This window comes from Achromobacter mucicolens (genome assembly GCF_902859725.1).
Taxonomy (GTDB): domain Bacteria; phylum Pseudomonadota; class Gammaproteobacteria; order Burkholderiales; family Burkholderiaceae_B; genus Achromobacter; species Achromobacter mucicolens.
Genome location: NZ_CADIJP010000022.1, coordinates 1 through 84,340, shown reverse-complemented (window position 1 = coordinate 84,340; position 84,340 = coordinate 1). Strand labels below are relative to the sequence as shown.

Annotated in this window: 82 protein-coding genes and 1 riboswitch; of the genes, 57 read left to right on the top strand and 25 right to left on the bottom strand. The window is 64.9% G+C overall.

The window, feature by feature from the left end; genetic code table 11:
- Nucleotides 1–74: 74 nt before the first annotated feature.
- The 7 genes from HV786_RS23590 to rfbC all read left to right on the top strand — a co-directional run bounded on the left by HV786_RS23590 (nucleotide 75) and on the right by rfbC (nucleotide 7,446).
- On the top strand, nucleotides 75–740 hold the full coding sequence (locus HV786_RS23590) for a DUF502 domain-containing protein (RefSeq protein ID WP_373980788.1): 666 nt from the start codon (nucleotides 75–77) through the stop codon (nucleotides 738–740).
- A gap of 36 nt (nucleotides 741–776) precedes the next feature.
- Complete coding sequence (gene aspS / locus HV786_RS23585; protein WP_128829612.1) at nucleotides 777–2,564, top strand: aspartate--tRNA ligase; 1,788 nt, start codon at nucleotides 777–779, stop codon at nucleotides 2,562–2,564.
- A gap of 245 nt (nucleotides 2,565–2,809) precedes the next feature.
- Nucleotides 2,810–3,673: an endonuclease/exonuclease/phosphatase family protein gene (locus tag HV786_RS23580; RefSeq protein WP_056327159.1), complete on the top strand. Its 864-nt coding sequence runs from the start codon at nucleotides 2,810–2,812 to the stop codon at nucleotides 3,671–3,673.
- Entirely contained in the window at nucleotides 3,670–4,881 is a 1,212-nt protein-coding gene (clsB, locus tag HV786_RS23575) for a cardiolipin synthase ClsB (RefSeq protein WP_175211942.1), read from the top strand. Before HV786_RS23580 ends, clsB begins: the two co-directional genes overlap by 4 nt.
- 71 nt (nucleotides 4,882–4,952) lie before the next feature.
- Nucleotides 4,953–6,005 (top strand): dTDP-glucose 4,6-dehydratase, encoded by a 1,053-nt coding sequence (rfbB, locus tag HV786_RS23570; RefSeq protein ID WP_175211941.1) that lies wholly within the window; start codon nucleotides 4,953–4,955, stop codon nucleotides 6,003–6,005.
- The gene (gene rfbA / locus HV786_RS23565) at nucleotides 6,002–6,895 is read left to right on the top strand and encodes a glucose-1-phosphate thymidylyltransferase RfbA (RefSeq protein ID WP_128828672.1); all 894 of its coding nucleotides are present in this window, start codon (nucleotides 6,002–6,004) and stop codon (nucleotides 6,893–6,895) included. Before rfbB ends, rfbA begins: the two co-directional genes overlap by 4 nt.
- The gene (gene rfbC / locus HV786_RS23560) at nucleotides 6,895–7,446 is read left to right on the top strand and encodes a dTDP-4-dehydrorhamnose 3,5-epimerase (RefSeq protein ID WP_128828673.1); all 552 of its coding nucleotides are present in this window, start codon (nucleotides 6,895–6,897) and stop codon (nucleotides 7,444–7,446) included. Before rfbA ends, rfbC begins: the two co-directional genes overlap by 1 nt.
- Nucleotides 7,447–7,454: 8 nt before the next feature.
- Here the strand turns inward: rfbC and HV786_RS23555 are convergent, their stop codons facing one another.
- The 3 genes from HV786_RS23555 to HV786_RS23545 form a co-directional block, all read right to left on the bottom strand.
- Nucleotides 7,455–8,330 (bottom strand): DMT family transporter, encoded by an 876-nt coding sequence (locus tag HV786_RS23555; RefSeq protein ID WP_056327168.1) that lies wholly within the window; start codon nucleotides 8,328–8,330, stop codon nucleotides 7,455–7,457.
- Nucleotides 8,331–8,343: 13 nt separating this feature from the next.
- The gene (locus tag HV786_RS23550; RefSeq protein ID WP_175211940.1) at nucleotides 8,344–9,702 is read right to left on the bottom strand and encodes an MFS transporter; all 1,359 of its coding nucleotides are present in this window, start codon (nucleotides 9,700–9,702) and stop codon (nucleotides 8,344–8,346) included.
- Between the two features lie 99 nt (nucleotides 9,703–9,801).
- The gene (locus HV786_RS23545; protein ID WP_056327172.1) at nucleotides 9,802–10,371 is read right to left on the bottom strand and encodes an SRPBCC family protein; all 570 of its coding nucleotides are present in this window, start codon (nucleotides 10,369–10,371) and stop codon (nucleotides 9,802–9,804) included.
- A gap of 354 nt (nucleotides 10,372–10,725) precedes the next feature.
- Here HV786_RS23545 and HV786_RS23540 point away from each other — a divergent pair, with 354 nt between their 5' ends.
- The 16 genes from HV786_RS23540 (at nucleotide 10,726) to HV786_RS23465 (ending at nucleotide 32,138) form a co-directional block, all read left to right on the top strand.
- Nucleotides 10,726–11,847 carry an MraY family glycosyltransferase gene (locus HV786_RS23540; protein ID WP_128828675.1) on the top strand — a complete coding sequence of 374 codons (1,122 nt, stop codon included), beginning with the start codon at nucleotides 10,726–10,728 and terminating at the stop codon, nucleotides 11,845–11,847.
- Between the two features lie 106 nt (nucleotides 11,848–11,953).
- Entirely contained in the window at nucleotides 11,954–13,834 is a 1,881-nt protein-coding gene (locus tag HV786_RS23535; RefSeq protein ID WP_143221213.1) for a hypothetical protein, read from the top strand.
- Nucleotides 13,831–14,823 carry a glycosyltransferase family 2 protein gene (locus tag HV786_RS23530; protein ID WP_128828677.1) on the top strand — a complete coding sequence of 331 codons (993 nt, stop codon included), beginning with the start codon at nucleotides 13,831–13,833 and terminating at the stop codon, nucleotides 14,821–14,823. Before HV786_RS23535 ends, HV786_RS23530 begins: the two co-directional genes overlap by 4 nt.
- A gap of 1 nt (nucleotide 14,824) precedes the next feature.
- Nucleotides 14,825–15,535, top strand: a complete 711-nt coding sequence (locus tag HV786_RS23525; RefSeq protein WP_252870195.1) for a class I SAM-dependent methyltransferase — start codon at nucleotides 14,825–14,827, stop codon at nucleotides 15,533–15,535.
- A complete protein-coding gene (locus tag HV786_RS23520) occupies nucleotides 15,535–15,873 on the top strand; it encodes a DMT family transporter (RefSeq protein ID WP_128828678.1) in 339 nt (112 codons plus the stop codon). Before HV786_RS23525 ends, HV786_RS23520 begins: the two co-directional genes overlap by 1 nt.
- A 367-nt stretch (nucleotides 15,874–16,240) precedes the next feature.
- Nucleotides 16,241–17,569 carry a glycosyltransferase family protein gene (locus tag HV786_RS23515; protein ID WP_128828679.1) on the top strand — a complete coding sequence of 443 codons (1,329 nt, stop codon included), beginning with the start codon at nucleotides 16,241–16,243 and terminating at the stop codon, nucleotides 17,567–17,569.
- Nucleotides 17,569–19,686 carry a glycosyltransferase family 4 protein gene (locus HV786_RS23510; RefSeq protein ID WP_128828680.1) on the top strand — a complete coding sequence of 706 codons (2,118 nt, stop codon included), beginning with the start codon at nucleotides 17,569–17,571 and terminating at the stop codon, nucleotides 19,684–19,686. Before HV786_RS23515 ends, HV786_RS23510 begins: the two co-directional genes overlap by 1 nt.
- 28 nt (nucleotides 19,687–19,714) lie before the next feature.
- On the top strand, nucleotides 19,715–20,539 hold the full coding sequence (locus HV786_RS23505) for an ABC transporter permease (RefSeq protein ID WP_338076561.1): 825 nt from the start codon (nucleotides 19,715–19,717) through the stop codon (nucleotides 20,537–20,539).
- On the top strand, nucleotides 20,529–21,905 hold the full coding sequence (locus tag HV786_RS23500; RefSeq protein WP_128828681.1) for an ABC transporter ATP-binding protein: 1,377 nt from the start codon (nucleotides 20,529–20,531) through the stop codon (nucleotides 21,903–21,905). Before HV786_RS23505 ends, HV786_RS23500 begins: the two co-directional genes overlap by 11 nt.
- A gap of 32 nt (nucleotides 21,906–21,937) precedes the next feature.
- On the top strand, nucleotides 21,938–23,059 hold the full coding sequence (locus HV786_RS23495; protein ID WP_128828682.1) for a class I SAM-dependent methyltransferase: 1,122 nt from the start codon (nucleotides 21,938–21,940) through the stop codon (nucleotides 23,057–23,059).
- Nucleotides 23,049–25,100, top strand: a complete 2,052-nt coding sequence (locus HV786_RS23490; RefSeq protein WP_158216701.1) for a glycosyltransferase — start codon at nucleotides 23,049–23,051, stop codon at nucleotides 25,098–25,100. Before HV786_RS23495 ends, HV786_RS23490 begins: the two co-directional genes overlap by 11 nt.
- 37 nt (nucleotides 25,101–25,137) lie before the next feature.
- Nucleotides 25,138–27,858 carry a glycosyltransferase gene (locus HV786_RS23485; RefSeq protein ID WP_128828684.1) on the top strand — a complete coding sequence of 907 codons (2,721 nt, stop codon included), beginning with the start codon at nucleotides 25,138–25,140 and terminating at the stop codon, nucleotides 27,856–27,858.
- Nucleotides 27,858–28,712 carry a glycosyltransferase gene (locus tag HV786_RS23480; protein WP_128828685.1) on the top strand — a complete coding sequence of 285 codons (855 nt, stop codon included), beginning with the start codon at nucleotides 27,858–27,860 and terminating at the stop codon, nucleotides 28,710–28,712. The genes HV786_RS23485 and HV786_RS23480 overlap by 1 nt, the downstream gene beginning before the upstream one ends.
- A gap of 15 nt (nucleotides 28,713–28,727) precedes the next feature.
- Nucleotides 28,728–29,777 carry a UDP-glucose 4-epimerase GalE gene (gene galE, locus HV786_RS23475; RefSeq protein WP_128828686.1) on the top strand — a complete coding sequence of 350 codons (1,050 nt, stop codon included), beginning with the start codon at nucleotides 28,728–28,730 and terminating at the stop codon, nucleotides 29,775–29,777.
- Nucleotides 29,778–29,809: 32 nt separating this feature from the next.
- On the top strand, nucleotides 29,810–30,847 hold the full coding sequence (waaC, locus tag HV786_RS23470; RefSeq protein WP_128828687.1) for a lipopolysaccharide heptosyltransferase I: 1,038 nt from the start codon (nucleotides 29,810–29,812) through the stop codon (nucleotides 30,845–30,847).
- Nucleotide 30,848: 1 nt separating this feature from the next.
- Nucleotides 30,849–32,138, top strand: coding sequence for a 3-deoxy-D-manno-octulosonic acid transferase (locus tag HV786_RS23465; RefSeq protein WP_175211939.1), 1,290 nt, complete (start codon nucleotides 30,849–30,851; stop codon nucleotides 32,136–32,138).
- A gap of 56 nt (nucleotides 32,139–32,194) precedes the next feature.
- Here HV786_RS23465 and HV786_RS23460 read toward each other — a convergent pair whose 3' ends face one another.
- The 3 genes from HV786_RS23460 to HV786_RS23450 are packed head-to-tail and all read right to left on the bottom strand — an operon-like array spanning nucleotide 32,195 to nucleotide 34,026.
- Nucleotides 32,195–32,359, bottom strand: a complete 165-nt coding sequence (locus HV786_RS23460; RefSeq protein WP_175211938.1) for a hypothetical protein — start codon at nucleotides 32,357–32,359, stop codon at nucleotides 32,195–32,197.
- A gap of 12 nt (nucleotides 32,360–32,371) precedes the next feature.
- The gene (locus tag HV786_RS23455) at nucleotides 32,372–33,178 is read right to left on the bottom strand and encodes a type III pantothenate kinase (RefSeq protein WP_175211937.1); all 807 of its coding nucleotides are present in this window, start codon (nucleotides 33,176–33,178) and stop codon (nucleotides 32,372–32,374) included.
- A complete protein-coding gene (locus HV786_RS23450) occupies nucleotides 33,175–34,026 on the bottom strand; it encodes a biotin--[acetyl-CoA-carboxylase] ligase (RefSeq protein WP_175211936.1) in 852 nt (283 codons plus the stop codon). The genes HV786_RS23455 and HV786_RS23450 overlap by 4 nt, the downstream gene beginning before the upstream one ends.
- Nucleotides 34,027–34,119: 93 nt before the next feature.
- Here HV786_RS23450 and HV786_RS23445 point away from each other — a divergent pair, with 93 nt between their 5' ends.
- The 10 genes from HV786_RS23445 to HV786_RS23400 all read left to right on the top strand — a co-directional run bounded on the left by HV786_RS23445 (nucleotide 34,120) and on the right by HV786_RS23400 (nucleotide 42,583).
- Nucleotides 34,120–35,250, top strand: coding sequence for an MlaE family ABC transporter permease (locus HV786_RS23445; RefSeq protein WP_128829611.1), 1,131 nt, complete (start codon nucleotides 34,120–34,122; stop codon nucleotides 35,248–35,250).
- Nucleotides 35,250–36,089, top strand: coding sequence for an ABC transporter ATP-binding protein (locus tag HV786_RS23440; RefSeq protein ID WP_056327212.1), 840 nt, complete (start codon nucleotides 35,250–35,252; stop codon nucleotides 36,087–36,089). Before HV786_RS23445 ends, HV786_RS23440 begins: the two co-directional genes overlap by 1 nt.
- Nucleotides 36,076–37,023 (top strand): MlaD family protein, encoded by a 948-nt coding sequence (locus HV786_RS23435; protein ID WP_056327214.1) that lies wholly within the window; start codon nucleotides 36,076–36,078, stop codon nucleotides 37,021–37,023. The genes HV786_RS23440 and HV786_RS23435 overlap by 14 nt, the downstream gene beginning before the upstream one ends.
- 5 nt (nucleotides 37,024–37,028) lie before the next feature.
- Nucleotides 37,029–37,631: an ABC-type transport auxiliary lipoprotein family protein gene (locus HV786_RS23430; protein WP_175211935.1), complete on the top strand. Its 603-nt coding sequence runs from the start codon at nucleotides 37,029–37,031 to the stop codon at nucleotides 37,629–37,631.
- 102 nt (nucleotides 37,632–37,733) lie between these two features.
- On the top strand, nucleotides 37,734–38,387 hold the full coding sequence (locus HV786_RS23425) for an alpha/beta hydrolase (RefSeq protein WP_128829610.1): 654 nt from the start codon (nucleotides 37,734–37,736) through the stop codon (nucleotides 38,385–38,387).
- Nucleotides 38,388–38,539: 152 nt separating this feature from the next.
- Entirely contained in the window at nucleotides 38,540–39,802 is a 1,263-nt protein-coding gene (locus tag HV786_RS23420) for a D-alanyl-D-alanine carboxypeptidase family protein (protein WP_175211934.1), read from the top strand.
- A 133-nt stretch (nucleotides 39,803–39,935) separates the two neighbouring features.
- Nucleotides 39,936–40,802: a D-amino acid aminotransferase gene (locus tag HV786_RS23415; RefSeq protein WP_062838860.1), complete on the top strand. Its 867-nt coding sequence runs from the start codon at nucleotides 39,936–39,938 to the stop codon at nucleotides 40,800–40,802.
- 132 nt (nucleotides 40,803–40,934) lie between these two features.
- Nucleotides 40,935–41,207 carry a YbeD family protein gene (locus tag HV786_RS23410; RefSeq protein WP_056327226.1) on the top strand — a complete coding sequence of 91 codons (273 nt, stop codon included), beginning with the start codon at nucleotides 40,935–40,937 and terminating at the stop codon, nucleotides 41,205–41,207.
- Between the two features lie 12 nt (nucleotides 41,208–41,219).
- Nucleotides 41,220–41,858, top strand: coding sequence for a lipoyl(octanoyl) transferase LipB (lipB, locus tag HV786_RS23405; RefSeq protein ID WP_128829609.1), 639 nt, complete (start codon nucleotides 41,220–41,222; stop codon nucleotides 41,856–41,858).
- Nucleotides 41,855–42,583: a tetratricopeptide repeat protein gene (locus HV786_RS23400; protein WP_152382954.1), complete on the top strand. Its 729-nt coding sequence runs from the start codon at nucleotides 41,855–41,857 to the stop codon at nucleotides 42,581–42,583. Before lipB ends, HV786_RS23400 begins: the two co-directional genes overlap by 4 nt.
- A 6-nt stretch (nucleotides 42,584–42,589) precedes the next feature.
- Here HV786_RS23400 and HV786_RS23395 read toward each other — a convergent pair whose 3' ends face one another.
- Nucleotides 42,590–43,402: a LacI family DNA-binding transcriptional regulator gene (locus tag HV786_RS23395; protein ID WP_175211933.1), complete on the bottom strand. Its 813-nt coding sequence runs from the start codon at nucleotides 43,400–43,402 to the stop codon at nucleotides 42,590–42,592.
- Nucleotides 43,403–43,558: 156 nt separating this feature from the next.
- Between HV786_RS23395 and lipA the strand changes: the two genes are divergently transcribed.
- On the top strand, nucleotides 43,559–44,563 hold the full coding sequence (lipA, locus tag HV786_RS23390) for a lipoyl synthase (RefSeq protein ID WP_056327233.1): 1,005 nt from the start codon (nucleotides 43,559–43,561) through the stop codon (nucleotides 44,561–44,563).
- Nucleotides 44,564–44,605: 42 nt separating this feature from the next.
- Here the strand turns inward: lipA and rfbD are convergent, their stop codons facing one another.
- Together rfbD and HV786_RS23380 are read right to left on the bottom strand one after the other, a co-directional pair.
- The gene (rfbD, locus tag HV786_RS23385; RefSeq protein WP_128829608.1) at nucleotides 44,606–45,520 is read right to left on the bottom strand and encodes a dTDP-4-dehydrorhamnose reductase; all 915 of its coding nucleotides are present in this window, start codon (nucleotides 45,518–45,520) and stop codon (nucleotides 44,606–44,608) included.
- Between the two features lie 31 nt (nucleotides 45,521–45,551).
- Nucleotides 45,552–46,106 (bottom strand): cob(I)yrinic acid a,c-diamide adenosyltransferase, encoded by a 555-nt coding sequence (locus HV786_RS23380; protein ID WP_175211932.1) that lies wholly within the window; start codon nucleotides 46,104–46,106, stop codon nucleotides 45,552–45,554.
- 224 nt (nucleotides 46,107–46,330) lie between these two features.
- Between HV786_RS23380 and HV786_RS23375 the strand changes: the two genes are divergently transcribed.
- Complete coding sequence (locus HV786_RS23375) at nucleotides 46,331–46,636, top strand: copper-binding protein (RefSeq protein WP_056327239.1); 306 nt, start codon at nucleotides 46,331–46,333, stop codon at nucleotides 46,634–46,636.
- A gap of 75 nt (nucleotides 46,637–46,711) precedes the next feature.
- On the opposite strand, the gene hslU is transcribed toward HV786_RS23375, so the two are convergent.
- The 5 genes from hslU to HV786_RS23350 all read right to left on the bottom strand — a co-directional run bounded on the left by hslU (nucleotide 46,712) and on the right by HV786_RS23350 (nucleotide 51,361).
- Nucleotides 46,712–48,046, bottom strand: a complete 1,335-nt coding sequence (gene hslU, locus HV786_RS23370) for an ATP-dependent protease ATPase subunit HslU (protein ID WP_056327241.1) — start codon at nucleotides 48,044–48,046, stop codon at nucleotides 46,712–46,714.
- Between the two features lie 70 nt (nucleotides 48,047–48,116).
- Nucleotides 48,117–48,656, bottom strand: a complete 540-nt coding sequence (gene hslV, locus HV786_RS23365; protein WP_056327243.1) for an ATP-dependent protease subunit HslV — start codon at nucleotides 48,654–48,656, stop codon at nucleotides 48,117–48,119.
- 144 nt (nucleotides 48,657–48,800) lie between these two features.
- On the bottom strand, nucleotides 48,801–49,265 hold the full coding sequence (dksA, locus tag HV786_RS23360) for an RNA polymerase-binding protein DksA (protein WP_056327244.1): 465 nt from the start codon (nucleotides 49,263–49,265) through the stop codon (nucleotides 48,801–48,803).
- Between the two features lie 124 nt (nucleotides 49,266–49,389).
- Nucleotides 49,390–50,517 (bottom strand): CobW family GTP-binding protein, encoded by a 1,128-nt coding sequence (locus HV786_RS23355; protein WP_062838868.1) that lies wholly within the window; start codon nucleotides 50,515–50,517, stop codon nucleotides 49,390–49,392.
- Between the two features lie 340 nt (nucleotides 50,518–50,857).
- A complete protein-coding gene (locus HV786_RS23350; RefSeq protein ID WP_056327248.1) occupies nucleotides 50,858–51,361 on the bottom strand; it encodes a Fur family transcriptional regulator in 504 nt (167 codons plus the stop codon).
- A 176-nt stretch (nucleotides 51,362–51,537) separates the two neighbouring features.
- Here HV786_RS23350 and HV786_RS23345 point away from each other — a divergent pair, with 176 nt between their 5' ends.
- From HV786_RS23345 to HV786_RS23320, 6 genes are read left to right on the top strand one after another with little or no spacing between them, the layout of a single operon-like run.
- Nucleotides 51,538–51,723: a hypothetical protein gene (locus HV786_RS23345; protein WP_175211931.1), complete on the top strand. Its 186-nt coding sequence runs from the start codon at nucleotides 51,538–51,540 to the stop codon at nucleotides 51,721–51,723.
- Nucleotides 51,720–52,442 (top strand): metal ABC transporter ATP-binding protein, encoded by a 723-nt coding sequence (locus HV786_RS23340; RefSeq protein ID WP_175211930.1) that lies wholly within the window; start codon nucleotides 51,720–51,722, stop codon nucleotides 52,440–52,442. Before HV786_RS23345 ends, HV786_RS23340 begins: the two co-directional genes overlap by 4 nt.
- Complete coding sequence (locus tag HV786_RS23335; RefSeq protein ID WP_062838871.1) at nucleotides 52,439–53,305, top strand: metal ABC transporter permease; 867 nt, start codon at nucleotides 52,439–52,441, stop codon at nucleotides 53,303–53,305. Before HV786_RS23340 ends, HV786_RS23335 begins: the two co-directional genes overlap by 4 nt.
- A 21-nt stretch (nucleotides 53,306–53,326) precedes the next feature.
- Nucleotides 53,327–54,337, top strand: coding sequence for a metal ABC transporter substrate-binding protein (locus HV786_RS23330; RefSeq protein WP_128829607.1), 1,011 nt, complete (start codon nucleotides 53,327–53,329; stop codon nucleotides 54,335–54,337).
- On the top strand, nucleotides 54,298–54,981 hold the full coding sequence (locus tag HV786_RS23325) for a DUF1007 family protein (protein WP_128829606.1): 684 nt from the start codon (nucleotides 54,298–54,300) through the stop codon (nucleotides 54,979–54,981). The genes HV786_RS23330 and HV786_RS23325 overlap by 40 nt, the downstream gene beginning before the upstream one ends.
- A complete protein-coding gene (locus HV786_RS23320; protein ID WP_175211929.1) occupies nucleotides 54,972–56,030 on the top strand; it encodes a nickel/cobalt transporter in 1,059 nt (352 codons plus the stop codon). Before HV786_RS23325 ends, HV786_RS23320 begins: the two co-directional genes overlap by 10 nt.
- Before the next feature lie 62 nt (nucleotides 56,031–56,092).
- Here HV786_RS23320 and xerC read toward each other — a convergent pair whose 3' ends face one another.
- From xerC to HV786_RS23295, 5 genes are read right to left on the bottom strand one after another with little or no spacing between them, the layout of a single operon-like run.
- Nucleotides 56,093–57,076 carry a tyrosine recombinase XerC gene (gene xerC, locus HV786_RS23315; RefSeq protein WP_175211928.1) on the bottom strand — a complete coding sequence of 328 codons (984 nt, stop codon included), beginning with the start codon at nucleotides 57,074–57,076 and terminating at the stop codon, nucleotides 56,093–56,095.
- A 28-nt stretch (nucleotides 57,077–57,104) separates the two neighbouring features.
- Entirely contained in the window at nucleotides 57,105–57,782 is a 678-nt protein-coding gene (locus HV786_RS23310; protein ID WP_056327261.1) for a DUF484 family protein, read from the bottom strand.
- Nucleotides 57,783–57,786: 4 nt separating this feature from the next.
- A complete protein-coding gene (gene dapF, locus HV786_RS23305) occupies nucleotides 57,787–58,698 on the bottom strand; it encodes a diaminopimelate epimerase (protein ID WP_175211927.1) in 912 nt (303 codons plus the stop codon).
- A gap of 26 nt (nucleotides 58,699–58,724) precedes the next feature.
- A complete protein-coding gene (locus HV786_RS23300) occupies nucleotides 58,725–59,615 on the bottom strand; it encodes a lysophospholipid acyltransferase family protein (protein WP_128829605.1) in 891 nt (296 codons plus the stop codon).
- Between the two features lie 41 nt (nucleotides 59,616–59,656).
- On the bottom strand, nucleotides 59,657–60,523 hold the full coding sequence (locus HV786_RS23295; RefSeq protein ID WP_175211926.1) for a lysophospholipid acyltransferase family protein: 867 nt from the start codon (nucleotides 60,521–60,523) through the stop codon (nucleotides 59,657–59,659).
- Between the two features lie 275 nt (nucleotides 60,524–60,798).
- On the opposite strand from HV786_RS23295, the gene metK reads away from it, so the two are divergent.
- Nucleotides 60,799–61,962, top strand: a complete 1,164-nt coding sequence (gene metK / locus HV786_RS23290; RefSeq protein ID WP_056327270.1) for a methionine adenosyltransferase — start codon at nucleotides 60,799–60,801, stop codon at nucleotides 61,960–61,962.
- Between the two features lie 58 nt (nucleotides 61,963–62,020).
- Here the strand turns inward: metK and HV786_RS23285 are convergent, their stop codons facing one another.
- Nucleotides 62,021–63,448, bottom strand: a complete 1,428-nt coding sequence (locus HV786_RS23285) for an amidase (protein WP_175211925.1) — start codon at nucleotides 63,446–63,448, stop codon at nucleotides 62,021–62,023.
- Nucleotides 63,449–63,532: 84 nt separating this feature from the next.
- A complete protein-coding gene (locus HV786_RS23280) occupies nucleotides 63,533–64,837 on the bottom strand; it encodes an MFS transporter (protein WP_056327274.1) in 1,305 nt (434 codons plus the stop codon).
- A gap of 82 nt (nucleotides 64,838–64,919) precedes the next feature.
- Here HV786_RS23280 and HV786_RS23275 point away from each other — a divergent pair, with 82 nt between their 5' ends.
- The gene (locus tag HV786_RS23275) at nucleotides 64,920–65,924 is read left to right on the top strand and encodes an Lrp/AsnC family transcriptional regulator (protein ID WP_175211924.1); all 1,005 of its coding nucleotides are present in this window, start codon (nucleotides 64,920–64,922) and stop codon (nucleotides 65,922–65,924) included.
- Nucleotides 65,925–65,961: 37 nt separating this feature from the next.
- Here HV786_RS23275 and HV786_RS23270 read toward each other — a convergent pair whose 3' ends face one another.
- From HV786_RS23270 to HV786_RS23260, 3 genes are read right to left on the bottom strand one after another with little or no spacing between them, the layout of a single operon-like run.
- Complete coding sequence (locus HV786_RS23270; RefSeq protein WP_175211923.1) at nucleotides 65,962–68,451, bottom strand: branched-chain amino acid ABC transporter ATP-binding protein/permease; 2,490 nt, start codon at nucleotides 68,449–68,451, stop codon at nucleotides 65,962–65,964.
- The gene (locus HV786_RS23265; protein ID WP_056327280.1) at nucleotides 68,451–69,329 is read right to left on the bottom strand and encodes a branched-chain amino acid ABC transporter permease; all 879 of its coding nucleotides are present in this window, start codon (nucleotides 69,327–69,329) and stop codon (nucleotides 68,451–68,453) included. The genes HV786_RS23270 and HV786_RS23265 overlap by 1 nt, the downstream gene beginning before the upstream one ends.
- Nucleotides 69,330–69,356: 27 nt before the next feature.
- Complete coding sequence (locus tag HV786_RS23260) at nucleotides 69,357–70,547, bottom strand: ABC transporter substrate-binding protein (RefSeq protein WP_175211922.1); 1,191 nt, start codon at nucleotides 70,545–70,547, stop codon at nucleotides 69,357–69,359.
- 230 nt (nucleotides 70,548–70,777) lie between these two features.
- Here HV786_RS23260 and HV786_RS23255 point away from each other — a divergent pair, with 230 nt between their 5' ends.
- From HV786_RS23255 to HV786_RS23245, 3 genes are read left to right on the top strand one after another with little or no spacing between them, the layout of a single operon-like run.
- On the top strand, nucleotides 70,778–71,734 hold the full coding sequence (locus HV786_RS23255; protein ID WP_175156927.1) for a polysaccharide deacetylase family protein: 957 nt from the start codon (nucleotides 70,778–70,780) through the stop codon (nucleotides 71,732–71,734).
- A 49-nt stretch (nucleotides 71,735–71,783) separates the two neighbouring features.
- Nucleotides 71,784–72,542, top strand: a complete 759-nt coding sequence (locus HV786_RS23250; RefSeq protein WP_056327284.1) for a GntR family transcriptional regulator — start codon at nucleotides 71,784–71,786, stop codon at nucleotides 72,540–72,542.
- Between the two features lies 1 nt (nucleotide 72,543).
- Entirely contained in the window at nucleotides 72,544–73,185 is a 642-nt protein-coding gene (locus tag HV786_RS23245; RefSeq protein ID WP_063953734.1) for a flavin reductase family protein, read from the top strand.
- A gap of 4 nt (nucleotides 73,186–73,189) precedes the next feature.
- Here the strand turns inward: HV786_RS23245 and HV786_RS23240 are convergent, their stop codons facing one another.
- Nucleotides 73,190–74,113, bottom strand: coding sequence for a LysR family transcriptional regulator (locus tag HV786_RS23240; RefSeq protein WP_056327288.1), 924 nt, complete (start codon nucleotides 74,111–74,113; stop codon nucleotides 73,190–73,192).
- 127 nt (nucleotides 74,114–74,240) lie between these two features.
- Here HV786_RS23240 and HV786_RS23235 point away from each other — a divergent pair, with 127 nt between their 5' ends.
- From HV786_RS23235 to HV786_RS23185, 11 genes are all read left to right on the top strand, one after another.
- Nucleotides 74,241–75,221 (top strand): tripartite tricarboxylate transporter substrate binding protein, encoded by a 981-nt coding sequence (locus HV786_RS23235; RefSeq protein ID WP_128829582.1) that lies wholly within the window; start codon nucleotides 74,241–74,243, stop codon nucleotides 75,219–75,221.
- 76 nt (nucleotides 75,222–75,297) lie between these two features.
- Nucleotides 75,298–76,719: a 3-isopropylmalate dehydratase large subunit gene (gene leuC, locus HV786_RS23230; protein ID WP_175211921.1), complete on the top strand. Its 1,422-nt coding sequence runs from the start codon at nucleotides 75,298–75,300 to the stop codon at nucleotides 76,717–76,719.
- Complete coding sequence (leuD, locus tag HV786_RS23225) at nucleotides 76,716–77,366, top strand: 3-isopropylmalate dehydratase small subunit (RefSeq protein WP_128829581.1); 651 nt, start codon at nucleotides 76,716–76,718, stop codon at nucleotides 77,364–77,366. The genes leuC and leuD overlap by 4 nt, the downstream gene beginning before the upstream one ends.
- A 37-nt stretch (nucleotides 77,367–77,403) precedes the next feature.
- Nucleotides 77,404–78,291 carry an alpha/beta fold hydrolase gene (locus tag HV786_RS23220; RefSeq protein WP_175211920.1) on the top strand — a complete coding sequence of 296 codons (888 nt, stop codon included), beginning with the start codon at nucleotides 77,404–77,406 and terminating at the stop codon, nucleotides 78,289–78,291.
- Nucleotides 78,292–78,382: 91 nt separating this feature from the next.
- A complete protein-coding gene (locus tag HV786_RS23215) occupies nucleotides 78,383–78,619 on the top strand; it encodes a DUF1289 domain-containing protein (protein ID WP_056327298.1) in 237 nt (78 codons plus the stop codon).
- Nucleotides 78,620–78,739: 120 nt separating this feature from the next.
- A complete protein-coding gene (locus HV786_RS23210; protein WP_175211919.1) occupies nucleotides 78,740–79,786 on the top strand; it encodes a glycosyltransferase family 4 protein in 1,047 nt (348 codons plus the stop codon).
- A 61-nt stretch (nucleotides 79,787–79,847) separates the two neighbouring features.
- A riboswitch (S-adenosyl-L-homocysteine riboswitch) is annotated at nucleotides 79,848–79,995 on the top strand.
- 100 nt (nucleotides 79,996–80,095) lie between these two features.
- Nucleotides 80,096–81,514 (top strand): adenosylhomocysteinase, encoded by a 1,419-nt coding sequence (ahcY, locus tag HV786_RS23205; RefSeq protein WP_062838889.1) that lies wholly within the window; start codon nucleotides 80,096–80,098, stop codon nucleotides 81,512–81,514.
- Between the two features lie 123 nt (nucleotides 81,515–81,637).
- Nucleotides 81,638–81,973, top strand: a complete 336-nt coding sequence (locus HV786_RS23200; RefSeq protein ID WP_056327402.1) for a phage holin family protein — start codon at nucleotides 81,638–81,640, stop codon at nucleotides 81,971–81,973.
- A gap of 140 nt (nucleotides 81,974–82,113) precedes the next feature.
- Nucleotides 82,114–82,956: a methylenetetrahydrofolate reductase [NAD(P)H] gene (metF, locus tag HV786_RS23195; protein ID WP_128829580.1), complete on the top strand. Its 843-nt coding sequence runs from the start codon at nucleotides 82,114–82,116 to the stop codon at nucleotides 82,954–82,956.
- A gap of 302 nt (nucleotides 82,957–83,258) precedes the next feature.
- The gene (locus HV786_RS23190) at nucleotides 83,259–84,131 is read left to right on the top strand and encodes a DUF4123 domain-containing protein (protein WP_158216741.1); all 873 of its coding nucleotides are present in this window, start codon (nucleotides 83,259–83,261) and stop codon (nucleotides 84,129–84,131) included.
- A 14-nt stretch (nucleotides 84,132–84,145) separates the two neighbouring features.
- Nucleotides 84,146–84,340: hypothetical protein (locus HV786_RS23185; protein WP_175211918.1), on the top strand; the 195-nt coding region annotated here is incomplete at its 3' end.

Genomic DNA, 84,340 nt, shown 5'->3' with positions numbered 1-84,340 from the left:
GGCGCCGGCAGCCACGCCCGCCCCGGCGGCGCCTGCTGCCGGCAGCGCCGCCTCCTAGAGCGCTCGCGATGCGAATGCGCGTCATCAAGAAGTACTTCATCACCGGGCTGTTGATCTGGGTTCCCCTGGTCATCACGGTGTGGGTACTGGGGCTGCTGGTCGCCACCCTGGAAGGGTTCGTGCCTGGCTTCCTGTCCTCCGAATCGCTGTTCGGCCTGGACATTCCCGGTTTCCGCTTCGTCCTGGTGATCGCGGTGGTGCTTCTGACGGGCGTGTTCGCCGCCAACCTGATCGGCCGCACGATGGTCGACCAGTGGGAAAGCCTGCTGGGCCGCATCCCGCTCGTGCGCTCCATCTACAACTCGGTCAAGCAGGTCAGCGATACCGTGCTTGCCCCCAACGGACAGGCGTTTCGCCGCGCGGTGCTGGTGCAGTATCCGCGCGCGGGGGCCTGGACCATCGCTTTCGTCACCGGCACGCCCAGCGGTGAAGTGGCCGACAGCCTGCCTGGCGACCACATCAGCGTGTACGTGCCGACGACGCCCAACCCCACGTCCGGCTTTTTCCTGATGGTGCCTCGCGCCGAGGTGATCGACCTTCAGATGAGCGTGGACGCGGCCCTGAAGTACATCGTTTCCATGGGCGTAGTCGCCCCGGCCCCGGCGGCAACGCCCGTGGTCCGGCCGGCTGCGCTCGCTCCGGCGCCGGGCGTGCAGGACGCACCCCGCGCCGATTCGTAACCCTTACACACCAAGCACACAACGGAGTCATCCCGCATGCGTACCTGCTACACCGGCCAGGTTTGCCGTGACCATCTCGGCCAGACCGTCACCCTGTACGGCTGGGTGAACCGCCGCCGCGACCACGGCGGGGTCATCTTCATCGACCTGCGCGACCGCGCGGGCCTGGCGCAGATCGTGTTCGATCCGGACAACGCCGCCTTCGCCACTGCCGAACGCCTGCGCAATGAATTCTGCGTCCGCGTTACCGGCCTGGTGCGCGAGCGTCCGGCCGGCACGGCCAACGCCGAACTGGCTTCCGGCGAAGTCGAAGTGCTCTGCAAGGAAGTCGAGATCCTGAACGCGTCGGTCACCCCGCCGTTCCAGCTGGACGACGACAACCTGTCGGAAACCACCCGCCTCACGCACCGCGTGCTGGACCTGCGCCGCCCGCAGATGCAGCGCAACCTGATGCTGCGCTACCGCGTGTCCATCGAAACCCGCAAGTTCCTGGACGAGCTGGGCTTCATCGACATCGAAACCCCGATGCTGGCCAAGAGCACGCCCGAAGGCGCGCGCGACTACCTGGTGCCCTCGCGTGTGAACGCCGGCCACTTCTTCGCGCTGCCGCAGTCGCCGCAGTTGTTCAAGCAGATGCTGATGGTGTCGGGCTTTGACCGTTACTACCAGATCACCAAGTGCTTCCGCGACGAAGACCTGCGCGCTGACCGTCAGCCGGAATTCACCCAGATCGATTGCGAAACCTCGTTCCTGAACGAGATCGAAATCCGCGAGATCTTCGAGAACCTGATCCGTCACGTGTTCAAGGTGGTGCAGGGCGTCGACCTGCCGTCGCCGTTCCCGATCATGCCCTGGACCGAAGCGATGCGCCGCTACGGCTCGGACAAGCCTGATCTGCGCGTGCAACTCGAGTTCACCGACATCACCGACGTGATGCGCGACGTGGACTTCAAGGTGTTTGCCGCCGCCGCCACGGCGCCCGGCAGCCGTGTGGTCGCCTTGCGCGTGCCGGGCGGCGCCGAGATGTCGCGCAGCGAGATCGACGCCTACACGCAGTTCGTCGGCATCTACGGCGCCAAGGGCCTGGCCTACATCAAGGTCAACGAAGTGGCCAAGGGCCGCGACGGCCTGCAATCGCCCATCGTCAAGAACCTGCACGACGCCGCGCTGGCTGAACTGGTCAAGCGCACCGGCGCCCAGGACGGCGACATCATCTTCTTTGGCGCGGACCGCGAGAAGGTCGTCAACGACGCCATCGGCGCGCTGCGCGTGAAGATCGGCCACAGCGAATTCGGCAAGAAGACGGGTCTGTTCACGGCCGGCTGGAAGCCGCTGTGGGTGGTTGACTTCCCGATGTTCGAATACGACGAGGAAGACGGCCGCTACACCGCCGCCCACCACCCGTTCACCAGCCCCAAGGACGGCCACGAGGACTTCCTGGAATCCGATCCCAGCAAGGCGTTCGCCAAGGCCTACGACATGGTGCTGAACGGCTGGGAAATCGGCGGCGGCTCGGTCCGTATCCACCGCGAGGAAGTGCAGAGCAAGGTGTTCCGCGCGCTGAAGATCGGCGCCGAGGAAGCCCGCGAGAAATTCGGCTACCTGCTGGACGCGCTGCAGTATGGCGCGCCTCCGCACGGCGGCATCGCGTTCGGCCTGGACCGCATCGTCACCATGATGACCGGCGCCGAATCGATCCGCGACGTGATCGCCTTCCCGAAGACGCAGCGCGCCCAGGATCTGCTGACGCAAGCGCCCTCGGAAGTCGACGAGAAGCAACTGCGCGAGCTGCACATCCGCCTGCGCAACGTCGAAAAGGCGTAACACTTCCGAAGCGTTTTTGGCGCTTCGGAAGCGGTGTCTGACACCCAGGTGCGGGGCTCTCGGATTGAAGGGCCTCTCGCACGGGTGTCAAACACCGGTGCCGAGCTCGCGCTGTCCGCAAAGATGGGACGGCCGGCTGAAATGGAGTAATCTGGCTAACGCCGCCAACCACGGCGGCGGCTGGCCAGAGGACCTTCCGGGACCCGGCCGGCAGTTCCCAAGATTTGAAAGGCGCCATTGCTTCCATGTCGCTCATCCGAGTCGTCAGCTACAACATACACAAGGGCCGTTCGGCACTAGGCCGGCGCGACTCCCTGAATGAACTTCGCCTGGGCCTGTATGGCCTGCGCCCAGATCTGGTCTTCCTGCAGGAGGTCCAGGGCCGCAACGAGCATAAGTCGCTGCTCGACGCGCAGCACGAATCCCTTGCCGCGGCCTTGCGGCTGGATGTGGCCTACGGCCGCAACGCCGTGCGCCATGCCACCGATCATGGCAACGCGCTGCTCTCGCGCTATCCCATCATCGACCACGAAAACCTCGACATTTCCGATCACCGTCTCGAGCAGCGTGGACTTCTGCACGCGCGCGTCGAGGTCGGGGATCGTGCCGTGCATTGCTTCGTGGTCCATCTGGGCCTGTTCGCCGGCAGCCGCAGCCGCCAGATCCTGGCGCTGACCGAGCGCATCAAGCGCATGGTGCCCGATGGCGAGCCGATCCTCATCGCCGGCGATTTCAACGACTGGAACGACAGGCTGGCGCCGATGTTCGTGCAGCAGCTCGGGTTGTACGAAGTGTTCTCGCATGCCCCGCGCAGCCATGGCGGCGATCTGCCGCGCCTGCGCGACTCGGTCAAGCGGCTGTCCAACGCTTTGCGCGGACTGCCCAATAGCGGCGTCTCGGTCATGGAGCGCACCAACCAGCTTGGCATGGGGGGAAGCTCGTTGCTCGCGCCGCCGCCGCGAACGTTCCCGGCGGTGTTTCCCTGGTTCCGCCTGGACCGCATCTACCAGCGCGGCTTCGCGGTGCGCAGCGCCCGCGTGCTGCGCGGCCGCGAATGGGCCAAGCTGTCCGATCATTCCCCCTTGCTCGCGGAGCTGGAACTCCCGTGAAGGACGAGCAGGACAGGCTGGAATGGGTGCCGGGCAACGATATCCGTCTGCTCCAGAATGGCGCCGACTTCTTTCCCGCGCTGTGCGCGGCGATCGATGCCGCCACCGTGAGCGTGCATCTGGAAACCTACATCTTCATGATCGACCGCACCGGCGCGAAGGTGCTGGAGTGCCTGGCGGCGGCCGCGCGCCGTGGCGTGAAGGTGCGCGTGGTGCTGGATGGGTTTGGCAGCGCCCTGCATGGCGAGCGCGTGCGGGTCGCGCTGACCAATGCAGGCGCGCAGTGCCGCATCTTCCGGCCTGAGCCGCGCTGGTTTGCGCGGTACGTGCCGTCGCGCAGCCGCCTGCGGCGCCTGCATCGCAAGGTCACGATCATCGATGGCCGCATGGCGTTCATCGGCGGGATCAACGTCATCGACGACTACGACGATCTGGATCCGACCGACGGCCTGACGGGACCGCGGTTCGATTTCGCCGTGCAGGTCGAAGGCCCGCTGGTCACGCAGGCGGCCCACGCGCAGGAACTGTTGTGGGTGCGCCTGAACTGGGCGCGTCTGCGGCGCCACCCGCGCGACTGGCATCGCCTGCAGCTGCTCAAGCCGCGCGACATCCCCGCGCCGCCAGGCGGCATGCTGCGCGCCGCGCTGGTGCTGCGCGACAACCTGCGCTTTCGGCGCACGTTCGAGCGCGCCTATCTGTTCGGCATCTCGCGCGCGCGCCGCGACATCCTGATCGCCAATGCCTATTTCTTTCCCGGCGTGCGCTTTCGCCGCGCGCTGGCCAAGGCCGCGGCCCGCGGCGTGCGGGTGCGCCTGCTCTTGCAGGGCAAGGTCGAGTACCGGATGCAGTATCACGCCACGCGTTCGCTTTACGACAAGCTTTTGCGCGACGGCATCGAGATCTACGAGTACATGCCGGGCTACCTGCACGCCAAGGTCGCGGTGATCGACAACGTGGCCACCGTGGGCTCGTCCAACCTGGACCCCTTCAGCCTGCTGCTGGCGCGCGAGGCCAACGTCGTGGTCGACAGCCAGCCGTTCGCGTGGGACCTGCAGGAACGCCTGGAAACCGCCATCCGCGAGGGCGGGCGCTTCATCCGGCCGCTGGACTATCAGCGCCGGGGATTCGTGCGGCGTTGGATCGACGCGGCGTCCTATGCGCTCTTGCGGATCGGCGTGGCGCTCACGGGAACGTCGGACAAATACTGAGCACGGGCGCACCCCGGCGCGGCAGTAAACTACCCGCTTTGGAGGCCTGCCCTCCGATCAGGCACAACGCAATGAGCATTCTCGTCACCGGAGGCGCCGGGTTCATCGGATCCAACTTCGTGCTGGATTGGCTGGCGCTTGGCGATGAGACGGTCGTCAATCTGGACAAGCTGACCTACGCCGGCAACCGCGCCAATCTGGACAGCTTGGCGCACGACGCGCGCCATGTGCTGGTCGTGGCGGACATCGCCGACACGCATCGGGTGACCGAGGTGCTGCGCCAGCATCGTCCGCGCGCCATCATCAATTTTGCCGCCGAAACCCACGTCGACCGTTCGATCGCGGGCGCTGGCAATTTCGTCAGGACCAACGTCGGCGGCACGTTCGGTTTGCTGGAAGCCGCCAGAGCGTTCTGGAGTGAACTGGACGCCGCCGCGCGCGATGCGTTCCGGTTCCTGCATGTGTCGACGGACGAGGTCTACGGCTCGCTGGCGCCGTCCGATCCGGGCTTTACCGAAACAAGCCCCTACCAGCCCAACAATCCCTACGCCGCCAGCAAGGCGGGCGGGGACCATCTGGTGCGCGCGTGGGCGCAGACTTACGGACTGCCGGTGCTCATGACGCACTGTTCGAACAATTTCGGCCCCCGGCAGTTTCCTGAAAAGCTGATTCCCCTGATGATCCATCACGCGCTGGCGGATAAACCATTGCCCGTTTACGGAGATGGCTTGCACGCGCGCGACTGGCTGTATGTCGCCGACCATTGCGACGGCTTGCGCAAGGTGCTGGAAAGCGGCCGGCCCGGCGAAACCTACAACCTGGGCGCGGGTAACGAGCGCACCACGCTGCAGGTCGTCGAGGCGGTGTGCGCCTTGCTGGATGTCCTGCGGCCGCGGCCCGATGGCAGGGCGTACCGCGGCCTGATCGCGCTGGTCGCCGACCGGCCCGGCCACGATCGCCGCTACGCCATCGATGCGCACAAGGCGCGGCAGACGTTGGGTTGGCAGCCCGCCGAAACGTTTGCCTCGGGCCTGGAAAAGACAGTCCGGTGGTATCTGGATCATCCGCAGTGGCTGCGTGATGGGGCAGGGCACGCGCGCCCGGCTCAAGGAGATGCGCCATGACGGCAACGGGCGCGCGCAAGGGGATCATCCTGGCGGGCGGGTCGGGCACGCGGCTGCATCCCGCGACGCTGGCGGTGAGCAAGCAGCTCATGCCCGTCTACGACAAGCCCATGATCTATTACCCGCTGACCACGCTGATGCTGGCGGGCATACGCGAGATCCTGATCATCTCCACCCCCGACGACCTGCCGCGGTTCCGCCAGTTGCTGGGCGACGGCGGGCAATGGGGCCTGTCGCTGGAATACGCGGTGCAGCCGGCGCCCGAAGGCCTGGCGCAGGCGTTTCTGATCGGGGCGGACTTCATCGGGCAGGCGCCCTGCGCGCTGGTGCTGGGCGACAATCTTTTCTACGGGCACGATTTTCACCAGCTGCTTGCCGACGCCATGACGCGGCAGGCGGGCGCCACCATCTTTGCCTATCATGTCCAGGATCCGCAACGCTACGGCGTGGTCGAGTTCGACGCGCATGGCAACGCGTTGCGTATCGAGGAAAAGCCCGCGTCGCCCAAATCGAACTACGCGGTGACCGGACTGTATTTCTACGACAATCGGGTGATCGACCTGGCGCGCCAGATCCGTCCGTCCGCGCGCAACGAGCTGGAAATCACCGACGTGAATCAGGCGTACTTGGAACTTGGGGCGCTCAACGTCGAAATCATGGGACGAGGGCATGCGTGGCTGGATACGGGCACGCACGATAGCCTGCTTGATGCATCGCAGTTCATTGCGACGCTTGAACGCCGGCAAGGCTTGAAGGTGGCATGCCCTGAAGAGATCGCATTCCGTAAGCGCTGGATCGACGCGGCGCAACTGGAAGCGCTGGCCCGTCCTCTGGTCAAAAGCGGCTATGGCCAGTACCTGATGAACCTTCTTACCCGGCTGCCTCATTGATGCGCGTGACGCCCTTGTCCTTGCCCGAGGTCCTGCGCATCGACCCCGTGATGCACCAGGACGACCGCGGCTATTTCGTCGAGACCTATGTGCAATCGGTCTTTGACGCGGCAGCCGGCCGGCCGGTCCGCTTTCTGCAGGACAATCAGTCGCACTCGCGGCGCCATGTCCTGCGCGGCCTGCATTATCAGACGCTGCAACCTCAGGGCAAGCTGGTGCGCGTCACGGAAGGCGAGATCTTCGATGTCGCGGTCGATATGCGGGAAGGATCGCCCACGTTCGGCCAATGGACGAGCGAGATCCTGTCGTCGGAGAACCTGCGCCAGCTCTGGGTGCCCGAAGGGTTTGCGCACGGATTCCTGGTGCTGTCCGAATACGCCAACGTGGTCTACAAGACGACCGCGCCGTACCTGCCGGCGCATCAGCAATGCGTGATGTGGAATGACCCGGCGATTGCGATTGCATGGCCGGTGCAGGCCGAGCCGATATTGTCCGACAACGACCGCCGAGGTCTCGCCCTGGCGCAAGCGCCGCGGATGGCGCCGGCCTGAACGGGCGTTCAGCGGGGGCGCTTCATCCCGACCAGTCCCAACGCCAGCGCGGTGCCCACAAGAATGATGCCCGCGCCCGCGAGGATAGGCGCGGTGATGGCTTCGTCCAGGAACCACGCGCCCCAGACCACCCCGAAGATGGGAACCAGGAACGTGACGCTGACCGCGCCGGTCGGGCCGACGTTGGCGATCAGCCGGAAGAACACGATGTACGCGGCGCCGGTGCACACGACGGCAAGCAGGACCGTCGCGCCCCAGGCCTCCCAGGACACCGGCTGTTGCGGCCAGGTGGCCACGGCAGCGGGCAGCAGGACCAATGCCGCCGACACCATGCTGCCCGTTGCGCTGGTCAAGGGGTCCACGCCTGTCAGGAACCGCTTCGTCCAGTTCGCGGCAACGCCGTAGAAGACGGGCGCGGAGACGGCGGCGAGCACGGCAAAGCCCGTGCCGCCGGATTGAAAGTCGAGCTTGTCCCAGACCAGCACCACGATGCCGGACAGACCGATCAGCAGCCCCAGCGAACGCGTCCACGGCAACCGGTCTTTCAGCCACAGCCAGCCGATCACGGCGCCCCATACCGGCGTCACGGCGTTGGCGACGGACAGAAAGCCCGCGCCCAATGACTGGGCGGCGTACGCGTAAAGCAGGAAGGGCAGCGCGGCATTCAAGGTGCCGACCACGAGAATGGCTTTCCAGCGGCGCGCGATCAAGGGCAGCTTGTTGCGCCAGATCGCGGCGGGCAGGAGAAATAGCGCGGCCAGTCCCACGCGCAGTTCGATGAGCGCCACCGGCCCGAACTCCGGCACGGCGACGCGCATGAAAAGAAAAGAGCCGCCCCAGACGGCGGCTAGAATCAACAGGTCCTGCAGATCGCGGCGTTGCATGTTCAGCTCTGAATCAACCGTGGCTGCGGCTCGTGACCAGGTTTCTCATCTTCACCCGGTGCGCCAGCACCGCGCACGTGAGGGAGAGGAAAATACACAGGATCAGGCCGGTGCGCACGCCCGAGAGCACCGTGCTGTGGGAAATCAGGATGCCGACCACGGCGGTGCCCAGCGCACTGCCGATGGCGCGTGTCGTCTGCACCAGCGCCGAGGCGACGCCCACGTCGCGCCGCTCGCTGAGCATCTGCATGAAAAGCGTCAGGTTGGGCAGCAAAAAGCCCAGTGCACAGCCGTTGACGAAGAATGCGCCAAGAATCCACCACGCCGACGTGCCTGGCGAAATCAGCAGCACCATCAGCGATCCGGCCGCCAGCAGGACGCCGCCGAACACCATCAGGCGCTGCGGCTCGGTCTGCTTGGGAAACATCCGGCCGTTGATGATGCTGCCCACCGAGATCGCGGCCACCAGCGGCGTCAGCAGCAGTCCGGCCTGACTGGGCGTATAGCCCAGCACCTGTTGCAGCAGCAACGGGCTGTAGAAGATCAGGATGAACATCACCGCGCCGACCATCATCGCGGCCAGGTTCAGCAGGCGCGGTTCGCGACCCGAGAGCACGCGCAGCGGGAAGATGGGCGACTTCACGCGGCGTTCGGTGGGGATCAGGATGGCGATGGCGGCGGCGCCAACCAGCGCCAGCGTCAGGCCAAGGATCGGGTGCGCGTGTTCGCCGCTGGCAAAGGCAAGCTCCAGCGCGGCCAGCGGCGCGCCCACGGCCAGCACGAGCAGGATGGCGCCAAGCCAGTCGATCTTGCGGCTGCCGTCATGGATGGGCCGGATGCGCGGGAAATAACGCGCCAGGAGGAAAAACGCGCCCGCGGCCGCGATGGGCGAGATGAAGAACGCGGCGCGCCATCCCAGGGCCTGCGTGGCCGCGCCGCCCAGCACCGGACCGATGCCGCTGGCCATGGCGAATGCGGCGGACACCAGCGCCATCCATCTGACCCGCTGTTTGGCGTCGGGGAACAGGTCCGCCGGCGCGGCGAAGGCGGTGGCGATCATCATGCCGCCGCCCACCCCCTGCAGGGTGCGGAACACGATCAACTGCGTCATGGACTGCGCCAGGCCACAGGCAATGGAGCCAAGCGCGATGATGAGCACCGACACCAGCATCAAGGGCTTGCGGCCGAACATGTCGCCCAGCCGGCCAAAGATCAGGATGGAAGCCGCCGTGGCAAGCAGATAGCCCGTGCCGACCCAGGCATACAGCGCCATGCCGTTCAGGGCCTCGGCCACGCGCGGCAGCGTGGTGCTGATGATGGTGGAATCCAGGGCGGCAAGCACCACGGTGGCCGACACCCCCGCCATCGCCATCAGCAAGTCCCGTCTTGAGCGTGCGGGGTCAGTGGCTGGCTGAGCGGGTGGCGGCGGCGGAGTCATGCCGCTTAGGATATCACCGGCACCCTAGGGTTATCACTTGTAAAAAGCGTGGTATCCCCAGAATACGGCGATCACCAATACGACCAGCATCCAGGACCAACGGGAATTGGACAGGCCCCGCGGTTCGGGTTCGGGCGGCGGTGGCGGGGGCGCCAGACGCGGCTGGGCTGCCATATGGTCGATGAAGGCAGTGAAGAACTTGTCGACGATTTTCTCGGCGGCCTTCAGGAGCACGCCTTCCCCGCACTCGCCCAGCTTGCCGCCTGCCATGCCGGCCACGGTGTAAGCCACGCGGGTGCCCTCGTCCTTGGTGGTCAGGTTGACCTGAGCCGTGCCGATCGCCAGGCAGGCGGCTCGCCCCTTGCCTTCGAACACCAGCGTGCAGCTGTTCGGGGCGTTGACATCGGAGAGCAGGATCTCGCCGTCGTAGTCGGTGTCGATACCGGCGATCTTGGCGCGCAGCGTGACCGCGTACTCGGTCGGACTGCGCATGGCGACTTCCACACACCCCGGAATGCACTTCTGTAACACTCGCGGGTCGGTCAACGCATCCCAGGTCTGGTGCTGCGTCGAAGGAATCCATTGGGCATCGGCAATGCGCATGGCTGTCTCCTTGTGGAAGCGTCACCCTATTCTTGCGCTAATTGAGCTTTTTATCCACTCTCGACCCTCGCGGCGGATGCTCGGGCTACCCTGGCGGTCGCCAGCGGACGGGTCCACACGCTGAACGGGGCTCGACCCGCGAAGAGAAGAGTAGTGCGGTGATCCGGGAGCGAGGTAAAATCCCGGCCGGACCCCACCAAGCAGGATCGGGGCCCCTGGGGAGCCCACGTTTTTAGGCGAAAACCCCACAAAATACGCCTATTTAAGCACCGCGGTGGCATTAAATCCCGTCCGGTCCCCCGCTGGCCGGCCTTAGCCACTAAAATTGCGCGAAAATCCAAATCCGGTGTTTATATGGTTTATGTGCTAGTTGCATTTTTGATCTCGCTGGTAGTCACACTATTGCTCGTGCGATATAACACGTTGCACGCCAAATATACCGCTGATCATGATGTGTCCGGCGTGCAGAAGTACCATATTATCCCGGTGCCGAGGGTCGGCGGCGTGTCGATAATCGTTGCGATGTTTGGTATTGCCGTGCTTACCGCATTCCGTGAATCGCCGCTGCACCAAGATCTACTGACTCTGTTGGCTGTGTCGCTGCCCGCCTTTTTGGGCGGGTTGGCTGAGGACCTGACGAAAAAAGTCCGAGTGCTGGTGCGGCTCGGGTTGGCAATGGTTTCTGGGGCGGCTGCCTATTATTTCCTGGGTGCCCAACTCACGCGGCTGGACATTATTGGCGTGGATTGGCTACTTCAGTTCACCGCCATTTCGTTCGTGCTCACTTCAGTTGCAATGGCGGGTGCGGCGAATGCTATCAATATCATCGACGGATATAACGGTTTGGCTGCCGTCATATCGGCCATGATATTCGCCGGCTTTGCGTACGTATCGTATTACCTTGGTGATCGCCTGCTCCTGGTGACGGCCGTCGGCATGATCGGGGCATTGGCCGGTTTTCTCGTTTGGAATTACCCGCGAGGACTGATTTTTCTAGGCGACGGCGGCGCATATTTTGTGGGGTTCATGATCGGCGCGCTTTCGGTACTCATGTTGGCCCGTCATCCTGACGTTTCAGCGTGGTTTCCTCTGTTGCTGTGCATTTATCCCGTATTTGAGACATTGTTCTCCATATACCGCAAGAAGTTTCTCCGCGGCCAGTCGCCAGGCATGCCGGATGGGGTCCATCTACACATGCTCATCTACAAGCGGCTCATCCGGTGGGCAGGAGGAACAGAGGTGCGGCATCAGACCCAGCGCAATGCAATGACTTCGCCGTATCTTTGGCTGCTGTCGTCGTTTGCGGTCATCCCGGCCGTTTTGTTCTGGCAGCACGAATATATATTGATCTTTTTTGTTTTTGTTTTCTCCACCACTTATTTGGTTCTTTATCGGAAGCTCGTCAGATTTGATATGCCGAAATGGTTGGTCATGAGGCAGAGGAAACGGCCGCGCCGTAGAACTCCCAAAGCCTGAATGCGCGGCAGCCGAGTTTGCTGATAATTTTTAGTGTCCGAAGGAATTTAATATCTTGCCGTCAATAGCGAAGTGCGTCGTCATATCGGCGATATTTGCGTTGCTCGTGCTGATCATGCTTCCCCTTCGGCCAGTGCTTGAGGCACCCGACGGATTGAAAATTGTTGCGACTGGCGAGCGCAATGCACTTTCGAAGTCGGCGGAAGTTTGGCTTTCGTCGTCCGTTGCCGACAGCATGCATGCTAGTTCTGCCAAGCGCACCGATAGCGGATGGGAACGTCGCGGCGCCAGCCTTGTTTCTTATCAAAATCAGCCCGCGATCATCGAGGCGGATGTGGACGTTCGCCCCGGCGATTCACTCGTGTTTGCAAAGCACGCGTATTCAGGAATAGTCGAAATTCGTAGTGGAGATTTCGTTCGGCGCTATGACCTGTATTCCGCTACGCCAGGAGCACTCCACATCGATCTCAGTGATACGTTGCCTCTCAAGGCAAGTATTGGCAAGTCATTTATACGAGGTCTGCTGATCTACATTGTGGCGTTTGCCGCGTTCTTTATTGCTACGTGCTTTCTGGCGCGTACCGGGCGCGGAATTCAAGAAAACGCATCAGCGGTCACCGATGCCCGGCCTCCGTTGAGCCTATGGCTGGCCCTGCCCAGCTTGCTCATCTACAGTCTCGCTCTCGCGGTTTACTGGCCTGCGCAGATGTCCCCCGATTCCATCGACCAATGGCGTCAGATTGTGGAGGGGACGTACGCCGATGCCCATCCCCTTCTTTCAACCTTTCTTTATAAGCTTGCCTATCTGGTATACCCGGCTCCGCAATCGGCGGCGTTCCTGCAGATCCTCGGCTTTTCTCTGGCTACCTGGTTTTTCTTGCGTGAAACCATGGCGTGGGGCGTACCGAAATACGTAACCGCTATTGCATCGCTTGTTCTGCCGCTGTTCCCGGCAAATTTCATGATCGTGACGACACTCTGGAAGGACGTGCCGTTCACGATAGGCATCATCTTTCTAAGTGCACTTGCCGCACGTGAGGTCCGACTCAATCTGACGCTGACCTGGGGCTCCGTTCTCGCCATGGCATTAGCCGGATTTCTGACCTTCGGTGTTCGTCACAATGGCATCATCATTGTCTGCCTGTTTTTTTCTTTGCTCTTTGTCCTTGCCCGCGGTCGACAGGCGAAGTTCCGGGTAGGTGTGGCGCTGGCCTCGCAGGTTGTCGTTTTCATCGTGACTAAAACGATACTGCTGACCATGCTGGGAGCTTACCCGATAGGTGCCCATTACAAGTCCATCTTCGCGGTTCATGTATTGGGTGCGATGGAAAAAGCTGGCGTGAAGTTTGATCCGGCTGATGATGTGCTTATGCAGAAGGTGCTCCCGCGGGAGGAATGGCTCGAGGGATATAACTGTAGATCCGTCGTGCCCCTATTCTGGAACAAGCATATTTCGTTTTCATTTCTTGGCTCTGCGGCCAGTGACCTTAATACGCTGATGTTCAAGGAGATATTTCGTCATCCGATTGTGTTCGCTCAGCACCAGCTTTGTGTGACCGGCCTGATATGGCGAATGGATGGCGCAGGAGACGAGTTCGTTTCCATCTCTCCCGGCGAAATCACAGATATGCCGGAGAGCCGCGAGCTGGGATTGAAAACGCAGTCCCTCTTGCCGGAATTTAAACAATCGTTGGGTACGTGGATTAGCCAGATTCTCGCGAAGAGCGAGGTGTATACGCGCCCAGCGCTATATATCCTGCTAGGCCTGCTTGCTACCGTCATGCTTATATACCGAAGATCAGCGGTGGCGATGCTTATATTTGCGCCGGCGGCATTCAACTGCGTTGGCCTCAGTGTGCTCATGAGCGCCCAGGACTATCGATACCTGTGGCCTACCGTCGTAATGTCGCTGCTCGTCATTGTGCTTGCAGTTGGCATGGCTACCGCAGGTATTCGGCCGGTCGCTACAACTAAGCGAGATAAATGATGTCGCTGAGAATTTCTGTTGTCATTCCTAGCTACAAGGTCAGAAAGCACATTCTTGACGTCATTAGGAGTATCGGTCCCGAAGTTTGCAGAATATATGTGGTTGATGACTGCTGCCCTGAGGCATCCGGAGATTTCGTGCGTCAAAACTGCGACGACCCTAGGGTCATCGTCTTGCGCAACGAGGCCAACCAAGGTGTAGGCGGCGCCGTGATGGCAGGGTATCAGGCGGCCATCGATGATGGTATGGATGTAATGGTGAAGATGGATGGCGACGGGCAGATGGACGCCAGGCTCATCCCCGATTTTGTGGCGCCGATCATTGCGGGCGAGGCAGACTACACCAAGGGCAACCGCTTCTTCGATCTCGAGGAAATTAGGGCCATGCCGAAGGTCCGCTTGTTCGGAAATGCTGTGCTATCGTTCATGACCAAGTTGTCGTCTGGGTATTGGAATCTGTTCGATCCCACGAACGGATATACGGCAATCCATCGCGAAGTCGTCAAGCATTTGCCCATGGGAAAAATCAGCAAGCGATTTTTCTTTGAGACAGATATCTTGTTCCGACTGAATACGCTTCGAGCCGTGGTCGTCGACGTTCCCATGGATGCGAAGTATGGCGACGAAGTCAGCAACTTGAAAATTGGGAAGATCATTGGCGAGTTTTTTGTGAAACACGTAATAAATTTTTCGAAGCGTATTTTTTACAATTATTATTTGCGCGATATGTCCCTGGCCTCGATCGAGCTGCCTCTCGGATGTCTTCTTATTTTATTCGGCATTTTTTTTGGCATTTTCAATTGGGTTGAGGCGGCTAGTGCGGGTTCCACCACGCCTGCGGGAACCGTGATGCTGTCGGCTCTTCCGATTATCGTGGGATTGCAGTTGGTGTTGGCCTTTTTAGGGCACGACATCAGCGCCGTGCCGACCAGACCATTTCAACGGATTCGTGGAAATTCGGTGTTGAGTTTGAAAGATTCGGAGAAATGAATTGCATAATGAAGACAAGGCTTGGGTGGACTATCGTGAAAAGTTCGCCGATGTTTACGACGAATGCAATTACCAGAGCCCGCTGCAATCATGGGTGATGCGAGCAAGCCATAAACTTACTGAGCAGCCGTTCAACGGCAACGCTAAATTCGGACGGGTGCTGGAGATCGGTGCTGGTACGGGCGAGCATCTGTCGTTCGTCAATCACCAGTTTGACGAGTATGTGTTGACGGACATGGATCCCAAGACCCTGGACATCGCCGCAAAGAAAATCGGCGACCAGCGTGGGGGGCGCGTCTCTTATTCCGTGCAGTCGGGCGGGGACATAGAATTCGCAGACAATAGCTTCGACCGTGTAATCGCCACGCACGTACTTGAACACATCTATCACCCGCACTTAGCGCTGAAAGAGTGGCAGCGCGTATTGAAACCGGGCGGCACGTTGTCGATCCTGATCCCGACAGATCCGGGTTTCGCCTGGAGACTTGGGCGCCGCCTGGGCCCGCGCAAGACGGCTCTGGCAATGGGGATCGCGTACGATTACGTTATGGCCCGGGAACACGTGAACCCGTGCAATAACCTGATGGCGCTTCTGCGCCACTACTTCCCGAAGGCGCAAGAGTCGTGGTGGCCGACGAGGTTGCCGGCCATGGATCTAAACCTGTTTGTCGCGTTTCACGCGATTGTCGACAAACCTGGCATGTCTCGTTGATGATTTATCTTGCAGCGGTGCTGTGTGTCGTCGGCTTGGCGATCGGGCAGATACTTTTCAAGGTCAGCGCGTCGGCCCTGGCGCAGTCGGGCACCCTTTTTTCCTTCAAGCCGCTCGCCGCCTTATCTGCTGCTATGGTGCTCTATGGCATCACATCGATCGCTTGGGTCTGGGTGCTGCAAAAGGTTGAACTGGGGCGGGTCTATCCCATCATGGCGCTGGCCTTCGTGCTTGTGCCACTTGGTAGCCACCTCGTATTTGGCGAACGGTTCAGCATTCAATATTTTTTTGGTATTGCGCTCATCATGGTGGGCATCGTGGTCGCGGGGAAAGCGTAATCTCTCCCTGGGAGGTCCCCGTTACGCCGCGCATCTGAAAGTATGGATTGGCAAGGAAGCGAAAATCCGCAGGTGCGCGGGCGTGGCCGTATGTATGCTTCTGCCGCTGGTTTTGGAGACTCGCGGCGGCAACTGTCAAGCTGGCGCAGCCCGTTCGGCCAATGTCCGCCCGGGGCACCTGGCCCTGCGGTGACCGAACTTCCCTTCCTTTTGATCTAAAATCGGAGCAGCCTCACCGGGGTGCGTCGTGAGTGAGCCCGTACGCACGATTGCGGTTTGTTCTCACCCTGAGCATCGCCCGGGTGCATGTCGGAATTCTGCTAAGCCCGGACGCCGAGCATCTTAGCAATTCAAATCTTCCAACTTCATGACAATTCATTCGACGAAGTCCCGGTCGACGCCAGATCTCAACGACTCCATCGAGGATGCCGCGGGTGGATCTTCTGCTGCCGGCGACACCGAGGCCGAAAAGCTTCGACTGGAATTGGCCAGCACCGCAGCCTTGCTTGCCGACGCAACAGCCCGATACCGCGAAATTGAAGGATCCGTCGCCTATCGAGTCGGATTACGGCTCTCGAAAGGCCCGGTGGGCAAGATGTATCGCGCCATCGCGCAGCGTCGCGCCGCACGTTCGACGCCGCCTGCTCGCGCAGCGCAGTTCGGCGTGACGCCTGGGCCTATTGCAAGTTCATTGAAGGCGCAGGCCACGAGCATTTGTTCCGATGAGGCCATACTGGCATTGCCGCTGGACAAAGTCGTTGCCGTTGCCCACCCGGACTGGCTCGGTATCCGTAGTTCGGCTGCGCAGATGTTTGATCATCTTCTGCTGCTCACTGATGAATTGACCCCGGAAGACGGAGAATCGATTGCGCATCGCCTGCTGGCTAGACGGCCTCAGGCCGTGGTGCTGCAGGGTTTTCCGTTCACGTACCAGCACCTTGTGCAGGCGCTCCATCGGCAGGCGCCGAACGTTCCGGTTCATGTCGTTTGGCATGGCACGTTCATGCAGGCGCCTGAGGACTACGCGTGGCGCAGCTTCCGGCTTATGTGCGCGCTTCATCGGCAGGGCAAGATCCGCCGCATCGGTCTTGTCAAGAAAGGGCAAGAACAGATATTGCAGCATCGCGGCATCGATGCGCATTATCTGTTGAATATGTACCGGGTGATTCCTGACGCCGCGACCAACGTGCCGGTGGCGCCGATCAAGCTGGGCATATGGAGTATTTCCGAACTCAAGCACAAGCCGCCCTACGAGATGCTGGCGGCGGCTTCAATCATTGATGGGGCTCAGGTCGTGGGCTCGGTCGCATCCGAACGCATGCTGGAGTTCTGCAAGGAATTCGGCTTAGCGCAGAGCTTTCTCGGCAGGATGGTGCCGCAGGCGGAAATGCCTGCGCAACTGGCGACCACCCATCTGAACTTGTACGTGACGCTTAACGAATGCGCACCCATGCTGCCGCTCGAAAGTTTCGGGGTGGGGGTGCCATGCATCGTTGGTCCAAATACCCCATATTTCGAAAACAATCCGTACCTCCAGAGCCGGCTGATTGTGCCTGTTCCCGACGATGCCTATGCAATCGCGCAGAAGATCAAGCTGGCGTTGTCTGAGCGCGACCAGATAATTGCCGCGTATCGTGAATATGCGGTGGAACACAATGCCGAATCGGCGCTCACCCTGCAGCGGTTCCTGAACTGATGCACACGATCTGCTTCGTCAGCTATGAACTGTTCCCTGTCACCCGGGGCGGGTGCGGGGCGTTGCTGCACAACGTGGCAGTGCAGTTGCTCCACGCGGGCAAGCGAGTTGTATTCCTGCTGGACGTCGACACCGAGGTGTTCGCGCGGTTTGACAAGGAGGAGCGGCTCAAACTGCCCAATGCGCACAATTGCGTGGCGTACCGGGTTGAGGACGTTTGCGGCAAGGACGTGCTGCCTCGCGACAGCTTCGCCTCATGGTACGAGTGGCGCTCGTATGTGCTGAATGTCGCGGCCCTGAAGGTTCATGAACGGGAGCATCCGTCGCTGATCGAGTTTTTCGATTATCACGGTGTGGCGTATTACGCCCTGTGCGAGAAGATCGCCCTCGGCAGCTATGAAGGGACGCGCATCGCCGTTCGCTACCACGCGACCATCGAGGCGATGGACCGCGTGGACCTGACCAACTCGCTGCATCCTGAACTTTATGTGCTGTATTCCCTTGAACGTGCGGCGCTGGCGTTGGCGGATACGGTCATCGTTCCTTCGGAATCGGTTTCCAAGCGGTCGCTGACAGATCTCTATCCCAATGTGGCTGCACGGCAAGTCGTAGCGATTCCGCCGCTCCAAAAGACGCTCGAAAAGCGAACATCGGACGGAATCGAGAACGGCATCCTCTTTTATGGCAGGCTGTTCTCGATCAAGGGGGTCGACCTGCTGGTGGACGCCGCCATTCTGTGGATGCGCCAGCGTCCGGATCTGGCGCCTGATTTCTATTTTGTTGGCGGTGATTCGAAGCAGCCGCCCGATGGAAGCGGTCTTTACGCGGATTACCTGCTGAGGCGCATTCCCGCTGACTTGCGCTCGCGATTCCATATCCTTGGTCACTTGTCGCACGAGGAAACAGAGACGTTGCTCGAGAAAGTGCGTTTTGCCGTGTTCCCGAATCGCGCGGAATCGTTTTGCTACGCGGCGCACGAGCTCTACGCGGGTGGTGTACCAGTCATCGTGTCGGACATCCCGGGTTTCGAAGACTTTTTTCACCATGAGCGCAATAGCCTGGTGTTCGATGCGACGTCTTCCGATGCGCTCAGTCTGGCCATTGGCCGGCTTTGGGACGATGCCGAGCTGCGGACGCGCCTGACATTTCCGTATCCAGTCGTGCCGACCACCGTGGCGCCTATTTACGAGTCTGCGATGCCGATGGCGCCCAGCTTTGGCCGCGCGGAGGCCACGCCTGGGCTGGAGCTGTTGGTCGTCATCCAAGCCGAAACCCTTGCCGATTCACAGCCGTTGGGGGCGTGTCTGGCAAAAGGAGGGTATCAGGCCGTTGTACTGTTACCCGCCCAAGGGGCCGGCCCCGAAGTATCGGCGTTCGTCTTCGGCAGGAGCGTTCGATGCGTCGACATGGGCGGCGTTTCCGTGGACCTGCATGCGCTGCGCACGACGGACGCGATGGCCGTCTTCGACGCGCGCGATGTCGTCGATTCCGCCTTTCTGGACATTGCAGTGCGCGTGTTCCGTGCCCGGGCCGATATCCCATTTGTGTCGGGGTGGGCGATCCGCAAATCCGATGCGTCAGAGCGGATCGACACCTATTCGCTGCCACTGGCGATCGACACCGCGCCCATGAGCGGGCGCCATCCGAGCACGCGTGCGGTTTTCCGGACAGCGCCGGGCCGGCCTCTCCTGGACGCTTTCGATACCGGTCTCGCCCAGTACGCCGAGATCAAGCACCTTTGGAAGCTGACCCAGCGTGGCGAGGTGGGTCTGCTGGTTCCTCGGCCATTGCTGCGTGTGTCTGCGGATGACGCCCACTACCCGAGCCCGAAGCAGATTTCCTACCTGCTGAACGGAGACGACAGCGCCGACCGCCGCAAACGACTTTCTCAATTCTCGGTGGCCGTCTGGAACAGTATCGCGTTCTCCAATGCACCCGCTGCGACAAGGAGAATTCTGCAAGAGGTGGGAGATCTGCCTCCCGATCTGCTGCGAGTCATGCTACGCGCAGGCAGACTCGTCGTGTCCGTATATCAACGATTTAGGCTGGTGCGCCCGGTCATAGGTTTCGTCAAGCGGCTGTTGCGCCGCGGATCGGCCAAAGCCAACCAGTCATGAAAAAGCATGCGAATGTGAGAGGTAATTCTTGATTTCCGAAGTGATAAATGTGGTGCGCGATATGGCGACACGCCACCGCCAATTGATAGTGCAGATGGTCAAGCGCGAAGTCCTGGGCCGGTACAGAGGTTCTGTGCTCGGCCTGGCCTGGTCGTTTTTCAATCCCCTGTTGCTGCTCATCGTCTATACGTTCGTGTTTTCGGTCGTATTCAAGGCACGCTGGGGCGGTGCCGGCGCTTCGGCCACGCAGTCGCACGGGGACTTTGCGGTGATCCTGTTCGCGGGGCTCATCATGAACAACCTGTTCGCTGAATGCTTGAACAGAGCACCCTCGCTGGTACTTTCCAATATCTCCTACGTGAAGAAAGTCGTTTTTCCTTTGGAGACGTTGGCGGTGATTGCATTTGGCTCGGCGACGTTCCATTTGCTGGTGAGCTTTGTCGTGTTGCTGATTGCGCAATTGATCTTTCTGGGGAATATCCCGTGGACGATCATCTACCTTCCAATGGTGCTGGTGCCCCTGGCGTTGTTCTGCCTGGGACTTTCGTGGTTCCTGGCAGGCCTAGGCGTGTATATCCGTGATACCGCTCAGGCAGTCTCGCTCTTGACCATTGTGTTGACTTTCGTATCACCGATTTTTTACCCGCTGTCGGCCATTCCGAACCGCATGCAGTTCTACGTGAAACTCAACCCCATGACCTTCGTGGTGGAAGAGACCCGTAATGTGCTCATCTTTGGAAAGACGCTGAATTGGACATTGTGGGGCATTTACACCGCGATTGGCCTCGTTGTGTTCGTGCTGGGTATTGCCTGGTTTCAAAAGGTGCGCAAGGGGTTCGCCGATGTCGTCTGACAATATCTCGATTCACGTAGAAGACCTGGGCAAGTGCTATTCGATTTACGCGAAACCCCAAGACCGATTGAAGCAGGCGCTGTTTGCGCGGGGCGCGAGCATGTTTGGCAGGGAGGCCAAGAGCTATTCAGAAGATTTCTGGGCGCTGTCAGGTGTGTCGTTTGACGTCAAGAAAGGTGAAACGGTCGGTATTGTGGGCCGTAACGGATCGGGTAAATCTACCTTGCTCCAGATGATTTGCGGCACAGTCACCCCCACCACGGGTTCCGTCAAAACCTACGGTCGGGTCGCCGCGCTGTTGGAGCTGGGAGCCGGTTTCAACCCGGAATTCACTGGTCGCGAGAACGTATACCTCAATGCCTCTCTGTTGGGCTTGACCTACGAGCAGATTGATCAGCGCTTCGATCAGATTGCGGGTTTTGCCGACATTGGAGAGTTCATCGAAAGTCCGGTGAAGAAGTACTCCAGCGGCATGTTTGCGCGCCTCGCGTTTTCAGTGGCGGTGCATACCGATCCCGAAATACTGATCGTTGATGAGATTCTCGCGGTGGGCGACGCGGCATTCCAGCGGCGTTGTCTTAAGAAGTTTTACGACATCCGCGATGCGGGCTGCACCATTCTGTTCGTCTCGCACGATCAGTACCAGGTCAAGTCCATTTGCAGCCGGGCACTCTACCTGAATCAAGGTCGGCAAATCGAGTTTGGCGCCGCCGGTAGGGTAATCGATAGGTACACTATCGACATGCAAGCCGCCTTGGTGGAGTTTGAGCAGCGCGAGGCGGCGGCCGGTCATGGCCACACGGCATCCATGCCTAAAGAGCTGGACGAACTTGATACGTCCAATCCCGACCAAGTGGCGGAGAACGCTGGGGATGCGGCGTCAGGCAAGCCCGACGGAGAGGTATTGGCGTCCTCCGGTCCGCAGCCCGAAAAGCTCTACGTGATCGATGACGTGTGGCTGACCGATGGGCAAGGCGAGGAGCGGATTACGGAAGTGGCTACAGGCCAGCATATCCGTCTGAACGTGTCATTCCACGCCCTGACCCAACACATTCCGGAAAAAATCAGCTTTGTATTCAACCTTTACCGTCATGACGGGCTTTATCTTTGCGGCACGACGACGTTGATGGAGGGTATGCCTGCGCATCCCGGATGCGCGAGCGGTACGTACTCTGTGACGTTTCCCGCTTTTCCGTTATTGGGCGGAAGCTACAAGTGGCGTGTCGCGATCAACGACGAAGGCGGCTTCGTCGTGCATGCCGACGCAACCAATGCGTGCGCATTTCAGGTCGTCGACAATTTTGAGGCTGTGGGCATTCTGTCCTTGCCTCGGGAATGGAAATTTAACCTTATCGCAAAGCGATGAATGGACCAAGCTGGTCCCCGGTGAGATGAACTATGGAACGATTGAACTTTGACGAGAACACCCAGTATGACGGGCTGGAGGCGGCCATTCATATTGCGAGGTACTCGTTTGCCCAGCCCTATTGTGCAGACAAGCGCGTGCTGGACGTCGCGTGTGGTGAGGGCTACGGCTCCCGTCTGCTTGCGGATTGGGGCGCATCCGAAGTGGTAGGTGTGGATATTTCGGCGGACGCCGTGCATTCGGCCCAGCGCCATTTCGGCGGCGGCAAAGTCAGCTTCATCCAAAGCGAAGGCGAGACGCTGCTTGAAAAATTCGAGCCGGAGAGTTTTGACCTCATCGTGTCCTTCGAGACGATCGAGCATGTGGTCGACCCCGTCAAATTCCTGACGAATGTGAAACGGCTGCTCAAGCCGGGCGGCGTGATTGCAATCAGCTGTCCAAACGACTGGTGGTACTTTCCGACCGAAGAAGAGAGAAATCCCTACCATCTGCGCAAATATACGTTCGATGAGTTCAAGGGGCTGACGGAAGGCGTTCTTGGGCAGGGCAAAGGGTGGTTCCTTGGCGGTCCGATGACAGGTTTTCTGAACCTGCGCCTTCAGCAATATCCCGCTGATGATGGCAAGAGCGGTCAGCGACAAATGCTGAATCTTGTTCCACTTTTGGCTGCTCAACTCGTGCCGAGCGATCACAACGTGGGACCTCAGCCGGGCAATGCCAGCTACTTTGTTGGGATATGGACGCAGGGCGAGCTTGGCGGGCAAGGTATCAGCGCAGGTGGCGCCATTCTTCCACTTTCGATGGATTCTTTCCGTACGGGAATTTTCCGAGGCCATCTACCTTCGGTGAAAGAGGCTTTGGAAGCCTTGCGGGCCGAGCATCAGGCTGAAACGGAGGCCGGACGCATCGAATGGGAACGCAAGGCGCATGCTTTTGAACTGCGGCTGGAAGCGTTGAGTCTCGAATTGCAGCTAACCCGCGAACAGCTTGCCGATCGCGTGCATCGGCTAGCAGTGTCCGAGCAGGCGCAGGCGTCGATGGCGTGGTCAGCGGCACGCTATGAGCGAATCAGCGGGATGGTTCCTGAAGGACTGCGTCGATTCCTGATGTCGTTGTATCGTCGATTTAGGAAGAGTGGCCGTGGTGATCGATAAACTGTTGGTTCCTGGTTTGCATGCCTACACCTATGTGTCTGATGAGAGGCATCGTATTCTTCATCGGACGCCGGGCGGCCAGGCGAATATCGGGGTCAATGGCGTCAATCTGACTATCACGTGCCTGTCCCTGAACAGAGCAGGGCTAACGGAAAAGCTGCTTCGCTCCGTGGCGGAACATGTGCCCGATTTCGCGGGTGAGTTTCTCATCATCGACAATGGCTCTCAGCCTGACACGCTGCGAGAGCTTCGCCGCATCTGCGAGCAGATGCCATTCCGTACGCGCATCGTCGCGTTGGACAAGAATTACGGTGTGGCCGGAGGCCGTAACCGCACGATGCCGGAGGTCCGTACGGAGTGGGTGCTTTGCCTGGATAACGACATTTTTCTGACGAAGAATGTCCTGCCGGCGATTCAGCGCGATATCGCGACGCTAGGCTGCCATTTTCTGAATGTGCCCCTGCTGAACCCAGACGGGAAAACGGTTTTCGCCGCCGGGGGGCATCTGTACGTCTGCACCGAACCCACCGGCTTGCATCTAGGAGCGGGCAGCGCGTGCCGACAGGGAGAACTGGATCCGGCCGCCATGGAACCATTCCTGTCCACATTCCTGTTGGGCGGCGCGTGTGTGCTCAAGAAGACAACATTCGAACGGCTAGGAGGCTACGACGACAATATGTTCGTCGGATTTGAAGACATCGATTTTTCAGTTCGCCTTTTCCAGGAAGGCTATAAGGTGGGCACGACGTCGGTGATGGGTTTGATCCACGATCATCCCCCTCCTGCATCCCAGAGCGACAGGGACTACGAGCGGGAGCGGTTCTCACGAAACGTGATCTATCAATCCGCGCGATACCTTGAGAGCAAGCACGGCTTTGATATCTGGGGCGACGGCCTGGAGCATTGGCTCGCATTGCGTCATGAGGCGCTGGGCCTGGCTGCCGTGCCTGATCAAGCTGTGCTTGTCACCGAGCCGCCCTCCACGGAGCGTCCAAAGATCGCATTGGTGGTTGACGTGGACGGATGGGCCTTTTCCAACATTGCGCGGCAGATTCAGCGCCACCTTGGTGACCGGTTTGATTTCAAGCTAATTTCGTCTCAAGCTCTGCCCGAGCTTGGGCATATCTTCCTGGCGGCAGCCGATTGTCATTTGGTGCATTTCTTTTGGCGTGAATACCTTCGCCTGATCGATCATGAATGGGCTAGGGGGTGCATAGAACGGACCGGCCTGAGCTTCTCTGAATTCGAACGGCGTTTCGTGACCAACAAGCCGGTCACGACCTCTGTTTACGACCATCTGCATTTGGATAATGGCCAGATCGTTGACCGGCTCGGATTCTTTCGCGACAGGGCGACGTCTTATACGGTCGCCTCGGAACGTCTGGCCGATATCTATCGCGCGATACCGGGTATGCCATCACCTGCGTGTGTCGCGCAAGACGGTGTGGATCTCGGCTTGTTCAAGCCGCACAATCTTGAGCGCTTTACTTCGATGGGTACACGTCCGATCGTCATCGGCTGGGCGGGTAACAGCAAATGGGCGGCTGAATTAACCGACGTCAAAGGATTCAATACGATCTTGATGCCCGCCATTGAACTGCTACGCGAACAAGGCGTACCAGTCGAGACGCGTTTCGCGGATCGGCAGACGGGATTTATCGCGCACGCCGATATGCCTGCTTATTACAACAGCATCGATCTGTATGTTTGCCCATCGTTGATCGAAGGGACACCAAATCCTGTGCTGGAAGCGATGGCTTGTGGCGTACCCGTGATATCTACTGATGTGGGCATCGTTCCTGAAGTGTTCGGCGAGCGCCAGCAAGCGATGATCGTTGGGGAACGGACCCCGGAGGCCATAGCTTCGGCGATTCGAAAGATGCATGAAGACCGTACCCTATTCGCGGTCCTGTCTGAAGAGAACCTTGAGTCGATCAAGCCTTGGGATTGGCGAATCCGTGTGGAGGCATTCGCCAGATTCTTCCAGTCAACCATAGATCGGTTCCACGCGAATCCGGATACGTTGCAGGCGCCGCGGTAATGAATGTTCATAGCTTGGAAAGCCTGCAGGGGGAAGCATGGACCTGAAGGTTTTGTCGATGTTCGCCAGTTTCGGCGCGGGCAGGTCTTCGCTTGAAGGAAACCTGAGTTGGGTGCCTGCGGCACATAAGCCGCCAGCCGAAATCCTGGAATTCGCGGACGCACATGGCGTCTCTTTTATCAATATTTGCGGCGCCTTCGAAAGTTCGCCGGAAGATGCGCGACTTCGTGTGTTTAACCACACAGAGTCGGGCGCGCCAGGCCAGGCCTCCCCATCGTGGTGCGCGGATACGTGGCAAGGTCAGGCCGATGCTTTTGTACGTGCCCATACCGAATCGGCGACTTGGGCGGTTTCTGCTGGATTCCTGGCGGATTTGGTTGATCCGCGCCCCTTCCTTCTAGCATTGAAGCGCTTTTGCCTGGAATCGGGGCGGGCCGTTTTATTCCTTCATGGGTTGGACGCGGGCCGTCAGCGCGATTGGACAGCCTCGCAGTTCGCCAGTTTTCTGGATGCCAGCGGTTTTCACGCCACTGAGGAAAAGAAGCAGGTTGGGTGGACCCTTCGGACGTCTTCCCTGACGAAAACGGGATATGCCAAATTCTTGGCTAACCTGGGTTTTTCTTCCGGCCTCGTTGCATCGGACCTGCTGCTTGTTACGACGGAAGATGCCTCCATTCGTCCGACTGGAGGCATCGGGACGTATACCGCGAACATCAAAGCGGTGGACCCCAAAGTGTCTGTCCTCTTTTGCGATATCGATGTGGCGCCATCTGTCGCGAAGGACGGCCGCACCTTTGTCCCGCGAATGTTTGGAGAACAAGGCACGAAGGAGGGATTTTTTGACGGGCTGGGCCTGTTGGAGTCCCTTTACTGCATCCTGTTCCTCTTACCGGACCTGACCGTTGTCGAGTCTCAGGACTACAAGTCGATCGGATTTCGGATCGTTCAGGCGAAGAGAACGGCTTGTTTGCCCAGCTGGTTGACCGTGCGTATCTTCATGCATGGGTCTATCGACTACGTGAAGTACGGTGCGCAAGACGCCGGGGCAATGAACTACACCCCGTATGAGGCAGCCCAGGCCATTCGCGATAGCTATCTGTTTAAGCACGCCGACGCCTGCTATGCACCGTCAAAGTATCTGAGCAAGCAGTTGCTTCAGGAGGAGTTCGGCTACGAACTGGCCAATCTCAGCATTACTCCCTTGCCGTTTGACTTGAACCTGGTGCGCGATGCGGGCGCGATTTCGTATCGCAAGGTAAAGCGGATAGTTTTCGTCGGAAAGTACAACCAGCTCAAGGGTTGGCCGGATTTCGTGCAGGCCGTTGAGGCTCTGGGCGAGGCAGGTCAGTTACGCGAGATTGAGGAAATTGCGTCGCTCGGGCCGTTGAGCCCTTCGCAGGAAGACCGTTCCCGCATTTCAAAGCACGTGGCCTACAAAGACTTGCATCTGACGCATGGTCAGCTGATTGAGTTTGTTCAGGAGCGAGTCACAGACAGCCTGTTTGTTGTGCCGTCGCGAGGCGAGAATTATCCCTTCGTGATTCTGGAGCAGTTGCTGATGGGGACGCTGCTGGTGGCTTATAACACCGGTGGCGCCATTGAGGTGGTCGACGATGCTGAGCACGTGGCGAGGTTTTTCTCCGCGCCGAATCCGCTCGCTTTGCGCGAGAGAATGGCCGAGCTGCTCGCCGCCAATCCCGCAAGCTACGAAGCGGCGCTTAACGAGTCTCGCAGACGAGTTCGCCAGCGGCAGGTCGACATCAACCAATGGTGGTCACGTTCCGATCGGCCGTCACCCGTCGCGATCTGGCCGCAATGGGACGACTCCCGTGCGTGCGACTTGAGTGTTGTGGTCCCGGTCTACAACACCAATTTCGAGTTGCTCGAAGAATTGCTCCATTCCCTGCGCAATTCGCGCTTGCTTCCCAGGGAAGTAATTATTGTCGACGATGGCTCCCAAGAGACATACGCATCCGAATTGCTGCGACGGGTTGCGGCGTCGCTTGACGGACGCATTCCGTTCCGGATTCATCGGCAGGATAACCGCGGGCTGGCGGGCGCCCGCAATTCAGGATTGGCGCTTTCCAAGAGCGAGTTCACTTTTTTCGTGGATAGTGATGACGTGCTGCTTCGCCATACGCTTGAAACGGCGGTTGCAGCATTAAGGGCGGATTCGTCCTTGCTGGTGGCCACTGGGTTTGCCATTCATTTCGAGGATGCCAGCCAGTTGAAGGACGGCGCGCAGGCGTTGCGAGAAGGGTGGTTCTGGAAGGCGCTCGGAGTGCCGGAAGCCAGAGCCTTGGCGGTGCTGGAGAATCAATACATCACCGCGAATGTGGTCGTCCGAACCCAGGCACTGCGAGAATTCGGCGGTTGGGATGATTCCGACCGATCGGTGTGGGAAGACTGGGCGTTCTTTTCCCGCCTGGCCTGGAGCGACAAGCGTTTTTCACTCATTCCGACAGTAGGCTATTTGTACCGCAACACGCCGGGAAGCATGTCCAAAACGTACAATCGGTACTTCGGACGTCGCCGCTTGGTGCGAAATACCGTGGGTATGAGCCGCCTGGATGCGAACGTGCTGTATAGCCTGGTAAATAACGCTGGAACAGGCGGCGCACAGTTGGCGGGGCCGAGTCTTTCAGAGAAAGAGGCTGAACTCGTTAATTTTGTCCGCAGGATGGTTCAGAAGCCTCGCGTGCGCCGCTTGATGGTTGCCGCGTATCGCCTCTATAGCAAGGTGCGGAGAGTCTTCTGATGGCTGAGGTCCAGACCCCGACAGCCGTTCGAGCCTCGGAGTGGCCGTTTTCCGTCCTGATGTCGGTTTACGCCAAGGAACAGCCCCAATATCTAGCGGCGGCCCTGGAAAGCCTGTGCGAGTGCGACACGCAAATTCACGAAATTGTGCTGGTGGAAGACGGGCCATTGACTCAGCCGCTGCGGGACGTCATCGACGCGTATCGGGACCGACTGCCGCTATACTCGGTGCGGCTTCCGGTCAATCAGGGTCTGGGTCCGGCGTTGACCGCGGGCATGAAGGCATGTTCCACGGCGTGGATCGCCCGTTTTGATACGGACGATCTAGTGCAACCCCACCGGTTCGAATATCAAATCAGTTGTCTGCGCGCCCATCCCGACGTTGATATCTGCGGTGGTTGGATACGCGAGTTCGATGAGAACCCACACTCGGAGTCGGGCCGCGTTCGCCGGGTGCCCTTGTCGCACGAGGACATTGCTGCTTACGCCCAAAGCCGAAATCCATTCAATCACATGACTGTGATGTTTCGACGTGATGTGGCGCTTGCCGCGGGTGGTTATGGTAACGAGCCCATGTATGAAGATTACGCGCTCTGGGTGCGTATGCTGCAACACGGCGCGCGTGCAATGAACCTGCCTGATGTGCTGGTTCTTGCAAGAACAGGTAGCGCCATGTTTGCCAGACGTGGGGGATGGAAATACCTCGCCAGCGAATGGTCGATGCAAACCACCTTCTTGCGGGCCGGGTTTATCGGGCCCCTCAGATTTTTGACAAACCTGGCTATCCGTCTTCCGGTGCGTCTCGTTCCGAATGGACTGCGTGGGTTTATCTATGCGCGCCTTCTGCGCCGGTAAGGTAAAGAATTGACTATGAATCAAAAGCTCTTGATCACAGGCGGAGCCGGCTATATCGGTTCGCACACGTTGCTGGCGCTAATCCGTGAAGGATTTGCCCCCATTGTGCTCGACAATTTTTCCAATAGCTCGCCTGAAGTGTTGCGACGAATTGAGCGCCTTGCAGGCATTGCAGTGGAGTTCGTGCAGGGCGACGTTCGTGATGTCGCCATGCTGGACGACCTCTTTGCCCGCCAGCGCGGCCAAGGGACGCCAGTGTCAGTCGTGGTTCACTTTGCGGCGCTTAAAGCAGTTGGGGAGTCGGTAGGGCAACCTGTGAGCTACTACTCCAACAATGTCGCAGGAACCTTAAGCCTGCTTGAAGCGATGGATAGGGCACAGGTCCGTAACCTGGTATTTAGCTCGTCGGCGACGGTCTATGGCGAACCCTTGGCCCTGCCTTACACGGAGAATCACCGGATTGCGCCGACCAATCCATACGGATGGACCAAGGCCATGGTGGAGCAGATCCTGAGTGATTGGACCCAAAGTGGCGAAAAGCGTTGCGGCATCGCGTTGCGCTATTTCAACCCGATAGGTGCCCATGCCAGCGGAATGATCGGTGAGGCACCTTCCGGCATTCCCAACAACCTGTTCCCCTACATCACGCAAGTTGCAGTTGGCGAGCGGGAGCGGTTGGCCGTTTTCGGGAACGACTACGAAACCATCGACGGAACTGGCGTGCGCGATTATCTGCATGTGGAAGATCTTGCCGAGGGGCACGTCCGCGCGGTTGAGTATGCATTGAAGAACAACGGGGGGTTTACCGCCGTTAATTTGGGTACCGGTCGCGGGACCAGCGTTTTGCAGTTAGTTGCGGCATTTGAGGCCGTGAGTGGTCGCAAAATTCCCTATGACATCATGCCCAGGCGTCCGGGCGATATCGCCTCCGCGTGGGCGAACCCAGACCTTGCATTCCAATTGCTTGGCTGGAGGGCAAGACGCACGATTGAGGAAATGTGCGCGGATGGTTGGCGCTGGCAGTCAAATAACCCTCAAGGTTACGGACCGCAAGCTTTGCTGTAAATTCGGATATTTACCGGTAGCCCCCTTACTTGATGCCCACCCGCATTCTCATCGTTCGCACGTCCTCCCTGGGCGACCTCGTCCACATGTTGCCGGCTATCTCCGACATAGCCCGGCACGTCCCTGACGCACAGATCGATTGGATCGTCGAAGAGGCATTTGCAGAGATCCCATCCTGGCATCCGGCCGTCAATGGGATCATCAAAGTTGCGCATCGCCGTTGGCGAAAGTCCTGGTGGTCGCCGCAGGTGCGTGCCGAGCGCAAGGCGCTGAAGGAGCGTCTGCGTTCCACGCAGTACGACATCGTCCTGGACATGCAAGCATTGCTGAAGTCAGCCTGGCTGGTGCGCCAGGCTCGCGGCGTGCGGCACGGGCTGGACTGGCGGTCGGCGCGCGAACCGCTGGCCTCGCTGTTCTACAACGTGCGTCATCGCGTCGAGTTCTGGCAGCCCGCCGTGATCCGCCAGCGCAAGCTGGCCGGCCTGACGTTCGGCTACCAGCATGCCGGCCTGCCGGATTTCGGATTGCAATCCTTTGCGCGCCAGGCCACGCAGGCCCCCGAGCCGGTCGTGGAAGTGGGCAGCGGCGGCCTGAACGCCGCCGAGCTACCCCGGCTGCATCACCTGGACACGGACCGCGGCTATGCGGTGATCATGCCGTCGGCCAGCCGCGACGACAAGCTGTGGCCCGAAGAGGACTGGCGCGTGGTGTTCCGCCGCCTGCGCGAGGCCGGCTGCACGCTCAAGCTGCTGGCGGGCAACGAACAGGAAGCCGAACGCGCCCAGCTGCTGGTGGCCGGCATGGAAGGGGCGGAGGTGATGCCCCGCATGGACCTGACCGCGGTGGCCAAGCTGCTTGCCGGCGCGCGCCTGATGGTGGGGCTGGACAGCGGCCTCACGCATCTGTCGGCCGCGCTGGGCCGTCCCACGATCGGCATCTACCGCGCGTCCACCCCCGTGCGTACCCCGCTGGTCGGATCCAACTACACCGCCAGCCTGGGCGACCGCGGCGCCTCGCCGTCTCGTGAGGCTGTCATGGCCTCGGTCGAGCAGGCGCTCGCCGCGCAGTGACATGAACCGCGGCGTCTACACGCTGGCGCTGCGGACCCTCGCGCCGCTGATCTGGCTGTGGATGGCCCGCCGCGCCAAACGCGCAGGCGGCCGCTGGGAAATCTTTTCTCCCGAGCGTTTCGGCCGCCCCGAGCCCGCCTCGCAGTCGCCGGACAACCCCGTCTGGGTGCATGCCGTCAGCCTGGGCGAGACTCGGGCCGCGCTGCCGCTCTTGAACGCGTTGCTGGCGCAAGGCCTGCCCGTGTTGCTGACGCACACGACAGCGACGGGCCGCGCCGAGGGCGAGCGTCTCTTCAAGGACGCTATTGCCCAGGGACAACTACGCCAAGCCTGGCTTCCCTACGATTTTCCCGGCGCGACCCGCCGCTTCATGGCGGCGCACCGTCCGCGCTGCGGCCTGCTGATGGAGCGCGAGATCTGGCCGAATCTGCTGGCAGCGGCCCGGCAGGCCAAGGTGCCCATGGCGCTCGTCAGCGCGCGCTATTCCGCGTCGTCGCTGCGCCAGGCGCGCCGGATGGGCAGCGTGATGCGCGAGGCGCTGGCGGGTCTGGACAAAGTGCTGGCGCAGACGGCGGAAGATGCCGGCCGGCTGGCGCAGGCGGGGGCCCCGGCAGCCCAGATCACCGGCAATCTCAAGTTTGACCTTGTGCTGCCGGCCGCGCAGGTCGAGGCAGGACACGCCTGGCGCGCGCAACTGGGACGTTCCGTGGTGGCCGTGGCCAGCACGCGCGAGGGCGAAGACGCCCCGTTCATCGCGGCAATCAAGCACCACGCGGCCGCACCGGGCGCGCCGCTCTTTCTGTTGATTCCGCGGCATCCGCAGCGTTTTGACGAAGCGGCGGGGCTGCTGTCGAACGCGAAAGTGCCGTTCGAACGGCGCTCGGCGGGCGGGACCGCGTCGCCGGATGCGGCCGTGCTGCTGGGCGACACGCTGGGCGAGATGGCTTTCTATTACGCGGCTTCGGATGTGGCGATCGTGGCGGGCAGCTTTGCGCCGCTGGGCGGCCAGAACCTGATCGAAGCCTGCGCGGCGGGCGTGCCCGTGATCGTCGGGCCGCATACGTTCAATTTCAAGCAGGCGGCCGAGGATGCCATCGAGGCCGGCGCGGCGCGGCGCGCGGCGGATCCGGCGCAAGCGGTGGACGCTGCGATGGCGCTGTTAAGCGATACGGCCGGCAGGCGGCAGGCGAGCAAGGCGGCCAGGGCCTGGTTCGATCAGCACGCCGGCGCGACCGGGCGCACGATGGCCGCGCTGGCGCCCTGGCTGGGCGAGACGGCCGCGCGCCGTTAAGGCGCTCTTTAAGGCGCTCTTTAAGGCGCTCGTTAAGGAGCTCGTTAGGGCGCTAATTAAGGCGTTTTGGGCGGCGTCAGCGTCACGGCGCCGGGGTTCAATTCCTGGCTGAACCGCCGCGCATCCCGGCCTTCGTCCTCGGGCCGGGCGCCCAGCCAGCCCTGTCCCATCGCAAAGACGCCCAGGTTCGCAAGCAGGATCAGGATGAAGAGCACGCGCATGCCGGACCTTCGTCAGAAAGAGGTGTTCAACGTGGCGCGCGCCACGGCGGCCAGCCCGTCCAGGACGGGATGGTCCAGGTAGACGGGAACGGGCGTCGCGCCAAAAGCGCCGCCCGCATCGGCCAGCAGGCGTTCAATCTCTTGATGCACTTCGGGCCAGCCGCCGCCGGCCGCGTAGATCTGCGGCGTCTGGCCGTAGCGCTGGCGGCCCGCCAGCCATTGGCGCACGACGGCGCCGGCCTGGGCCGCCGCAATGCCCGAGGCGATGGCCTCGTGCGTGTCCGTCGGGTAGGGCACGACCTGGCCGTTGGCGATGGGCAGGTTGGCCGTGCCGTGTGCAAGCGAGGTGCGCATCATGGCCGGGCCCGGCAGTATCAGGCCGCCCGCGAAGACGTTGTCCGGTCCGACGGTGTCGATGGTGGTGGCGGTGCCGAAGCTGGCCAGCACGAAAGGCGGATGGGTGCCCGGCAGGCGCGAGAGCACGCCGAGCAGCGATGCCCAGCGGTCGGCGCCTAGCTGGGTGGGGGTGCGATAACTGTTGACCAGACCCAGCGTTGTTGCTTGCGACAGCGACCAGGTGACCGCGCAGCCGTGTTTGTTCAGGATGCCCGCGATGGCGTCGCCGCGGGCCGCGCCGGCCACGTTCACGCCCAACGCGCGCAACGGCGGGCGCGGCAGGGCGGCCAGCCAGTCATCCAGCGCGTTCAGGTCCAGGCCGTCGAAGGCGACGGCCGCGGGCTCGCGCGGCATGTCCGGATTGCTGGCGTCCAGCCAACCCACTTTGAGTCGGCTGTTGCCGGAGTCGATGAGAATAATCATGCTTGGCGTCGAATCGAAATTTCACCGACCGAGATCGGTGTGGCGCCCTCGGGCGTTTGCACCAGCAGGCGGCCTTGATCGTCCACGCCACAGGCGGTGCCGCTTAGAAGAATAGCGCCCTTGTCCAGCACGTTCACCTTGCGGCCCGCCAGGGCGTCCACCTGGTCGAAACGCTGCCGGAATACGCCGAAGCCTTCGCGTTCGAGCGTGCGGACCGCCTCGTGCCATGCCGTGGCGCTGGCGCAGACCAGGTCGGCGGCCACGGCCGCGTGCGCGGCGCCGGCCTGCACCTGGGTCCAGTCCGCGACCTCGCGGCCCAGGGCAAGCGATAGGTCGGCCGCATCGATAAGGTTCACGCCCATGCCGATCACCACGGTGTATCCAGCGTCGCGGCCGCCCGGATTGCGGGTGGTTTCCACCAGGATGCCGGCCAGCTTGGCGTCGTGCCATTGGACGTCGTTGGGCCATTTCATGCACAGGCCGCTCAGCTCGGGCCCGGCGACGGTGCGCAGCGCCTCGCAGGCGGCCACGCCGGCCAGCGGCGATAACGCGGCCAGTTGCGTGGCGGGCAGGTGCACGTCGAACGCGCACGAGAACATCAGTGTGGAGCCCGAGCGGTTCTGCCACGGGCGGCCGGCGCGGCCCCGGCCGGTCTCCTGCAGATGCGTGCCCAGCAGCCAGGGCTTGCCCGCGCCGGCGCCCGAACGCGCGCGCGCAAGCAGGTCGGCATTGGTCGATCCGGTGCTGCGGGTCCAGGCAATGTCCTGGAAGGCGGGCAGGCGGTCCGCGAGCGTCCGGGCAAGCGTTTCCGGGGCGGGCAGGTCGATGGGGCAAACGGGGGCGGGCATGGCCGCGATTGTAGGGCACGCAGGCCGCGCTCGCGGCTGCGGGGCCCCAGCGTTTATGATTGGCGATACATTTTGCATCGGTACCCCGACGACATGCCGCATTCCGCATTGCTTGCGACCGCCGCCGCGCCTTTTCGCTACGAAGGCGGGGTTTGCCACGTGGGCGGCGATTGGAGCGTCCTGGCGCTGGCCGAGTCGGGCGAAGTCGAACGCAGGCGCGCGGCCCTCGCGCAGGCGGCCAAGGACGGCGCCCGTTGGGACATGCACAGCATCCACCGGCTGGACACCATTGGCGCGCTGATCATCTGGCAGGCCTGGGGCGAGAAGCTGCCCGAACGCGTGCGCTGGGGCGCCGGGCAGCAGGATGTCTTCAACACGCTGGCGATGAACAAGGGCGAGACGCCCGTGGCGGCGCCCAAGCCCGAGACATGGTCGTGGGTGCGCGCCACCGGCGGCGCGGTCCTGCAGGCCGCCGAAAACGGCAAGGCGCTGCTCATCATGCTGGGCCAACTCGTGCTGGATGTCGGCGCGATGCTGCGCCGGCCCTGGCTGGGCCCGTGGCGCGAGATCTCCGCGCAGGTGTACCGGACCGGCGCGCAGGCGCTGGGCATCACGGCGCTGGTGGGCTTTCTGATCGGCGTGGTGCTGTCCTACCTGTCGGCCCAGCAGCTTCAGATGTTCGGCGCCGACCGCTTCATCGTGCGCCTCCTGGGGGTCTCCATCGTGCGCGAGCTGGGACCGGTGCTTGCGGCGATCCTCGTGGCCGGCCGGTCGGGATCCGCGATTACGGCGCAGATCGGGGTGATGCGCGTGACGCAGGAACTGGACGCGATGCTGGTGATGGGCATTTCGCACGGCCAGCGCCTCATCCTGCCGCGCGTGGTGGCGCTGGCGGTCACGATGCCGCTGCTGGTGCTGTGGACCAGCGCCATGGCGCTCCTGGGCGGCATGCTGGCGGCGATGGCACAGCTGGGCGTGTCCGCGCAGTGGTTCCTGCAATCGCTGCCCGATGCGATCTCGCTAACCAATTACTGGATCGGCATGCTCAAGGGCGTGACCTTCGGCATCCTGATCGCGCTCATTGCGTGCCACTTCGGCCTGCGCATCCAGCCCAACACCGAAAGCCTGGGACGCGGCACCACGACATCAGTGGTTACGTCGATCACGGGCGTGATTTTGCTGGATGCGGTGTACGCGGTCATCTTCAGCACGGTGGGCATCTGATGAATAGCGCCGCGCAACACCGGCTGTTTACCGAAGAGGGCGTGACCGTCGAGCCGGTCATCACCGTGCGCGGTCTTCGCACGGCCTTCGGCGATCACGTGGTGCACGAGAACCTGGACCTGACGGTGTTTCCGGGAGAAATCCTGGTGCTGGTCGGCGGCTCGGGCACGGGCAAGACCGTGCTGCTGCGGCAGATCATCGGACTGGACGTGCCGGCCGCGGGCACCGTGAAGGTGCTGGGGCACACGCTTTCGGAACTGTCTCCCGGCGAACGCCGGCGCCTGTCATACCGCTGGGGCATGCTGTTCCAGGCGGGCGCGCTTTTCTCGGCGCTGTCGGTGTTCGACAACGTGGCGCTGCCGCTGCGCGAACTGCGCACGGTGCCCGAAGACCTGGTGCGCGACGTGGTCATGTGCCGGCTTGCGATGGTGGGCCTGTCATCGCGCGATGCGGACAAGCGCCCCTCGGACCTGTCCGGCGGCATGGTCAAGCGCGTGGCGCTGGCGCGCGCGCTGTCGCTGGACCCGGAATTGCTGTTCCTGGACGAACCCACGGCGGGGCTCGATCCGCTGCGGTCCGACGAATTCGTTGACCTGGTGCGCAGTTTGCACCGGCAGCTTGGCTTTACCGTCGTCATGGTGACGCACGACCTGGACACGCTGCTGGCGCTGGCCACGCGCGTGGCCGTGCTGGCCGAGAAACGGGTGATCATTTGCGACACGGTGCCTGAAGTCCTGAAGTTCGATCACCCGTTCATTCATACGTTCTTCCTGGGCGAGCGCGGCTTGCGCGCGCTGGGAGATTTGGCACCGAAGGGAATGCACCATGGAAAACCGTAGTCATGCGCTCATGGCCGGTATCTTCACGCTGGTCCTGCTGGCTGCCGCGACGCTGACGGCCATCTGGATCGGCCGCGACCGGACGCAATTGCAGCCATACGAAATCATTTCGGCCACGGCCGTCACCGGCCTGAACCCGCAATCGGCCGTGCGCTATCAGGGCGTGCCCGTGGGCCGCGTGCAGTCGCTGGCGCTCAATCCCGACAAGCCGGGGCAGGTGCGCATCCGGATCGGCGTGGCCCCCAACACGCCGATCACCGAATCGACCTGGGCCGAGCTGGGCGTGCAGGGCGTGACCGGCATGGCCAACGTGGACCTGCGCGATGACGGCTCGTCGCTCAAGCGCCTGACGTCCACGGCCGAGCATCCGGCCGCCATTCCGCTGCGTCCGGGCTTTCTGGACCGCATCGAAAAGCGCGGCGACAAGCTGATTTCCAACGTCGAGGTGGCGACGGAGCAATTAAAGCGCGTGCTGAGCGAACAGAACGTGCAGGCCCTCACGGCCAGCCTGCAGAACGCCACTGACATCTCGCAGTCCCTGAAGGACGCCACCCGTGATCTGGCGCCCACGCTGGCCAAGCTTGGTCCGCTGATGGATTCCTTGAACACCACCTCGCGCCAGGCCGACCGCGCCGCGCGCGAGATCGGCGACCTGGCCCAGCAGGCCCGCCAGTCGCTCGCGCGATTGAACGCGCCCGACGGCCCGCTGGCCGTCGCGACCCGCAGCCTGAACGACATCGCGCTGGCCGCCGCGCGGCTCGATGGCGAGACCTTGCCGGCCTTCACCACCATGGCCAACGATGTCAGCACGGCCGCACGGGGCGCCACCACCACCTTGCGCCGTGTGGACAGCACGCCGCAATCGTTCCTGTTCGGTCCCGCGCCCATCGCGCCGGGACCCGGCGAACCCGGCTTTGCCGGATTCCGGAGATAGATCCCATGAAGATGCGCAGCGCCATTCTGATCCTGACCCTGGCCTTGGCCGGTTGCGGCATCGGCCGCGTGGACGCGCCGCCCCAGTTGTTCGACCTGGGGCTGGACGCGCGGCCCGTGCCCGCCTTGCCGGCGCGCGATCCGATCGCGCTGTCGTTCCAGGCCGCGCCGGGGCTGTCCGACACCGGCATGATCTGGCGCGTGGGCGACAGCGCCGCGCCCCGGTCGTACGCCACCTATCGCTGGGCGGCGTCGCCCGCCGAGCTGGTGCGCCAGCGCATCACCGATCGCCTGTCGCGCCAGGGCGCGGTGCTGGGCGACCGCGTCACGTTGCAGACGCCGCAGTTGCAGGTGTCGCTGGCGCAGTTCGAGCAGGTGTTCACCGAGGACGGCCAGTCGAGCCAGGGACGCCTGCTGCTGCAAGCCGTATTGCTGAACGGGCGCGAGGTCGTGGACCAGAAGCGCATTCTGGTGGCCGCGCCCGCGCCCACGCAGGATGCCGCAGGCGGCGTGGCCGCGCTGCGCCAGGCCACCGACGAGGCCAGCGACCAGCTTGCGCAATGGCTGGCGGCGACGCTGCGACCGCCTGCCGCCGCGCGCGGAAAGTGAGCTCGGGCTCGCGCTTGCGCGCGCCGTTGACGGTTGACCCGGATTTCGCCACGCGGGCCGGGCGGTTAACATCGTTCCTTTTTCCGCACGTTGAGTCCCGCCATGTCCGCACGCACTGAAACCCACGCTTTCGTCGGCGCCGCCGGCCGTATCGATTGCGCCATCGACTGGCCTGCCGACGCGCCGCGCGGCTGGGCGCTGGTGCTGCATCCGCATCCGCTGCAGGGCGGCGCACGCGAGAACAAGGTGGTCACGACCTTGTCGCGCGCCTGCGTGCAGCACGGCCTGGTGGCCGTGCGTCCCAACTTCCGCGGTGTCGGCCACTCCGAAGGCGTGTTCGACAAATCCGTCGGCGAAACCGAAGACATGCTGGCCGTCGTGGCGCAGATGCGCGAGCTGCACCCCGAGCTGGCGCAGGCGCCGTGGGTGCTGGCGGGATTCTCGTTTGGCACGGCGGTCGCCGCGCAGACCTACGCCGCGCTGGCCGAGCAGGGCGACGCTGTCCTGCCGTCGGCGCTGATGCTGATGGGGCCGGCGGTCAACCGCTTCCAATCGCACGAAGTGCAGGTGCCCGACGACACGCTGATGGTGCATGGCGAAGAAGATGAGGTGGTGCCGTTGTCCGAAGCCATGGACTGGGCGCGGCCGCGCTCGATTTCGGTCGTGGTGGTGCCGGGCGCCTCGCATTTCTTCCACGGCAAGCTGCTCGTGCTGCGTCAGCTGGTGCAGGCCCGCCTGAAGGTCGCGCTGGACTGAATTGGGCCTTGCCGCCGCGGCAGGTTGCATCAGGTTGCATGTTTTAGGCGCGCAGGGAACCCTGCGCGGCCGGGATGGGTCTGATCGACTGCCTATAATTGTCAGCCACTTGCCCCGCGCCGGCGGGCGTCATTCCTGGACCCACGTTGCCGATGAAGAAATTGCCTCACTCCGCTCAATCCCCCGTTGTCTTTACCCGCCGCCTGATCTCGGGCGCCGTGTTGTCAGCGATGCTGGCGGCCTCACTGCCGGCGTGGGCGCAGCAGGCGCCAGCCGCACCCGCCGCCGCGCCGGCCGCGACGGCCCCGGCGCTGTCGCCCTCGGGTGCGGTGCCTGTCGGCGACGTGTCGGCCGTCCCGGCTCCCACCATCGCGGCCAAGGCCTGGATCGTCATCGATGTGAACAGCGGCCAGACGCTGGCCGCATCCAACCCCGACATGAAGGTCGAGCCGGCCTCGCTCACCAAGATCATGACGGCCTACGTCGTGTTCAACGCGCTGGACGAAAAGCGCCTGACGCTGGAGCAGACCGTGCCGGTGTCCGAGCACGCGTGGCGCACGGGCGGCTCGCGCATGTTCATCGAGCCGCGCAAGCCGGTCACGGTGGACGAACTGAATCAGGGCATGATCGTGCAATCGGGCAACGACGCCTCCGTGGCGCTGGCCGAAGCCGTGGGCGGCAGCGAATCCGCCTTTGCCGCGCTGATGAACCAGGAGGCCGAGCGCCTGGGCATGAAGAACACGCACTTCATGAACGCCACGGGCCTGCCCGATCCCCAGCACGTGACGTCCACGCGCGATCTGGCCACGCTGTCCGCGCACCTCATCACGGATCACCCGGACTTCTTCCACTACTACAAGCAGAAGAGCTACACCTACAACAAGATCACGCAGCCCAACCGCAATCGCCTGTTGTGGGCCGACCCCTCGGTCGATGGCATGAAGACCGGCCATACCGACTCGGCCGGTTACTGCCTGGTCTCCACGGCCATGCGCGGCGACCGCCGCATCCTGGTGGTCGTGGTGGGCACCGACAGCGAAGCCACCCGCGCCGAAGAAAGCCTGAAGCTCCTGAACTGGAGCTTCCAGAACTTCGACACGGTCAAGCTGTTCGACAAGAGCCAGCCGGGCATCGATGCCCGCGTCTGGGAAGGCACCGCCGAAAACGTCAAGCTGGGCCCGCCCAATCCGGTGTCCATCGCCGTGCCGCGCGGCAAGGCGGGCGAGTTGAAGCCGGTTGCCCAGCGCACCGATCCGCTGATCGCGCCGCTGGCCAAGGGTCAGCAGGTCGGCACGCTGCAGTTCACGCTGGACGGCAAGGTGCTGCGCACGGAACCGCTGGTGGTGCAGGACGCCGTCGAGCGCGCCGGCTTCTTCGGCCGCATGGTCGACACCGTCAAGCGCTGGTTCCAGTAAATCGGCGCACCGCGGCCGGGGCCGCGGGTGTAAGCTAGCAGCGGGCGTTTCGTGCGCGAAACGCCCGTTTTGCATTCTTCGGGGGCGGGCCGCGCGGCTCGTCCCTGTTCCATTTCAAATTCAGGAGTGCCTCATGATTCCGGGCGTGCCGGGCGAAAGCCAGGTGTATCTCAACGGTGAATTCCTGCGCATGGACGAGGCCAAGGTCTCCGTCCTGGACCGCGGCTTCATTTTCGGCGACGGCATTTACGAAGTCGTCCCGGTGTACCAGGGCAATGCGTTCCGCATGGCCGAACACCTTGACCGTCTTGACCGCAGCCTGGCCGCCTTGCGCATCGCGCAGCCGTTCGACCGCAGCGGGTGGATCAACCTGATCGAGCAGTTGCTGGACCGATCCAATCTGGACACCTGCATCGTCTATCTGCAAGTCACGCGCGGCGTGGCCAAGCGCGACCATCCGTTCCCGTCGCCGGCCGTCACCCCCACGGTGTTCGGCATGATCGCGGCCTGGTCGCCGCCGACGGCCGCGCAACGCGCACAGGGCCTGTCCGCCATCAGCATCCCCGACGAGCGCTGGCTGCACTGCGAGATCAAGTCCGTGTCCCTGTTGGGCAACGTGCTGGCCAAGCAGCAGGCCGTGGATGCGCATGTGGACGAAGTCCTGCAGTTCCGCGACGGCTACCTGACCGAAGGCGCGTCCACCAATATCTGGGTCGTGTCCGGCGGCAAGCTGCTGGCGCCGCCCAAGAACAACCTGATCCTCGAAGGCATCCGCTACGGCCTGATGGGTGAACTGGCCGCCGAGGCCGGCATCCCGTTCGAGTCCCGCCGGATCTCGCAAGCAGAGGTGGAGCAGGCCGACGAGCTGATGCTTTCGTCCGCCACCAAGGAAGTGCTGGCCATCGTTTCGCTGGACGGCAAACCGGTCGGTTCGGGCAAGCCCGGCCCTGTTTTTGAGCAATTGCGTGCGGGTTATGATGCCCGCATCGCCGCGCTGTAGTCCCGGCGCGGGGCGGCCCGCTTGCGATACCAGCGGGTTGGCCGCCCGCCCCGGCGGCGCCCGCCGGCACTTGCCGGCGCGCCGCTTGCCCCCATATAAAAACATTCAGGGGCAACTCTTTTTAGGCACATCATGCACATTCCGCCCGAAGATTCGTTGATCGAATATCCCAGCGACTTTCCCATCAAGGTCATGGGCAAGCACCATCCCGACTTTGCGCAGACGCTGACCGAGGTCGTATTGCAGTTCGATCCGGCATTCGACGCCGCGACCGTCGAAATGCGCCCCAGCAAGGGCGGCAACTACCTTGGCCTGACCTTCACCGTGCGCGCGACCTCGCGCGAGCAGCTCGACGCGCTGTACCGGGCGCTGCATGGCCATCCCATGGTGTCCATCGTCCTCTAAGGCAAGACCGCTGTGATCAAGTGGCTCGCGCGGCCGGTGGACTACCTGCCGGTCTGGCAGGACATGCAGGCGTACACCAGTCAGCGCGACGCCGGCACGCCAGATGAAATCTGGCTGTGCGAGCACACGCCGGTCTACACGCTGGGCCAGGCGGGCCGGCCGGAGCACGTGCTCAACCCCGGCAACATTCCCATCGTGCATTGCGACCGCGGCGGTCAGGTGACCTATCACGGCCCCGGGCAGGTCATGGCCTACGCGCTCTTTGACCTGCGCCGCGCCGACATGTACGTCAAGGAATACGTGGCGTTGCTGGAATCGGCCGTCATCGACACGCTCGCGCAATTTGGCGTGGACGGGGCCTGTCGCAAGCCCGGCGCGCCGGGCGTCTATGTGCCGCATCCCGAAGGCGGTGAGCTGGCCAAGATCGCGGCGCTGGGCATCAAGATCCGCAACGGCCGCGCCTACCATGGCGTTTCGCTGAACGTCGAGATGGACCTGGCGCCCTTCCTGGGTATCAATCCCTGCGGCTACGAAGGCTTGCGCACCGTCGACATGGCGGCCTGTGGCGTGCGCCGCACGCCCACCGAGACGGGCGATGCGTTGGCCCAGAATCTGGCGCTCGCCTGGCATCGCCGAAGGAACACCAATTGAAGACCTACACCGCGGCCGAGGTCGCCGCCACCACGCCCGAACAGCTTGCCCGGCTGCGCGAATCCGGGCCGCCCGAGGAATACGCGGCATGGATCCGCGCCGCCGCCGACCTGGGGCTGACCGAGGCGCAGACGATCTACGGGCAGATGCTGCTGGACGGCGTGGGCGTCGAACGCCAACCCGCCGAGGGACTGTCGTGGTTCAAGCGCGCGGCGCACGCCGATCACCCCATGGCCATCAACATGGTGGGGCGCTGCTATGAAAACGGCTGGGGCGTGGCGGCCGACGATACGGTCGCGGCCTACTGGTTCCGGCGTGCGGCGGACGCGGGCCTGGATTGGGGCATGTACAACTACGCCCACATGCTGCGCACCGGCCGCGGCGGCGTGACGCAGAATCAGGCCGCGGCGCTGGCGCTGTACCAGCAGGCCGCTCAAGCCGGCCACGTGAAGTCGATTGGCGTGGTGGGCCGCTATCACGAAGCGGGCGACGTGGTCCCGCAAGACCTGGAACGCGCGTTCGACTGCTATCGGCGCTGCGCCGAGGGCGGCGATTTCCGGGGCATGTTCCACCTGGGCCGCATGCTGCTGTTGCAGGGCCGCAAGGAAGACGCCGTGGCGTGGCTTGTGCGCGTTCCCGAAACCGCCACGCAGGCGTTCCTGAAGGAAGCCAACGGCATGCTGCAGGACTGCGGCTTTCCCGCCCTGTACGAGGTCGCGGACTGACGCGGATCAGGTGCTGAGCCGCAGGTCCAGCACCACATCGATCATGTCGCGCTGGCCCGCGCCGCGCTCGCCCTCCAGCCGGTCCAATAGCAACTGACCGGCCCGCCGGCCCAGTTCGGCGGCGTCCACGCCCAGCGTGGTCAGGCCCTGCACCCATTGCACGGCGCTGCCGTCATCCGAAAATCCCAGCACGGCCAGATCCTGCGGCACCTGCAGGTCGCGGTTGTGCGCTTCCGACACGGCGGCGGCCGCCAGCAGGTCGGACGTGCAGAACACCGCATCGAAGATCGTGTTGGTGGCCAGCAAGCGCAGAAAAGCCATGCGGCCGTCGTTCATGTGCTGGACCTCGGGCTGCACGATGTCGGCGACCCGTTCCAGGCCCAGCGCGGCGGCGCTGCCGACGAAGCCCTCGCGCCGGGCGCGCTCCCAGGGCGTGTCGGCGCTGATGCAGGCAACGCGCAAATGGCGCTTTTCGGCCAGGTGCCGCGCCGCCATGCGGCCGGCCTCGGCGTTGTCGATCGCCACCGCGCTGTCCAGCGTCTGGGGCGAAAGGCTCCAGGTCTCGACGACCGGAATCTCCAGGGCGGCGAGCGTGGCGCGCAGCGCGGCGTTGTCCAGGGGACCGACGACCAGGGCGGCCGCTGGCCGCAGCGCCTCCAGCAGCGGCAGCGCCGCGGCGTCCTGCCAGGGCGCCGCTGCCAGGTAGTAGCCGGCAGGGGCCAGACGCTCGCTGCACGCCTGGAGGGCACGGGCGGTCGGACCGGCATCCAGACGGGCGGCAATCACGGCAATCGGGGCGGGCGAGGGCAGGCAGGGCATGGCAAAAGACAGGAAATGCGTCAGGCCAGACGATAACCCAGGGCCGGCGGTCCCCGGGGCGTGGGACGTTCCCGCGGCGGAGCGGGCCGTGAGGGGTAAAATGCCAGTTTTCTCCCAGACCCGGCCGTTTTTGCGCGCCGGTCACGAAGGTGTCCCATGTCCACGCTCGCCGAGTCCCCTGTGCCCTCGAACGAATCCGCCGCCGCGCCTGCCGAGGCGGTCTACGATCCGACGCAAAAGCAGAAATCGCAGGCCAAGACGGCGCGCATTCCCATCAAGATCATTCCGGCCGAGCGCCTGAAGAAGCCTGAATGGATCCGCGTGAAGGCCGCCGCGCCCGGTTCGCGCTTCTACGACATCAAGCGCATCCTGCGCGAGCACAACCTGCACACGGTCTGTGAAGAGGCTTCGTGCCCGAACATCGGCGAATGCTTCGGCAAGGGCACCGCCACGTTCATGATCATGGGCGACAAGTGCACGCGCCGCTGCCCGTTCTGTGATGTGGGCCACGGCCGGCCCGATCCGCTGGACACCAAGGAACCCGAAAACCTGGCGCGCACCATCGCCGCCATGAAGCTGTCGTACGTGGTGATCACCTCGGTCGACCGCGACGACCTGCGCGATGGGGGCGCGGGCCACTTCGTGGACTGCATCACGCATATCCGCGAACTGTCGCCCACCACCCGCATCGAGGTGCTGGTGCCCGACTTCCGCGGTCGCCTGGACCGCGCGCTGACCATCCTGAACGCCGGTCCTCCGGACGTCATGAACCACAACCTGGAAACCGTGCCGCGCCTGTACAAGCAGGCGCGTCCGGGCTCGGACTACATGCACTCGCTGAAGTTGCTGGCCGAGTTCAAGAAGCTGCATCCGGAAGTGCCCACCAAATCCGGCCTGATGCTCGGCCTGGGCGAGACGGACGAGGAAATCCTGCAGGTGATGCGCGACATGCGCGAGCACAACGTGGACATGATCACGATCGGCCAGTACCTGCAGCCGTCCGAACACCACCTGCCGGTGCTGCGCTATGTGCATCCCGATACGTTCGCGATGTTCGAGCGCGAAGCGTACGCGATGGGGTTCTCGCATGCGGCGGTTGGCGCGATGGTGCGGTCTTCGTACCACGCCGACGAGCAGGCGCACGCGGCTGGCGTGAACTGATCGTCTGAACGGTATGGGCGTGGCCTTGCGTGGCCGCGCCCGCTACGCCTGCGAAAAATACGCCTCCACGCCGCAGGCCACGAGCGCATCCAGGCTCTCGTCCACATACGTGGTCCAGTCGGCCGGCGCAAAGCCGGTTGCCAACGCCAAGGCCGTCGTGTCCAGCCGGGAGTTGCGCGGCCGCGCGGCGTCTGCCGCATAGTCCGCCGACGCCACGGCGGCGATCTGCTCAGGTTTCAGCGTTAGATTGACGCCCCGCTTGCGGGCGCCCGCGACAAGGTACTGCGCGTACGCATGCCAGCTTGTGGCGCCTGCAGCCGCGATGTGATAAAGCCCCGAAGGCAGCGCCCGCGCCTGATGCAGGGCGATGCAGCGCACCGTGGTTTGCGCGATCAGCGAAGCGGGCGTCGGCGTGCCGTGCTGGTCCGCCACGACATGTAGCGATGCACGCGTGCGGGCCAGGTTCAGGATCGTGCGAAAGAAATTGTGCCCGTGCAGCGAATGGATCCAGCTGCAGCGCAGCACCAGCGCCTGGCAAGCGCTTGCCGCAATGGCGCGTTCGCCGGCCAGTTTGGTGGCGCCATACACATTGATGGGATTGGGCGCATCGGCTTCGGTATAGGGCCTCGCAAGCGCGCCGTCATAGACGTAATCCGTGGAGTAGTGAACCAGCAGCGCGCCGCTGGCCGCGGCGTGCCTTGCCAGCGTGGACACCGCCACCGCGTTCACCTGGGCGGCCGCTTCGGGTTCGCGCTCGGCTTGGTCGACCGCGGTCCATGCGGCCGCGTTGACGATGATGTCGGGGCGATGCGCGTCCAGCGCGGCGGTAATGGCCACCTGGTCACGCATGTCCAGGGCATCCCGGCCCAGCGCCGTCACATCGCCCGCCGCCGGCAGGACGGCCTGCAGCGCACGGCCCAGTTGGCCGTCCTTGCCCAATAACAGGATGCTTGGCATGAGGGCGGGCTCCGGATGGCGCGAGGACAGGTCAGCGGCGCGCCTGCGCGCCGGCCCAGAAGGTGTCCTGCTGGCCCAGGTGTCGGTTGACGTAGCGCGCCAGCACGAACATCAGGTCCGAGAGCCGGTTCAGGTACTGCCTGACCGGCGCGTGGACGGTCTCGACGCCCGCCAGCGCGACCACGGCGCGTTCGGCGCGCCGGGCCACCGTGCGCGCCATGTGCGCCAGCGCCGCAGGCCGGGAACCGCCGGGCAGGATGAATTCACGCAGCGGCGGCAGCGCCGCGTTGTAATGCGCCAGGCGCGCATCCAGGTGGGCAACCTGTTCGTCCTTGACCGCCACGTGGCCGGGGATGCAGAGCTCCGCGCCCATGTCGAACAGGTCGTGCTGGATGGTGAGCAGGTCGGCGGCCACGTCCTCGGGCAGGGCTTCGGTCAGCAGCAGGCCGATGACGCTGTTCAGCTCGTCCACGTCGCCCAGGGCGGCAATGCGGGGGGCGTCCTTGGGGACCCGGGATCCGTCCCCCAGTCCAGTGGTGCCATCGTCACCGGTGCGGGTGGCAATGACGGATAAGCGGTTGGCCATGGTGATGTGATTCGGTGTGGTGAGAAGCGTGTGGTGAAAGAGGTAAGCGGCTTGCGTCCGACGGTAAGCGCACCCGCCTCGAACAGGGGCTGCCAGCAAACAACCGTCAGGATTGTTGCGCACTGGCAGCGGAACTGTTTCATTCGCGCAGTATCCTAGCACTGTAAAAAGCGGCAAGCCCGCCTTGGCGTCTTGCCCGCTCGGACCGCATAGGGAGGTTTCATATGGGTTTTAACCGCAAATACACAACGCCCATGGCCGTTGCCACCGCAATGGCCGTCGTCTCGCTGGCCACGCCCCTGGCGTTCGCGCAGCAGGCCGACGCCACGGGCGAGGTGCGGCGCGTGGACGCCGCTGCGGGCAAGGTCACGATCAAGCACGATGCCATCAAGGCGCTGGACCTGCCGGCGATGTCGCTGGTCTATCAGGCCGATCCGGCGTTGCTGGCCAATATCAAGGCGGGCGACAAGGTGCGCTTCACCGCCACGCGCAAGGATGGCAAGTACGTGGTGACGGCGATCTCGAACTGATGCCGGTCCAATGAAAAACCCCGCCGCAATCGCTTGCGGCGGGGTTTTTTGCGCCCGGTTGCGCCGGGGGCGGGATCAGAGCACGTAACGCGCCAGGTCCTGGCTGCTGGCGGCTTCGGCCAGCTGCGCGTTGACGTAGGCGGCGTCGATCCTGACGTGCCTGTCCTGGCTGGAGGTTGCATCGAAGGACAGCTCGTCGAGCAGCTTTTCCATCACCGTGTAGAGGCGTCGGGCACCGATGTTCTCGGTGGTTTCGTTGACCTCGAAGGCCAGCTCCGCCAGGCGGCGCACGCCTTCGTCGGTGAATTCGAGCTCGACGTCCTCGGTGGCCATCAGCGCCGTGTACTGCTTGGTCAGCGAGGCATCCGTGTCGGACAGGATGCGCACGAAGTCTTCGGCGGTGAGCGATTCGAGTTCGACGCGGATCGGGAAACGGCCTTGCAGCTCGGGGATCAGGTCCGACGGGCGCGACAGGTGAAAGGCGCCCGACGCGATGAACAGGATGTGATCGGTGCGGACCATGCCGTAGCGCGTGTTGACGGTGGTGCCTTCAACCAGCGGCAGCAAGTCGCGCTGCACGCCCTGGCGCGAGACATCGGCGCCGCCGGATTCCTGGCGGGCGGCAATCTTGTCGATCTCGTCCAGGAAGACGATGCCGTTCTGCTCGACGTTGGTGATCGCCACGCTGCGCAGGTCTTCTTCGTTGACGCGCTTGGCGGCTTCTTCGTCGACGATGAGCTTGAAGGCTTCGCGCACCTTCATCTTCTTAGGCTTTTTCTTGTCGCGCGCCATGCCCGCGAACATGCCGCGCAGCTGCTCGGCCATTTCTTCCATGCCCGGGGGCGTCATGACGTCCATTTGCGGCACGGTCTGGGCGACTTCGATCTCGATCTCCAGATCGTCGATCAGCCCTTCGCGCAGGCGCTTCCTGAACGTCTGGCGGGCGCTGTTGTCTTCGCCGCGCTGCGGTTCGCCCGAGGCGCCGCGGGGCGGAGGCACCAGCGCGTCCAGGATGCGGTCTTCGGCGGCGTCCTCGGCCTGGGTGCGCACGCGGCGCATTTCCAGTTCGCGGGTCTGCTTGATTGAGTATTCGGTCAGGTCGCGGATGATGGTGTCCACGTCGCGGCCCACGTAGCCGACCTCGGTGAACTTCGTGGCTTCGATCTTGATGAACGGCGCGTTGGCCAGCTTGGCCAGGCGGCGCGCGATCTCGGTCTTGCCGACGCCGGTCGGGCCGATCATCAGGATGTTCTTGGGATGGATTTCGTGGCGCAGGGGCTCGGCGACCTGCTGGCGGCGCCAGCGGTTGCGCAGCGCCACGGCGACGGCGCGCTTGGCGCGGTTCTGGCCGACGATGTACTTGTCGAGTTCGGAGACGATCTCTCCGGGCGTCATGTTGGATGCGGACATGAGGGCGGATCCTTGATGCTAGGGCGGGCTGGGAGGGCGCCGCGGCGCAGGCTGCGCCGCGTGGCGGGCGTCAGTCGCCCAGCGTTTCGATGACGTGGTTCTGGTTGGTGTAGATGCACAGGTCGCCGGCGATCTCGAGCGATTGCTTGATGATCGTCTCGGGCGGCAGGTCGGTGTTGCGCAGCAGCGCGAGGGCGGCCGACTGGGCGTAAGCGCCGCCGGAGCCGATGGCGGCCAGGCCGTGCTCGGGTTCCAGGACGTCGCCATTGCCGGTGAGCACCAGCGTGTGCTCGGCGTCAGCCACGATCAGCATGGCTTCCAGACGGCGCAGGACGCGGTCGGTGCGCCAGTCGCGGGTCAGTTCGACCGCGGCGCGCATCAGGTTGCCCTGGTGCTTTTCAAGCTTGGCCTCGAAGCGTTCCTGCAGCGTGAACGCATCGGCGGTGGCGCCGGCAAAGCCAGCGAGGATCTTGTCGTGATAGAGGCGGCGGATCTTGCGGGCAGTGCCCTTGATGACGATGTTGCCCAGGGTGACCTGGCCATCGCCGCCCAGCGCGACGCGGTTGCCGCGGCGCACACACACGATGGTGGTGGCGTGAAATTGTTCCATGCGTTCCTTCCTATGAAAAAGTTAGCTGGGGGCGGTCGCGGGGATATCAAGGTCTTGGGACTTCATGTGCCCCGGGGACGATAAAAAAGGCCATGCGCGGAAACCGGCATGGCCTTTCAGGGGACGGAGCGAATGCGGGACGGATCAGTCGCCGTACAGCTTTTGACGCATCTCGCGGCGTTCCTGCGCTTCAAGCGACAGGGTGGCCGTGGGGCGGGCGAGCAGGCGCGGGATGCCGATGGGCTCGCCCGTTTCTTCGCACCAGCCGTATTCGCCGCTGTCGATGCGGGCGATGGATTGCTGCACCTTCTTGAGCAGCTTGCGCTCGCGGTCGCGGGTGCGCAGTTCCAGGGCGTGCTCTTCCTCGATGGTGGCGCGGTCGGCGGGGTCGGGCACGAATTGCGTTTCACGCAGGTGCTCGGTGGTCTCGCCGGCGTTGGCCAGAATGTCCTGCTCGAGTTGTTTGAGCCGTTCCTTGAAGAACGCCAATTGGCGGTCGTTCATGTAGTCGGACTCGGGCATGGCCAGCAATTCCTTCTCGCTGGGCAGATCAATCGCCGTATCGCTCGTCGACTTGCTTGATTTTTTGGTTGCTGCCTTGGTAGCCATGTAAACACTCCACTATGAATCGATCCTGGCGCGGGCGTCCGTCCCGGTCCGTGTTACTTGTTGCCTACGCTATCCGTACCTCACAGTACTGCCTTCGTCGCATCGCGTCACGCAGGAATGGGGATTACCCCGCCAGGCACTGCTCCAAGCCCCGGGTAAAAATCTCCTGGGGCAGCTTACGTCCGATGAACACCATCTTGGTGGACGGTTTTTCGGCCGCGGTCCACGGCTTGCCGGGTTCGGCGCCCATCATCATGTGCACACCCTGGAACAACATGCGGCGGTTGATGCCCTTCATGTACAGGATGCCCTTGTAGCGCATCAGGTCGGGGCCATAGACCTGCACGACGCCGCCCAGGAATTCCTCAAGGCGCGCGGGATCGAACGGCTTGTTGGAACGGAACACGAACGCGCCGATTTCGTCGTCGTGCTTGGGGTGGTGATGATGGGCATGATTGCAGTGCGCGCCGCATTCGCCGTCGTGGTCATGATCGTGATCGTGGTCATGGCCGTGGCCGTGATCATGGTCGTGATCGTGCCCGTGGGCATGGTCGTGCGCGGCGTCCGGATGCTCATCGGCCAGGAACTCCGGGTCGATGTCCAGAATGGAATTCAGGTTGAAGCCGCTGATGTCGATGATGGACTTGAGGTCGACGTCGCCGAAGTTGACGGCGGTGATCGGCGCGCGCGGGTTCATGTGAACCAGGCGGTGGCGCAGCGCTTCGTAGTCGACTTCGTTGACCAGGTCTTTCTTCGAGATCAGGATGCGGTCGGCGAAACCGACCTGCTTCTGGGCTTCGGGTTGTGCGTCGAGTGTGGCCATGCCGTGCTTGGCATCGACCACCGTGACCACCGCGTCCAGGCGGTAGTACTCGGCGATGTCGTCATCCATGAAGAACGTCTGGCACACGGGGCCGGGGTTGGCCATGCCGGTGGTTTCGAGGATGACGCGTTCGAAATTCAGGTCGCCGGCTTCGCGCTTGGCGCGAAGGTCGGACAGCGTGCGCATCAGGTCGCCGCGCACCGTGCAGCAGACGCACCCGTTGGACAGTTCGATGATTTCTTCGTCGCTGTCCTGCACGAGCAGGTCGTTGTCGATGCTTTCCGGCCCGAATTCGTTTTCGATGACCGCGACGCGGCGGCCATGGAATTCGGTCAGGATGCGTTTGAGCAGGGTGGTCTTGCCCGCACCGAGGAAGCCGGTGAGGATGGTGACGGGAACCATTTTGTCCAAACTGCGCGGGGTATTCATGGCGAAGCTGCTAGCGTGATGTCAGGGGCGTGAAACACGGCGCCTGACGGGGTTTTCAGTCCCTGCCGGAGATGTCTGCCACAGGCTGCGACAGCCGCCGATAGCGGCCGGACGCAGGATTACAGCACAGTCGGGGGCAGGGGGCAAACCCCGGGCCAACCCGGGGGGCCGTGGCCGCCAGATGGCAGCCGTACGCCGTCAAGTATGGGGCGATACCCCTATTTTGGGGCGGTTTGCGGGGTTTCAAGGGCGCATGGGCGCGCAAGCGGTAACCGCGCTGAAACGTTCCGGCCAGGCGGGCGCATCCAACGGATGAAAACGAAAGGGGGAAGATCCCCGTTCAGTGGTGATGGTGGTGGTGACCCGCGTCGGCCGGCTGCGTCTTTTGGCACTGCGGGCACAGGGCGCGGATCTCGGTTTCGTGCGTGGCCAGCGCATAACCCGTCTGGGCGACGCGTTCGGCCAGCTGCCGGCTCATGGCCGGGTCGGAGACTTCGGCGACGGCGCCGCAACCGGTACAGACGACGAGCAGGTCGTGCGGCGCGCCGCCGGCGTCGTGGCAGGCGCTCCAGGCATTGACGGCATCCAGGCGGTGTATCAGGCCTTCGTCCATCAGGAAGTCCAGCGCACGGTACACCGTGGGCGGCGCGGCGCCGGGGTGAACGGCGCGCATCGCGTCCAGCAGCTCGTAGGCCTTCAGGCTGCGGCCATGGCGCAGCAGCAGTTCAAGGACCTTGCGGCGGATGGGGGTCAGGCGGCGTCCGCGCTGCGCGCACAGCGTTTCGGCGACGCTGAGCTGAGCGCCTACGCTGTCGTTGCGGGGTGGACGGGACGGTGCGGACATGGCGGGCTTTATCTGAATGGGAAGCGCGCGCGCGATGCGCGCGCGAGATGCCTGGAAGGTAGCAGAAAACCCCTGGGTCCGGGAACTGGCCGGCGGGCTAGTCCGGTTTAGTTATGATATAACATAATAAAACCATCGCTGTTCCTGTCCGCTGCCGTTTTCCGCTGTTGCCTGCCATGTCCCATTTCACGCTCCTGCCCCCGCGGTCCGGCGCCGCGCCCGGCCGGCGCGCGCCCGCCCGATCCGCGTTTCTTGTTTCCGCATGGCGCCGCATGGCGTATGCCGCGGTGGCCGCCGCCGTGCTGTGGGCGTTGACCGGCTGGGCGCTGGACTGGTGGGCGCTTGAGGGGTGGCTGCGATGACGGCGGCGCCCATCACCGTCGAGCTGGCCGACGCCTCGTTCGGCTGGCACGGGCGGCCCGCGCTGCGCTCGGTCTCGGGCAGTTTCGCGCCGGGCGTCATGACGGCCGTGGTCGGCCCCAACGGCGCGGGCAAGTCCACGCTCATCAAGGGAATCATGGGCGTGCTGCGCCCGATGACGGGCAGCGTGCGCATCCAGGGCGCCGGGCGGTCGGCGCTGGCGTGGCTGCCGCAGGCGGCGGAACTGGACCGGTCGTTTCCCACCACGGTGCTGGACCTGGTGGCCATGGGCGCCTGGCGACGCGTGGGCGGATGGCGCGGGTTCGGCGGCGAGGAACTGGGCTGCTGCATGCAGGCGTTGGAAACCGTGGGCCTGGCCGATGCCGCGGACCGGGGCGTGGACACGCTGTCGGGCGGGCAGATGCAGCGCGCCCTGTTTGCGCGGATGCTGGTGCAGGACGCGCCGGTGCTGCTATTGGATGAGCCCTTCGCGGCCGTGGACAGCCACACGGCCGAGGACCTGATGGCCCTGCTGTGCGGCCTGCATGGACAGGGCCGCACCGTGATTGCGGTGCTGCACGATCTGGACCTGGTGCGCGATCACTTTCCGGAATGCCTGCTGCTGTCGGGCTCGGTGGTGGCGTGGGGCGAGACTGCCGCGACGTTGAGCGAGGCCCACCTGAAGGCGGCCCGGCAGCGGCAGGCGGGAGCCTGGTCATGACGCTTGCACACTGGCTGGTGTCGCCGTTCCTGGACTACGGCTTCATGCGGCGCGCGCTGGCCGGCGCCTGCGCGTTGTCGCTGGGTGCGGCGCCCTTGGGCGTTTTTCTCGTATTGCGGCGCATGAGCTTGATGGGCGACGCGATGTCGCACGCCATCCTGCCGGGTGTGGCCGCGGGCTTTCTGATGGCGGGCCTGTCGCTGGGCGCGATGATGCTGGGCGGCATCGCCACCGGCCTGGCCGTGGCATTGCTGGCCGGGCTGGTGGCCCGGCTGACGCCGCTGCGCGAAGACGCCAGCTTTGCCGCCTTCTACCTGATCTCGCTCGGGCTGGGCGTGTTGCTGGTGTCGCTGCGCGGCTCCAACATGGACCTGCTGCACGTGCTGTTCGGCACGGTGCTGGGGCTGGACGACGCCGCGCTGCTGCTTGTGACGGCCACGGCTAGCGTGACCTTGCTTGTCCTGGCGGCAATCTACCGGCTGCTGGTCGCCGAATGCCTGGACCCGGGGTTCCTGCGCGCCAGCGGCGGCATGGGCGGCCTTGTGCACATGGGCTTTCTGGTGCTGGTGGTCGTGAACCTGGTGGCGGGCTTTCAGGTGCTGGGCACGCTGATGGTGGTGGGAATCATGATGCTGCCGGCCGCCGCGGCGCGCTTCTGGGTGCGCAGCGCGGCCCGGCAGATTCCGCTGTCGGCGGCGATCGGCGTGGCGTCTTCCGTGGCCGGGCTGCTGGTCTCCTATCACTTCGACGTGCCGGCCTCGCCCGCGATCATCCTGGCGGCCGGCGCCTGCTATCTGTTTTCCATTGTGGGCGGCCCGCAGGGCGGGCTGCTGCGGGCAACGCGCCGCGCGCGACCTGCCTGAGACTTCCTAAGGAGATTGACCATGCGTTCGATTCTGGCGGCCCGCCGCCGCGCACTGCTGGCTCTGGCGGGCGCTTGCCTGACAGCCGTCCTGGGCACTGCACAGGCGGCTGAGCCGTTGAAGGTGGTGGCCAGCTTTTCCATCCTGGGCGACATCGTGCGGGAAGTGGGCGGGGCCGACATCAGCCTGACCACGCTGGTCGGCCCCGACGGCGACGCGCACGGCTACGAGCCCACGCCGGGTGATGCAAGGAAGCTGGCCGAGGCGCGCGTGCTGGTGGTGAACGGGCTGGATTTCGAGACCTGGCTGCCCAAGCTGACAAAGGCGTCGGGATTCGCGGGACAGACGGTGACGGCGTCCCAGGGCGTCGCGCCGCGCAAGTTCGCGGGGCATGACGACGGGGACGGTCACGACCATGATCACGACCACGACCACAAGCATGAAGACAAGCATGATCACGACCATGACGGTGATCACGAGCATGGTCATCATCATCACCACGGCGACGCCGATCCGCATGCCTGGCAGAGCCTGGCCAACGGCGTGATCTACGCGCGCAATGTGGCCAACGGCCTGGCGGCCGCGGACCCCGCGCATGCGCAGGCCTACCGCCAACGCGCGGACACGTATATCGCCAAGCTGCAGGCGCTGGACGCCAGCGTGCGCAAAAGCTTCGATGCCATTGGCGCCGACCGCCGCAAGGTTGTGACCTCGCACGACGCGTTCGGTTATTTCGGCGACGCCTATGGCGTGACGTTCATCCCCGCGATGGGCGTGTCGACGGATGCCGAGCCGTCGGCGCGCGAGGTGGCCGCGATCATCGAACAGGTGCGGCGCGACAAGGTGCCGGCGGTGTTCGTCGAGAACATCAGCAGTCCCAAGCTGGTCCAGCAGATCGCGCGCGAGACCGGCGCCAAGGTGGGTGGTACGCTCTACTCCGATGCCCTGTCCAAGCCCGGACAGCCGGGCGCCACCTATCTGGAAATGTTTGAATGGAACGCACGCCAGCTTGCCGCGGCCTTGCAACCCTGAGCGCCGTGGCGGCGCTGCTGACGGCGGGCGCCGCCAACGCGCACCCGCATATGTGGATCGACGCGCGCGCGCAGATCGATGTCGATGCCGAGCAGCGCATCACCGCCGTGCGGCAGGTGTGGCGGTTCGACGAAATGTTCGGCGCCTATGCGACGCAGGGCCTGAAAAAGGGCAAGGACGGATCGTTGCCCGCGGCGACGCTGCAAGGCATGGCGCAGGATTGGATGAAGGCGCTGGGCGAACCGATCTCCCACTACTTCACGCGGGTCACGGTCAACGGCAAGAGCGCGGCATTCGCCGCGCCGCGCGACGCCCGCGTCGACTGGAACCCCAAGACCACGCGGCTCACGCTGTCCTTCACGTTGCCGCTGGCCGAACCCGTCGCGCCGGGCGCGGGCGGCGCGCAAGTGGACATCTACGACCCCACCTATTTCGTGGCCTACGCATTTGACGAGAAGGGCGCGGTGTCGCTGGGCGGACCGCAGGGCGCGGCCTGCACGGCCGACTATCGCAAGCCCAAGGAACTGGATTGGAAAACCATGCAGGAACTGGCCGCGATCCCGGCCGACCCGGACGCCTTGCCGGACGAACTTTTTGCCATCACCAAGGGGCTCACGCACCGCATCGAGGTGCGATGCCCGTAAGCCGGCCGCAGCGCGCGCTGGCCGTTGTTCTGCTGCTGATGCTGGGCGGTATCTCGGCAGCCGCCGCGCAAGGCGCGCATCCGTTCGGCGTGCCCGAAAGCGGGGGCGGGCTGGCAGGGCCCGGCTGGCTGTCCAGCTTCTTTGGCAGCGTGTCCGTCTGGCAGTCGCACTTCTACCGGCAACTGACGGGCGCGGTGCGCGCCTGGCAGGCGGACGGCGGCGCGGCGTGGGCCTTGATCGGCCTGTCGTTTGCATATGGGGTTTTTCATGCGCTGGGGCCGGGGCACGGCAAGGCGGTGATCTCCTCGTATGTGCTGGCCAACCGCCAGACCGCGCGCAATGGCGCGCTGCTGGCCTTGGCGTCGTCGCTGATCCAGGCGCTGGTCGCGATCGTGATGGTGGCGGTGCTGGCACTGGTGTTCAACGCGACGGCGGCGACGATGAACGAGGCCACGCGCTGGCTGGAACTGGCCTCATACGCGCTGGTGACGCTGTTGGGATTGTGGCTGGTGTGGGTCAAGGCGATCAGACCGCTGCTGCGGCGGCGCGGGGCGCGTGATACTGCGCACGGACCCGACCTCGGACACGAACACGACCACTCGCACGCAGCCGGTCATGCCCATGCCCATGCCCACATCCATCACCACGACCACGACCACGACCACGACTGCGGTTGCGGGCACGCGCACGTGCCCGCGCCGGAGCAGGTTGCCGGTCCGTTGAACTGGCGCCGCGCGTGGTCGGCGATTCTGGCGGTGGGCCTGCGGCCATGCAGCGGGGCGTTGATCGTGCTCGTGTTCGCGCTGTCGCAAGGCTTCTTCCTGGCCGGCGTGGCATCGGCGCTGGCGATGGGCCTGGGCACGGGGCTGACCGTGGCGGCGTTGGCCTGCCTGGCCGTCGCGGCCGGGGGCGCGGCGACGCGCCTGGGTGGCCGCCTGTCCAGCGCGGGTGCGGCGTGGCTGCGCTACGCGGTCGAGGCGCTGGCCGCGATCGCGGTGCTGTTGCTGGGGGTGATGCTGCTGGGCGGCATGGTGGCCGCGGGCGGGTAGCACACGGTTTGCCTGCGGGTCAGCCGCTTGATCGGACGGCTCGGCCCCGTAGCCAGAAAGGTTCAGGACTTGCGTCCGGCGCGCGGATGCGCCTGGTCGTAGGCCTTGGCCAGATGCTGGAAATCGAGCCGCGTGTAGATTTGCGTGGTCGAGATGTTGGCGTGGCCCAGCATCTCTTGCACGGCGCGCAGGTCCTGCGCGGACTGCAAGACGTGGCTGGCAAAACTGTGGCGCAAGACGTGAGGATGCACATGCGTGGGCACCCCGGCCGTCTGCGCGATGCGTGCGAGCTGCAACTGCACCACGCGCGGCGAAATTCGGCGTCCGCGCGCGCCCAGAAACAGCGCGGCGGCGTCTTCGGGCAGCGGCGAAGGCGGCGCGAGCTGCGGGCGCACCTCGATCCACTTGCGCAGCGCAGCCAAGGCCTGCTGGCCCACCGGCACCGAGCGGCGCTTGCCGCCCTTGCCCAGCACCACGACCTCGGCCTCGTCCGGATTCAGCCAGCCGCGCGACTCGTAGTCGGCGGTGCGCGTGTAGCGCAGGTCCAATCCCACCAGCTCCGACAGACGCAATCCGCTGGAATACAGGAGTTCGAACATGGCTTGGTCGCGCAGGGCGGCCGGTTCGGTGGCGACCTGGGCCGGCGCGTTGTCCAGGAGGGCCTGGGTCTGCTCGACCGACAGCGCCTTGGGCAGGCCGCGGGGCGCCTTGGGGGCGCGCACGCCGGCGACGGGATTGCCGGCCAGGTCGGCGGCCGGCGCCCACCATTGGTAAAAGCCGCGCCAGGCCGCCAGCGTGCGCGCCAGACTGCGCGGGCCGCGGCCCTGCGCATGCAGGCGCGCCACGAATTGGCGGATGTGGCCGTTGCCGAGCTTGTCCAGCGGCAGGCCGGCCTTGTCGGCGAGTTCGCGCAAAAAGTGCAGTTCGCGCCGGTAGCCATCCAAGGTATGGGGCGAGTACCGGCGGTTGGTCTCCAGATGGCGCAGCCAGGCGCTCATCGGATCGGGCAGGGCGGGCGGATTGGCGTTCGGCTCGGTGTCGCGCATCGCGTTGTCCTTGTCCGCCCCGGCAGCCTTACGCCTTGGGCGAGGCCGGATTCAGCCGATGCAGCGCGGCCGACGCGAGCTGGGCGATCGACTCCAGGAACGTCGTGCCCATTTCGGGCGTGAAACGTTCGGGGTCGTCGGAGCCCAGCACCAAGAGGCCCACGGCCGGGCCGTCAGCTTCCAGGCGCAGGGGCACCAGTGCCAGCGACTTGGGCTTGGCGTCCAGCCAGGCCACCGCTTCGAAGGCAGTGTCGGTGCCGACATAAGGCGTCTTCAGGCTGTCGGTGAAAGTGCGCACGTCTTCGGAGACGGGCTCGCCGTAGCCTTGATTGGGCAATTCGGACAGGTTCCACAGGCGCAGCGCCACGTGGTTCAGTTCGAATTGCTCGGCCAGGCCCAGCGCGATCTCGCCGGGCACCAGTTGCGGATCGCATTCGGACAACAGGCGGCAGCACCACTTGGCCACGTGCGAACCGATGGTCTCGTTGGCGGAGGCGTTGCGCACCAGTTCATTCAGGCGCCATTCCAGTTCGCGGGTGCGCTCGCGCAGCGTGAGGATCTGGCGTTCGCCCAGCGAGATGGCGCGCGACCCGTGAGGGTGCGGTACCTGCAGAGTGGCGAAGACGTCGGCGTGTTCGTCGAAGAAACCGGGGTTTTCTTGCAGAAAGGCTGCGATGTCCTGGGCGGTGAAAGCGGTATCGGTCATAGAGTTATCGGTTCAGCGCCATGGAGAAGACGAGCTTGTCGATGTCGACCTGGCCCGTGAAGACGGATTCGGCCGGGCCGGTCATGCGCAGTTGTTCGCCATTCCAGGCGACGGTCAGCACACCGCCGCGCGTTTGCACGCGCACGGGCGATTCGAGCAGGCCGCGGCGGATGCCGGCCGCGACCGCGGCGCAGGCGCCCGTGCCGCAGGCCAGCGTTTCGCCAGCGCCGCGTTCGAAGACGCGCAGGCGGATGTTGTGGCGGTCAACAACCTGCATGAAGCCGGCGTTGACGCGGCGGGCAAAGCGCGGATGGGTTTCGATCAGCGGACCCAACACGGCGACGGGTGCGGTGTCGACGTTCTCGACGACCTGCACGGCGTGCGGATTGGAGATGGCAACCGCCGACACGGCGACCACGCGCGGCAGGCCGGCGGGCGCGTTCAGGTCCAGTTCCCAGACGGTGTCCTGGCCCTGCGTGGCCGAAGGCAGGCCGGCGGTGTCAAAGGGCAGCGCGGCCGGGTCGAAGCGGGTACTGCCCATTTCGACGGTGACCTGCTCGTCGTCGCCTTCGTCCAGGACCAGGATGCCCGTGGCGATTTCCGCGCGCAACGGGTTGCGGTCGGACAGGCCTTGCTCGTGCACGAAGCGCACGAAGCAGCGGGCGCCGTTGCCGCAGTGTTCGACCTCGCTGCCGTCGGAATTGAAAATGCGATAGCGGAAGTCGGCGTCCGGCCGCGTGGCGCGCTCGACCAGCAGGATCTGGTCGGCGCCGATGCCGAAGTGGCGGTCGCCGAGAGCGCGCGCGCGCTCGGGCGTCATCTCGATGGTTTGGCGAACGCCATCGAGCACAACGAAATCGTTGCCCGCGCCGTGCATTTTGGTGAAGTTCCAGTTCATCACGGGATTATCGCCCATTCTCGCGGCGCGGCGAGCGACTGCGGTCAGTACAGCTTGGGCTCGCCTTCAGGGCGCGTCTTGAAGCGGCGATGGACCCAGTAATACTGGCTGGGGCAGCGCCGCACCCAGCTTTCGAGCTCGCGGTTCAGGCGCGCGGTGGCCGCTTCCAGGCTGTCGCTGCCGGGGAAGTCTTCAAGCGGCGGCAGCACGTCGACGTGGTACTTGCCGGTGTCCGGATTCCAGAATCCCACGATCGGCAGGACCGCGGCGTTCCATTTCTGGGCAAGTTGGGCCGTGGCGAGCAGCGTGGCGGCGGGCACGCCGAAGAACGGCACGAAGACCGAACCCTGCCGGCCGAAGTCCATGTCGGGCAGGTAGTAGACGGGGCGGGGCGCGCGCAGATGCCGGATCAGGTCGCGCACGCCGTCCTTGCGGCTGACGAGGAACACTTCATTGAAGCGCGCCCGCCCGGCGGCCACGACGGCGTCAATGTGCGGATCGCTTTGCGGCGTGTACATGGTGGCCGCGCTGGGCACTTCCATGGTGAGGCGGGTGGCGGCCGCGTCCAGCGCAATGAAGTGCGGCGCGAGCAGGATGACGGCGCGGCCTTCGGCGGTCAGCGCATTGATGCGGTCGGCGCCCGTCTGCGTGACCATGTCCTTGATGGCGTCGGGCGTGCCGTACCAGAGCACGCCGCGGTCGACGATGGACTGCGCCAGCGCGCGGAAGTGGTCGGCCACCCATTCTTCGCGCACGGCCTCGGGCTGGTCGGGAAAGCACAGTTCCAGGTTGCGGCGCACGATGCGTGCGCGCGACTTGGCCAGCCGGGGCGCCAGCCAGCCCAGCACGGCGCCGATGCGCAGGCGTGTCGACGGCTTGATGCGGCCGAACCATTTCAGCAGGGAGACCAGCGTGCGCGTTTTTTTATCGTTCATGGATGCGGAATGAGACCGGGCGGCGGGATCGGCTGAAAGGTTCAGGCGGCCGGGGGCGGCGGTTCGGCGCCGGGCGCCGGCGTGGCGCCGCGCGGGGTCTTGTAGCGGTTGTAGCTCCAGAGGTACTGGTCGGGGCAGCGGCGGATCAGCGTTTCCATCGCGGCGTTGATGAGCGCGGCCTGGGCCTCGGGCTCGGCCGGCAGCGGCTCGGGCACCCGGACGTAATGGATGCGCCAGCCGCGGCCCTTGGGCAGGCGTTCGCCGGCAGTGAGGATGATGGGGACATTGGTCTGCGACGCGAGCTTGCCGGGCAGCGTCATGGTGTAGGCCAGGCGTCCGAAGAAGGGCACCCACACGCCGTCGCCCACGCTGGGGGCTTGATCGGGCAGCATGCCGACGGATTCGCCGCGGCGCAACGCGCGCACGAATTCCCGCACGCCCTGCATGTTGGCGGGCACCGCATTGACGGCCGAGCTGTTGCGCGCCGTTTCCAGCAGCGGCGCCAGCGCTTGCTTGCGCGGGGGGCGGAACATCACCGTCATGGGCATCTGGCGGGCCAGATAGCGGGCGGTGATCTCGAAGCAGCCCAGGTGGGGGGTCAGAAAGAGGATGCCCCGGTTTTCGGCGCGGGCGGCGGCGACGACGTCGTCATCGTCCGAGATCACCTGCGCCAGGCTCTCCTGGTTGCGGAACCAGACGCGGGGATTTTCCAGGATCATCGCGCCGGCTTCGGCTGCCGCGCGCCGCGCGAACGCCGCGCCGGGGTAGCCGGCCTGCGCCGCATTGGCCTGCAGGCGCCGCCGGTACTTGCCCGGCAAGGCGTAGATGGCGCGCCCCGCGAACCGCCCGATCGCATGCGCGACGGGGAGCGGCAGGGCGGCAAAAAGTCGGAACAGGGGCAGCAACATGCTTCAAAAGGTTGAAATCGGGCAGGGTATTACCGCTGATCGAGGCATATGGATACACCCCGGCCGCAAGCATAAGAACGGCATTTTCGCTTAAAATGCGCCCAGTCGCGGAGTTAACCGACAACTTGCGGGGCGACGGCAAGGGTAAAGCGCTTAGCGCGGCCCGTGCCAAATCCGCTAAAGCGTCGCGCCCAGTTGGCATTGTCATGCAGACCGGGGTGCAACGCGCCTCGAGAACCTATGCGCCGGCAAGACCGGACACTAAGGACGCATCTGTGGCCAACAACGATTTTCTTTTCACTTCCGAATCCGTCTCCGAAGGGCACCCCGACAAGGTTGCCGATCAGATCTCCGATTCGATCCTCGACGCCATCTTCACGCAAGACCCGAACGCGCGTGTCGCAGCCGAAACGCTGTGCAACACGGGCCTTGTCGTGCTGGCTGGCGAAATCACCACCACCGCCAACGTCGACTACATCCAGGTCGCGCGCGACACGATCCGCCGCATCGGCTATGACAACACCGAGTACGGCATCGACTACAAGGGTTGCGCGGTGCTGGTCGCCTACGACAAGCAGTCGCCCGACATCGCGCAGGGCGTGGACCGCAGCTCGGAAGACTACCTGAACCAGGGCGCGGGCGACCAAGGCCTGATGTTCGGCTACGCCTGCGACGAAACCCCCGACCTGATGCCTGCCCCGATCTGGTACGCGCACCGCCTGGTGCAGCGCCAGAGCGAACTGCGCAAGGACGGCCGCCTTGGCTGGCTGCGTCCGGACGCCAAGTCGCAGGTCACGTTCCGCTATGTCGACGGCCGTCCCGCCGAAGTCGACACCGTCGTGCTGTCGACCCAGCATGCGCCGGAAGTCTCGCAAGAGACCATCCGCGAAGCGGTCATCGAAGACATCATCAAGCCCAGCTTCCCCGAAGGCCTGATCACGCCCAAGACCAAGTTCCTGGTCAACCCGACCGGCCGCTTCGTCATCGGCGGCCCGCAAGGCGATTGCGGCCTGACCGGCCGCAAGATCATCGTCGACACGTACGGCGGCGCTTGCCCGCACGGCGGCGGCGCGTTCTCGGGCAAGGATCCGTCCAAGGTCGACCGTTCGGCCGCCTACGCCGCCCGCTACGTGGCCAAGAACATCGTGGCCGCCGGTCTGGCGCGCCAGTGCCAGGTGCAGGTCAGCTACGCCATCGGCGTGGCCGAACCGATCAACATCACCGTCTACACGGAAGGCACGGGCGTCATCCCCGACGACCAGATCGCCAAACTGGTGCGCGAGCACTTCGACCTGCGTCCGAAGGGCATCGTGAACATGCTGGACCTGCTGCGCCCGATCTACACCAAGACCGCCGCCTACGGCCACTTCGGCCGCTCCGAGCCCGAGTTCTCGTGGGAAGCCACGGACAAGGTCCAGGAACTGAAGAAGTCCGCCTGACGCGAACCGCTACCCCGGTTGAAAAAAGCGCCCGATCCGATCGGGCGCTTTTTCTTTTTCAGAGTCCCCAGGCCGACAGGTCCGGATGCCGCGGCACGGGCGACAGCACGGCCTCCAGCGCCGCCGCGCAATCGAGCAGCGCGGCATCGGCGCCCGCGGGCGCCAGCAATTGCACGGCGCACGGCAAGCCCTGCGCGTCCAGGCCTGACGGCAGTGCGATCGCCGCCGCACCCAGGAAGTTGGCCGGGCGCAGCAGCTTGCCCAGGCCGGCGTGGCGGGTGTCCTGCGCGTCCAGCGCCTGCGCGGCCTGATCGATCGCGGGCATGAGCAAGGCGTCGATGCCCTGCATGGCCTGTCCGAAGGCCGCTATGTCGGCCTGGCGGCGCGACAGCGCGGCCTCGTAGCTGGCCTGCGTGATCCGGCCGCCGGCGGCGATGCGCGCGCGCACCACGTCCCACAACGGTTGCGACAGGTCTTCGGCCAGCGCGCCGAAATGGCGATAGGCCTCGTAGGCCAGCACCAGCGAGTTGTCGTCGGCCATGCGGGCAAAGGACAGCGACGCGGGCGGATGCCAGGCGGTGGGCGTATAGCCGGCCTGCGCCAGGCGTTGCTGCGCCGCGTGCCAGGCTTGCAGCGCCTCGTCGGTAAGCGGGGCGGGCCAGGACTGCGGCGCCAGCACGGCGACGGCGCCGGGCTTGCGGGGGGCGCTGTGCCGCAGGCTGGTGAAGCAGGTGGCGGGCAGCGCAAGCGTGGCGGCGTCATCGACGTCCGGCGCGGCCAGCAGTTGCGTAAGCAGGCGCGCGTCGGCGACGGTGCGCGCGATCGGGCCCAGCACGTCCAGCGTCTCGGACAGCGGCAGGCAGCCGGCCCGGCTGATGAGACCGGAGGACGGCTTGTAGCCCACCACGCCGTTCAGCGCCGCCGGCGCGCGCACGGAGCCGCCCGTGTCGCCGCCCAGCGCGATCGGGGCCAGGCCCGCGGCCACGGCCACGCCCGCGCCGCTGGACGAACCGCCGGGCGCGCGCGCCACGTTGGCGTCCCACGGATTGCGGGCGGTGCCCTGCGTCGGGTTCTGTCCCGACAGGCCGAACGCGAATTCCGTCATGCGCGTCTTGCCCAGGATCACCATGCCCGCTGCCGCCAGTCCGCGTGCCGCGGCGGCGGTCTCGGTGCTGACGACGCCTGCACGCGCCTGAGAGCCGCCGCTGACGACGGTGCCTTCCCACTGCACGCTGTCCTTGACCGCGACGGGCACGCCATGCAGGGGACCAGCGCAAATACCAGCGTCCAGCAGCCGGTCCGCCGCTTCGGCCTGCGCCAGCGCGCGCTCGGCCGTGACCACGCTGTAGGCCGCCAGCGCCCCGCCGCGTTCGATCCGGTCAAGGAAATGCAGGGTGAGATCGCGCGAACGCAGCTTGCGCTCGCGGATGGCGCGGGCAAGCTGGCGCGCATCCTGGAAATGCAGGTCGATGTCTTGGGCGGGCATGAGTCTCATCGAAAAGGAAAAAGCCTTCCGGTCCGCGGCGGGACCGGAAAGCGATGTGTGGGAAGGGCGCGAGAAGAGGACGGCCTATTTCAGGACCTGGCCCTTCGTCTCGGGCATGCGGATGAAGGTGATCAGCGTGATCACGGCGCCAGCCAGCACGTAATAGAAGAACCAGCGCTCCATGCCCTTGCTTTGCAGCCAGGTCAGCAGGTAGGGCGTGGTGCCGCCCAGCAGCGCGACGACCAGGTTGTACGGCGTGCCGATGCCGACGGCGCGCACGCTGGTGGGAAACTGTTCGGACATGATGGCGGGCGCAATCGCGGTGTACATGGCGTACAGCACCAGCCCGAACAGCTCGACCGCCAGGATCGAACCGAACGACGGCCCGAGCGTGGTCATGATCGGGTAGAAGAAGATCAGGTAGCCCGCGGCAAAGAAGATGAGCTGCGGCTTGCGGCCGATGCGGTCGGACAGCATGCCGAACAGCGGCTGCACCAGCATGAACACGATCAGCGCGACGGTGTTGGCCGCGAACGCGGTCTTGGGATCGGCGCCGACCTGCCGGATGGCATAGGTGGGCACGTAGGCCACGAAGATGTAGAACGCGAACGTGGTCAGGACCGAGAAGCCGACGATGCGCAGCACTTCGCGCGGGTGGTCGCGCAGCAGCGTGCGCAGCGGCTGCTTTTCAACGCCGGCCTTCTTGGCGTGCGAGAACGCTTCGGTTTCCGGGATGGCGCGACGGATCCACATGCCTGCCAGGCCGCCCAGCGCGCCCAGCATGAACGGGATGCGCCAGCCCCACTCGGCCATGTCGGCCTTGGTGAGAACGGTGGTGAGGATCCAGCCCACGGCCGAGGCGGCCAGGATGCCGACCGCGGCGCTGAAGAACACGAAACTGGAGTAGAAGCCGCGCTTGTTGGGCGGCGCCATTTCCGCCAGAAAGGTCGTGGCCGAGGCATACTCTCCGCCCAGCGACAGGCCTTGCAGCAGGCGCGCGGCGGTCAGCAGCAGGGGGGCGGCAATGCCGATGGTGGCGTAGGTGGGCGTGATGGCGATGATGAGCGAGCCGCCCGCCATCATGAGGATCGTCAGTCCCAGCGCGGCCTTGCGGCCATAGCGGTCCGAAAAGATACCCAGCACCCAGCCGCCGACGGGACGCATGAAAAAGCCCACCGCAAAGATGCCGAACGTCGCGAGCAGGGCGGTGGTTTCGTTGCCCGGCGGAAAGAACTGGCTGGAAAAGAAGATGGCGAACGACGCGTAGATGGTCCAATCGAACCATTCCACCGCATTGCCTACACTACCGGCCAGAATCGTGCGGCCGCGCGAAACGGGCGGGGCGCTTGCCCCTTGCGCCTGACGCAAGGTTGCGGATGTGCTGCTCATGACGTCCTCAAAGTGGGTTTTATTTTTTGGTCAAATAGACCAATAAAATTTGTGTTTTTATCAATGCGCGAACGTTAGATTAATGAATATGGTCACGTCAAGTAAGGGTAATTCCCTAATCGGCGCGTTGGACGAGACGGATCTCGCGTGCCTCGTCGCGCTGCAGGCGCAGCCTCGGGCCTCCTGGCGGGAGCTGGGCGCGGCAACCGGCATTGCAGAGCGGACCGTGGCGCGGCGCATCAAGCGCCTGATGGACGCGGACGCGCTGCGCGTCATCGCGGAGCCGGATCCGCTGGCCACCGGGCGTGGCATGGTGCTGCACGCGTGGGTGCGCTGCCGCTCGGGTCGCGTGCCGGACGTGGCCGAGCGCCTGGCGCGGCTGGACATCAGCCAGCTCGTCGTGACGCTGGCCGGATCGGCCGACCTGATGGCCGAGCTGACGCTTGCCGACGCGGCTGACATGCCGGATGTGGTGACCCGCGTGCTGCCGTCCATCGATGGCGTCGAACACGTGGAGGCGCGGCTCGTGCTGCGGCCATTCCGGCGCGCGGGCCAGTGGCGCATCCAGCCGCAGGCCGGCGGCGATGCGGACGCGCCGCGGCTGTCGCCGCCCGCGGCGTTGACGGATCCCGAGCAGCGTATGGTGTCGCACCTGATGCGCGACGGGCGCGCCAGCCTGGCCGAATTGGCCGAGCGCTCCGGCGTCAGCGAACCGACCGCGCATCGCCTGCTGCAGAACCTGGTGGAGCGCCGCGCACTGAGCTTTCGCGTCGAAGTCGAGCCGGCGCTGGTGGGCTTTCCGGTGGAGGCGGTGATTTCCGTGCAGGTGCGGCCGAAGGCGGTCGACGCGCTGGCCGCGCATCTGGCGCTGGACCCCAACACGCGCTGCCTGTTCGGCACCAGCGGCGCCTCGCAGTTGTTCTGGCACGTGCTGTGCCGCGACAGCCTGCATCTGTGGGACGTGGTGACGCGCCGGCTGGGTGAACTGGACGGGGTGCTGAACAGCGAGGTGGGCGTGGTGATGCGCGCGCACAAGCGTTGCGGCATTGTGCGCGCGGGGGCGCGGCTGGATCCGGACGCGGCCTGACGGGTAGACGGCAGCCGCCTTGCCGCCGTCCCGCCGGTCAGGCGCCGAGGTACGCGCGGGCCAGCGCGCCGTCCTGCGCGATGTCGGCCGCGGCGCCGTGCGCCGCGACCCGGCCGGATTCCAGCACGTACGCGCGGTCGGCCAGCGACAGCGCCAGCGCGGCCATCTGATCCACCAGCAGGATCGTCATCGATTCCTTGCGCAGCCGGTCCAGCGCCTCGAACAGCTCGTCAATGATCTTGGGCGCCAGGCCCAGCGACGGCTCGTCCAGCAGCAGGATCACGGGCTTGGCCATCAGGCCGCGCGCAATCGCCAGCATCTGCTGCTCGCCGCCGGACAGCAGCCCCGCGCGCTGGTGCAGCCGTTCGCGCAGGCGCGGAAAGCGCGTCAGCATTTCCTCGACGCGCGCCTCGCGGTCCTCCGGATGCAGGAAGGCGCCCAGGCGGATGTTGTCCAGCACGCTCAGCCCGGGAAATACCTGGCGGCCTTCGGGCACCAGCACCAGGCCGCGCGCGACGATGCGGTCCGCGGCCAGGGCGTGCAGCTCCTGGCCCTGCAGGTGCATACCGCCCTGCGCCGGCCGGTGCAGCCCGGCCAGCGTGCGCATCAGCGTGGATTTGCCCGCGCCGTTCGCGCCCAGCAGCGCCACCATTTCGCCTTGCCTGACTTGCAGATCGATGCCGTGCAGCACGGGGTTGGCGCCGTACCCGGTCGTCAGGTTGCCCACGCCCAGCACCTCGGGCGGCAGCGACTCGCCCGCCGGCCTTTGCCGCGCGGCCGGCGCACGGCGGGCCGCCTCGTCGCCCAGGTAGGCTTGCCTTACTTCGGGGGATTGCTGGATCTCGGCAACGCTGCCCTGCGCCAGTTCGCGCCCGGCGTCGATCGCCACGATGTGATCGGACACGCCCATCACCAGCGTCATGTCGTGCTCGACCAGCAGCACGCCCGCGCCCGCGTCGGCGATGCGCCGCAGCAGTCCGGCCAGCCGCGTCTTGTCCTCGCGCGAGAGGCCCGCCGCGGGTTCGTCCATCAGCAGCACGTCGGCGTCGGTGGCCAGCGCCCGCGCAATTTCCACCAGCCGCCGGTCCACGTGCGGCAGGTCGGCCGCGGCGATGTCCAGCGCGCCTTCGTAGCCGCAGAACGCGAGCAGGGCGCGCGCGCGTTCGCGCACGTCGGCCGCCACGTATCGGTGCGAGGCCAGCAGCCCGCCCAGGCGGCCCCGCAACATGCCCAGCGCGACGTTGTCCTCGACGCTCAACGTGTCAAAGAGCTGCGAGGTCTGGTAGGTGCGGGCGATGCCGCTGCGCGCCACGCGGTGGGCCGCCAGCGCGGCCAGCGGCGCATCGCCCAGCTTCACGTTGCCGCTGGTCGGCTGGTAGTAGCCGCTCAGCATATTGATGACGGTGGACTTGCCCGCGCCGTTGGGGCCGATCAGCGCGGTCACGGCGCCGGGCGGCACGGTGAAGGACACCGCCTGCACCGCGCGCACGCCGCCGAAGGTCATGGTGAGCGCGTCGGCATGCAGCGTGCGGCGCGACCGCGCGGACGTGGGCATGGCGCCGTGGCGGGGCGCCAGACCCTGCGCCTGCGCGCGCCGGCGCCAGCGCGCCAGCAGTCCGGCGGCGCCTTCGGGTGCGGCCCACAGCACCACCAGCAGGAAGGCGCCAAAGAACAGCAGGCGGTATTCCTCCAGGCTGGACAGCATTTCCGGCAGCAGGCCCACCACCACCGCGCCAAGCAGCGGTCCGGCCAGCGAGCCCGCGCCGCCGATCGTCACCGCCAGCACGAACAGGATGGACTGCATGAAGTTGAAGTTGTGCGGCGTGATCATGCCGGTCAGCGGCGCATACAGGCCGCCCGCCAGCCCGACCACGGCGGCCGACACCATGAAGGCCACCGCCTTGACCGCCAGCGGATTGATGCCGATCGATTCGCTGGCCGTCTCGCTGTCCTTGACCGCGCGCATGGCCGCGCCCCACGTGCCGCGCGACAGCAGCGCATAACCGATCAGCGCGGCAAACACCGCCACGATGGCCAGCATGGCCACGCCGCGGTCGCCGCCCAGGCTGCCGATGGCGGGCTGCACGATGCCCATCAGGCCGTTCTGGCCGCCGGTGAGGGCGCCGCCCTCGATCAGCGCGTGCTCCACGATGAAGCCGAAGGCAATCGTGATCATCGCCAGATAAGGGCCTTTCACGCGCAGCGCCGGCACCGCGAGCAGCAGGCCGAACGCGGCGCACACCAGCGCGGCGGCCGGCCACGCCAGCCAGAAGCTCCACCCGGCCTGGCCGGTCAGGATGGCGACCGTGTAGGCGCCGATGGCGTAAAAGCCCGCGTGGCCGAACGACATCTGGCCGGTCAGGCCCAGCAGCACGTTCAGCCCGATGCCGGCCAGCGCCAGCAGCGCCACGTTGCCCAGCACGAAGACGTAGTAGCCGTTGACGGTGGCCGCCAGCATCAGGGCCACCGCGGCCAGCAGGGCGTACAGCGCCGGCGGCAGCCAGCGCGTTGCGGATTGCGTGTTCATCACACCTTCCTCACATCGGCGCGCCCGAACAGGCCATTGGGCAGCACGGCCAACATGACGATCACCAGCGTGAAGCTGATGATCTGCGTGTATCCCGACCCCAGCGCCACGGTGATCAGCGCTTCGACCACGCCGAACAGGAGGCCCGCGATCATCACGCCCCACGCGCTGGTGATGCCGCCCAGGATGGCGACCACGTAGGCCTTCAGCCCGAACAGCGTGCCCATGTCCGCCGTCACGTTAAAGAGCGGCGCGACCAGCGCGCCGGCCACGCCCGCGAACAGCGTGGATACCGCGAAGGCGGCCATGATGGCGTGGCGCACGGGGATGCCCATGAGCCGCGCGGCGTTCGGGTTCTGCACCACGGCAAGCAGCGCCACGCCCCAACGGGTGCGACGCGACAAGGTGTGCAGTGCCGCCGCCAACGCCAGCCCCACCACCGGAATCAGCAACTGCAGCGGGTAGATGCCCAGCCCCAGTCCGCCGATTTCAAGCGGCGCTTGCGCCAGCGGCGACGGCAGGCTGCGCGGCTCCTTGCCGAACGTGAACATGACCACGTTGTCCAGCACGATGCCCAGCGCCACGGTGGACATGAGCCACGCGTTCGAGCCGCGGCTGGCAAACGGCCTGACCGCCAGCCGTTCCACGACCAGGCCGTAGAGCGCGCACAGCGCCAGCGCGAACACCAGCGCGATGGCCAGCGGCCAGCCCAGCGTCTGGGCGAACGTGTAGGTCAGCACGGCGCCCAGCATCATGGAGCTGCCCTGGGCGAAATTCACCGTGCCGGACACGGCGTAGGTCAGGTAAAAGCCCAGGGCCATCAGGCCGTACATGCTTCCCAGGCCCAGGCCGCTGACGATGGCGGACATCAACAACATGCGCGTCTCCCGCGTGGTCCGGCCGCGTTACTGCGTGCCCTTGACGGGCAGGATGCGGTTGTCGATGAAGTGCGTCCAGACGTAGTCGTCCTGGCGCAGCGCGTCGTGCGTGGCCGGCGTGAAGGGCTGCTCGTACGTCTTGATCAGGCCTTCGTACTTGCCGATCTTGTAGAAGCCCTGGCGCACCGCGTCGCCGTCGGTGGAACCGGCCTGCGCGATAGCCAGCGCGGCCAGCTGCATGCCGTCGTAGGCGTTGGCCACACCCACGGCGGGCGTGATGTCCTGCGGTCCCTTGATGTCGGAATACTTGGCCTTGAGCGCCTGCATCACCTTCTCGCCCACCGGTCCCTGCTTGCCGAAAAAGCTGTAGGTCTGCACGAAGTGCACGTTCTTGGCGTTGGGACCGGCCAGCTCCGTGAAGCGGCCGCCGGCAGGGCCCCAGTGCGAAACGACCGGCACCTTCCAGCCCATGCGGTCCAGCGACTTCACCACCTGCGCCGACGGGCCCACGTTGCCCACTAGGAACAGCGTGTCGGCGCCGGCGGCCTTCAGGCGGCTCAGTTGCGGCACGATGTCCAGGTCATTGGGCTGGAATTTCTCGACGCCGGCGGGCGTGACCTTGGCCGCGGCCAGCGCGGCATTCAGGCCTTTTTCGTTGGACTCGCCCCACGGGTTGTTCACCAGGATCATGCCGGGCTTGGCGCTCTGGAACGTCTTTTGCGCGTATTGCACCATCGCGCTATCGACGATCTCGTCCATTGCGGACACGCGGAACACGAAGTTGGGGTTGCCCTTGTTCTGCGTGATGGCGGTGCCGGCGGCCCACGGGCCCATGAACGGCACTTTTTCCTGGTTCACGATGGGCACGATGGCCATGGAGACCGGCGTGTCCAGGCCGCCAAACAGCACGGCAACCTTTTCCTTGTAGATCAGCTCGCGCGCGGCGGCCATGCCCTTGGCGGGATTGCCTTCGTCGTCACGGCGCACCAGCACGACCTGGCGGCCGCCCAGAAGGCCGCCGCGTGCGTTGATCTCGTCGATGGCGACCGTCATGCCGCGCGTGAGCGCTTCGCCCGCGCGCGCCGACTCCCCGGACAGCGCGGTGATCAGGCCGATCTTGATCGGGTCCGCGGCCAGCGCCGGCTGCGTGGCCAGGCCCGCGGCGAAAAGGGCGGCGGCGGTCGCGCGGCGCATGAAGGAACGACGGGTCGGGGTCATCGGGACACTCCTGAAAAAGTGGAATGAATCTTGCATGGGGTTAAGTGCTGCTTCGTTCCCTCATGCAAGATCCATGCCACCTGTTCCGCGCCGCCTGCCGTATGCCGACTTCGCCCCGCCGCCGGAGGGCGCGGGCGGCGCAGACGGGGTTTGTGCACACCGATGCCAGGATTTTGTCGCCAAAACCGCAGCAATTTTGTTCACAATCATGCTTCAGGATTTGCACCAAAATGAATCCATCCTCGCTTCAAAGCACTAAACCGGGGCGCGACGATCAATCCCCATGGACGCCGCAACCCCTCGCCTGCCACGGCCGCTTTCCGTATCGCGGCATCGCCGGCCGCGCCGATTATTCGTGGCCCAACGGCGCGCGCCTGGCCGTGTACCTGGGGTTCAACATCGAGCACTTCGCCTTCGGAGAGGGGCTGGGCGCCGAACTGGGCCCGCCGTCGCCGCATCCGGACGTCCTGAATTACGCCTGGCGCGAATACGGCAACCGCGTGGGGGCCTGGCGCTGTCTGGAACTGTTCGACGAACTGCGCCTGCCGGCCGGCGTGCTGATCAATACCGCGCTGTACGAGCACTGCCCGGAACTGGTGGATGCCTTTCTTGCGCGCGGCGACGAGCTGATCGGCCACGGGTACAGCAACGCGCACCGGCAGGGCGGGCTGCCCGAAGCCGAGGAGCGCGCGCTGCTTGCGCATTGCCGCGACCGCATCCTGCGGCATGCGGGCAGCGAGCCGGCCGGCTGGCTGTCGCCCTGGATCTCCGAGAGCCACGCGACGCCCGACCTGCTGGCCGAGGCGGGCTACCGGTACACGCTGAACTGGTGCCATGACGACCAGCCGATGCGCATGCGCACCCGCGCGGGCGACCTGTGGGCGATTCCGTATCCGCAGGAGCTCAATGACATTCCGATGATCATGGGCCGCAAGATGGACGCGCGCGATTTTGCCGATATGATCCTTGACCAGTTCGAGGAAATGCGCGCGCAGGCGGTCCGCCAGCCGCTGGTCATGGGCATCGCGCTGCATCCGTACATCGTCGGCCAGCCGTACCGGCTGCGTCACCTGCGGCGCGCGCTGGCGCCGCTGGCCGCCGCCCGCGACCGGGGCGAGATCTGGTTCACCACGCCGGGCGAGATCTGCCGGCACGTGGACAGCCTGCCGCCGGGCGTGATCGACTAGGCGCTGTCCCGCCGCCTTGATGTGTTTCCCTTGTTGAACCGAGTCCCGCATGTCCACCAAAAGCGCCGCCAAACCCAACAGTTCCGCCACCGCGCGGTCCAAGTCCGCCAAGCCCGCCGCGGACGATGACGTCCTGCCCGACGCCGACATGGAGCGCCGCATCTGCGAAGCGGTCTACGAAAGCGTGATGAGCCAGCGGCTCACGCCCGGCACCAAGCTGCCCGAAGCCGCGATCTGCGAACTGTTCGGCGTGTCGCGGTCGGTGGCCCGCAAGGCGCTGCAGCGGCTGGCGCACGAGCATGTGGTGGACCTGCATCACAACCGCGGCGCGGTGGTGGCCGAACCCACGCCGGAAGACACCCGCCAGATCTTCCAGGCGCGCCGCGCGCTGGAGGCCGCGCTGTTGCCGCTGGCCGCGGCCCGCGCCACGCGCGCCGACTACGCCTCGCTGCGCCGGCAGCTGCGCGACGAGCACGCGCTGCTGCATCGAGCCGGACAACCGGCCTGGGCGCGGCAGGCCAGCGCCTTTCACGTCCGGCTGGGCGAACTGTCCGGCAACACCATCCTGCACGGCTACCTGGCTGAGCTGGTGTCGCGCTGTTCGCTCATCGTGGCGCTGTACGAGCCGCCGGGCAATGCCGCGTGCGAACACGGCGAGCACGTGCTGATCGTGGACATGCTGGAGCGCGGCGACGTGGCCGAAGCCGTGCGGATCAACGACAACCACCTTGCGGACCTGGAGCGGCGCATCAGCCTGGAGCGCCCGCAGCCCGCGCAAACCCTTGCCCAGATGCTGGGACTGGCCTGATATGGAAATCGACTTCGACGCTATCACCGAATACCAGCGCTACAAGCTGATGGCCAGCTTGATCGTGCCCCGGCCGATCGCGCTGATCACCACGCTGTCCGAGACAGGCGTGGTCAACGCCGCGCCGTTCAGCATGTTCAACATGCTGGGCGAGGACCCGCCCATCGTGATGGTCAGCATCAACCGCCTGGAAGACGGCGGCCTGAAGGACACGGCGGTCAACATCGCGCGGGACAAGGAATTCGTGGTCCACCTGACCGACGAGGCCATGGCGGAAAAGATGCACCGCTGCGGCGACCGCCTGCCGTCCGATGTCAGCGAGCTGGCGCATGCGGGCCTGGACGCCGCGCCCAGCCACCGTGTGGCGCCGCCGCGCATCGTGCAGGCGCCTGTTGCGTTCGAATGCACGCTCTTTGAAACCCTGGAGACGGCCAGCCGCCAGATCTTCATCGGCCAGGTCCGCTGGCTGCATGCGCGTGACGGGCTGATCGACACGGAAACGTGGCGCGTGCGGCTGCAGGACTACTTTCCGGTGGGGCGGTTTGGCGCCAGCTTCTATGTGCGCACGCGCGACCGCTACGCCATCGACGCGGACAGCGCGCCCGCGGGCGCTGCCGCCCGCACGCCCATCGACGAGATCTGAGCGCTCACCACACCGCGGCGTCCGAGCCCGGCGCGCGCACGCGGCGCGCAAAGCGCCGCGACAGGAAGTCGACGAAGGCCAGCGTCTTGGCCGGCAGGTTCAGCCGTTCCGGATAGAGGGCGTGGATGTCGGCGGGCGGGGTGCGCCAGTCCGTCAGGACCTCGCGCAGCCGGCCTTCGCGCAGGTGTGCCGCGGTTTCCCATTCGGAGCGCATGACGATGCCGTGGCCGTCCAGCGCCCATTCCAATGCGCTCTGGCCGTCGTTCGAACTGACCGGCCCGCGCACCTTCACGGTTTCCGCGCGGGCGCCCGATTCCAGCCGCCAGGTGCCGTAGGCCACGTCGTTCTCGCGCACGACGATGCAGCGGTGGCGCTGCAGGTCGCCGGGCGTGCGCGGCTCGCCATGCGTCTCCAGGTAGCGGGGCGATGCGCACAGCAGGCGCCGATTGGACGCGATCCGGCGTGCCGTCAGCCGCGCATCGGGCAGGTCGCCGAACCGCACGGCCACGTCAAAGCCTTCCTCGATCAGGTTCAGCGGCCTGTCGGTCAGCCGCATCTGCACTTCCACATCGGGGTACTGCCGGCAAAAGTCCGAGACGGCCGGCACGATGTGGGCCCGTCCGAAACCGAACGTGGCGTTCAGCCGCAGCAGCCCCTGGGGCTGGGCGCGCGCACTGGACACCGATCGCTCCAGCGCCTGCAGGTCTGCCAGGATGCGGGATCCCTCGGCAAGATACAGCTCGCCTTCCTGCGTCACGCTGACCCGGCGGGTGGTGCGGTTCAAGAGGCGCACTCCCAGGCGCTGCTCCAGCTTGGCCAGGCGCGTGCTGACCGCGGGCGGGGTCAGCCCCAGCTCGCGGGCGGTAGCGGACAGGTTGCCGTGTTTGACCACCAGAGAGAAGAAGGCGAGATCGGAGAGCGCATCCATGGCTATTTATAAATCCGATTTAACAAAGCTTTATTTTTTCTCCGAATTATAAGAACCGACTAGGTCTATACACTGGGTTCACCGATACAGAGCCGCACCCACGCGGCCAACCGAGGAGACCCGAAAAATGAAGACAGCCAGATTGGCCGGTGCATTGTGCGCCGCGCTTGCCGCATCCTGTTGGGCCCATTCCGCCGCCGCCAGCAACGCCTTTCCCGAGCGCGCGGTGACGCTGATCGTGCCGTTCGCGCCGGGCGGCAGCGTGGACATCGCGGCCCGCCTGATCTCCGACGCCTGGGCCAAGGAACTGGGGCAGAGCGTGATCGTGGAGAACCGCGCCGGCGCGTCCGGCAACATCGGCATGACGGCCGTGGCGCGCGCCGAGCCCAACGGCTACACGCTGGGCATCAACACCATGTCGCTGGCCATCAATCCGGCGCTCTTCAAGACCATGCCGTTCGATACCGCGAAGGACCTGCGATCGGTGGGCACGGTGGGCACGTCGCAGCATGTGCTGACGGTCACCAATGCGTTGCCCGTGCAGTCGGTGAGCGAACTGCTGGCCTATGTGCGCGCCCGCCCCGCCAACGACCTGAGCTTTGGGTCGGCCGGCACCGGCAGCACGTTCCACATGGCGGCCGAGTTGTTCAAGTCGGTTTCCAACACGCAGATCATGCACGTGCCGTACAAGGGCGGCGGTCCCGCCATGCTGGACACGATCAGCGGACAGGTGCAGATGAGCTTTCCGGTGCTGTCCGCGGCCAAGCCGCAGGTCGATGGCAAGAAGCTGCGCGCGCTCGGGGTGACGGGCACGGCGCGCTCGCCGCTGCTGCCCGACGTGCCGACCATCGCCGAGTCCGGCCTGCCCGGCTACGAATTCAACACCTGGTTCGTCATCAGCGCGCCGGCCGGGACGCCGCAGCCGGTCATCGACACGCTGAACGCCAAGCTTGGCCAGGCGCTGAAATCGGCCGCGCTGACGCAGCGCATGCAGAAAGAGGGCTTCGAACCCCTGATCACGGCGCCGGACAAGACCGATGCGATGGTGGCCGCGGAGATGACGCGCTGGTCCGGCATCGTCAAGGAAGCCGGGATCGAGGCGAATTGATCGCCTTCCAAGGTTTCACGCGCATTACCCGCCCGCGCGCGCCGCGGGCGCATTCTTCAAGCAAGGAAGCACAGACATGCCCGGCATGACGCTATACGACAAACTGGTGGCCAGCCATGAGGTGGCCCGGATCGACGGCGAGCACGTGCTGCTCTACGTCGACCTGCACATCATGAACGAGTACACGAGCCCGCAAGCCTTCAGCGGCCTGGCCGCGCGCGGCCGGGGCGTGTTGCGGCCGGGTCAGCAGATGGCGGTGGTGGACCACATCATCCCCACGCATCCCGTGCCGTCCGCGCTGCGCGTGATCGCCGATGACGCCTCGTCGCGCCAGGCGCTGAACCTGAAGCGCAATTGCGACGAACAGCGCATCGCGCTCTTTGACACCACCGATCCGCTGCAGGGCATCGAGCACGTCATCGCGCCGGAACACGGCATGATCCTGCCCGGCATGGTGGTGCTGTGCGGCGACAGCCACACCACCACGTATGGCGCGCTGGGCGCCCTGGGCTTTGGCATCGGAACGAGCGAAGTCGAACACATCCTGGCGACGCAGACGCTGGTGTACCGCGTGGCGCGCAACATGCGGATCCGCATCGACGGCACGCTGCCGGCCCATGTGTCGGCCAAGGATCTGGTCATCTACATCGTGCACCGCATCGGCGCGCAGGGCGCGCGCGGCCATGCAGTGGAGTTCTGCGGCGAAGCCGTGGCCGCGCTGTCCGCCGAAGCGCGCATGACCCTGTGCAACATGACGGTCGAGGCCGGCGCGCGCGCCGCGCTGATCGCGCCGGACGCCGTCACCGACGCCTACGTCACGGCGCACGCGCCGCAGCTGCGCGGCGCGTTGCTGGACGAGGCGCGCGCCTGGTGGGCCACGCTGCGCTCGGACGACGGCGCGCACTTCGATGTGGAACACGTGTTCGACGCGAGCCGCATTGCGCCCTTCGTGACGTGGGGCACGAGCCCGGACCAGGCGATTGCCGTGGACGGCGCGGTGCCGGATCCGCGCGACGAGCCGGACACGCTGGCCCGGCTGGCGCTGGAGAAGGCGATGGACTATATCGGCCTTGCCGCCGGCGAGCCGATCGCCGGCGTGCCGATCGATCGGGTGTTCATCGGCTCCTGTACCAATGGCCGAATCGAGGACCTGCGCGTCGTGGCGGGTCTGGCGCGCGGCAGGAAGGTGGCTGCGGGGGTACGCGCGATGGTGGTGCCGGGGTCCGGCGCCGTGCGCGCGCAGGCTGAAGCCGAGGGGCTGGCGGCCGACCTGATCGCGGCGGGCTTCGAATGGCGCCAGCCCGGCTGTTCGATGTGCCTGGCGATGAACGACGACGTGCTGCGCCCGGGCGAGCGCTGCGCATCCACCACCAACCGGAATTTCGAGGGACGCCAGGGGCGGGCAGGGCGCACGCACCTGATGAGTCCCGCCATGGCCGCCGCCGCCGCGCTGGCCGGCCGTATCGTCGACGTGCGCGCATGGGGAGACGCCAAATGACTGCAATGATCGAAGGCGTGGCCGCGCCGCTGCCGTATTCCAATCTGGACACCGACCAGATCATGCCCAAGCAGTTTCTGCGCATCATCGACAAGGCCGGGCTGGACAAGGGCCTGCTGTACGACCTGCGCTTTGATGAGCAGGGCGCGCCGCGGCCGGACTGCGTGCTGAACCAGCCGGCCTATGCTGGCGCCAGCATTCTGGTGGCGGGCCCCAACTTTGGCTGCGGCTCCAGCCGTGAACACGCCGTCTGGGGCTTGCAGCAGTTCGGCATCCGGGCGGTGATCGCGTCCAGCTTTGGCGAAATCTTCTATTTCAACGCGCTCAACAACGGATTGCTCTTGGTGACGCTGCCGCCCGCCGAGGTCGACGCGCTGCTCTCGAAGGTGTCCAATACCCCGGCGGCCGGATCCAACCGCGTCGGCATCGACGTGATGGCCGGCCAGGTGCGCGCCGCCGATGGCTGGCAGGCCCGCTTTGACCTGCCGGCGCGGCATCGCAGCATGTTCGCGCAGGGGCAGGACATGGTGGGCGCGACGCTGCAGCAGTTGCCGGACGTCGAGCGTTTCGAAGCCCGCCATTGGGCGCGCTTTCCGTGGATGAAGGACGTGGCGCGCCAGGTGCGCGACCGGCTGGACGCCGCCTGACGCGGCAGTTGCGGCACGACGATAGGAGATGACGCAGATGACCGCCTTTTTCGACCTGCCGGTGCGGCGCTTTGCCGCCAACGGTGTGGAGATCGCCGCCCGCATCGACGGCTCGGGTCCGCCGCTGCTGCTCTTGCACGGGCATCCGCAGACCCACGCCATCTGGCACCGCGTCTGGCCCGAGCTGACGCGTCATCGCACCTGCGTGGCCGCGGACCTGCGCGGCTATGGCGACAGCGGCAAGCCCGCCGCCAGCGCCGATCACGCCAAGCATTCCAAGCGGGTCATGGCGGCGGACATGGTGGCGCTGATGCGCGGCCTGGGACATGACCGCTTCGAGATCCTGGCCCATGACCGCGGCGCGCGGGTCGCGCATCGGCTGGCGCTGGACCATCCCGAGGCCGTCGCCCGCATGATGCTGCTGGACATCGCGCCCACGCTGGACATGTACGAAGGCACGACGCGCGCCTTTGCGCAGGCCTATTTCCATTGGTTCTGGCTGATCCAGCCGGCCCCCGTGCCTGAAACGATGATCGAACACGATCCGGTCTTCTACCTGCGGTCCGTGATGGGCGGCCGGCCAGGCGGGCTGGCGCACTTTTCCAACGAGGCCATGGCGGAATACGAGCGCGCCGCGCGTCAGCCCGGGTGGGCCACGGGCATCTGCGAGGACTACCGCGCCTCGGCCACGATCGATCTTGCGCATGACGAAGCGGGCCGCGCGGCCGGCGAGCGCCTGCGCATGCCGGTGCGCGCGATGTGGGGCGAGCGCGGGGCCGTCGGCCGCAACTTCGATGTGCTGGCGCTGTGGCGCGCGGTGGCCGACGACGTGACGGGCGGGCCGCTGCCGGGCGCGCATTACCTCGCGGAGGAATCGCCGCACGCGGTGCTGGCCGAGGCAGGCGATTTCTTCGGTTGGCGCTGAGGCAGGCGGGGCGGGTCCGCGTGTCGACCAAGCCTTGGCGGCGATAGGGATATCCAAAAAGGGACGCACCCCTGGTGTTAACCTTCGCCCCATGAATCGTTACTTCGCCGATCTTTCCGAATTGCCCGACGCCGAGGACGCGCAACGCGCCTTCAAGGCCTCGGATTCGCCCTGCGTGGCCGTCTGCTCCACGCTGTTTGACGACATCTGCCGCGGCTGCGGCCGCACCGCCATGGAAGTCGCCAACTGGGTGTTCATGTCGGAAGCCGAAAAGCGCGAAGTCTGGATCCGCATCCGGTCGCAAGGATATCCGCGGCGCAACAACTGACGCGCCGCGCCGGGGGCGCCACACCGCTTTCGTGGCGTTGAGGGCCGGGACCCTGTCCCCGTCTTGGGCTTGTCACATGGCGTAGGCTCAATAGCGCCATTGCCCACTTCCGGCTCCATCATGCGCATCGTTCTCGTCACGGATGCCTGGCATCCGCAAGTCAACGGCGTCGTCCGCACCTGGACGACCATGCGGCAGATCCTCAGCGAATGGGGCCACGAGCTGATCGTGGTGAGCCCCGAGGGCAGCCGAACCATCCCCGCGCCTTCCGAACCCGATCTGCGGCTATGCCTCACGCCCGGACGGCAATTGCGTCGCGTGCTGGGCGACACCATTCCCGATGCGCTGCACATCGCCACGGAAGGCCCGCTGGGGCTGGCGGCCCGCCGCATGGCGCTGCGGCGCGGCTGGCGCTTCACCACGTCCTTTCACACCATGTTTCCCGACTACTTAGAGGCGCGCATGGGCATCCCCGCCTCGCTGCCGTGGCGCTACCTGCGCTGGTTTCACCGGCCGTCGCAGTGCGTGCTGGTGCCCACGCCCACGGTGCGCGACATCCTCGTGCGGCGCGGTCTGGCCAATCTGCGGGTCTGGTCGCGCGGGGTCGATCCGCGCAAATTCCAACCCTCGTCCAGCCAGGCGTTCCGGGATCTGCCCCGGCCCGTCTGGCTGAGCGTGGGCCGCGTCGCCAAGGAAAAGAACCTGGACGCCTTCCTGTCCCTGGATCTGCCGGGCACGAAGGTGGTGGTGGGCGCGGGGCCCGACGAGGCGCGCCTGAAAAAGCGCTTTCCCGACGCCGTCTTCCTGGGCATGCAGCAGGACGGCGCGCTGCCGGGGTATTACGCGGCGGCCGACGTCTTCGTGTTTCCCAGCCTGACCGATACCTTCGGGCTTGTCATGCTGGAGGCGATGGCCTGCGGCACGCCGGTTGCCGCCTTCCGCAGCGAGGCGCCCATTGCCGTGGTGCAGGAGGGCGTCACGGGCCGGCTGGACGACGACCTGAAGCGCGCCTGCCTGGCCGCGCTGCCGCTGGACCGCGACGCCGTGCGGGCGCAGGCGCTGACCCGCAGCTGGGATTCGGTCGCCGCGGACCTGCTGGATGCACTGGTGCCGCTGACGCAGGGCGATTCGCGCGGGGCGGCCAACGCCTGGGCCACCACAACCTGAAACAGACGCGCGCCCCGGATGTGCTGGCCGTTCGGGGCGCCAACCTTGTACAATGCCCGGCAATCCTGAGGAGCGTTGCGACGACCCTGCGGTTCCCCAGGTGGCCCCCTTGCGCGGCCACCCCATGCGGACCCCGGCTCGCCAGGCTCAGGAATCCTTGTTCAAGCGCCGCGCCCTGCGCGTCGCTACAGCAACGGCGCTCACCTTTGTCGCGTATGGCGGGAAAGGCGAGCACTCGACTGTCGTGGTGTATTCGCGTTGTCCGGCCATCTCGTGCGCCGTTCGTAATTTACGTGGAGCCTACACACCATGAACGCTGTGACTGATAAATCCTTTACCGACTACCTCGTCGCCGACATGTCGCTGGCCGGCTGGGGCCGCCGCGAACTGGCCATCGCCGAAACCGAAATGCCCGGCCTGATGGCCATCCGCGAGGAGTTCGCCGCGTCGCAGCCGCTCAAGGGCGCGCGCATCGCCGGCAGCCTGCACATGACCATCCAGACCGGCGTTCTGATCGAAACGCTGGTGGCGCTGGGCGCCGAAGTGCGTTGGGCTTCGTGCAACATCTTCTCCACGCAGGACCACGCCGCCGCCGCCATCGCCGCGTCCGGCACGCCGGTCTTCGCCGTCAAGGGCGAGACGCTGGAAGAGTACTGGCAGTACACGCACAAGATCTTCGAATGGCCCAACGGCCAGAACGCCAACATGATCCTGGACGATGGCGGCGACGCCACGTTGATGCTGCACCTGGGCACCAAGGCCGAAAAGGACCTCTCCGTCCTGGCCAACCCGGGCAGCGACGAAGAGCGCATCCTGTTCGCCGCCATCAAGGAAACGCTCAAGCGCGATCCGAAGTGGTACTCGACCCGCCTGGCGCTGATCAAGGGCGTGACCGAAGAAACCACCACCGGCGTGCATCGCCTGTACCAGATGTCGCAAAAGGGCGAGCTGGCGTTTGCCGCCATCAACGTCAACGACTCGGTCACCAAGTCCAAGTTCGACAACCTGTACGGCTGCCGCGAATCGCTGGTTGACGGCATCAAGCGCGCCACCGACGTCATGGTCGCCGGCAAGATTGCGGTTGTGGCCGGTTACGGCGACGTGGGCAAGGGCTGCGCCCAGGCGCTGGTCGCGCTGCGCGCGCAAGTATGGGTCACCGAAATCGACCCGATCTGCGCCTTGCAGGCCGCCATGGAAGGCTTCAAGGTCGTGACGATGGAAGAAGCCGCTGCCCACGGCGACATCTTTGTCACCGCCACCGGCAACTACCATGTGATCACGCGCGAGCACATGAACGCCATGAAGGACCAGGCCATCGTCTGCAACATCGGCCACTTCGACAACGAAATCGACGTCGCTGCCCTGGCCGACTGCAAGTGGGAAGAAATCAAGCCCCAAGTCGACCACGTCATCTTCCCGGACGGCAAGCGCATCATCCTGCTGGCGCAGGGCCGTCTCGTGAACCTGGGCTGCGCCACCGGCCACCCCTCGTTCGTGATGTCGTCCTCGTTCGCCAACCAGACGATCGCCCAGATCGAACTGTTCACGCGCAACGAAGCCTACAAGTCCGGCGAAGTCTACGTGCTGCCCAAGCACCTGGACGAGAAGGTCGCCCGCCTGCACCTGAAGAAGCTGGGCGTCAAGCTCACGACGCTGCGCCAGGATCAGGCCGACTACATCAGCGTGCCGGTCGAGGGCCCCTACAAGCCCAATCACTACCGCTATTGATGGATGTAGCACAATAGGAAAATGCCGCGCCATGTCGGCGCGGATTTTCCGATCTGCGGGTCACGCCCGTCCTCGCCCGGCGTCGACGGGTCCGCGGAGCGTCAATACAGGAGTTCGAACATGGTGACACTGATACTCGTCTGGATCCTGAACGCGGTGGCCTTGCTGGCCGTTGCCTACCTGCTGCCCGGCATCACGGTGGCCAGTTTCGGTTCGGCGCTCATCGCCGCGCTGGTGCTGGGCCTGGTGAACATGCTGGTCAAGCCGGTCCTGGTGCTGCTGACGCTGCCCATCACGATCGTTACCCTCGGGCTTTTTCTCATCGTCATCAACGCCTTGCTGTTCTGGTTCGTGGGCTCCGTGCTCAAGGGATTCCAGGTCAACGGGTTCTGGTGGGCCGTGGGTGGCGCGATCCTGTACAGCATCATTTCCGGTCTCCTGACCAAGCTGATCCCGTAGAGGGCCCCCCCGACGGTAGAGCCCCCCGAGCGCTGCGCGCTTCCCCCAGGGGCGTGCCTGCGGACCGGCGGAGCCCGGATCCGCTGCACCCCGCGCTGTCACACTGGCCGAATGCGGCGCTTAGCCATAAAAATACTGATATGTCTGAATCGATTTCTCCTGCTTTCAGTCTGGAATTCTTTCCTCCCCGCGACCTGGCCGGCCAGGAGCGGCTGGTGCGCGCGGCCAAGCAGATGCTGGCCATCCAGCCCAAGTACGTCAGCGTGACGTTCGGCGCGGGCGGCTCCACGCGCGCCGGCACTGCCGACGCCGTGCGCACGCTGCGCAATCTGGGTTGCGACGCCGCGCCGCACCTGTCGTGCGTGGGCGCCTCGCGCCAGGACCTGCGGGACATCCTGCAGGCCTACAAGGGCGAAGGCGTGCGGCGCGTGGTGGCCCTGCGCGGCGACCTGCCGTCGGGCATGGGCGGCGACGCGGGCGAGCTGCGCTACGCCAACGAACTGGTGTCGTTCATCCGCGAGGAAACCGGCGACTGGTTCCACATCGAAGTGGCCGCCTATCCCGAAATGCACCCCCAGGCCACCAATCCCTCGGCCGACCTGGCCCATTTCGTGAGCAAGGTGAAGGCGGGCGCCGATGCCGCCATCACGCAGTATTTCTTCAACGCCGACGCCTATTTCGACTTCGTCGACCGGGCCCGCGCCAAGGGCGTGAGCGTGCCGATCGTGCCGGGCATCATGCCCATCACGAACCACACGCAGCTGCTGCGGTTCTCGGAAATGTGCGGGGCTGAAGTCCCGCGCTGGATCCGCCTGCGCCTGGCCGAATTCGGCGACGACAAGGCCTCCATCCGCGCCTTCGGCGTGGACGTCGTGACCGAGCTGTGCCAGACGCTGCTGGACAACGGCGCGCCCGGCCTGCATTTCTACACGCTGAACCATTCCGAAGCGCCGCTGGCGATCTGGAAGGAACTGACGGTGTAAGCGGTCGGCGGCGCGGCGGCGGAAATGCCGCTGACGGTTATGGCAAAGGGCTGGCGTCTTCGCCGGTCTTAATAAGGTAGTCAGATCGATCCCCACGAAGCGTTACGCTGCGTGGGGATTTTTCTTTCTGATAACTCGGACCCGCTCCTCAGCAGTTTCGAAGTATTCATATGTCCAAGGGGGCGGCCCCGCCTTAGATTGAACGACTTTTCGTTCAATCAACGAGTGAAACTCACATGGCGGGAGCGGCGACTGATTTGACGGCCGAGGCGTCCAGATGGACGCGTCGGGTGGTAAGTACATTGGCATGTCCGGATTGGACCTCGCTGGAACACGGTATCCGCCCCTGGCTTTTTCTGGACGGCGCCCGCAGCGACACACTCGAAAGCGACGTTCTGCGAATCACAAGGGGATTCGAGCACCGGTGGGTGTGGCGCGACACGCCTCGGGAGTACCGCAACCCAGGCTATCGTCATGGTCCCCTGCTCGTGCCCCTCGACGAGGCCTTGTTCACTCACGCCCTTGACCATTGGTTCCGTCAGCAAACGGGGATCATCCTGCTCGCCTCTGACGATCACGACACCCTGGTCGCCCATCTGCAACAGTTGCATCAACTGACGGGTTCAGACGGACTTCCGATCAGCTTCAGCCTTAACGGCGCGCGGGCGCTTGAAGAGTTCTGTGAAGGCTTGAACGCGCACGCCCTGGCCAGGCTGTTCGGCCCCATTCAACGTTTCATCTGGTACGCGGGCAACCCGCATCAGGGCGAATGGCTGGTTGCGGACTCTCCCTTCCCGGGGCAAGCCACAACCGCGCTGGACGAGCCCATCGCCTTGACGAAAGCCGATGAGATCTCACTCGACGAGGCCAGCCTCGCGTGGTTCATGCGTGACTGCGCGCGCAGTGTTCGCCAGCGAACGCCGGCCTACGACGATCCAAAGAATGAACCAGTCCTGTGGCGTTGCATCGACCTCTTCATGCACGAGGCGGCCGATCAACTCGCACTCACCTTGGAACGCGACGTTCGCCGCTACGTCGATCTGCGCTTTCGCTACCCGCAAGCGTTTTTCTCCACAGACAACGCGCTTCGCGAAATGCTGACCAGCCGGCACATTCCGGGAAAACAGCGGTTGGTGGACGCCGAAGCGCGGCTCTCGACCCTCGTGGCGCGGTAAAGGAGCCTCATCAGGTGAACGACAAAGCGGTGAACTACAAAAAGGCACTGGGCTCCATTCGCCCGAATGAAAAGCGCCTGGGCAAAGCCATCTCCCCGCCGCCCTGCGAACGCGGTGTGCCCCTGTATCCGCTGCGCTATGGCATTGCCGATTACGCGTGGGACAGGGAGGTGTTTCCCCGCCTGAACACCGAGGGCTATCCCGCACTC

Coding starts and splice junctions, on each gene's coding strand:
- HV786_RS23285 (WP_175211925.1), bottom strand. CDS start 63,448: ATGCCCGCCCAAGACATCGACCTGCATTTCCAGGATGCGCGCCAGCTT.
- rfbA (WP_128828672.1), top strand. CDS start 6,002: ATGACGGCAACGGGCGCGCGCAAGGGGATCATCCTGGCGGGCGGGTCG.
- HV786_RS23380 (WP_175211932.1), bottom strand. CDS start 46,106: ATGGCCAACCGCTTATCCGTCATTGCCACCCGCACCGGTGACGATGGC.
- HV786_RS23240 (WP_056327288.1), bottom strand. CDS start 74,113: ATGGATGCGCTCTCCGATCTCGCCTTCTTCTCTCTGGTGGTCAAACAC.
- HV786_RS23555 (WP_056327168.1), bottom strand. CDS start 8,330: ATGCAACGCCGCGATCTGCAGGACCTGTTGATTCTAGCCGCCGTCTGG.
- HV786_RS23465 (WP_175211939.1), top strand. CDS start 30,849: ATGAACCGCGGCGTCTACACGCTGGCGCTGCGGACCCTCGCGCCGCTG.
- waaC (WP_128828687.1), top strand. CDS start 29,810: ATGCCCACCCGCATTCTCATCGTTCGCACGTCCTCCCTGGGCGACCTC.
- HV786_RS23460 (WP_175211938.1), bottom strand. CDS start 32,359: ATGCGCGTGCTCTTCATCCTGATCCTGCTTGCGAACCTGGGCGTCTTT.
- HV786_RS23255 (WP_175156927.1), top strand. CDS start 70,778: ATGAATCCATCCTCGCTTCAAAGCACTAAACCGGGGCGCGACGATCAA.
- HV786_RS23345 (WP_175211931.1), top strand. CDS start 51,538: ATGTCCCATTTCACGCTCCTGCCCCCGCGGTCCGGCGCCGCGCCCGGC.
- HV786_RS23430 (WP_175211935.1), top strand. CDS start 37,029: ATGAAGATGCGCAGCGCCATTCTGATCCTGACCCTGGCCTTGGCCGGT.
- hslU (WP_056327241.1), bottom strand. CDS start 48,046: ATGTCCGCATCCAACATGACGCCCGGAGAGATCGTCTCCGAACTCGAC.
- HV786_RS23300 (WP_128829605.1), bottom strand. CDS start 59,615: ATGAACGATAAAAAAACGCGCACGCTGGTCTCCCTGCTGAAATGGTTC.
- HV786_RS23235 (WP_128829582.1), top strand. CDS start 74,241: ATGAAGACAGCCAGATTGGCCGGTGCATTGTGCGCCGCGCTTGCCGCA.
- HV786_RS23515 (WP_128828679.1), top strand. CDS start 16,241: ATGACAATTCATTCGACGAAGTCCCGGTCGACGCCAGATCTCAACGAC.
- HV786_RS23485 (WP_128828684.1), top strand. CDS start 25,138: ATGGACCTGAAGGTTTTGTCGATGTTCGCCAGTTTCGGCGCGGGCAGG.
- HV786_RS23540 (WP_128828675.1), top strand. CDS start 10,726: ATGGTTTATGTGCTAGTTGCATTTTTGATCTCGCTGGTAGTCACACTA.
- dapF (WP_175211927.1), bottom strand. CDS start 58,698: ATGGGCGATAATCCCGTGATGAACTGGAACTTCACCAAAATGCACGGC.
- hslV (WP_056327243.1), bottom strand. CDS start 48,656: ATGGAACAATTTCACGCCACCACCATCGTGTGTGTGCGCCGCGGCAAC.
- HV786_RS23295 (WP_175211926.1), bottom strand. CDS start 60,523: ATGTTGCTGCCCCTGTTCCGACTTTTTGCCGCCCTGCCGCTCCCCGTC.
- HV786_RS23415 (WP_062838860.1), top strand. CDS start 39,936: ATGATTCCGGGCGTGCCGGGCGAAAGCCAGGTGTATCTCAACGGTGAA.
- rfbC (WP_128828673.1), top strand. CDS start 6,895: ATGCGCGTGACGCCCTTGTCCTTGCCCGAGGTCCTGCGCATCGACCCC.
- HV786_RS23410 (WP_056327226.1), top strand. CDS start 40,935: ATGCACATTCCGCCCGAAGATTCGTTGATCGAATATCCCAGCGACTTT.
- HV786_RS23500 (WP_128828681.1), top strand. CDS start 20,529: ATGTCGTCTGACAATATCTCGATTCACGTAGAAGACCTGGGCAAGTGC.
- HV786_RS23220 (WP_175211920.1), top strand. CDS start 77,404: ATGACCGCCTTTTTCGACCTGCCGGTGCGGCGCTTTGCCGCCAACGGT.
- HV786_RS23510 (WP_128828680.1), top strand. CDS start 17,569: ATGCACACGATCTGCTTCGTCAGCTATGAACTGTTCCCTGTCACCCGG.
- rfbB (WP_175211941.1), top strand. CDS start 4,953: ATGAGCATTCTCGTCACCGGAGGCGCCGGGTTCATCGGATCCAACTTC.
- rfbD (WP_128829608.1), bottom strand. CDS start 45,520: ATGCCAAGCATCCTGTTATTGGGCAAGGACGGCCAACTGGGCCGTGCG.
- xerC (WP_175211928.1), bottom strand. CDS start 57,076: ATGCGCGACACCGAGCCGAACGCCAATCCGCCCGCCCTGCCCGATCCG.
- HV786_RS23325 (WP_128829606.1), top strand. CDS start 54,298: ATGGAACGCACGCCAGCTTGCCGCGGCCTTGCAACCCTGAGCGCCGTG.
- HV786_RS23495 (WP_128828682.1), top strand. CDS start 21,938: ATGGAACGATTGAACTTTGACGAGAACACCCAGTATGACGGGCTGGAG.
- HV786_RS23245 (WP_063953734.1), top strand. CDS start 72,544: ATGGAAATCGACTTCGACGCTATCACCGAATACCAGCGCTACAAGCTG.
- HV786_RS23480 (WP_128828685.1), top strand. CDS start 27,858: ATGGCTGAGGTCCAGACCCCGACAGCCGTTCGAGCCTCGGAGTGGCCG.
- ahcY (WP_062838889.1), top strand. CDS start 80,096: ATGAACGCTGTGACTGATAAATCCTTTACCGACTACCTCGTCGCCGAC.
- HV786_RS23355 (WP_062838868.1), bottom strand. CDS start 50,517: ATGAATACCCCGCGCAGTTTGGACAAAATGGTTCCCGTCACCATCCTC.
- HV786_RS23270 (WP_175211923.1), bottom strand. CDS start 68,451: ATGAACACGCAATCCGCAACGCGCTGGCTGCCGCCGGCGCTGTACGCC.
- aspS (WP_128829612.1), top strand. CDS start 777: ATGCGTACCTGCTACACCGGCCAGGTTTGCCGTGACCATCTCGGCCAG.
- HV786_RS23450 (WP_175211936.1), bottom strand. CDS start 34,026: ATGCCCGCCCCCGTTTGCCCCATCGACCTGCCCGCCCCGGAAACGCTT.
- HV786_RS23330 (WP_128829607.1), top strand. CDS start 53,327: ATGCGTTCGATTCTGGCGGCCCGCCGCCGCGCACTGCTGGCTCTGGCG.
- HV786_RS23425 (WP_128829610.1), top strand. CDS start 37,734: ATGTCCGCACGCACTGAAACCCACGCTTTCGTCGGCGCCGCCGGCCGT.
- HV786_RS23420 (WP_175211934.1), top strand. CDS start 38,540: ATGAAGAAATTGCCTCACTCCGCTCAATCCCCCGTTGTCTTTACCCGC.
- HV786_RS23340 (WP_175211930.1), top strand. CDS start 51,720: ATGACGGCGGCGCCCATCACCGTCGAGCTGGCCGACGCCTCGTTCGGC.
- metF (WP_128829580.1), top strand. CDS start 82,114: ATGTCTGAATCGATTTCTCCTGCTTTCAGTCTGGAATTCTTTCCTCCC.
- HV786_RS23580 (WP_056327159.1), top strand. CDS start 2,810: ATGTCGCTCATCCGAGTCGTCAGCTACAACATACACAAGGGCCGTTCG.
- dksA (WP_056327244.1), bottom strand. CDS start 49,265: ATGGCTACCAAGGCAGCAACCAAAAAATCAAGCAAGTCGACGAGCGAT.
- HV786_RS23210 (WP_175211919.1), top strand. CDS start 78,740: ATGCGCATCGTTCTCGTCACGGATGCCTGGCATCCGCAAGTCAACGGC.
- leuC (WP_175211921.1), top strand. CDS start 75,298: ATGCCCGGCATGACGCTATACGACAAACTGGTGGCCAGCCATGAGGTG.
- HV786_RS23215 (WP_056327298.1), top strand. CDS start 78,383: ATGAATCGTTACTTCGCCGATCTTTCCGAATTGCCCGACGCCGAGGAC.
- HV786_RS23455 (WP_175211937.1), bottom strand. CDS start 33,178: ATGATTATTCTCATCGACTCCGGCAACAGCCGACTCAAAGTGGGTTGG.
- HV786_RS23310 (WP_056327261.1), bottom strand. CDS start 57,782: ATGACCGATACCGCTTTCACCGCCCAGGACATCGCAGCCTTTCTGCAA.
- HV786_RS23350 (WP_056327248.1), bottom strand. CDS start 51,361: ATGTCCGCACCGTCCCGTCCACCCCGCAACGACAGCGTAGGCGCTCAG.
- leuD (WP_128829581.1), top strand. CDS start 76,716: ATGACTGCAATGATCGAAGGCGTGGCCGCGCCGCTGCCGTATTCCAAT.
- HV786_RS23265 (WP_056327280.1), bottom strand. CDS start 69,329: ATGTTGTTGATGTCCGCCATCGTCAGCGGCCTGGGCCTGGGAAGCATG.
- HV786_RS23335 (WP_062838871.1), top strand. CDS start 52,439: ATGACGCTTGCACACTGGCTGGTGTCGCCGTTCCTGGACTACGGCTTC.
- HV786_RS23275 (WP_175211924.1), top strand. CDS start 64,920: ATGAATATGGTCACGTCAAGTAAGGGTAATTCCCTAATCGGCGCGTTG.
- HV786_RS23395 (WP_175211933.1), bottom strand. CDS start 43,402: ATGCCCTGCCTGCCCTCGCCCGCCCCGATTGCCGTGATTGCCGCCCGT.
- lipA (WP_056327233.1), top strand. CDS start 43,559: ATGTCCACGCTCGCCGAGTCCCCTGTGCCCTCGAACGAATCCGCCGCC.
- galE (WP_128828686.1), top strand. CDS start 28,728: ATGAATCAAAAGCTCTTGATCACAGGCGGAGCCGGCTATATCGGTTCG.
- HV786_RS23375 (WP_056327239.1), top strand. CDS start 46,331: ATGGGTTTTAACCGCAAATACACAACGCCCATGGCCGTTGCCACCGCA.
- HV786_RS23530 (WP_128828677.1), top strand. CDS start 13,831: ATGATGTCGCTGAGAATTTCTGTTGTCATTCCTAGCTACAAGGTCAGA.
- HV786_RS23260 (WP_175211922.1), bottom strand. CDS start 70,547: ATGACCCCGACCCGTCGTTCCTTCATGCGCCGCGCGACCGCCGCCGCC.
- HV786_RS23590 (WP_373980788.1), top strand. CDS start 75: ATGCGCGTCATCAAGAAGTACTTCATCACCGGGCTGTTGATCTGGGTT.
- HV786_RS23435 (WP_056327214.1), top strand. CDS start 36,076: ATGGAAAACCGTAGTCATGCGCTCATGGCCGGTATCTTCACGCTGGTC.
- HV786_RS23280 (WP_056327274.1), bottom strand. CDS start 64,837: ATGAGCAGCACATCCGCAACCTTGCGTCAGGCGCAAGGGGCAAGCGCC.
- HV786_RS23250 (WP_056327284.1), top strand. CDS start 71,784: ATGTCCACCAAAAGCGCCGCCAAACCCAACAGTTCCGCCACCGCGCGG.
- HV786_RS23520 (WP_128828678.1), top strand. CDS start 15,535: ATGATTTATCTTGCAGCGGTGCTGTGTGTCGTCGGCTTGGCGATCGGG.
- HV786_RS23440 (WP_056327212.1), top strand. CDS start 35,250: ATGAATAGCGCCGCGCAACACCGGCTGTTTACCGAAGAGGGCGTGACC.
- HV786_RS23445 (WP_128829611.1), top strand. CDS start 34,120: ATGCCGCATTCCGCATTGCTTGCGACCGCCGCCGCGCCTTTTCGCTAC.
- HV786_RS23320 (WP_175211929.1), top strand. CDS start 54,972: ATGCCCGTAAGCCGGCCGCAGCGCGCGCTGGCCGTTGTTCTGCTGCTG.
- HV786_RS23550 (WP_175211940.1), bottom strand. CDS start 9,702: ATGGCGATGGCGGGGGTGTCGGCCACCGTGGTGCTTGCCGCCCTGGAT.
- HV786_RS23545 (WP_056327172.1), bottom strand. CDS start 10,371: ATGCGCATTGCCGATGCCCAATGGATTCCTTCGACGCAGCACCAGACC.